We start from the raw sequence: 112,276 nt of genomic DNA on the forward strand, positions 1-112,276 counted from the left end.
TGAACTGCCGTCGGGGTTCGGGCGCCACCCGCAGCACCGCAGCACCCGCGCCAGCGAGGTGCAGCCGGTACGTCGTGTTGTAGCGCCCGCCGTCGAGCTCCTCGCAGCGCAGCACCTGACAGCCGGCACCGAAGGCCTCGGAGCAGATCCGCGTCACCTCAGCTGCGGTCAGCGGTCGCTGGAAGGCGTCCTCCCCGCGGTCCACCGGCCGGAACTGCACCAGGGGCCTAGGAGCTGGTGTGCAGGGTCTTCGGTGCGCGGGCGGCCTCGCCCAGCTGCTGGATGCCGGTCACCAGGCCACCGACGATATCGCCGCCGATGAAGGAGGTCTGCATGGTGGCCGCGGCCAGTCCGCACTCGACGTCGTCCAGGGTGCGCCGGGCCTCGGAGCCGGTGATGATCTCCAGGGCCTTGAACCCGGGGTCGCACAACACCAGCACCGACCGGGCCGGATCGTCCAGCGCGCTGTGCAACCGGGTGGCGTACGCCCGGGAATCCTCTTCGGAGACGCCGACGAAGAGCGAGAAGCTGAGCTGGGAGCTGTTCTCGGCGTTGCGGATGGCCCGCTTCAGCCGCTCGATCTCGCCAGGGCTGAAGGAGTCACCAGCGGGCACTTGCGCCACCCACTTCGGAGACGGTGGCGACAGCACCGGTCGCGGTGTCGGAGCTTCCCACCGGGAGCGCCGCCTGGGCGGGAGCCGTGGCCGCCAGCTCGGCGGTGCTGCCCAGCCACAGCGGCTCGGTGACCTGGAACCCGCCACCACGGCTGGCCCGGATCAGCGACGGCGCCTTGCCGATCAAGGTGATGATCAGCATCGCCAACGCGGGTAGGCCGATCAGCAGTGCCAGCTCGTGCAACGGGCTGGGCTGCGGGGCCTGCGGCCAGCCCGGTAGCGTTTCCAAAGGCACTAGCATGCTCAACAGTTCGCTCACCTGTCCTACGGTAGCCGCAAACACCACGGGACAGCACGGCGACGTCCGTCGCAGTCCCTGCGCCGGCCCACCGCCCAGGAAGGATCAGGTGTCCGAGAACGCTCCGACGGCGCGCCGCGTCGTCCTCGACGCTGATCAGATTGCCCGCGCCTGCGCCCGGATGGCGCACCAGATCCTGGAGAGCAACCGCGGCGCCGACGGTCTGGTGCTGCTCGGCATCCCGACCCGAGGGGTCCATCTGGCGCACCGGCTGGCCCGCGCCATGAGCGAGGTCGAGGGTGCAACCATCCCGGTGGGTTCGCTCGATATCACCTTGTATCGCGACGACCTGCGCCGTCATCCGACCCGGGCCGTCGGGCGTACTCATCTGCCGGTGACCGTCGACGACGCCGTGGTGGTGCTGGTCGACGACGTTCTCTACTCCGGTCGCACCGTGCGTGCCGCACTCGATGCCCTCGGTGATCTTGGCCGCCCGCGAGCTGTCCGACTGGCGGTGCTGGTCGACCGAGGCCATCGACAGCTGCCGATCCGCGCCGACCACGTCGGCAAGAACCTGCCCACCTCGGCCAGCGAGCGGGTGAGCGTAGCCCTGGAGGAGTCCGACGGAGTGAACGAAGTGACCATCGCCCGCGGCGCCGACGAGTCGGAGCCCGACCTTGATCATCTCGGGGTCGACGACCGTCTCGACGAGGCGCGCTGATGCGGCACCTGCTGTCGGCGGCTGATCTTGACCTGACGGAGATCACCGAGGTGCTCGACCTGGCCGAGGAGATGTCCGGGGTGCAGGACCGGCCGGTGAAGAAGCTGCCCGCCCTGCGCGGGCGGACCGTGGTCAACCTGTTCTTCGAGGACTCGACCCGGACCCGGTCGTCGTTCGAGATCGCCGGCAAATGGCTGTCGGCGGACGTGATCAACGTCAGCGCCAAGGGCTCGTCGGTGTCCAAGGGCGAGTCGCTGCGCGACACCGTGCTCACCGTGGCGGCGATGGGCGTCGACGCGTTGGTCATCCGCCACCACGCCTCCGGCGCGCCGTGGCAGGCATCGCAGTGGATCGACGCGCACGTGCTGAACGCCGGCGACGGCACCCACGAGCATCCGACCCAGGCGTTGCTGGACGCCTTCACCTTGCGCCGGCACTTCCGGGCCACCGAGCCGGAGCGAACCGACTTCCGCGGCAAGCGGATCGCGATCGTGGGCGACGTGACGCACTCCCGGGTCGCGCGCAGCAACGTGCTTCTGCTGCAGACCCTGGGTGCCGAGGTGGTGCTGGTCGCTCCCCCGACCCTGATGCCCTCCGGCGTCGACAGCTGGCCGGTCGCGACCTGCGCCGAGCTGGACCCGGTGCTGGCCGAGGTCGATGCGGTGATGATGCTCCGGGTCCAGCGGGAGCGGATGTCGGGCGGCTACTTCCCCACCCCGCGGGAGTACACCGTGGGCTACGGGCTGACCCGGGACCGGCTGGCCCGGCTGCGGCCGGGCACCGCGATCTGCCATCCGGGGCCGATGAATCGCGGGCTGGAGATCTCCGCCGACGCGGCCGACGCGGCCAACTCGTTGATCTTGAACCAGGTCGCGGCCGGTGTCGCGGTCCGGATGAGCGTGCTCTATCAGATCCTGGGCGGGGCGGACGAGACCGCGCCCGCCGGCGCACGAGAGGTTGCCGCCCGATGACCGAGTATCTGATCACCGGCGCCGACGTGCTCGGGGCCGGGCGTGCCGACCTGCTGCTCCGCGACGGGGTGCTGGCCGACCCGTCCCAGGTCAGCGCTGACGCGGAGCGGATCGACGCCGACGGGCTGGTGGCCCTGCCCGGCCTGGTCGACCTGCACACGCACCTGCGTGAGCCGGGGCGCGAGGACGCCGAGACCCACGCCAGCGGCACCCTGGCCGCCGCCCGCGGTGGCTTCACCGCGGTGTTGGCCATGGCCAACACCTCGCCGGTCACCGACACCGCAGAAGCGGCCGTGCACGTCGCCGCCCTGGGGGCTCGGGCCGGTCACGCCCAGGTGGTCCCGGTCGGGGCCGTCTCCAAGGGTCTGGCCGGTCAGGAGCTGGCCGAGCTGGGGTTGATGGCCCGGTCCAGCGCGGCGGTCCGGGTGTTCTCCGACGACGGCCACTGCGTCACCGACGCCCGGCTGATGCGCCGCGCGCTGGAGTACGTCCGCGCCTTCGGCGGCGTGATCGCCCAGCACGCCCAGGATCCCCGGCTGGCCGGGGCGGACGCGTGCTGCCACGAGGGTGAGATCTCGGGCCGGCTGGGACTGCCGGGCTGGCCGGCGGTGGCCGAGTCCACCATCGTCGCCCGTGACGTCCAGCTGGCCGACCTGACCGGGTCCAGGGTGCACGTCTGCCACGTGTCCACGGCCGAGACGGTGGAGGTGCTTCGCTGGGCCAAGGCCCGCGGCACCAAGATCACCGCCGAGGTGGCACCGCATCACCTGCTGCTGACGACCGACGAGGTGCAGGGCTACGACCCGACCTACAAGGTGAACCCGCCGCTGCGGCCCAGCGAGCACGTCGAGGTGCTGCGCGCCGCTCTTGCGGATGGCACGATCGACGCGGTCGCCACTGATCACGCGCCGCACGCCCGCCACGACAAGGAGCATGCCTTCGCCGAGGCCGCACCCGGGATGCTCGGTCTGGAGACGGCGCTGGCGGTGGTGCTGGAGACGATGGTCAGCACCGGCCGGATCGGCTGGCGCGAGGTCGCCCAGCGGATGTCGTCCACCCCCGCCGCCATCGCCGGGCTGGTCGGTCAGGGCCGGTCGCTGGCCGTCGGCGAGCCGGCGAACCTGGTGCTGGTGGACCCGTCGGCGCGGGCAGTCGTGGACCGGGACACCTCTGCGTCGCTGTCCCGCAACAACCCGTGGCACGGCCGCGATCTGCCCGACCCGGTGGTGGCGACGTTCTGGGAGGGCCGAGCGACGTACCGTAGCGGGTCCGATGCCTAGCTGGATCCCCTCGAACCTCGCCGAGGCCGTGGTCTTCCCGCCGCTGCGGATCCTGTTTCTGATCTTCGTCGCGCTGGTGGTGCGCTATCTCCTGCACCGGGTGATCGACAAGACGGTGCGGCGGATGATCGAGCGGCAGCCCAACCGGCGGTTCCGGGCCACGGCCGCGCTGGCCGCGGCGACCAGCCTGCCGGCGGAACGACGCGAGCAGCGGATCGCCGCCCTCGGTTCGCTGTCGCGCAGCGTCGTCACGGTGGTGATCTTCTTCGCCACCGTGGTGACGATCTTGGCCGAGCTCGGCTTCAACGTCGCCACCATCATCGCCGGTACGTCCATCGTCGGCGTCACGATCGCCTTCGGCCTGCAGAACATCGTCAAGGACTTCGTGGCCGGGGTGTTCATGCTGATCGAGGACCAGCTGGGTGTGGGCGACTACGTCGACATGGAGAAGGCGGCCGGCACCGTCGAGGAGGTCGGGCTGCGGGTCACCCAGCTCCGCGACGACGACGGCACGGTCTGGTATGTCCGCAACGGTGAGGTGCTGCGGGTGGGCAACTTCAGTCAGGGCGGGCCGGGTCGACCGGTGGTACGCGAGCCGGAGACCCCGTAGGACCGAGACCCCGTAGTACCGAGACCCCGTAGGACCAAGACCCCGTAGGACCGAGACCCGGCCCTGCGTGCCCGGCCCGTGGTCCAGCCCGATGGGACCGATGATGGGACCGCCGGACCGGCGTCGTCCTCGCGACGACGCCGGATCCGGCCGGGCTCACTCGACCAGCGTGGCCTCGAGCGTGATCTCGGTACCGGCGAGCGCCTGGCTGACCGGGCAGTTGGCCTTGGCGCCCTGGGCCGCTTGTTCGAACTGCTCGGCGGTCAGCCCCGGCACGGCGGCCTTGACGCTCAGCTTGATTCCGGTGATGCCCTTGCCCGGCACGAAGCTGACGTCGGCCGAGGTGTCGACAGTGGTGGGCGGCGTACCCGCCCCGGCGAGCGCATGCGACAGCGCCATCGAGAAGCAGGTGGAGTGGGCCGCGGCGATGAGCTCCTCCGGGCTGGTCTTGCCGTTCGCCTCCTGGGCCCGCGACGCCCAGGTGACGTCGTAGGTGCCGATACCAGACGATGCCAGCTCGACGCTGCCGGCGCCTTCCATCAGCGAGCCTTCCCAATGGGCGTTGGCGGTGCGGACGGTTGCCATATGAATCTCCTCAGGTCAGTGGTCAGCCGTGGCAGCACGGCTGCGAACAGACGGACGCCGACTGCGAGCGCGCCCACCGGGGCCCATCCTGCCAGTCATCCCAGCGGCCACGGGTGGCGTGCGCCGGTCACCGGGTGCGAGACAATGGAGGTGATGTCCACACCTGATCACCAGCAGACCTTCTATCAAGCCGTCGGCGGCCACGACACCTTCGTCGCGCTGGTCAAGCGCTTCTACGAGGGCGTCGCCGAGGACCCACCGTTGCGTGCCCTCTATCCGGAGGAGGATCTCGGCCCGGCCGAGGTCCGGTTCCGGATGTTCCTCGAGCAGTACTGGGGCGGCCCGACCACCTACAGCGAGCAGCGCGGCCACCCCCGGCTGCGGATGCGTCACGGTCCGTTCAAGGTCACCACCGACATGCGTGACCGCTGGCTGCGGCACATGCGCGACGCGATCGACTCGATCGAGCTCACCCCGGCCCAGGAGCGCGAGCTGTGGAGCTACATGGAGCGGGCTGCGCAGTCGATGGTGAACCAGATCGACCCGCTGCCGCCCACCCCGCAGCAGGGCTTCCAGCTCTAGCCGGCCCGGTCACGTCGGGCGGACGGCTCAGCCGGAGCCGCCCGCAGTACGGTGGACGCGCGCGACCACCACCCGGTGGTCGTCATCGACCAAGGGAGGCCGAGCGATGCGGCAGCTGAGCACCAGCACCACCGGGATCCAGTACCGCGACCTCAACCACAACGGCCGGCTGGACCCGTACGAGAATCCCACGCTGCCGATCGAGGAGAGGGTGGCCGACCTGGTCGGCCGGCTGTCGATCCCGGAGAAGGTCGGCCTGCTCTTCCACACCATCATCGAGGCCGGACCTGACGGGACCGTGCTCGAGACGCCGGGTGGGGCCAGCAGGTCGCCGGGCTCCACCGCCGTGCTGACCAGGATGCTCAACCACTTCAACGTCCACGCCCTGGGCTCCGCCCGGATGGCCGCCCGCTGGCACAACGCCCTGCAGGCGCTGGCCGAGCAGACACCGCACGGCATCCCGGTCACCGTCTCCTCCGACCCTCGCCATGGCTTCACCGACAACCCCGGCGCGTCGTTCGTGGCCGGCTCGTTCTCGCAGTGGCCGGAGCCGATCGGGCTGGGTGCCATCGGCGACCCGCGCCTGGTTCGTCAGCACGCCGACATCACCCGCCAGGAGTACGCCGCGGTGGGCATCCGCGCCGCCCTGCATCCCACCGCCGACCTGGCCACCGAACCTCGCTGGAGCCGGCAGGTGACGACCTTCGGCCAGGACTCCGCGCTGGTCACCGAGCTGGTCGACGCGTTCCTCCACGGCCTGCAGGGTGACGAGCTCGGCCCGGACAGCGTGGCCGGCACCACGAAGCACTTCCCCGGCGGCGGACCGCAGAAGGACGGCGAGGACCCGCACTTCCCCTACGGCCGGGAGCAGGTCTATCCCGGCGGACGGTTCGCCGATCACCTGGCCCCGTTCATCCGCGCCATCGAGCGCGGCACCGCAGCGATCATGCCCTACTACGGGATGCCGGTCGGGCTGGAGCTGGACGGCGAACCGGTCGAGGCGGTCGGCTTCGGCTACAACCACCGCATCGTTACCACCCTGCTGCGCGAGGAGCTCGGCTATGACGGCGTCGTGGTGACCGACTGGGGGCTGGTCACCGACGCCGTGGTGGGTGATCGGGTGCTGCCGGCCCGGGCCTGGGGCGTGGAGCACCTCGATCCGCTGCAGCGGCTGGAGCTGCTGCTCGCCGCCGGTGTGGACCAGTTCGGCGGCGAGGAGTGTCCCGAGCTCATCCTCGAGCTGCTGGCCGCCGGGCGGGTCACCGAGGAACGGATCGACGTCTCGGTTCGCCGGCTGCTCCGGGTCAAGTTCGCGCTCGGGCTGTTCGACGACCCGTACGTCGACGAGGACATCGCCGAGACCGTGGTCGGCCGCTCCGACTTCGTCGCCGCCGGTCATCGCGCCCAGGCGGAGTCGGTCACGGTGCTGCACAACCCGGACGACACCTTGCCGCTGCGGTCAGGCCGCCGCTTGTACGTCGAGGGCATGCACCCCGAGGTGGTGGCCGAGTTCGGCACCGTGGTCGACGACCCCGCCGACGCCGACCTCGCCATCGTCAGGCTTCCGGCGCCGCACGACGACCGGGACACCTACTTCCTCGAGCAGCGGTTCCGGGCCGGCTCCCTGGAGTTCGCCCACGGGGTGCTGCACCCGCTGTCCGACCTGGCGCAGCAGGTGCCGCTGGTTGTCGACGTGATGCTGGACCGACCCGCGATCCTGACCCCGTTCCTGGACTTCACCACCGCCCTGGTCGCCAGCTACGGCGCCTCCGACCGCGCCCTGCTCGAGGCGCTCACCGGCCGGGTCCCGCTGCGGGGCAAGCTGCCGTTCGAGCTCCCCCGATCGATGGAGGCTGTCGTGGTGTCGCGACCGGACGTGGCCTCCGACACCGAGGACCCGCTGTTCCCCGTCGGCCACCGACTCGAGCTCCGCTGACCGAGCTGCTCGCGGTCGATGGGGCCGATCGGGGCTGATGGGCCCGATCGGGACCGGTCAGCGTCCGGGATAGACCATCGGCTTGAGCGTGTGGGAGTCGGTCTTGGCGACCTGGAGGGCCTCGGCCGCCTGGGCCAGCCCATACTGGCCGGTGACCAGACCGTCGAGGTCGACCGCCCCCGACGCGGCCAGGGCGATCGCGGCGGGATAGCAGTTGGCATAGCGGAACGTACCGGTGACCACGAGCTCCTTCACCTGGATGGTGGCCACCGGAAGCTCGAGCGTGGGGCGACCGAGACCAACCAGCACGATCCGGGCGGCGGGCGCGGCCACGTCGAAGGCGGACAACACCGCGGGTCCTGCTCCGCTGCACTCGATCACCACGTCGACGGCGTCCAGCTGCTCCGCCAGCGGACCCGCCGCCGCGTCGACGACCTGGTTGGCGCCGCGCCGCAGAGCCGTCTGCAGGCGGAAGTCATTGGTGTCGCTGACCGCCACCCAGGCGGCGCCCCGGGCCCGGGCCACGTCGGCGCAGAGCAGCCCGACCGGGCCGGCTCCGGTGACCAGCACCCGGTCACCGGGCTGGATGGCTGCCTTCTGACCCGCCCAGACCCCGACCGAGAGCGGCTCGATCAGCGCCGCCGCCTCGTCCGACAGCGAGTCCGGCACCGGGTGCGCCCGGTGTGACTCCAGCACCACGTACTGGGCGAAGGCGCCGTGCACCGGCGGCGTGGCGAAGAACTGCACGTCCGGGCACAGGTTGTAGCGACCGGTGAGGCACTGCTTGCAGCGGCCGCAGGTCTCCTGCGGCTCCATCGCCACCCGCTGCCCGACGACCCGGTCGGTCACCGCGGCGCCGACGGCGCGGATGGTGCCGGACGCCTCGTGGCCCAGCACCAGCGGTTTCCGGACCACGAAGTCGGCGATCCGGCCGTGGTCGAAGTAGTGCACGTCGGAGCCGCAGATGCCGACCGCCGCGACCTCGATCAGCACCTGGTGCGGACCGGGCTCCGGGACCGGCACCTGGTCGAGGGCGATCTCCCCCTGCCGCATCAGCACGGCGCGGGTCTGGTCCTGGGCTTGGCTGGTCATGGCGTCACACTATCGATCGGCCTCCGCAGGCAGCAGCCAGTCCTCGAGACCGGCGCGGGCGACCGCGCTGAGCGGGGTCTCACCCACCACGACCGTCCGGGCGCTGGCGTACGCGCGGGTCGAACCTGGGTCCCGGATCTCCGCGTCGAGGGTGAACGAGCGGGTGCCGATCGCGCTCACCACCGTCACCACCTCATACGGGGTCCGGGCGAAATCCAGCGGCCGGTGATACTCCATGTCCTGGCGGACGACCACCCACACCCCGTCGTCGTCGGGCAGCGCCCGGCCCATGATGGCGACCCGCGCCTCCTGGACGAACTCATAGAACTTGACGTTGTTGACGTGACCATAGGAGTCGAGGTCGGACCAGCGGACCCAGAACGAGAACCGGTGACCGGCGTCGGTCCAGCGGGTCCGCGGCAGCCGCCGCAACGGCTCCGCCGCCGTCAGCGACCTGCCCAGCACCTCCCGCTCCGCAGCGGTCAGCCGGCGCAGCGTCTGGCTGGACAGGTCGAAGGGCACCACCGAGGTCCTCGCTCGAGCCACCAGCCGGTCGCCATCGTTCAGCGAATAGCCGATCCGGAACCGGCTGCCGCCGACCGCGTCCACCCAGAGGGTGATGTCGAGCGGTCGGTCGCCGTAGCGCACCGGAGCCAGATACTCGACCTGGTGACCGACCACCAGCACGCCAGTGTCGAGCAGCCGCTGCGTCCCGGGCGGGCCGCTGAGCAGGAAGTCGACCCGCGCCTCCTGCAGGTAGTCCAGGTAGGCCACGTTGTTCACGTGACCCTGGGCGTCCATGTCTCCCCAGCGCATCGGGCAGCGGTACAGGTGGCTCACCCGGCCCATCCTGGCAGTCTCAGTCGAGGCGCTCCAACGGCTCGGTGGTCGGCCCCTCCAAGACGCTGCCGTCGGCGGCGAACCGTGACCCGTGCAGGCTGCAGTCCCAGGAGTGCTCGACCTCGTTCCACCGCACCAGCCCGCCGAGGTGCGTGCAGACCGCCGAGACCGTGCAGGTACGCCCCGCCACTGTCGACACCGCGACCGGGCGTACCCCACGTCGTCCCACCACCCCGGCGCCCTCCGCGGGCGCTCCCGCCGGTGCCGACCGGGCGGCGCCGGCGGTCCAGCCCAGCACCGCGGCCACCCCGACCTCCGCGTTGGCCAGCGCGCTGCGGGCGGCGGCCGGCGGCTTGCTCACCCGGGTGCCCAGCGTCTGCGCCCAGTTCAGCCGTCGCCCGAGGATCTCCCCCGAGATCCGCAGCGCCGCCATCGCCGCGTTGGTCATGCCCCACTTGTTGTAGCCGGTGGCCACGTAGACCCGGCCGCCGCCGAGCGGCATCGCACCGACGAACGGCACATGGTTGTGTGAGGAGTAGTCCTGCGCTGACCACTGGTGGGTCCGTACCGCGCCGGGGAACTCCTGCTGGGTCCACCGGGTCAGGTCGTCCACCATGGCCTGGGTGGAGGTGTGCCGTCCGACGGGGTGCCCGTTGCCGCCGACCAGCAGCAGCTCCTCGCCGTTCCGCGGCACGGTCCGCAGTGACCGGGTCGGCGAGTCGGCGGACAGGTACATCCCCTGCGGCAGAGGGCCCGGCACCCGGAACGCCATCGCGTAGGAGCGCTGCGGAGTCACCTTGGCGAAATACAGACCGCGGTCCAGGAACGGGATCCCGGTGGCGAGGATGACGTTCTGCGCTGTCAGGTCACCGGCCGTGGTGGTCACCAGGGCGAGCGAGCGGACCCGTACGTCGGTGACCCGGACGCCCTCGACCACCGGCACTCCCAGGGCGCGCAGCGTCCGCACCAGCGCTGCCAGCACGTCCATCGGGTCGAACTGAAGCTGGTCGGGCAGCATCACAGCACCGTGGTCGGGGTACGGCAGCTCCTCCGGCGACGTCAGCGCCACGTCCAGGCCGACCCGCCGCGCAGCCCGGTACTCCCGACGGACCGCCAGCGCCCCGAGCATCGAGGCGGCATAGGTGTAGGCGTCTCGGTGCTGCACAGCCACCCCGGTGTCGGCGCAGAAGTCGGCCAGCCACCGTTGGCCGGCGCGGTTGCCCTCGACGTAGGCCCGGCCGACCTGGGCGGAGTGGCTGCTGAGGATCGAGGTGTAAACGGTGCCTTGGAGCAGGCTGACCTTGGCCGTGGTGTGACCGGTCGTGACGGCACCGACGTAGCGGGCCTCCAGCACCGCGACCCGCCGGCCGGCGCGGGCGAGCTGGAGCGCGGTCACCAGGCCGGTCAGCCCGGCCCCGACCACCACGTCGTCGTATCCCGTCCCCGGATCGAGGTCGTCGGTCTCGATCCGGTCGTCGCGGTCCAGCCACAGTGACGTCATCGGCGCTCCTCGCTGCGTACGGCACCGCCCGGCGGCGGTAGCGGTCCCTGGGCGTTACCCGCTGGCGGCGGTCCTACCCGTCCGGGCTCCCGGTTAGCCGGCGAGTCGGCGGGTATCGGTCCGCCATGACCGAACGCGTGATCGCTGATCTGCTCGTCGACCGACTCCGGGCCTGGGGGGTGCGCACCGTGTACGGCTACCCCGGTGACGGCATCAACCCCTTCATGGGTGCGCTGCGTCGCGCCAAGGTCTCGGCCGGCACCGCGAACGAGACGATCACCTTGGTGCAGGCGCGGCACGAGGAGAACGCCGCGCTGATGGCCGTCGGCCATGCCAAGTTCTCCGGCCAGGTGGGCGTCGTCACGGCGACCCAGGGTCCCGGGGCGGTGCACCTGCTGAACGGGCTCTACGACGCGAAGCTGGACAGTGCTCCCGTGGTGGCCCTGGTCGGGCAGCAGGAGACGAGCGTGCTCGGCTCGCAGTATCAGCAGGAGATCGACCTGATGGCCGTCTTCGCCGATGTCGCCGTGTTCGCCGAGCAGGTCTCGTCGGCCGAGCAGCTGCCGATGGTGCTGGACCGGGCCTTCCGGGCCGCGCTGACCTCCCGCGCCCCCGCCGTGGTCATCGTGCCGCACGACATCCAGCAGGAACCGGTGCCCGAGCTCGGTCAGCAGCACGGCGTGCATGTCAGTGCCGCGATCTGGCGTCCGTCGCGGGCCGTCCCCGAGCCCGCGGACCTGGCTGCGGCGGCCGCCGTGCTCAACGCCGGCCGCAAGGTCGCGCTGCTGGTCGGCCAGGGCGCCCGGACCGCTCAGCCGGAGGTGGTCGCGGTGGCGGAGCGCCTCGGCGCCGGCATCACCACCAGCCTGCTCGGCAAGCCGTACGTCGACGAAGGGCTGCCGAACGCCGCCGGCACCATGGGACATCTCGGCACCACGGCCAGCGCCTTCGTCCTCGGCCAGTGCGACACCTTGCTGGTGATCGGCTCCAACGACCCGTGGACGGAGTTCTATCCACCCCCCGGTGCTGCGCGGGCGGTGCAGATCGATGTGGACGCCGCCGCCATCGGCAACCGCTACCCGGTCGAGGTCGCCCTGACCGGCGACGCCGCGATGACCCTGCAGGCGCTGCTGCCGCTGCTGGAGGACCACGCAGAGCTGCCGTGGCGCAGTGAGGTCGAGGCGCAGGTGCAGCGCTGGCACCGCATCTGCCGCCAGCGCGCGGCCACAGCGGCCCGACCGGTCAACCCGGAGCGAGTCTTCGCCGAGCTGAACTCGCACCTGCCCGAGGACGCCCAGGTCGCCATCGACGTCGGCAGCTCCGTCTACTTCTACGCCCGCCAGCTACGGCTCCCGCGCGGCGTACCGGCGCACCTGTCGAGCACGCTGGCCAGCATGGGCTGCTCGGTGCCCTACGGCATCGCCGCCAAGGTGCTGCACCCGGACCGTCCGCTGATCGCCCTCACCGGCGACGGCGGGATGCAGATGACCGGGGTCGCCGAGATGATCACCGTCAGCCGGCTCTGGTCCCAGTGGTCGGACCCGCGCTTCGTGGTCTGCGTCCTCAACAACCAGGACCTGGCCGAGGTGACCTGGGAGCAACGCGAGATGGAGGGCGACCCTCGCTTCGCCGACAGCCAGGCGCTGCCGTCGTTCCCCTACGCCGGATATGCCGAGCTGCTCGGTCTGAGGGGGATCCGGGTCGAGGACCCCGACCAGCTGGACCAGGCGTGGGCCAGCGCGCTGACCGCGGACCGGCCGGTGGTGCTGGAGATCATCACCGATCCCGACGTGCCACTGCTGCCGCCGTTCCCTGCCGGCGAGGCCAAGCTGGAGACGTTCCGCGCCGGTCTGAGGGCCGAGGGTGCCGCGGGCGAGCACGCACTCGCCCTGCTCGAGACGTACGCCGAGCACGAGGCGGGCACGTCGGACTGAGGTCGGCGGCGACGGACGGGCGGCGGGTCGAGTCCCGCGCACGGCTCAGGCGTTCGCGTCCACCGATGGGGCCGGTGGCCCGTCGGCCGGCGCCTGCCCGGCCTCGGCGTCGTGCCGGCTGTCCGCGTCACCGGGCTTCCAGTCGCGGAAGGTGAAGAAGGGGCGCCGCTCGGCGTAGCGCCGGCGGTCGAGGACCAGCAGGTCCGCGTCGAGCTGGCGCGACATCGGTCGGCGCTCGCGCAGTACCCAGGGCAGCCCGCGCAGGGCCAGCCGAACGCCCTTGACGTAGTCCCGCGACTTCGGCCGGTCGGCGAGGGTGTGCAGCGTCCACCGTGCCGCGCTGGTCCAGCGTCGGTGCAGCCAGGTGTTCCACACCGTGTTGCGCAGGCTGTAGGCGTGCAGGTTGCCGGCATTCGCCTGGCTGGGCAGGTGGTGCATCACCACGTCGTCGACGTAGCGCATCTGATATCCGGCCTTGGCGATCTTGAAGCTCAGGGTCTCTTCCTCGCCGCCGATGAAGAACCGCGGGTCGTAGCCGCCGACCTCGAGATAGACCGAGCGCCGCACGATCACGGCACCGCCCATGAACCCGAGCAGCACCGCACCGGGGATGCCGTACCGATCCGGAAGCGGGCTGTCGGCCATCTCGGCCGAGATCGGATCGAGCCGCTGCTCCTTCCCGACCAGGATCCGAGCGTTGACCACGGCCAGTCGGGGATACGCGCCCAGCAGGTCGCAGGCCCTGGCCAGCCCGGCCCGCTCGAAGTAACCGTCGTCGTCACAGAAGGCGACGTAGGGAGTCTGCGCTCGCGCGGCGCCCTCATTACGGGCGGCGGCACCGATGTTGGCTTCCAGCGCGACCGCGGTGAGATCGGCGCCGGTCCGCGCGGCGTGGTCCGCGATGACCTGCACCGTGGTGTCGACCGAGGCATTGTCGACCGCGACCACGGGCACGCCCAGACCACACAGCTGCGCCAGCACGACGTCCAATCGGCTGGCGCAGTTGTAGGTGAGCAGCACGACAGTGACGCGGCCACCGAGAGCGGAGCCGTCGGCTCCGGCACCCTCGGTGGCCGCGTCACTGGTCACGAGCTGCGAGCCGGGCACCGCGCGGTGCCCGGCCGAGGAGTCGTCAGTGCCCGGGCGCATTCGCGACCCGCGTGCCGCTGGTCGTACGACGGGTCAGCAGGACGCCCAGCCCGATCATGGCGATGCCCAGCACGAGGTGCAGGATGTCGTCGCCAAGGTTGAGCGGGACGAAGTTGGCCGCGGACTCCTCGTCGACGATGAGGCCGTAGAGGAAAAGCACCAGATAGATGATGCCGCCCACCACCAGATAGTTGCGCGCGCCGGACACGCTTCGCGCCAGCACCAGGCCGGCGATGCCGAACAGCAGGTGGACGATGTTGTGCAGGATCGACACCTGGAAGACACCGATCAGCAGCGCTTCGGAGTGATGGGAGGCGAACTCGATGGTCTCGTACTGGGTGGTGATGCCGGGGATGAAGCCCAGGATGCCGACGAGAAGGAACACCACGCCGACGGCCAGCGCCGCCTTCTGGACGTTCGTCCGTCCGCCGTCGCGGGTCCCGGTATTTGCTGTGCTTGACATGCGTACCTCCATTGACAGTGAAAAGCGGCGCCTTCGCAGCACCGGACATCGCCTACCCAATAGGCACAGGAACTAATCCGGCGGTGCAGTCGTTGACGCTCACCGTGGCGTTTCGCTGGCCGCGTCTGCGGGTATTGCACCCAGGCTCAAGGAGGTGGGTCGATGCCCATGACCCCAGTCGCTGACGGTGTGCACGTGCTCACCGCTGCGCACGTGAACTGCTATCTGGTGGAGACCGAGCACGGCCCGCTGCTGGTCGACACCGGGCTGCCCGACATGTGGCCGCTGCTGATGGAGTCCCTCGAGCGGCTCGGCCACTCGCCGGCCGACCTGGTCGGCGTGGTGCTCACCCACGCCCATTTCGACCATCTCGGCTGCGCCGCCCGGCTGCAGCAGGAGTACGGCCTGACCGTCTGGACCCATCCCGGCGACCATGACCTCACCCGCCACCCCTACCGGTACGGCCACGAGCGGCCGCGGCTGCTCTATCCCGTGCGGTATCCGCGTGCGGTGCGGATCCTGACCGACATGGCGCGGGCGGGTGCTTGGCGGGTGCAGCCGGTTCGCGAGGTCGCCGCCCTGCCCGTCGGCACCAGTGACGAGATTCCCGGCCGGCCCGAGGTGGTGTTCACGCCCGGCCACACCGCCGGACATTGCTCGCTGTTCTGGGCTGATCGGCAGCTGGTGATCACCGGTGATGCCCTGGTGACGCTGGACCCGTACACCGGCATGACCGGACCGCAGATCGTCGCCCGGGCGGCCACGGCCGACAGCTCGCAGGCCAAAGCGTCGCTGGCGGCTCTGGCGGCCACCGGGGCGACGCTGGTGCTCCCCGGTCACGGCGCACCGTGGCGCGACGGCATCGTCGAGGCGGTCCGTTCGGCCCGGTCCCGGCCGGTCCGATGAGCCACCACACTCTGGACCACCTCGTCCCAGCGTTACAGCAACTGCGCCAGCCCGAAGTGCCAACCGCGAACCCGCGCCAACGCTAGAATCGCCCGCGCCACCCGGCCCGGCCGACTGATGTCATACAGGAGAACCCGTTCATGAGTGAGATTTCCGGCCCCACCCGGCGCTGCGCAGTGATCATCAACCCGACCAAGGTGCTGGACGACTTCAAGCCCAAGCTGCTCAAGACGCTCGACGCCAACGGCTGGGCTGACCCGCTGTGGCTGGAGACCACCGAGGAGGATCCCGGACGCGCGATGGTGAAAGAAGCCGTCGACGCCGGCGTTGAGCTGGTGATCGGGGCCGGCGGCGACGGGACCATCCGGATCATCGCGGCGGGTCTGGTCGGCACCGACATCGACTTCGGCATCGTCCCGTCCGGCACCGGCAACCTGCTGGCGCGCAACCTCGGCATCCCGCTCGACGAGGACGCTGCGATCGATCTGGCTCTCGCCGACCACGTGCAACGGGTGGACCTGATCCGGCTGACCGTCGACGACACCGACGTCGACCATTTCGCGGTGATGGCGGGCATCGGCGTCGACGCCGTGGTGATGGACACCACCAATCCGACCCTGAAGAAGAAGATCGGCTCCGCCGCCTACTTCGTGGCCGCCAGCAAGGCGGTGGGTCGGCTGCCACTGGACGCCACCTTCCGCATCGACGGCGGCAAGCCGTTCCGCCGCCGCGCCAGCCTCTGCGTGATCGGCAACGTCGGCAAGCTGCAGGCAGAGATCTTGGTGCTGCCCGATGCGGTAGCCGACGACGGCCGGCTGGACCTGCTGATCGCCTCACCGCGGCGCTTCCGTGACTGGGTCCGGGTGATCGCGAAGGTGCTGTTGCGGCGGCGCCGCGACGACGACGACCTGGAACGCCTGTCGGGTACGTCGGTGCGGATCGACATCGCCGAGAAGGACGCCTACCAGCTGGACGGCGACGCGGCCGGCGAGTGCCGCTCGATGCTGGCCGAGATCGTGCCCGGGGCCATCTCGGTGAAGATGCCCGAGGTCACCGAGCAGGCGAGCTGAGAGCAGCGACGGGCGACTCAGTTCTCGGGGGCGCCCCCCGGTTGACCGCGGAGGCCCCGCGCGGGGAAAGCCAGCTCGGCCCGCGGTCCGATCGCCAGAGCGCCGGCGATCATGAAGAAGCTATCGCTGAGACGAACGACAGAGAGCCGATCTTCTTCTGCTCCGTGGCCACAACCACGGCCGGATCACCGAGCCCAGGCTCTACCCTGCTCAGCTGCCGACCGGGTTCTCCCGCAGCGACCGGTCGTCGACGAGTCGGCGCACCTGGATCCGGCCGGACTCGTTGCGCACCTCGAAGCGCGGCTGCGGACGGGTCGCCGGCCCGTGCAGGACTGAGCCGTCGGCGAGAGAGAACTCGCTGTTGTGCCACGGGCACCGGACACAGCCGTCGACGACCTCGCCCTCGTGCAGCGGGGCGCCACGGTGGGTGCACCTGTCGTTGTACGCCACCACAGTCTGGTCCTCGGTCCGGGTGAGGAGCACCGGCACTCCCCCCGCGTCGACCAAGGTCAGCTTCCCGACGTGCACCTGGTCGGCGGCGCCGGCATCGCACCACTGCTCGCTGCCTTCCTGGAAGGCGGTGGTGTCGACGCCGACCCCGAGGGCGTAGGAGAGGTGACCGCCCAGCCAGCCCGCACCACCGGTCAGCCCCATCGCGGGCAGGCTCAGCGCCACCCCGAGACCGTGGCGACCGCTGCGGCGGGCCAACCAGCTGGCGGCGTAGATGCTGATCGCACCGGCGTTGAGCAACGCATGGGCGAGCCCGACGCGCCTCTCCGCGCCGGTCGTGTCGCGCCAGTCGCTGAGGCCGGCCACTGCGGTGGGGACAGCGGCCAGCGTGCCGAAGCCGACCAGCGTGCGGGCGGTCTCCTTGTGGCCGAGCAGGTCCATCAGCAGCGCCGAGGTCCAGGAACCGATCGGGACGGTCACCAGCAGCGGGTGCAGCGGATGGCCGAGCGGCGTCCCGCTGAGCACATCTCCCAGCCATCGCGGTCGGCTCAGCATCGCCGTCGCCCGGCTCAGCGGCTCCGCCGGCTTGTCCAGCCCTTCCGCCCGCTCGACCAGCGTGGTCAGGGTGTTCAGGAAGCGGCCGAGCTTGTTGGATGCCATGTCGGGCGGTTACCCCGAACCCGGCCCACGAAACGTGATCGGAGGCGGCGCCGGGGATCAAAAAAAGCGTCAAGAAAATCGCTGCTGCGGTGTTTGTGACCTCGGCCACGGGCTATTGCTGTTCTGACGAGGTTAATCAGCAGCCTCCTCCGGCCGTCCCGAAATGGGTGCCGCACCATGATCCCCTCCCTATATTCCCCCGGCGAAGTCACGTCGTTCAGCACTGAGCAGCGCGACGCCTTCGTCCGATCACTCTTCGACGAGATGGCCGGGGCGGATCCCGCCCGGCTCGAGGAGCTCCGCGAGGCAGTGGTCCAGGCCTGTCTCGGCTGGTCCGACCAGGTCAGCCGGCGCTTCCGTTCCCGTGGGATTCCCGACGACGACCTGGTGCAGGTGGGCCGGCTCGGACTGCTCGAGGCCGTGAAGCGGTATCAGCCGGGACCCTATCCGTTCTCCGCTTTCGCCTATCCGACCATCACCGGCAAGATCAAGAAGTACTTCCGCGACCAGGGCTGGATGATCAGGCCGCCGCGCCGGTTGCAGGAGGCCGGCAGCGAGGTGACCGAGGCGGTCCGGACACTGTCGCAGTCGCTCGGGCGTCACCCCAGTCACGCCGAGATCGCTGCCCACATGCAGGTCGACATCAGCGAGGTGCGGGAGGTGCTGACCGTCACCAGCTGCTTCCAGCCCGGGTCGATCGACTCCCGGGGCAGCCGCGAAGGTGGAGCAAGCATCGGCGACTTCCTGCGCAGCCCGGACAACGACCTCGAGGTGGCCGAAGCCAAGCTGGTACTCAGCCCTGCGTTGCGGCTGCTGAGCGATGCCGACCGTGAGCTGTTGCGGCTGAGGTTCGTCGAGGACCTGGTCCAGCAGGACATCGCCGAACGGCTCGGCGTCAGTCAGATGCAGGTCAGTCGCCGGCTGCGCCGCATCTTCACCACCCTGCGGGCCGAGATCGGCACCGTCGCCACCGGGCAGGAGACGGAGCCGGCCGCAGAGATGGCGGCGTCGTCACCCGCCACCACGGTGCATGCCACTCGGGCGCAGCCGTTGACGCCGTCGGACGCCCGCGCCGACGCGGCCTAGGCCAGCCCTCACGCCTGTGCGGCGGCTCGGCCCTTCGCCAGCAGGCCGAGCCGTTGCAGCGTCTCCCGGTTCCGCGGCACGGTGGCAGCCTGGCGAATCGGTTGCGGAACCACCAGGAACGGTCCGGAAGTCGCGTCCTCCTGGATGCTCAGCAGCGACTCCGAGGGGCCGAGGTCGGCGACAGTGATCCGGACAGTCGCCTCGCCCGTCGGCCACCCCCGCGCCTTCAGCACGAGCTCGGTCTGCGGGTTGCACTCCAGCACCTCGGTGCGGTCGTTGATCACCAGCGGCCACAGCCCGAACGAGTGGTGCAGGCAGCTGCCGACCTGGGGCCAGGCCGCCTCGACGTCGCGTACCCGGGAGGCACCCACCACCCAGCTGGCGTAGGTCCAGCCGTCCGCGAGGACTGACCAGACGGCGGACTGCGGCGCATCCACGTGGTGCTGGACGGTGGCGGGCGAGCTGCTCATGGCGGACTGTCCTCTCCTCGGTTCGCGCAACCACAGGAGCGGGCTGGCGTCGTCTGAATGGATACCCTGGCGAGGACATTCCTACCCTGATCACCGCGGAAGCGACCCCAACGGTAGGGCACCCAGCGACTGACGCACCATCGAGGTCGCAGCGAAGGAGACGCCATGACCACCAGCTACGACGCCGTCGTCATCGGAGCAGGACCGAACGGCCTGGTGAGCGCCAACCGGCTGGTCGACGCCGGCTGGGACGTCCTGGTGCTCGAGGCCCAGGACACCGTGGGCGGCGCCGTCCGCAGCGACACCGATCTGCACCCCGATTTCGTCCAGGACACCTTCTCGGCGTTCTACCCCCTGGCCGTGGCTTCCCGGCCGATCCGCTCGCTGGCGCTGGAGAACTACGGTCTGGAGTGGGCCCACGCGCCGGCCGTGCTGGGTCATCCGCGCGTGGACGGCTCCTGGGCCCTGCTGTCCCGCGACCGGGACGTCACGGCGGGGCTGATGGAGCAGCAGCACCCGGGCGACGGGGACGCGTGGCGCGAGCTCTGCGACACCTGGGACAAGATCGGATCCACGGTGACCAGCGCGCTGATGACGCCGATGCCGCCGCTCCGACCCGCTCTGGCGATGCTGGCCCGGCTGCCCTCGGTCGGCGGCCTCTCCTTCGTCAAGATGCTGCTGGAGCCGGTCTCGACGCTGGCCTCGAAGCGTTTCGGTGGTGACGCCGCGCAGCTGCTGATGAGCGGCAACGCGGGGCATGCCGACATCGCCCTCGACTCGGCCGGCTCCGGACTGATGGCGCTGCTGCTCACCATGCTCGGGCAGACCGTCGGTTACCCCGCCCCGGTCGGCGGCTCGGGTCAGCTGACCGCGGCCATGGCGCGGCGGCTGGAGGCCAAGGGCGGCACCATCCGTACCGGGTCGCCGGTCGACCAGGTGGTGGTGGCCGACGGTCGAGCCGTCGGCGTCCGCTGCCGGGGCGAGGAGATCCGCGCCCGTCGGGCAGTGGTGGCCGATGTGCCCGCCGCCCACCTCTACGGCGGTCTGGTGAGCTGGGATGACCTGCCCGGGCGTACCCGCCGCGACATGGGCACCTTCGACCTCGACGCCGCCACGGTCAAGGTGGACTGGGCCCTGAGCGCACCGGTCCCGTGGGCCGGCGAGCCGCCGCACGCGCCGGGGACCGTGCACGTCGCGCGGTCGGCCGACGCCATCGCGATCGCCATGGCTCAGGTGGCCGCCCACCAGGTCCCGGCGGACCCGTTCCTGCTGATGGGGCAGATGACGACCACCGACCCCACCCGGTCACCGGCCGGCACCGAGTCGGTGTGGGCCTACACCCACGTCCCGCAGCAGGTCAGGACCGACGCCCGAGGGGAGATCCGCGGCGTCTGGGACGCCGACGACTGCGAGCGCTACGCCGACCGGATGCAGGCCCAGATCGAGCGGTACGCCCCCGACTTCGCGTCGCGGATCCTGCGCCGCCGGGTGCTCGGTCCGCGCCAGCTCGAGGAGCGCAACGCCAACCTTCTCGGCGGCGCAATCAACGGCGGCACGGCCAACCTGCACCAGCAGCTCATCTTCCGCCCGGTCCCAGGTCTCGGGCGTGCCGGTACGCCGGTCCGGCACCTCTACCTCGGGTCCGCGTCGGCCCATCCCGGTGGTGGCGTGCACGGTGCCTGCGGGATGAACGCCGCCCGGGCCGCACTGGCCGACGCCCGGCTGGAGACCGCGAGCCGGATATTCCGCTAGCTGTCCGGGCCACAACGGTGTCGACGACTCGGGTGGCACCGAGGGTGGTTCGGTCCTAGCGCGCACCGAGGGCGCTATTGATGGCGTCGACCACCTGGTGCGGGTCGTCGACGGTGATCACCAGGCGGTCGAACCGCTCCGCGGGGTCAAGGGTGATGACGACGGCGCGCTCGTAGCCGGAGATGTTCCAGAACTGCTTGTTGCCGTGGGCGTGGAAGGTGCCGACCAGCTTCCCCGGCAGACCGAGACCGGGACCCCGCCAGCCCTTCGGCTCGTCTCTGATGCCCGGATCGAAGGTGGCTCCCCGGACGTGCTCGAGCGGGAACTTCAGGCGGCGCGTGAACGACCACACCTTGTTCACGCCGACCGGCTCAACCACCAGGTGCTCCGGGTGAGGGTGACTCTGTTGCTGCTCATGCCGACTCTTTCTGCCGATGCAGCCCTGCGCGGGCCAGCAGGCGACTGCCTAGGTGGGTTTCGGTGATGCCGTGTGCATCGAGGAGGGGCCGAATCCGCTCGCGGACCCGTGGATCGGTCGGGGCGAGTTCGAGCAGGCCGACAAGGATCACGTCGAGCCGTTCCGCTGAGCCGGTCTCGGTCGCGTCGACCGCATCGAGAACCCGCAGGAACAGCCCGTGCTTGCTGCCAAAGACGCCGTACAGACTGCCCCGGTGTACACCGGTGGCTTCGACCCTCGCCACGACAGGGCTCGACCACGAACACGCGGGTTGGGCGCCGCCGTCGGGGGTATCGGGACTGCCATGACCATCACCAGACCTCTGGCCCTGATCACGGGGGCCTCCAGCGGCATCGGGCTCGAGTTGGCCCGGGAGTTCGCCGAGCACGACTTCGACCTGTTCCTGTGCGCCGAGGACGACGGCTTGGAGGTCGCCGCCGCAGACCTGCGGGCGCTCGGTGCTGTGGTGCGGTTCCACCAGGTGGACCTGCGGACGGGTGCGGGGGTCGAGGACCTCTACGCCGCGGTGATGGCGGGCGGTCAGCCGGTCGCGGCAGCCGCGCTCAACGCGGGCGTCGGCCGCGGCGGCCCGTTCGTGGAGACCCCGCTCGAGGACGAGCTGGACCTCATCCGGCTCAATGTGATGAGCACGGTCCATCTGGCGAAGCTGGTGCTGCCCGACATGGTCGCCCGCAACGAGGGCCGGCTGCTGGTCACCTCTTCCATCGCCGCCACCATGCCGGGCGCGTTCCAGGCGGTCTACAACGCCTCGAAGTCGTTCCTGCAGTCCTTCGTGGAGGCGCTGCAGAACGAGCTCAAGGACACCGACGTGACCTTGACCTCGCTGATGCCCGGGCCCACCGACACCGACTTCTTCGACCGGGCCGAGATGGACGACACCCCCGTCGGACAGGGCAGCAAGGACGACCCCGCCCAGGTGGCCAAACAGGGATTCGAGGCGCTGATGTCCGGCCGCGACAAGCTGACCGCCGGCTCGCTGAAGACCAAGGCCCAGGGCCTGGCCAATAAGGTGCTGCCCGACGCCGCCAAGAGCCAGGCCCACCGACTCATGGCTGAGCCGAAGGACCACTCCGACTCCTGAGCGGGTCCCCGGTCAGCTCGGCCAGTAGGTGGTCAGCGTGCTGTGCTCGGCCACCAGCCGTCGCAGGTCCTCCAGCGACCCGGCCACGGCGCCATGGGCGCGCGCCTGCACCAGCACGTTGCCGAGCGCCGTGGCCTCCACCGGACCGGCCACCACCGCCATCCCGCAGCGGTCGGCGGTGAGCTGGCACAGCAGCGCGTTCTGCGAGCCGCCGCCGACCACGTGCACCACCGATACCGGCCGGCCCGACAGCTCGACCGCCTGCCGAAGGATCTCGGCGTACGCCACGGCGAGCGAGTCGAGGATGCACCGGGTGAGAGCGGCCGGGCCCTCGGGTGGGCGTTGACCGGTCCGGACACAGGCGTCGACGATCCGGTCCGCCATCCGGCCCGGGGCGATCAATGCGTCGTCGTCGACGTCGATCGTCGGACCCCCGGACGGCAGCGTGGCCGCCTGCGCCAACAGCGTCGGCAGGTCGACGGCCTCGCCGGAGTCTGACCACTGCCGCAGCGACTCCTGCAGCAGCCACAACCCGGAGGCGTTGCGGAGATAGCGGATCCGGCCGTCCACCCCGGCCTCGTTGGTGAAGTTGGCCAGCCGGCTCGCCTCGGTTCGGATGGGTGCGTCGAGCTCGACCCCCACCAGCGACCAGGTGCCGGACGAGATGTAGGCGAAGTCGCTCCGGGTGGCGGGGACGGCGACCACCGCCGAAGCGGTGTCGTGCGAGCCCACCGCGGTGACCACCGTGGCGGTGCCCAGCCCGGTCCGCTCGGCCACCTCCGCGGTGACCGGTCCGGACACACTGCCGGCCTGCCGGATCGACGGCAGCAGCGAGGCGTCGATCCCCAGCCGCTCCAGCAGCGGCCGCGACCACTCCTGCCGGGTCGCGTCGAACAGCGCAGTGGTCGAGGCGTTGGTCGCCTCCGCCTGCACCACCCCGGTCAGCCAGTAGGTCAGCAGGTCAGGCAGCAACAGCATCCGGGCCGCCCGCGGCCAGCGGTCACCGCCCACCTCCGCGGCCAGCTGGTAGATCGTGTTGAACGGCAGGTACTGCAGCCCGGTGACGTCATAGAGCTCGGCCGGACCGACGCGCTCGTGCACGCCGTCGATCACCGGCACGGTCCGGGCATCACGGTACGCCCAAGGGTCGCCGACCAGAGCACCGTCGGCGTCGAGCAGCCCGTAGTCCACCGCCCAGGTGTCGATCCCGATGCTGACCACCTCGCGATGGCGGCGCGCCAGCTCGGTCAGTCCGGTCAGCACCTGCTCGTACAGCCCTCGGACGTCCCAGAACAGCGATCCGTCGCGTTCGGTCACGCCGTTCGCGAAGCGGTGCACCACCTCCAGCTCGACCCGGCCACCGGTGACCAGTCCCGCCATCACCCGGCCGCCGGAGGCGCCGATGTCGACCGCCCCGAACACCTTCGTCGGCACCGGATCCCGCCTCAGCGGAGGAAGGCGGCGGCGACGCCGGCGTCGACGGGGATGTGCAGCCCGGTGGTGTGGCTGAGCTCGTTGGAGGTCAGCACGGCGGCGGCGTTGGCGACGTGGACGGGCAGCACCTCCCGCTTGAGCAGCGTGCGTTGCGCGTAGTACGCCCCGAGCTCCTCCTCCGGCACCCCATAGACCGCGGCCCGCTTGGCGCCCCAGCCACCGGCGAAGATGCCACTGCCCCGGACCACCCCGTCGGGGTTGATGCCGTTGACCCGGATGCCGTGCTCCCCCAGCTCGGCGGCGAGGAGGCGCACCTGGTGGGCCTGGTCGGCCTTGGTCGCGCTGTAGGCGACGTTGTTGGGGCCGGCGAAGACCGAGTTCTTGGACGAGATGTAGACGATGTCCCCGCCGAGGCCCTGGTCGATCATCACCGCGGCCGCGGCCTGCGAGACCAGGAAGGAGCCCTTGGCCATCACGTCGTGCTGCAGATCCCAGTCGGCCTCGGTGGTCTCCAGCAACGGCTTCGACACCGACAGCCCGGCGTTGTTGACCACCAGGTCCAACCCGCCGAAGGCGAGCACCGCCGACTCCACCGCGGCCCGGACCGCAGCCGCGTCGGTGACGTCGGCCTGGACCCCGACGGCCACGTCGGTGCCGCCGAGCTCGGCGGCGGCCGCCTGGGCCGCCTCCAGCGTGAGGTCGGCGATCACCACGCAGGCGCCTTCGGCGGCGAGCCTGGTGGCGACGGCCTTGCCGATGCCGCTGGCCGCGCCGGTGACCAACGCGATCCGGCCGGCGTGCGAGCGGGGCGCGGGCATCCGCTGCAGCTTGGCCTCCTCCAGGGCCCAGTACTCGATCCGGAACTTCTCACTCTCGTCGATCGGGGCGTACGTCGACACCGACTCCGCGCCCCGCATCACCGCAACGGCGTTGAGGTAGAACTCCCCGGCCACCCGGGCGGTCTGCTTGGTGGCGCCGTAGGAGAACATCCCGACGCCGGGCACCAAGATGATGGCGGGATCGGCGCCGCGGATGGCGGGCGACTCCGGCGTGGCGTAGCGGTCGTAGTAGGCCTGATAGTCCTCGCGGTACTGCGTGTGCAGCTCCGCCAGCCGGGCCACGGCGTCGGCGACGTCGGCGTCAGCCGGCAGGTCGAGCACCAGCGGCTTCACCTTGGTCCGCAGGAAGTGATCGGGGCAGGAGGTGCCGAGGGCAGCCAGCCGGGGATGCTCGGTGGCGGCGAGGAACTGCAGCACCTCGTCGGAGTCGGTGAAGTGGCCGACCACCGGACGGTCGGCGGAGGCCAGCGCACGCAGATGCGGGGCCAGCGCGGCAGCCTTGGCCCGACGCTCGGCGACCGGCAGCGGGGCGTACCCGGGCAGCGGTGGCCCGAACGGCTCCGCCGAGCCGTGCTGGTCGAGATAGCGCTGGGCGGTGGTGATGATCCAGCTGGAGTTGGCCTCCGCCTCGTCGCTGCTGTCGCCCCAGGCCGTGATCCCGTGCCCGCCGAGGATGGTGCCGATCGCCTGCGGGTTGGCCTGCTTGATCCGGGCGATGTCCAGCCCCAGCTGGAACCCGGGCCGCCGCCACGGCACCCAGACCACCCGCTCGCCGAAGATGGTGCGGGTGAGCTCCTCGCCGTCGGCGGCCGCGGCGATCGCGATGCCGGCGTCGGGGTGCAGGTGGTCGACGTGGGGGGCGTCGACCAGGCCGTGCATGGCGGTGTCGATCGACGGTGCCGCGCCGCCCTTACCGTGCAGGCAGTAGTCGAAGGCCGTCACCATCTCGTCCTCGCGGTCGAGCGCCTGCTCGCCCCACGACTCGTAGGTCGCGACCAGCGCCTGCACCCGGTCCAGCCGGAGCACGGCGAGTCCCTGCTCGGTCAGCGTGCCGAGGTCACCGCCACTGCCCTTGACCCACAGCAGCGAGACGTCCTGCCCGGTCACCGGGTCGGCGGCGGTCCCTTTGGCCGAGGTGTTGCCGCCGGCGTAGTTGGTGTTGCGGGGGTCGGCGCCCAGGCGGTTGGAGCGGGCGATCAGGGCCTGCACTTCGTTGGTCACGATGGTCCTCGTCGGTCTCGGGAGATGGTCGATCGTCGGTTCGAGACGCTCTCAGGCGCCCCAGCCGGCCTGGTCGCCGCCGACCCGCTCGGCGTTGATGCGCTCCTGATAGCCGCTGGACCGGTACGCCGCCATCGGGTCGGCCGGCAGCCCACGAGAGGCGCGCCAGTCGGCGAGGTCAGCTCGGACATCGGTGTAGAACGCGTCCATCATGACCGCGTTGGCGCCGAGCACGTCACCGGCTCGCTCCGCCTCCGCCAGTGCCGCCCGGTCCACCAGCAAGGCCCGCGCCGTCATCTCCTGCACATTGAGGACCGAGCGGATCTGCCCGGGGATCTTGGCTTCGACGTTGTGGCACTGGTCGAGCATGAACGCCACCGGCGACTCGGGACCGTAGCCTCCGCCCCGAACGACCTCGAACAGGATCCGGAACAGCTGGAACGGGTCGGCGGCGCCGACGATCAGGTCGTCGTCGGCGTAGAAGCGGGAGTTGAAGTCGAACGAGCCCAGCCGGCCCAGTCGCAGCAGCTGCGCCACGATGAACTCGATGTTGGTCCCGGGGGCGTGGTGGCCGGTGTCCAGGCAGACCAGCGCCCGCTCCCCCAGCGCCAGGCAGTGAGCGTACGAGGTGCCCCAGTCGGGCACGTCGGTGGCGTAGAAGGCGGGCTCGAAGAACTTGTACTCCAACACCAGCCGCTGCTCGGGTCCGAGCCTGGCGTAGACCTCGGCCAGCGACTCGCCCAGCCGGTCCTGCCGGCCGCGGAGATCGCCCTGGCCGGGATAGTTCGTGCCGTCGGCCAGCCAGATCTTCAGGTCACGCGAGCCGGTCTCGTCCATGATGTCGATGCACTCATGCATGTGCGCGATCGCCTTGGCGCGTACCCGCTCGTCGACGTGGGTCAGGCTGCCGAACTTGTAGTCGTCGTCTTGGAACGTGTTGGAGTTGATGGTCCCCAGCGCGACGCCGTGGTCGGCGGCGTAGGCGCCCAGGGCGGCGTAGTCGTCGACCTTGTCCCACGGGATGTGCAGCGCGACGGTGGGCGCGAGGCCGGTGAGGGCATGCACGGTGGCGGCGTCGGCGATCTTCTCCTGCGGGGTCCGTGGCACGCCCGGCTGACCGAAAACGCGGAAGCGGGTGCCGGAGTTGCCGAACGCCCAGGAGGGGAGCTCGATGGCCTGTCCGGCGAGGAGATCGGCGATGTCGGCGAACGTGGTCATGGCGTCCTATCGAGTTGACGAGACACGACGTGTCCCAGCGGTAGCTTTGGCCCGGCTTCGGTTGGCGCCCGCAGCGCCGCACCCGGGTCACCGGTGGCGGCGCATCGACCGGGAGACCGGCAGGCGCGATTTGAATCGTTTCAGCATCTGCAGGCTAATCCGTGGCCGACCGGCCTGTCAATCACCGACGAGCGGGGCACCCGGGAACGGAACTGCAGCGTGCGGGCGCGTCGGGCACTATGGGCTCCATGGTGAGCCAACCCCCGGTGAGCATCCGCGACGTCGCCGAGCGGGCCGGAGTCGCCCTCGGCACGGTCTCGAACGTGCTGAACCGGCCGGAGAAGGTGGCCGACGCCACCCGCAAGCGGGTCCAGGACGCCATCGCCGAGCTGGGGTTCGTCCGCAACGACGCCGCCCGGCAGCTGCGCGCCGGCAAGAGCCGTACGGTCGGACTCGTCGTCCTGGACGTCAGCAACCCCTTCTTCACCGCGGTCGGTCGCGGGGCCGAGGCCCGCGCGGCCGAGGCAGGACTGTCGGTGCTGCTGGGCAACAGCGACGAGCTGCCCGACCGAGAGGCGGCCTACATGGACCTGTTCGAGGAGCAGCGGGTGCAAGGGCTGCTGGTCTCGCCGATCGGCGATGTCTTCGCCCGGCTCGCCCGGCTCCGGGACCGGGGCACGCCAACCGTGCTGGTCGACCGCCGGGCCGATGGGCGGGGTTTCTCGTCGGTCTCGGTCGACGATGTGGCCGGCGGCTATCTCGCCGTCAGCCACCTGATCGAGCAAGGCTGCGCCCGGATCGCTTTCGTCGGCGGCCCGCTGAGCATCCTGCAGGTCGCCGACCGGCTGCAGGGCGCCAGCCAGGCGGTCGCCGAGCATCGCGGCGTCCAGCTGGAGATCCTGTCCCAGGCGGGGCTCACCGTCCACAACGGCCGCGCGGTGGGCCAGGACATCGTCGAGCGGCGCCCGGCCGACCGCCCGGACGGGGTGTTCGCGGCCAACGACCTGGTCGCGGTGGGGCTGCTCCAGTCCTTCACCATGCTCGGCGACCTCTCGGTGCCGACCGACATCGCCCTGGTCGGCTACGACGACATCGACTTCGCCAGCGCGACGGTGGTGCCGCTGACCTCGGTACGTCAGCCGGCAGCCACCATGGGCCACACTGCCGTCGAGCTGCTGCTGCGCGAGATCGACGCCGCGACGACCGGAGTGCCGTTCAGCCACGAGCAGGTCCTCTTCCAACCCGAGCTGGTGGTCCGGGAGTCGTCGCTGCGCTCGGTCGGACCGCCGCGCGGGCCCAGGGCTCAGACCGTGTCGTAGAGGCTGTTCAGCACCTGCTCGTACTTCTTCTCCACCGCCTTGCGACGGATCTTCAGGCTGGGGGTGACCTCACCGTCGTCGATGCTGAGCTCGCTCGGCAGGATCTCGAACCGCTTGACGGTCTCCCACCGCTCCAGCTGCCGGTTCGCGTCATCGACGAAGCCCTGCACCATCGCGTGCACCGCGGGCGACGCCACCAGCTGACCGTAGGACAGCTCGGCCAGCCCGTTCTTGGTCCCCCAGTCCTGGATCGCGTCGGGGTCGAGGGCGATCAGAGCCGTGACATATTTGCGGCCCTCGCCGTGCACCACGATCTGGCTGAGGTACGGGCAGGCGGCCTTGAGGATCCCCTCGACCTTCTGCGGGGCGACGTACTTGCCGCCGGAGGTCTTGATCAGGTCCTTCTTGCGGTCGGTGATCCGCAGGTAGCCCAGCTCGTCCAGCTCGCCGATGTCACCGGTGGCGAACCAGCCGTCGACGATCGACTCGGCGGTCAGCTCGGGCAGGTTGTGGTATCCCTGCATCACCCCGGGACCGGAGAGGAACACCTCGCCGTCGTCGCCGATCCGGACCTGGGTGCCGGGGACCGGTGGGCCGACGGTGCCGAACCGCGGCTTGCGCGGGTCCGGGACGCAGGCAGCGGCGCTGGTCTCGGTCAGCCCGTAGGCCTCCAGCACCTTGAGCCCGGCGGCGAAGAACCACTCCTGGACGTCGCGGTTGAGCGCGGCCGACCCGGAGATGAAGAAGCTGATCCGGCCACCCATCCGGTCCTTGATCTTGCTGAACACCAGCTTGTCGGCGAGCTTGTACTGGGCGGCGAGCAGGCCGGTGGGCTCCTCGCCCCGCAGCCGGATCGGCACCGTCTTGTTTCCGACGGCGAAGGCCCAGTTGAAGATCTTGGCCTTGACGCCGCTCTGTGCGCCCATCATCACCTTGGAACGGACCTTCTCGAAGATCCGCGGGGCGCCGGCCATGAAGGTCGGCTTCACCACGCCCAGGTTCTCGACGATCTTGTCGATGTTGCCGTCGATCGCGGTGGCGAAGCCGATCTTCAGCTGGATGGCGATCAGCGCCTTGCCGAACACGTGCGAGAGCGGCAGCCACAGGTATTGCAGGTCGTCGCGGCTGAGGATGTCGAACTCCTCGATCGCCGACCCGATGTAGGTCCAGGCGTCCTGCGCCAGCCGCACGCCCTTGGGCCGGCCGGTGGTGCCGGAGGTGTAGATCAGCGTGGACAGATGCTGCGGGCCGACCATGGCGATCGCCTGGTCCACGGCGCCCGGGTTCGCCTCGAGATAGTCACGGCCGGCGGCCTGGAGCTGCTTCCAGTCCATCACCAGCGGGTGGTCGACGTGGCCGGTGATCAGCACGATCTTGCGCAGCAGCGGCAGGTCGTCGAGGTGGTCGAGCACCTTGGCCACCTGCAGCTCGTCCTCGGCGATCAGCACCCGCGTCTCGGAGTCGGCCAGGATGTAGGCGACGTCCTCGTGCTGGGTGGTCGGGTAGACCGTCGTGGTTGCGCCACCGGCACACATCACGGCGAGGTCGGCGAGCACCCATTCCATCCGGGTGCTGCTCGAGATCGCCACCCGGTTCTCCAGCTGCACGTCCAGCGACAGCAGACCGGCGGCCAGGCTGAAGGCCGACGACTTCAGCTCATCCCAGGTCAGGCTGACCCAGCGACCGTCATCCAGATAGCGGAAGGCCTCTCGCGGCCCGGACGCCTTGACCTGCTCCAGGAGCATCGCGCCCACCGAGGTCGACCGCATCGACAGCCGTTCTTCCAACGACTCTGTCATTTCTTGCTCCCACGCTAGTTCCCGATCCGGACCGGGTCGCACCACGTGTGACCTGGCTAACAGCGAGCCTACCGATCGCTGACCACCCTGGACGATACGGGGCTTTTCTCTCTGGGAAAACTCAGGGAACGGGCGTGGAGTGCTGGTCAGGACAGGCGCTGCAGGATGACGGCCATCCCTTGGCCGCCGCCGACGCACATCGTCTCGAGCCCGAACTCGGCGTCGCGGCGCTGCAGGGCGTTCAGCAGGGTGGTCATGATCCGCGCCCCGGTCGCCCCGAACGGGTGACCCAGCGCGATCGCCCCACCGTGCACGTTCAGCCGCTCATCGTCGATCCCGAGCTCGCGGGCCGAGGCGATCACCTGGACCGCGAAGGCCTCGTTGATCTCCACCAGATCCATGTCCGCGATGTCCAGCCCGGCGCGGGCCAGCGCCTGCCGAGACGCCTCGACCGGGCCCATCCCCATGATCTCCGGGCTGAGACCGCTGACCCCGGTGGCGACGATCCGGGCCAGCGGCGTCAGCCCGAGCTCGGCCGCGCGGCTGTCGCTCATCACCACCACCGCGGCGGCACCGTCGCTGAGTGGGCAGCAGTTCGCTGCGGTGACCGTGCCGGCGGTCCGGAAAGCGGGCCGCAGCCCTGCGATGCCGTCCAGCGTGGTGCCGGCCCGCGGGCTGTCGTCGGTGCTGGTCACGGTGCCGTCGGGCAGCAGGACCGGGACGATCTCGTCGGCGTAGACGCCGGTCCTGATCGCCTCCTCGGCCCGGTGCTGCGAGCGCACCGCGTACGCATCCTGCTCGGCGCGGGTGATGCCGTACGTGGTGGCCACGTTCTCTGCGGTCTGGCCCATGGCGATGTAGACGTCGGGGAGCTGACCGTCGCGCCTGGGGTCGTGCCAGCGGACGTTGCTCTGCGCCGTCGCGGCGCTCCGTGCCTGCGCGGGGTCGAAGAGTGGGTGGACATCCCCGCCGAGATCCGCGCCCGCGGCGTTGCGATAGCGCGAGACGCACTCGACGCCGGCCGAGACGAAGGCGTGACCCTCCCCCGCCTTGATCGCATGGAAGGCCATCCGCGCGGTCTGCACGCTGGAGGCACAGAACCGGTTGACGGTGGCGGCCGGAACACCGTCGAGGCCGAGCTGGACCGCGACCCGGCGGGCCACGTTGCCGCCCTGCTCATCGCGAGGCTCCGCGCAGCCGAGGTAGAGATCGTCCAGCTCGTCCGGGTCGAACCCCGGCAGCCGGTCCAGCGCCGCCTGGATCACTCCGGCGGCGAGGTCGTCAGGGCGTACGTCGGTGAGCGAACCTTTGCCGGCGCGGCCGATCGGGGTACGTGCGGCGGAGACGATCACGGCTTCGGGCACGGGATTGCTCCTTGCTGGTCGGGCCGGGGCTGGTCGGGCCGGGGCTGGTCGGGCCGGGCGTCCTCACAGACCGAGGTCACGGCCGATGAGCTCCTTCATGATCTCGTTCGAGCCGGCCCAGATCTTGGCCACCCGGGCGTCGGTCCAGGCACGGGCCACCCGGTATTCGTTCATGTAGCCGTAGCCGCCCCACAGCTGCACACAGCCGTCCAGGATCTCGTTCTGCACCTGGGCCGACCACCACTTCGCCTTGGCCGCGTCCACCGCCGACAGGGTGCCCGCGACCTGGTCGAGGACGCAGGCATCGACGAATGCCTGCGCCACCTCGGCCTTGGTCACCAGCTCCGCCAGGACGAACTTGTTGGCCTGGAAGCTGCCGATGGCCTGGCCGAAGGCCTTGCGCTCCTTCACGTAGTCCAGGGTCTCGGTCAGGATCTGACGCGCATGGGCGAGGTTGTTGACCGCGGCGCCGATCCGCTCGGCGACCAGCCGCTCCATCATGTAGCCGAATCCCGCGTCGACCTCACCGATCACATTGCTCGACGGCACCCGTACGTCGGAGAAGAACAGCTCGGAGGTGTCCGCCTCGGGCTGGCCGACCTTGTCCAGCTTGCGGCCGCGCTCGAATCCGGCCATCCCTGCCTCGACCGCGAACAAGGTGATGCCCCGGGCCTTCTTCTCCGGGCTGGTGCGGGCAGCGACCAGCACCAGGTCGGCGCTATAGCCGTTGGTGATGAAGGTCTTGGAGCCATTGAGGACCCAGTCGTCGCCGGCCCGGACGGCGGTGGTCCGCAGTGCCGCCAGGTCCGAGCCGCCGGACGGCTCGGTCATCGCGATCGCGGTGACCAGCTCACCGGTGCAAAACCCGGGCAGCCAGCGCTTCTTCTGCTCCTCGGTGCACAGGTCGACCAGGTACGGCGCCACGCAGTCGGAGTGGATGCCGACGCAGGAGGAGTACGCGAACGCCAGCTTGCTGAGCTCCTCGGCCAGCACCAGCGAGAACCGGGGGTCCTCCACTCCTGCACCGCCGTACTCGGCCGGAATGTTGAGACCCAGCAGGTCCTGGCGACCCATCGCCAGCCACATCTCGCGGCCGAACTCGTGCTCGGCGATGTGCTTCTCCTGGTGCGGGCGCAGCTCGCGGTCCACGAAGGTCCGGCAGGTCTGCCGGAAGGCCTGATGGTCTTCGTCGAAGAGGGTGCGCTTCATCGCGATCTCCTGTCCCCGGGGACGCCCGGGACGTTGTTACTCGCCAGTAGCAACTGCAGCCTAGCGCGAAACGGCCCCACAACGCGCGAAGCTCCGCCCCCGGTCCGGCGGACCTGGGGCGGAGCCTCGGGCGCTCGAAGCTGCGCCGTCCTGCGCGGTCAGGCCTGGACGGCCTCCACGGCGAGGGTGATGTCGACCTTGTCGCCGATCAGGAACTTGCCGCCCTCGAGCGGCATGTTGAAGTCCACGCCGAAGTCCTTGCGGCTGATGGTGGTCTTCCCCTCCGCTCCGATCCGGGTCGCGCCGAACGCGTCGGTGGCCACCCCGAGGAACTCGGCCGCCAGCTCGACCGACTTGGTGACGCCGTTGATGGTCAGGTCGCCGGCAACGACGTAGCCGTCCTCGGACTCGGAGATGCCGGTGCTGACAAACGTCAGCTCGGCGCCCTTGGCCGGGTCGAAGAAGTCAGCGCTGCGCAGATGGCCGTCGCGCTGCTCATTGTTGGTGTTGATCGAGGCGGTGGCGATGGTCACCGACACCCGCGAGTCCTGCAGCGTGTCGCCCGTGACGATCGTGCCGGTGAAGTCGGTGAAGCTGCCGCGCACCTTGCTCATCAGGTGCCGGACGGTGAACCCGACCTCGGAGTGGGTGGGGTCGATGTTCCAGGTGCCGGCGATCAAGCCGGTCGCGCTGACGTCTTCAGTCATGGAGTGCTCCTTGAGGAGGAAGTAATGGAAGAACTTGATGCGAGGGAAATGCTTTCTGCTGCAAATTCATTCCCAGCGTAGCGAGATCTAGTTGAAACGTCAATCACTCGGGCGTAGGATCGGCGCATGCCCGACCCTCAGCCGCCCCGCTGGCTCAGCCCAGCCCAGCAGCAGGTCTGGCGCGCCTATCTGCTGGGCAGCGCCCGGCTGGCGGAGAAACTGGACGCGGACCTGCGCCGGTTCGGCATCGACCTGGCCGAGTACGAGATCCTGGTGTCGCTCGAGGAGGTCGCTGACCAGCGGCTGCGGATGTCTGAGCTGGCGGACGCGGTGCACCAGTCCCGCTCCCGGCTGACCCACACCATTACCCGGATGGAGAAGGCCGGGCTGGTCCAGCGCACCACCTGCCCGAGTGACCGCCGCGGCGTCTGGGCCCAGCTCACCCCCGTCGGCCGGGAGCTGCTGACCACGGCGGCACCCAGTCACGTCGAGGCGGTCCGTCGCAACTTCGTCGAGGCCGTCACCCCGGACGACTTCGCGGCCCTCGGCCGGGCGTTCGAGGCCGTCCTGCAGGTCGACCAGACGTGACCGCCGGGCCGACCTCGTCGGCCCCACTCGACCGGCCCCCAGCTGGCGGTCCCAGTGACCGGCCTCAGTTGACCGGATCGTGGCCTCGGCGGGCTGTCGGCGCTGCGACGAACTAGCATCGGGGTGCCCATGATCACCTCCCTCGCGCTCTCCTCCGACGTCGCCGACCTCACGCTGCAGCTGAAGCGCCGAGGTCTCGGGTCCGTGCTGGACACCACCAAGCTGACCCGGGCGATGTATTCCTCGGACGCCTCGCTCTATCGCGTGGTCCCGCAGGCGGTCGCCCGGCCGCGCGACGTGGCCGAGGCGGTGGCGGTGCTGGACGCCGCCCGAGCCGTCGGGATGCCGGTCACCACCCGCGGCGCGGGTACGTCCTGCGCCGGCAACGCCGTCGGGCCGGGGCTCATCCTCGACACCGCGCGGCATCTCAACCGGATCGGCGAGATCGACCCCGAGGCCCGCACCGCGTGGGTCGAGCCGGGGGTCGTGCAGTCGTCGCTGCAACAGGCAGTCGCCCCGTACGGGCTGCGTTTCGGACCCGACCCCTCGACCCACACCCGGTGCACCATCGGCGGCATGATCGGCAACAACGCCTGCGGTCCACGGGCGCTCGGCTACGGCAAGACGGCCGACAACGTGATCGCGCTCGACGTGGTGACCGGCTCCGGGGAACGGCTGCTGCTGGACGGGACCAACCGGAACGACGACTCAGCCAGCCTGACCGAGCTGTCCGCCGTCGTCGGCCGACATCTCGGCACCATCCGGACCGAGTTCGCCCGCTTCGGCCGGCAGGTGTCGGGTTACAGCATGGAGCACCTGCTGCCGGAGAACCGGTTCAACGTGGCCCGGTTCCTGGCCGGGACCGAAGGCACTCTGGCCGTGATCCTGGGCGCCCAGGTACGGCTGGTGGCTGACGCACCGTACAAGGCGATGATCGCGCTCGGCTATCCCACCATGCCCGACGCCGCGGACGCCGCCCCGGCCATCCTGGCCCACGGGCCGACCGCCTGCGAAGGGCTCGATAGCCGGATCGTCGACGTGGTCCGGCGCTCCAAGGGCGATACGGCCGTTCCGCCGCTGCCGCGCGGCAACGGCTGGATGCTGGTGGAGGTGGTCGGGAACGACCCGGTCGTGGTCCGCGACCGCGCCTCGGCACTGCTGGCCGACTCCGGCGCGCTGGACGGTTTCGTGGTCGACGACCCGGTGCAGGCGCTGGCGCTGTGGAAGATTCGCGAGGATGGCGCCGGCCTGGCCGGGGTCAGCCTCGACCATCCGGCGTACCCGGGCTGGGAGGACTCCGCGGTGCCGCCGGAGCACCTGGGCGCGTATCTGCGGGACCTGGATGCCCTGCTCGCCGAGCACGGGCTGGATGGGCTGCCGTACGGCCACTTCGGCGACGGCTGCGTGCACCTCCGGATCGACTTCCCGCTCACCTCCGCCGGCGGCAGCGCCGTCTACCGCTCCTTCGTGGAGAAGGCCGCCGCGCTGGTGGCGGGCTACGGCGGGTCGATGTCGGGCGAACACGGTGATGGGCGGGCCCGGTCGTCGCTGCTGGCGGCGATGTACTCCCCCACGGCGCTGGGCCTCTTCGCCGAGGTCAAGGCCGCCTTCGATCCGGCCAACCAGCTCAATCCCGGGGTCCTGGTGGACCCGCGACCGATGGACGCCGACCTGCGCGCGGTGGCCGTCGCCGGCAAGCAGGACCACTTCGCCCAGGCGGTGCACAACTGCTCCGGGGTGGGCAAGTGCCTGGCCGACAACACCCCCGGCCTCGGCGTGATGTGCCCCTCGTTCCAGGCCACCCGGGAGGAGAAGGACTCCACCCGTGGCCGGGCCCGGGTGCTGCAGGAGATGATCAACGGCGAGGTGATCCAGCTCGGCTGGAAGTCACCCGCGGTGCACGAGGCGCTCGACCTGTGCCTGTCCTGCAAGGGATGCGCGCGCGACTGCCCCACCGGGATCGACATGGCGGCCTACAAGTCCCAGGTGCTCGACCACACCTACGCCGGCAAGATCCGGCCCCGCAGCCACTACGCGCTGGGCTGGCTGCCCCGGTGGGGCCGGATGATCACCACCGTGCCCGGAATGGCAGCACTGGCCAACCTGACCACGCAGACACCCGGTCTGCGCCGGGTGGTCCGCTGGGCCGCCGGTGCCGACCAGCGCCGGTCGCTGCCACGGTTCGCCTCCCGGTCCGCCCGTTCGCGGGTCCGGCTGAGCCACTCGGCGGGTCGCCCGGTGGTCATCTGGGTGGACTCGTTCTCGGACTCGTTCACCGGTGGCGGGGTCGAGGCGATGGTGAGCGTGCTGGAGGCGGCCGGCTACGCCCCGCAGTTCCTGGAGCGGACCGCCTGCTGCGGTCTGACCTGGATCAGCACCGGACAGCTCGACGGCGCGCGTGCCCAGCTGCGGAGCAGCCTGGACCAGCTGCATCCGCTGGTCGCCGCCGGCATCCCGATCGTCGGTCTGGAACCGTCCTGCCTGGCCGTGTGGCGCAGCGACGCCCCGGAGCTGCTCGACGACCCGCGGGTGGCGCAGGTGGCCGCCGGGGTGTTCACCCTGGCGGAGCTGCTCAAGCGCACCGAGGACTGGACGGTGCCGGACCTCACCGGCACCGAGGTGGTCGCCCAGCCACACTGTCATCACGCGTCGGTGATCGGCTGGCAGGCCGACGCCGCCCTCTTGCGGGCCACCGGTGCCACGGTGACCACCGTCGGCGGCTGCTGCGGCTTGGCCGGCAACTTCGGAGTCGAGAAGGGCCACTACGAGGTGTCGGTCAAGGTGGCCGAGCATGATCTGCTGCCCGCGGTGGCGGCCCACCCGGAGGCGATCGTGCTTGCCGACGGTTTCTCCTGCCGGACCCAGCTGGCCGAGCTCGCCGACCGCCGGGCCGTCACGCTGGCCGAGCTGCTGGCCTCGACCTTGCCCGGCGCCGACCAGGCGGAGGTCACCTCGCGCTGAGCGAGGCGCCTCCAGCCCGACCGGCTCCGTGACTGTCCGACCGGACGGTGTGACTCAGCCGCGGGTCAGGCGGCGGTGGGTGGCACGGTGCGGACGAGCCGCCTCGGCGCCGAGCCGGCTGATCTTGTTGGCCTCGTAATCGGCGAAGTTGCCCTCGAACCAGAACCACTTGGCCTGCTCCTCCTCGTCGCCCTCCCAGGCGAGGATGTGAGTGGCGACCCGGTCCAGGAACCACCGGTCGTGGGAGATGACCACGGCGCAGCCCGGGAACTCCAACAGCGCGTCCTCCAGCGACTGCAAGGTCTCCACGTCCAGGTCGTTGGTCGGCTCGTCGAGCAGCAGCGTGTTGCCGCCCATCTTCAGGGTCAGGGCCAGGTTCAGCCGGTTCCGCTCACCACCGGAGAGCACTCCCGCCGGCTTCTGCTGGTCCGGGCCCTTGAACCCGAAGGAGGCGACATAGGCCCGCGACGGGATCTCGAAGTTGGCCACCTTGATGAAGTCCAGGCCGTCGGAGACGACCTCCCAGACGTTCTTCTTCGGGTCGAGGCCGGACCGGCTCTGGTCGGTGTAGGAGATCTTGACCGTGTCCCCGACCCGGAGCTCGCCCCCGTCGGGCTTCTCCTCGCCCACGATCATCTTGAACAGGGTGGACTTGCCCACGCCGTTGGGTCCGACCACGCCGACGATGCCGGCCCGCGGCAGCGAGAAGCTGAGACCGTCGAACAGCAGTCGGTCGCCGAAGCCCTTGACCAGCTTCTCGGCGTCCAGCACCTGGCTGCCCAGCCGCGGACCGGCCGGGATGTTGATCTCCTCGAAGTCGAGCTTGCGGTTACGGTCCGCCTCCGCGGCCATCTCCTCGTACCGGGCCAGCCGGGCCCGGTTCTTCGCCTGGCGGGCCTTCGGGTTGGCCCGGACCCACTCCAGCTCGCGCTCCAAGATCTTGGCCCGCTTGGCGTCCTTGCGGCCCTCCAGCTGCAGCCGGGAGCGCTTGGTCTCCAGGTAGGTGGAGTAGTTGCCCTCATACGGGTGGGTCTTGCCGCGGTCGAGCTCGAGAATCCACTCGGCGACGTTGTCGAGGAAGTACCGGTCGTGGGTGACGGCCAGGACGGCGCCCGGGTATGACTTCAGGTGCCCCTCGAGCCAGTGCACCGACTCGGCGTCCAGGTGGTTGGTGGGCTCGTCGAGCAGCAGCAGGTCCGGCTGCTGCAGCAGCAGCTTGCACAGGGCTACCCGGCGCCGCTCACCACCGGACAAGACGTCGACCATCGCGTCCGACGGCGGGCAGCGCAGGGCGTCCATCGCCTGCTCCAGCTGGGAGTCGACCTCCCAGGCGTCGCGGTGGTCGAGCTCGGTCTGCAGGTCACCCATCTCGGCCATCAGCGCGTCGAAGTCCGCGTCAGGATCGCTCATCGCCTCGGCGACCTCGTTGTAGCGAGCAACCAGAGCCTTGGTCTCGGCGACGGCCTCTTCGATGTTCTCGAGCACCGTCTTGCCCTCGGTCAGCGGCGGCTCCTGCAGCAGGATGCCGACACTCGCGTCCTTGGCCAGCATCGTGTCGCCGTTGTTGGCCTTCTCCATCCCGGCCATCAGCTTGAGCAGAGTCGACTTGCCGGTGCCGTTGGGCCCGACCACGCCGATCTTGGCTCCGGGGTAGAACGAGAGGGTCACGTTGTCCAAGACGACCTTGTCGCCGAGGGCCTTGCGTACGTTGTGCATCGAGAAGATGAACTCAGCCATGTCAGACTCAAACCTTTGCCGTTGACTGCGCCGGTGGATACCGACCCGCGCGCGCTCAAACTTAGCGGTGGGTGGGGTGGCTCCCCAAACGCAGTCCGACGGGCCTGCCCCTGCAGGCTCCTCAGGCGGCGTTGCTCGGCGTGACCGATGTCGTCGGCACGTCGGTCTGGCTCTCGACCGCGTCGATCAGCTCATGCAGCTCGGTCCCGGTGTCCTCGACCGGCTGAGATCGCTCCGCCTTGCGGAACACGCTGGTCCCCCGGGTCAGGTCATGCCCGATCACCTGGGCCTCCAGCACCGTCCGCTCGAAGGTCTGACCGTCCTTCTCCCAGACCTGGGTCCGCAGCTTGCCCGAGACGACCACCGCGTCGCCCTTCTTGATGCTGGCCACCGCATTCTCGGCCAGCGCCCGGAAGCACATCACGGTGAACCAGCCGGTCTCGCCGTCCACCCACCCGCCCGGCTTCCAGACCCGCGGCGTACAGGCGAGCCGAAAGCTGGCCGTCGGTGACTTGATGGTGCGGAACTCCACGTCGCTGCCGACCCATCCGCTGATGTTGACCAGTGCCTCCATTGCGATCCCCTCCTCGTCGGTCCCGGCTGCCGTTGTCGTCTCCGGGATGCTCGCCGACACCCTGCGACCGGCTACCCCGGGAGACCCGGTCGCCGGCGCGGGCTGTGGATACAGCACCGAGATCGCATCAAGTGCTGTGGACGAGACGCGGGCAGCGATCAGGCGGACAGCGCCGGCCGCCGCGGCCCGGAGCGGGCCGCGGAACCCAGAGCAGTGGCGATCGCCAGCTGGGCCTCCGCGCACCGTTCGAGCTCGGCGGTGACCGGGTCGAGGACCTGGTCGCGGGTCAGTGCACCGATGCTGGCGCGCAGAGCTGCGCGGGCGCGGGCGACCCGGCGGCGCGCGCCCACCTCGACCCCGATCCGGCTGAGCCCGGCAAGCAGCAGGCCGCCGAGCACCCCGCCGCCGACCAGCAGGGTCGGTGCCGGCACCTCCCACCAGGTGACCCGCGGCAGCGGCGGCAACTGCAGGTAGGCCAGCACGAAGGCCACGCCCAGCCAGCCGAGACCGGCCACCACCGCCGCCACCAGCAGCCACTGCACGACGCGTATCACCTGCCACCACCGTCGGTGCCGGTCCAGGTCGAGATCCGTCCCCGCGACCGCTTGGTCAAGCGCGTCGGGAAGGGTGGCCGCCGACGAGCGGGCGGCGGACCGTACCGCATCGACCCAGCCCCGGCTCAGGCCGGCCGAGGCGTCGTCGGCGAGGTCGCGCAGCGCGGACTCGACCCGGGCGCGCTGCACGCCCCCGGCTCCCGGCAGCGACGTCCGCGACGGGGCTGCGCCGTCGAGCTCCTTGACGCCGCTGCTGCCGCCCGAGCGCCAGCGGTCCAAGTGCAGTCGGCGCAGCGGGTCGGGCCGGAACCGCGCGAGCCAGGTCAGCACCGGCCAACCGGTGGCCACGGCACCGCGGCGGCGCCAGGCCTGCCCGACCGCGTCGGTGACGATCGGGACGCCGGCGGCCTGCGCGCAGGCCGCATTGAGCCGGTCGACCGACCGGCGGCTCACCTCTGCCGCCTGCTGGTCGCCGACCACCTCCGCCAGCGCGCCGGCGGCACGGGCGACGTCACCGGACAGCCGTTGGGCGGCGGCCTTCTTGTCGGCCACCCGGCCGGCCAGCCGGCGCCGGAGCAGATCGAGGCCTTCGCCGGTCACCGTGGACAGCGGCAGCACCTCGACCCGGCCGAGTCCTTCGCTGTCGAGCAGCCGCCGGAGGTCGCTCAGACACTGCTTGCGCTCGGCCTGGCTCAGCCTGTCGACCTGGTTCAGCACCACCATCATCACCTCGGCGTATTGCGCGAGCGGCACCAGATAGCGGTTGTGCAGGGCGGCATCGGCATACTTCTGCGGGTCCACCACCCAGACCAGCATGTCGACCTGCTGGACAAGCCGGTCGACCTCGGTCCGATGGGCGACTTCGGTCGAGTCGTGGTCGGGCAGGTCCAGCAGCACCAAACCGCTCAGGCCGCCGGCGTCGGCGCTCTGCTCGACGACGTGGCGGCGCTGCACCTGCAGCCAGTCCAGCAGCTCCTCCGCTGCGTCCGTGCCCCAGCTGGCGGCCATCGCCTGCGACGTGGTGGGCCGACGGACCCCGACACTGGCCTGGGTGCTGCCGGACAACGCGTTGAAGGTGCTCGACTTGCCCGACCCGGTGGCGCCGGCCAGTGCCACCACGGTCGCGTCGCCAGAGATCGCCAGCCGGCGGTCGGCCTGCTGCACCACCCGGCGCGCCTCCTGCACCGCCTCGGCCGGGACCCGGTCGCGGCACAGGTCCGCGGCCTCGCCCAGGGCGCGGATCCGCGCCACCAGGTCTGTCCGTGCTCGACGTCCAGCCATCACCGCCACTCCTCCTGCGAGGGCCGGGACGACGGCTCAACGATCTCGCCCTCGACAACCTCGCCGGCCGGGTCGGCGGCGGTCTCCTGCTGCACCCAGATCTGCCGCAGCTCGACCGGGCCGGCGTCCAGCTCGCCACGCTGCGGCGCCGGCGCCAAGGAGCTCGCCTCGCCACCGTCGTGCGGCAGGGAGCTCGACGGCAGGCCGTCCGAGCGCGCCGTTGCCACCCGGGCGGCGACCGCCCGGAGACGTTGCGGCTGCTCCGGGTCCAGCTCCAGCCCGTCGAGCAGCGCGTGGAACCGCAGCAGCTCGGCAGCCATCAGGGACTCGACCCGGCCGTCCAGGTCGTCCTTGGCGAGCTGGGCCAGGCGACGGACGGCCTGGTCACCGAACACCGCCTCGAGCACCCGCTGGGCCAGCACCGCCGTACCGCCGGCCACGCCGACCTCGGCCCCCACCAGCCCGCCGGTGTGGGCGAAGACCACGATCATCAGCGCCACCCCGACACCGTTCACGCCGAGGGCCAGGAACCGGGCCCGGGACCGCTTGGCCATCCCCTCGTCCGCGACCAGGTCCAGCACGGCACCCTGCCAGTCCCGGATGGCGCGTGCGCTCGCGGTGGCGAACGCCGCTGAGGCCCGGGAGAGATCGTCCCGGGAGCCGCCGAGCAGCTGCCGGCCGGCGGCGTTGGCCTGCCACGCAGCTTCGGCCCGTTCCGCTGCGGCGTCGCCCTCGCTGCGGATCAGCGCCTCCAACCCGGACTCGACGGCGACCTTCACCTGACCGACGGCGGGCGGCTCGCCCTTGAACATCGCCACGGCGCGGTCCCGCAGCCAGCTGACCTTCTGCTCCAGGGCCCGGAAGAACTCACCGGTGCCGACGAACTCGTGCCAGCGGGTCAGCACCTCACCACGCAGCAGGGTGCCGTCCTGGGTCTGGACCGAGACCGTCCGCACCGCCTCGGCGTAGGAGTGATCAACCTCCGCGCGCAGGCTGCGCGCTGTCTCCAGCTGCTCCTCCAAGGCGGTGGCCACCACCGGCGTCCGCTCGGCCAGCGTGCCGATCGCGCCGTCGAGCGTCTGCTGCACGACCGCGGCGCGGCTGGACTGGTCGTAGGCCAGGGTCGCCAGCCAGGTGCGGATCGGCTGCACCGCAGCCGGCGGCAGCAGACCGTCCTCGTCCACCGCCGTCTCGGGTACGGCGAACAGGGGCGAGCCGCCGAGGCCGCGTTCGCTCATCATCTGACCCAGGTGTGGCGGCACCTCGGGCATGGCCGACGGCGGGACCCGGTCCAGCACCACCGCCACGGCGGCGCTGCGCTCGGCGGCGGAGTGCAGGAAGTCCCACGGCACGGCGTCTGCATAGCGGGCGGCGGAGGTGACGAAGAGCCACAGGTCGGCGGCGGCCAACAGCTGGGCGGCGAGCTCGCGGTTCTCGGCCACCACCGAGTCGATGTCGGGGGCGTCCAGCACCGCCAGGCCGACCGGGATCGAGTCGTCGGCGACCAGCTGCAGGGCCCGGGCGTCGTTGGCGGCTCCGGTGGACCGCGCCAGGCCGGGCAGGATGCGCTCGTCGGTGAACCACTCGGCGTCGGCCGGGTGATGGACCAGGACCGGCGCGCGAGTGGTGGGACGGATGACACCGGGCTGGCTGACCCGCCGCCCGACCAGGGAGTTCACCAGGGTGGACTTGCCGGCCCCGGTGGAGCCGCCGACCACCGCCAGCAGTGGAGCGTCGATGGTCGCCAGCCGGGGCAGGACGTAGTCGTCGAGCTGGCTGGCCATCTCCGTGGCCGCCCGCTGCTGCTCAGCGGCGCCCGGCAGCGAGAGTGGCAGCCGGACGACGGCCAACTCGGTCCGCAGATCGGCCAGCGCAGCTTGCAAGGACGTCAGCTGTCCGCGGGCCATGTCCGACTCCTAGCTCCCAGGTGGCTTCCAGGTCGGGTCGACCTCGGAGTACTGCGTAGCAGTCTGCCCCAAGGGAGCCGTCGCCGAGACCGGCACCCCTGCTACCGGCGGCGGGAAGGCACCCGGGGCCGGGGCCGGAAAGGCGCCCGGGGCCGGCGCCGGGAAGTTGCCGCCGATCCCGGCCGGACCGGGATAGCTGGGCGGGGCGTACTGCGGCACCGGGGCCGGGTTGCGCCGGCCACGACCCGGCAGTGAGAGCTTGGGGTACGCCGCACGCCCGGTCGGCTCGACCACCGCGAGCGGCCGGACGGCGCGCAGCCGCGCCAGCAGGACCTTCTCCCGGGCCAGGCCAGCGGTGTCGACCAGTCCGCGGGTGATGGCGTCACGCAGATAGGCCAGCTCGGTCATCGCCCGCTGGAACCGGATCGTGGCGAGGAACTCCTGCGGCCCACGGAACAGCGCATGCCAGAGCGCCTTGGTCCGGGTCCGCAGCCGCGAGGCCGCCTTGGGGTCGCCGTCGGGCAGCCAGCCCAGGCGGACGTAGTCGGTCAGCCGCTCGCGGATCAGCCGGCCCTCGCGGAACAGCTGACGGACGATGAAGATCGTCATCCCGATCACCAGCGGCACCGCCACCCCGAGATAGACGAACAGCAGCTGGCGTCCGGTCACGAACGAGGCTGTCGCGTTGAAGAGCATGTGCAGCAGCGCGGCCGCGCAGAAGCCGGCCAGCGGCGCGACGACGCGGACCACCTTGCTCCGGGACCGGAGCGCGACCGCCAGCCCGATGCCGATCATCGACGTGAAGAGAGGGTGGCCGAAGAAGGTCAGCACCCCACGCAGGACGAACAGCTGTTGCAGCGCCTCCAACGGCGGCACCTCGCCGAAGGTCTGTGCTGCGTACCGGTAGGCGCGACCGTAGTAGAGGATGTTCTCGACGAAGGCGAAAGCCGCGCCGGACAGCCCGGCGAGGACGATGCCGCTCAGCCGGCTCACCCACTGGTAGCGCATCAAGATGGCCAGCCAGAAGAGCACGGTGCCCTTCGCGGCCTCCTCTACGAACGGGGCGACGTAGATCGCCGCCCGCGCACCGGTGGCCGGGTCGCCGTCGCCGATGATGCTCAGCTGGCTGGCGGCCCAGGTGTTGACCTGGGCGGAGACGAAGGTGGCCACGCAGGCGCCCCACCCGAAGGTCATCAGCCAGACCCAGAACCGTTGCGGACGGAACCGGTCGGCCCACAAGAACAGCAGCGACAACGGGATGGCGGTGATGGCGGCGTACTTGGCGGCGATCGGGACGGCCTCGGTGCCCAACCCGATCAGCCGTCCGCCGGGCACCTCCTGGTCGGGCACCGTCTGGCGATAGAGCAGCACCAGGAAGGTGGCGTAGACGAGCACCATCACCACGCTGATCCAGACCAGGTGGTTGGTCAGCAGCCGGCGCGGCAGCGGCTCGTTCGGGTCCGGTTCGCGCGGGATGCCCGACCGTCTCCGGGCGCGGTTGTCCTCGCGCGCACCAGCGCCTGCCTGTCCGACCGTCACCGCCACGCGCCCCAGGCTACCCAAGCCGAGGGCATCCCCGCCCCGGTGGCGCGGTCGGGGTGGCTCAGGTCGGCCGGATCATGTCGAACCGGGTGTCGGGGGTGATCTCGAAGTACGCCGAGGGCCCGCCGCCTCGTACCACCGGCCGGGCTTGCGCGGTCTGATAGAGGCCGTCGACGAGAAGGTCCTCGCGAATGTGCACGCCGACCACCTCACCGAGCACCAGCCAGCTGTTCACCGGGGTCTGGTCGGCACCGGTCAGCTGGATCAGCTGGGACACCCGGCACTCCATCGCCGCCTTCGCGGCCGCGACCCGCGGCACGCTGACCACCTCCGACGGCGCGGTCGCCAAGCCGGCCAGGGCGAACTCGTCCACCGCCGGGTCGACCACCGCCGAGGTGGCGTTCATCGCCTCGGCCAGCTCCCGGGTGGCAAGGTTCCAGACGAACTCGCCGGTCTGCTCGATGTTGGCGACGCTGTCCTTGTGGCCGTTGCTGGCGAAGCCGATGATCGGCGGGGTGTAGTTGAACGCGTTGAAGAAGCTGTACGGCGCCAGGTTCAGCACGCCATCGGCACTGCGGGACGAGATCCAGCCGATCGGCCGGGGCGCCACCAAGGCGTTGAACGGGTCGTGCGGCAGGCCGTGCCCGGCGGCGGGGCGATAGAAGTACACCGCCCCATCCTCACCCGCGGGGAGCCCGGCTGGGAACGCACCGGGTCTTGCGCAGACCGGCCCGGTGGCGGCTGAGCGGCGAGGCCCTCGCTATGCTCCCGGGTCGTGATCTTGCACCCCGCTTCGTCGACCTCCTCAGCCCGCCCGGTGAGCGCCCGATGAACACCGTGGACACCACCCGCACCGGGTGGACCACAGTGCTCTGCGACTCGCTGGAGAAGGTGTTCCCCGACACTGAGCCGCGACCCCTCGACCCCACCATCGCCTTTCCCGCGCTGCGCGGCGAGACGGTCTCGTTCCAGGTCGCGTTCCTGCCGCCGTCCCTGGTCGGCGGACGGCTGCCTGACGTGGCCGTCGACGAGATCGCGCTGCCGGCGGGGGTCCGTGCCGAGGTGAGCGTGGTCGACCTGGTGCCGGCGACCTTCCTCGCCTTCGAGAACCACGACGAGGGCTACCTGCGCGACACCGCCGGGCTGTACCCGGACCCGCTCCGCCCGCTCGGTACGGCAGCGGTGCACCCGTTCGTCGGCCAGTGGCGGGCGTTCTGGATCGACCTGGTGGTGGCACCGGATGCCAGCCCCGGTCCGGTCCCGGTGAGCGTCACGCTGCGGGCCGTCGACGGCACCGAGATCGGCACCCAGCTCCTGGAGCTGACCGTGGTCGATGCGGTCCTGCCGCCGTTGGGGCTGGTGAACACGCACTGGTTCCACACCGACGGTCTGGCCGCCTACTACGGCGTGCAGGTGTTCTCCGAGGAGCACTGGAAGATCATCGACCGCTTCATGGGGATCGCGGCCGCGGTCGGCGTCAACTCGATCCTGACGCCGGTCTGGACGCCGCCACTGGACACCGCACGCGGCGCCGAGCGGACGCCCACCCAGCTGCTCACCATCACCGAGACCGCCGACGGGCGCTACGAGTTCGACTTCACCGCTCTGCTCCGCTGGATCGAGCTGGCCCGCTCACACGGCATCGCCTACCTGGAGATTGCGCACCTGTTCACCCAGTGGGGCGCCGCGGCCACCCCGGCGATCTACGTCGAGCGGGACGGCGTGCTCGCTCGCCGGTTCGGCTGGGACGTCGCCGCCACCGACCCCTCCTATCGGGCCTTCTTGGCCGCACTGCTGCCGCAGCTGCGCGAGGTGCTGGACCGTGCGTGGGGACTGGATCGGGTCCTCTTCCACATCTCCGACGAGCCGCACGGCGACATGGCGCCGGCGTACCTGGCCGCCAGGTCGGTGGTCGACGACCTGCTGGCCGGCTGCACCATCATCGACGCCCTCAGCGACTTCGAGCTCTACGAGTCGGGCACCGTCCCGATCCCGGTGGTGGCGACGGACGCGGCCGAGCCGTTCCTGGCTGCAGGGGTGGAGCCGTTGTGGCTGTACTACTGCGTAGGCCAGCACTCCGTGGTCTCCAACCGGTTCTTCTCGATGCCGTCGAGCCGCACCCGTGCCATCGGCGCGCAGCTGTACGCCAGCCGCGCGGCGGGCTTCCTGCACTGGGGCTTCAACTTCTACAACAACCACAACTCGACCGGCACGATCGACCCGTTCACGGACCCGAGCGCCGACGGCGGCTTCCCGGCCGGGGACGCCTTCTTGGTCTACCCCGGCCCGGACGGGGTGCCGTGGCACTCGATCAGGTCGAGGGCGTTCGCGGAGGCGATCGGCGACATCCGGGTGATGCAGCTGGTGCGTGACCTGGTCGGCGACGAGGCCGTCCGGCAGGTGATCGACCCCGATGGCACCCTCAGCCTGACCAACTACAGCCTGGAGGCCGACCACTACCGACGGATGCGGGCCGCCCTGGTCGAGCAGATCACGACGGCACTCGCTTCGCCGTAGGTCGTCCTGGGCTCGAGCGGTCACCGGTCGAGGTCACTGCGGAACCGGCGGCGGGACCGGCCGAGGCCGCGCCGCTCAGCGGCCGTCGCCCACCGGTCGTCACCGTCCGTCAGCGTCCGCCGGCCACCCGGAGCGTCGCTCCGGTGGTGTACGAGGCGTCGTCGGACATGAGCCAGGCGACCGCCCCGGCGACCTCGTCCGGCCTGCCGGCGCGTCCCATCGGGATAGTGGACGCCAGCTTCGCCGGACGCTCCCGGTCCTGGTGGAAGTCGGTCCAGACAACTCCCGGCGCCACGGCATTGACGCGGATGCCGTCGTCGGCGACCTCCTGCGCGAGGCCGAGGGTCAGCGCCTCCACCCCCGCCTTCGCTGCCGCATAGTGCACATAGCTGCCGGCACTGCCCAGCGTCGCGGCGGCGGAGGAGATGTTGACGATGGAACCGCCGCCGGACTCCGACATCGGTGCCAGTGCGTACTTGCAGCAGGTGATCACCGCCATCAGATTGACATCGAGATCACGGCGGATGTCGTCGAGGTCGTTCGCCGCGAGCCGCCCGACCGCCGTCGCTGAGCCGGCGTTGTTCACCAGTCCGGTCAGGGCTCCGAACGCCCGCGCCGCGTCGAACAGCTGCTCAGCGGCGTGCGGGTCGGTGGCGTCGGCCGCCACGACGAGCGCGCGCCGGCCGCGGGCGCGGACGTCCAGCGCCGTCTTCTCCGCGCTGTCACGGTCGCGACGATAGGTGATCACGACGTCGTGGCCCTCGGCGGCGAGGCGACGGCTGATCGCCGCGCCGATGCCCCGGCCTCCCCCGGTGACGATCGTCATCTTGGGCATCGGTTGCTCCTGGTACGCGTCGGCTGTGCGCCGAGGTCTCAGGCGCAGGATCGGGATCGATCCGAGCGACTCTATCCGTTCGCCGGCGTCCGAGCGGTCCTGCCGGGCTCCCGGGCTGCTGGCCTAGGACCCGACGCCGATGGCTGGCGCGTCGGGATGCAGGTCCGGACCGGAGAAGAGGTAGGCCACGAACGGCGACGACCCGGTGGCCGCGACCACTGTGCCGGCGACCGCTGTCGCGTGAGCGACCAGCAGCTCGTCGGAGCCGGGCTGTCCGCCGGTCAGCTGGTGTCCGCCCCAGCTGCCCTGGCCCGACCAGGCGAAGACGCTGTAGACCCCGGGTTCGGTGATCACGGTGGAGGCGCCCGGCTCGAGCACGACCCGTTGACCGCTGAACTTGGGGCTGCCGTAGAAGACCCAGCTGCGGCTCACACCGGGGAGCTGGGCCCCGCTCACCTGTCTGGGGCTCAGATGGGACCGGGCGTAGAGATCGGGGTCGCCGTTGGCGTCGAAGTCGACGAAGCCGAGCGGGAACCGCTCCCCCTCGCGCTCGCGGTCCTGCGGCCGGACATCCTTGAACAGCAGATCCTTGCTGATGATCCGCCCGGCGTTCAACGCCTGGAACATCGCCAGCACGTCCGAGTCCTCCTGCAGCTCCAAGGTGAGAGCTGTGCCGGGACCGTGCAGCAACCCCGACGGCACATGGAAGCCCTCGCCCGGCACCTGCAGGTAGGCCGCGGAGGTCCGCAGGATCAGGTCGCTGTCCCAGTCCTGAAGGTACGGCAGCAGCGCCTCGGCGCGCGGTCCACGCGCCAGCCAGGGATGGACACCGAGAAAGGTCTCGGGATGGGCGCCGAGGTCGACGCCGTCGAGGAAGTGGTACGCCTCGTCCTTGGGACCGCGACCGACCAGCTCGGCGTACGCGCGCGGCGGGTGGATGTGGAACGGCAGCCGCGCTCCGTAGTCGAAGATCTTGGCCAGCCGGCCCAGTCCGGCTGGATGGGTCCGCGCATAGTCGGCGCCGAGGACCAGCTCCGGCGCCGCCGCCACGGCCTCAGCCAGCAGCAACGGCTTCCCGTCGTCGACGGCGACCGCAGACAGCCCTTCGTTCGGCACCGTCACCCGGTTGTCCGCCGGGGTGGTCGATGCCAGCCACCGCTCGCAGATCGCGCCGCGTTCCCCCACGTCATAGCTGTCCTCGGGCAGACCCAGTCGCCGCCCCGGCGGCAGGAACTCCCGGGCCACCCAGGCAGGCTCCAGCGGCAGCACGCCGCCGTGGTCGGCGAGCAACGTCTCGACCCGGTCCGCCAGCCGCGGTCTCGATGTCGGCACCGGCTCACCCCTTCAGTCCGCTGACGGCGATGCCCTGGATGAACCGCCGCTGGAAGATCAGGAATACTACGATCATCGGCAGCGACGCGATCACCGACCCGGCCATCAGCACGTCCCACTGGGTCCGGTTCTGCACCACGAACAGCGCCAGCCCGAGCGGTGCGGTGTACTTCTCCGGGCTGCTGACGATGATCAACGGCCAGAAGAAGTCCTCCCAGGCTCCTTGGAAGGTGAAGATCCCGGTGGCCGCCAGCGCCGGTCCGCACAGCGGCATCACCACCCGGGAATAGATCCGAAACTCCGACGCCCCGTCGATCCGGGCGGCATCCAGCAGCTCGTCGGGGATGGAGGTCATGTATTGGCGCAGCAGGAAGATCCCGAACGCACTCACCGCCCCGGGCAGGATGAGGCCGTAGTAGGAGTCCAGCCAGCCCGAGCCCCCCTGGCCGAGGATGTCGTTGCCGCCGAACAGCGGCACATGCTTGAGCACGAGATAGTTCGGGATCAACGTGATCTGGCCTGGGATCATCATCGTGATCAAGAACATCACGAAGATCACGTTCTTGCCCGGGAAGTCGCGTTTGGCGAAGACGTAGGCGGCCAGCGAGTTGAAGAACAGCTGCAGCACCGTCACCGATGTGGCCACGAAGGCACTGTTGAGGAACCAGCGCCAGGCCTGTGGTCCGCCCGCGTTCTCGGCCCCGATGCCGAGGAACTTGCGGTAGCCGTCGGTCGAGGGATCCTGCGGGATCCACTGCGGTGGCCAGGAGAAGATGTCGCCCTGACGCTGGAAGGAGGCACTGACCAGCCAGGCGAACGGCGCCACGAACAGCAACGCCCCGGGAACGAGGATGAGGTACGCCAACCACATCCACCGCCGACGGCGTCGCCGGCTCGGACGGGTCAGGTCGGCGCCGAGGCTCGTTACGGGCTGCGGTGCCGTGGTTGCCGTCATGTATCCCCCTTCCGATAGAGGTGCAGCTGGATCAGGGTGAACACGAACAGCAGGGCGAACAACCCGAAGGCGAGCGTGCTGGCGTAGCCGAACTCGTAGAACTTGAAGGCCGCGTTGTAGATGAAGTAGACGACGGTGGTGGTGCGCTCCACCGGACCACCACTGGTCATGATGAAGATCTGGGTGAAGACCTGGAATGCGCCGATGATGCCGATCACCAACAAGAACACCGTGGTGGGCCGCAGCATCGGGATGGTGATGTGGCGCAGCTGGCTCCACCGCGACGCCCCGTCCACCCGGGCCGCCTCGTAGAGCTGTTCCGGGATGGCCTGGAGGGCGGCGAGATAGATGACCATGGAGAACCCGACGCCGGACCAGATGCTCATCACGATCACCGACGGCATGGCCAGGTTGCGATCGGCGAGGAAGAGCAGCGGCTGCTGGATCAGGTGTGTCTTCAGCAGGTAGTAGTTGAAGAGTCCGAAGTCACCGTTGTAGAGCCACTTCCAGATGATCGCCACCACCACGAACGGAGTCACCACCGGCAGGAAGTAGAGCGTGCGGAGCAGGCCGCGGGCCCGAAGCGGCAGGTTCAGCAGCAGCGCCACCAGCAGGCCGATGGCCATCGTGACCGGAACCGAGATGCCGGTGAAGTAGAACGTGTTGCCGATCGAGCGGAGATAGCTCTCGTCGGCCAGCATGTCGCGATAGTTCTGCAGGCCCACGAACGGCCGCTCCGGCTCGATGATGCTCCACTCGTGGAAAGTCAGATAGAACGCGAACAGCAGGGCGAAGACCGTGAAGACCATGAACAGCAGCAGCGGCACCGACAAGAAGACGTACGCGCTGCGGTTGCGCCGGATCCGCCACCACAGACTGTGGTGGCGGACCGGCGTACCCCCCACCTCGGCACGAGAAGCGACCCGGGCCGAGGACGAGTAGGACGTCACCGCGACCTGAGCTTCTCAGCTTCTGCCGCCGCGTTGTCGAGCGCCTGGCTGGCGGTGACGTCGCCGTACATCGCCCGGCCGAGCTGGGTGTTCAGCTCCTCGCTCACCTTGGGCCAGGTCGGGTCGGTGATGTTGTAGTTCACCCCGCATTTCATCGCCTGCGCGAAGGTGGCAAGCACCGGCTTCTCCTTCACCAGCTCAGGAGAGTCCAGCAGGCTGTTCAGCGGCGGCAGCAACGTGCCCTCCGACTTGTAGGTCCAGTCGGCCATGTTCTCCGGCTTGGACAAGAACTCGATCCACTTCCAGGCAGCGTCCTGCTTGTCACCCTGGGCGAACAGCACCAGCGCGTCACCGGCGATGGTGGTGGCACACCCGGCGCTTCCCTCCGGCAGCGGCGCCGCAGCCCACTTTCCCTTGATCTTGGGGAACTCGTCGTCCAGCACGCCGGCGAACCAGGCCCCGGCCATGTACATCCCGACCTGGCCGTTGGCGAAGGCAGTACGTCCGTCGTAGGAGTTGGAGTTGAGGTAGTCCGGCGAGGAGTACTTGGTCAGTCCGACGTAGAACTCCGCGGCCTGCTTCGCGGTGTCGGAGTTGAACTCGATGGTCTTCTCGTCCTCGGACAGCAGCGCGCCACCGTTCTGCCACAGCCAGGGATAGAAGTAATACTCCGCCTCGGGTGCGAACACCGCGAAGCCGTACTTCTTGTTCGCCGGGTCGGTGAGCTTCTGCGCCGCGGCCTCGAACTCGGCCCACGTCTTCGGCGGAGCGGTGATCCCGGCCTCGGCGAAGCGGTCGGTGCGGTAGAACAGTCCGGTCGACTCTCCGTCGAAGGGCAGGCCGTGCATGCCGCCGTTGACCTGGGTGAAGGCCTTGAACGCCGGAACGTAGTCGTCCGCCTTGACGATCTCGCTCCGGCCGATGTAGGTGTCCAGATTGACCAACGCCTTGCGTGAGGCGAAGGTGGCCACCCCGCCGGCGTCGATGTAGGCCGCGTCCGGGGGGTTGCCGCCCGCGATCTGGGTCGTGATCTTCTTCTCCGCCTCCTCGGCCGGGACGTTCTGGAACTCCACGGTGATGTTGGGATGCTCGGCGTGGAACTTGTCGTAGAGCCGCTTCATGCCTTTGGACTCACCGACGTGCGAGGCGAAGGTGATGGTGACCGGCGCGGTGGGCTCGGGGACCGGGCCGCTGCCCGTCGACTGCGACGTGGTCGACCCTCCGCCGCCACAGGCCGCCAGCACGGTGAGCACAGCTCCCGCGGCCAGCAGGGGCAACGTCCGGGTGAACGAGTGGTTCGTCATCGAACCGCCTTTCGGAAGCGACATCGCGCGGACGCCGGGGAGGACCCAAATCGATTGGCTTGGCTTGGGCTGGACATTGCTACAACCGGCGACGGCTGTCAAGAGGTCGAGCGGGGCCGGCTCAGTCGCGGGGGCCGGGCTCAGCCGCGGATCGGGACCCGGCGGAACCGCTCGGCGAAGCGGGCCCCGATCCGCTCGCCGGCGAGGCGCAGGTCGGGGGCGATGCGGTGCTCGAACAGCCAGTCCCGGTCGCCGGCCGCCTCGCCGTTCTGGCTGTGGTGACACCACACCGCGGACAGCTTCGTCGCCACCACGTCGGTGACATCGACGTAGCGGTCGGCGTCGTCCAGCGCGGGGAACCACACCTCGGTGACCTCATGCGGTTGCAGGCCCTCGGCCGCCAGCTCGGGATGGATCCGCGGCATCAGCGCCTCGGGATAGACCGCCTGCAAAGTCGCCTCACCAACTGCCAAGTGATCGGCGTGCGACCAGCCGATGGACGCGTCGAGGACCCGGTACGGGGTGAGCGTCAGCACCAGCTCGGGCCGGAACCGCCGGATCTGGCGGACCAGGTCGCGCTTGAGCTCGACGGTGACCGTGAGCTCGTCGTTGTGGTAGCCGAGGAAGACGACGTCGTCGACGCCGAGGACGGCGGCAGCCGTCCGCTGCTCGTCGGCCCGGATCCCGGCCAGCTCTTCGTCGCTCACCGAGAGATCCACGCCACCGCTGGCGCCGTCGGTGACCACCACGTACGTCACCTGGGCGCCCTGGGCCGTCAGCCGGGCCACCGTGCCGCCGAACATCCACTCCGCGTCGTCACAGTGCGCGACCACCACCAGCACCCGGGTGAAGTCCTGCAACAGCATGGTTCTTCCTCTCTCGGAGAGCACCGCGCTCATCATCGTGGTGAGCACCGTAGGGGTCAATCGATTTGGAGTGCTAGATTCCCCCGCCGAGACTCCACTCGCCACTCCTGGAGGTATCCGTGAGGAGCACGCCACCGGTCAGCACGCCCAGCCCGGGCCGGATCACCATCGCCGACGTCGCGCGTGCCTGCGGGATCAGCACCACCACCGTGTCGCACGTCCTCACCGGCAAGCGGCCGGTGGCGGCCGCCACCCGGGAGAAGGTGGAGCAGGCGGTCAAGGACCTCGGCTATCGACCCAACCACGTGGCGCGCAACCTGCGGATGGGCAGCTCGCAGATGATCGCGGTCGTGGTGCCGGACATCACCAACCCGTTCTACAGCCAGCTCACCCGCGGCCTCGCCGACGCGCTCGGCGCGCCGTACGGCAGCTACGTCTGCAGCACCGACGGCTCGGCGACCCGGGAGCGGTTCTTCATCGAGGACGCCGTGGCCCGCGGCGTCGACGGGATCGTCATGTCGTCGGTGGACCCGGCCGCGGAGCCGGCCGCCGCCCGAGCCGGCCTGGGCACCCCGATGGTCTGCGTCGGCGGCGGACTGGACGAACCGGAAGTCGACTGCGTGCTGTCCTCGGACCGCGAGGGCTCCTACGCCGCGGTGCAGCACCTGCTCAGTCAGGGCGCCTCGCAGATAGCGATGATCGCCGGGCCGCGGTCGACCGCCGTCAGCCGGCTCGAGGGCTACGCCCAAGCGCTGGCAGCCGACGACACCCGGCCGCACCAGCCCCTGGTGGTGAACGGTGACTTCACCCGCAAGGGCGGCCGGATCGCCATGACGAAGCTGATGCGGCGCCGCCGGCGCCCGGATGCGGTCTTCTGCGCCAACGACCTGATGGCGATCGGGGCCCTGGACGCCGCCCGCGAGCTCGGGATCCGGGTTCCCGAGGACGTCCGGTTGGTCGGCTTCGACGACGTCGAGGCCGCATCGCTGGTCAGCCCCGCGTTGACCACCGTCGCCAACCCCGCCTACGAGAGTGGCTGGTCGGCCGGCGGGCTGCTGCTGGCCCGGATCGCCGGGCTGCACACCGGGCCACGGCGGACCGTCGTGCTGCCGTGTCGACTGGTGGTCCGCGAGTCGTCCTGACACTCCCAGCCGCCGGCTGGTCAACTCGTCGGCGGTCGGCTCTTCCCAAGACCGGGCCCGACCCGCTACGTTCAGGCCTCATGATCACCAAATCGATTGGCATCATCGTTGCTGCCAGCCGGGTGTCCCCCGCCCCGGGCGGCGTGACCCCGTGACCGGCGGACCTCTCGACCGCCGCCGGGTCCTGCTCGGCGCCGCCGGCGTCGCGGCCACTGGCCTGCTCGGCGGCCAGGTCGCACCGGCCGCAGCCGGCACGCTCACCCGTAGCCGCGCACTGTGGCAGGTGGCGCGGGAGCGCGGCCTGGTCTTCGGCACCGCGACCTCCACCCGCCTGTTCGAGGACACCGCCTACAGCGCGCTGGTCGACGCCCAGGCCGAGATCCTCTTCGTCGAAGACGACCTGCTCTGGTACAAGCTCAAGCCGACCCCGAGCGCCCGACTGGACTTCAGCTACGCCGATGCGCTCTTTGCCCGGGCCCGGTCACGCCGGCAGCTGGTCTTCGGCGCCCACCTGGTCTGGGATGAGGGGTTCGGCGAGGGCTGGACCGAGGAGGACCTGTGGGAGCTCGACCGGGCCGACGCCCGGAGGCTGTTGTTCGGAACCGCCCGGGCCATGCTGGACCGCTATCGGGGCCGGGTGGCCGGGTGGATCGTGGCCAACGAGGTGACCGACCCCGAAGGAGATCAGGGCTTCCGCACCGAGGTCCCCTGGTATCAGACCATCGGGAAGTCCTATGTCCGGGAGATGTTCGAGCTCGCCCGGGCTCGCGATCCCAAGGCCACCCGGGTGCTGAACGAGTTCGGTTTCGAGACCACCAACGAGTACGGCGACGATCCCCGGGCCCGCCAGCTCGCCACCCTGCAGGTGATCGACACCCTGCGCGCCCAGCGGGCGCCGGTCGACGCGCTGGGGATCCAGGCACATCTGCTGGCCGAGGACTTCGCCAACCGGTTCAACCGGCGGCGCTACCTGCGCTTCCTGGATGAGGTCGCCGACCGTGGCCTGGACATCGTGATCACCGAGCTGGACGTGCTCGACGACGGACTGCCGGCCGACGTACGGACCCGCGACCGGGTGGTCGGCGACATCTACGCCCGCTACCTGGACGTGACGCTGACCCATCCGGCGGTGAAGTCGGTGATGACCTTCGGGTTGTCGGATCGCCACACCTGGCTGCAGGAGGACTACCCACGCGAGGACGGTGCCGACCGGCGACCACTGCCCTACGACGAGGACCTCGCCCCCAAGCCCGCCTACCGCGCCCTGCGCGCGGAGCTGGCCCAGGCCCGGCGGCGGCGACCCCTCTGGCGCAGTTCCCGTTGCCGTTGACCGTGCCCGCCGGCCCGGCATCCCCGTCCGGGCCGCCGGCCGGTGTTCCCTGAACAGAGGAGCCCGTTTGTGCTGAGAGTCGGAGTGATCGGACTGGGTGAGGTGGCCCAGGTCGTGCACCTGCCGGTGCTGTCGTCGTTGCCGGAGCTGTTCGAGGTCCGGTCCGCCTGCGACCTGTCGGCGACATTGCGCCACGAGGTCGGCGACCGCTACGGGATTGCGCACCGCTACGCCACCGCCGCGGAGCTGGTCTCCGCCGGCGATATCGACGCGGTGCTGGTGCTGAACAGCGACGAATACCACGCCGAGTGTGTGATCGACGCGTTGCGGCACGGTCTGCACGTGCTGGTGGAGAAGCCGATGTGCCTGTCGCCGCGCGAAGCCGAGGCGGTGATCGAAGCGCGCGATCGCAGCGGCCTGACCGTCATGGTCGGCTACATGCGCCGCTACGCGCCGGCCTTCCTCGAGGCCAAGGAGCTGCTGCCCACCTTGGGCCCGGTCCGGTTCGCCCGGGTGCATGACGTGATCGGCCCCAACCGGCTGATCGTTGACCAGACGTCCACCGTGGTCCGGCCCGACGACCTGGGTCGCGCCGCCCTGGAGGAGCGCTGGGAGCGCGGTCGGCGACTGGTCGCCGATGCGATCGGCGACGTCGCGCCGGCGGTGGCGGGGGCGTACCGGCTGCTGTGTGGGTTGGGCAGCCACGACCTCTCAGCCATGCGGGAGCTGCTCGGACCGCCGCAGGGTGTGCACGCCGCGCGGCAGTGGCGCGACGGCGGCTATATCGCCGCCCTGTTCGACTACGGCGACTACGTCGTGTCGTATGAGACCGGGGTGGACGAGCAGCTGCGCTTCGACGCGCATCTGGAGGTGTTCGCCGAGACCACCAGCTTTCGGGTGCAGTACGACACCCCGTACGTGCGGCACCTGCCGACCACCTTGCAGGTCGAGCAGACCAGCGGCGATGCCATCACCCGTACGGTCCGCCGCCCGCAGCTCAAGGATCCCTACACCTTCGAGCTGGAGTACTTCCACGACTGCGCCACCACCGGCACGACACCGAAGACCAGCCCTGAGGACTTCGTCGCCGATCTTGACCTGTTCGCTGAGCTGGTCCGGGTGCTGGACAAGCAATCCTGACCGGCTGAACCCTCGATCCCTTCCATCCTTGGAGCATCGCCATGACCACCACCACCGACATCGACGTCGAGCGGTTCCGGGCCGACGGCTATCTGCTGCCCGGGCGCCAGCTGTTCGCCCCGGACCGGCTGGACGCGCTCGAGTCGATCTTCGACGAGCATCTCGCCGAGAAGGGCACCAAGCTCTCCGACGAGCTGGACACCCCGCACTTCCGCGACGCGCGGCTGCTGGACTTCCTGCTGAGTGAGGAGGTGCTGGACACCGTCCAGCCGCTGGTCGGTGCAGACATCGCCTTGTGGACCAGCCATTTCATCTCCAAGGACCCGTTCACCGGCCGCGCCACCCCGTGGCACGAGGACTCCGCCTTCTGGAACGGCCGGCTGAGCGCGTACGACCGGATCGTCACGGTGTGGCTGGCGCTGGGACCAAGCAACCGGGACAACGGCTGCATGCGGGTGATTCCGGGCACCCATCTCGACGGCGGGTTCTCCGACAACTACGTCCCGACCGACATGACTGTGCAGACCTTCCACGCCCAGATCGCCGAGGTGGACGAGGACCGGGCCGTCGACTTCGAGCTGCGGCGCGGCGAGTTCTCCCTGCATGACGGACGGATCATCCACGGCGCCAAGCCCAACACCAGCAGCATCCGCCGGACCGGCTACACGATGCGCTATTTCCCGGCCTCGGTGAAGGTGCTGCCGGTCGAGCAGAACGCCGGCTGGAAGATCTGGCTGGCGCGCGGGCGCGACTCTGCCGGCAACAGCTACGTCAACGCCTGACCGCCCCCCCGAAACCCCGCACCCCGAACCTGGAAACGAGGACTGCTGCTGTGGAGCGTGGCGTCTATTTCGATGCGTGGTATCCGCGTCAGCACTGCTACCACCCCAGCCTGCCGCCACGTCGGCTGCGGATGGTGGATGACCTGGTCGACTATCGGGCGACGGTTCTGGTCTGGTCGGCGCTCGGTGGTGGGTCGCTGGCCCTGCCCTATCTGGAGCAGGAGGCGTTCGGGGCGGTGGAGCCGCGGTCGCGGTTCTACGGCTTCGTCAACGACTCCGAGTTCATCGCCGCCTGCCACGCCCGAGACATCAAGGTGTTCGGCATCGTCTTCGAGGCCCAGGGCTGGGAGTTCCCGGTCGAGCTCGACGACGACGAGTCGACGGTGCTGGCCCTGAACGAGCTGCGCGGGGTGGGACACCGGGACTGGCTGGGGCTGCGGGAGTTCTCCGCCGACCGCTATCCCAACCTCTGGCCGCCCTTCGCGTCGTACTTCCCCGACGGGCTGCGTAACAGCGACGGCGAGCCGGTGACCGACCTGATCGAGGAGTGCGTGGCCCGCGACATCGACCAGCAGCCGTGTCACGCCCGCTGGGTCGAGTGTCCCGACCGTGAACACCAGTGCTTCTACATGGACCGCAACAACCCGGTGTGGCGCGAATACCTCAAGGCCGTCATCCGGATCCAGATCGACGCCGGCGTCGACGGGATCCAGCTCGACGAAGCGGAGCTTCCGCTCGGCGCCATGCAGTACGGCGCCTGCTTCTGCAAGGACTGCATGAAGGGCTTCCGGGCCCATCTGCAGCAGCTGCCGCCAGAGCTGCTGCCCGCAGAGCTGGTCGACGAGGACCTGGCGACCTTCCACTACGGCGACTGGCTGCGGTCCCGCGGCTACGACTTCCGCACGAACCGCGAAGACAGCCCGCTGTTCGGCCTCTACTACGGCTACCAGTGCCGGGCGATCGCCACCTACTTCGCCGAGCTGGCGAGCTTCGCCCGGGAGTACGGCCGCTCGCAGGGCCGCGACGTCGCCGTGTCAGGCAACTTCTTCAACCTGGACCCGCACTACCTGCCGCTGGCCGACGAGGTCGACCTGATCATCACCGAGATGCGCAACACCACCTACCGCCAGCCGGAGTGGTACCGCTATGTCGACGGCTTCCGCCGCCATGCCGGCGTGGCCGACGTGGTGGTGGTGGAGAACCCGTACGGGGGCGTGGTTCCGGAGATGGTGGCGGCGCTGGCGGTCGGCCGCGGCTATGACCGGCTCCGGCTCAGCCTGTACGAGGCCGCCGCCTTCGGGGTCAACATGAGCGTGCCGTACGGGTCGTGGATGGGCGCCACCATCTCGGACTCGTTTTGGGCACCACACGAGCTGCTGACCGAGGTGCAGGACGTCATCGCGGCCACCGACGACCTCCGCTCGACCACCAGCGCCCACGAGGTGGCGGTGGTGTACGGCGTGGCCAGCATGCGTGCCGCGGTCGGGAGGGCCGACTCCGGTGACAACCTGGTCAACGCCCGCGACGCCAGCGTCGAGGTGCCGTTCCGGGTCGCGACGCAGGCACTGTCCACCCGCTCGATCCCGTTCGACGTGGTGCTGTTCCCCGACCCCGACCCGCGGGTCATCCCCAGCGAGGACCACGACAGCGAGGGCCGGAACGGGGACCGGCTCACGGCGAAGGTCCTGGAGCAGTGGCCGACCGTGCTGGCACCGGGCTGCTGGTCGCTGACCGACGCCCAGCTGGAGGTGCTGCTGCAGTATCTCCACGGCGGCGGCCGACTGGTGGCCACCCCCGACCTCGCCGCCGGCGCGGTCGGCCCAGCGGCGGAGCAGCTGCGCAGCCACCCGGGCGTGGTGTGGGCCGAGCTGGCCGACCTCGTCGACCGGCTTCCCAACGGGCCTCAGGTCACGGCCAGCGGCGACCCGGCGGTGAACCTGCACCGGCTGGCCTCGGGGGCCGTGGCCGTGCACCTGGTCAACTACGGCTACGACGAGGTCGCCGATGCAGTAGCCCCACTCGACCGGCTCCAGCTGTCGGTCCGGCTGGACCGGCGGTTCAGCTGTGCAACCTACCTCGCGCCGGGGCAGCCGCCGCTGACCCTGGAGCTGACGCCCGGCCACGACCGGCACGAGGTGACCCTGGAGCGGCTCGGCCTGTACGGGATCATGGTGCTGCACGACGACGAGCTCACCCTCGGGGGGTCGCTGCGATGAGAATCGCCCAGCTGGTTGCTCCGGAGCGCTTCGAGCTCGTGGACGTACCGATCCCCCGCCCCGGTCCCGGCGAGGCCCTGGTCGAGGTCATCGCCTGCGGGGTCTGCTCCTCCGAGCTCGGTCCGTGGACCGGTCGCGTCCCGACGGACTTCCCAGCCCGGATCGGGCACGAGGTGAGCGGCACCGTGGTCGAGAGCCGGAGCTCGAACCTGGCGCCCGGCCAGCGGGTGGCGGTCTGGACCCTCGACTCGGGTTTCGCGGACTACGTCACCGTGGCCGCCGAATACTGTCGCCCGCTCGGCGAGCTGGATCCCGTCCGCGGCCTGCTCGAGCCCGTGGCCTGCGCGGTCAACGCCGTGGAGCTCGCCGACGTCCGGCTGGGTGACGACGTGGTGATCCTCGGCGCGGGCTACATGGGGCTGCTGGTCCAGCAGCTGGTCCAGCTCCGCGGCACCCGCCGGGTGGTGGTGGTGGACCGACGTCCAGACGTACTGCTCGTCGCCCAGGCGCTGGGCGCCAGCCGCATCGTGGACGCCCGCGCCGACGAGGCGGCCGCGGTGGTGGCCGAGGTCACCGGCGGCCGCGGCGCCGACATCTGCTTCGAGGTGACCGGCAGTCAGAGCGCGCTGGACGAGGTGGGCGCGTTGACGCGGATGAGCGGCACGGTGGTGCTGGTCGGCTTCCACCAGGGCGAGCCCCGACAGGTGCCGCTGGCGCACTGGAACTGGATGGCCTACGACCTGCGCAACGCCCACTTCCGCGAGGTCAGCACCATCATGCGCGGGATGGACGTCGGCATGCGGCTGCTCCAGGCCGGCCGGCTCGACCTGCGGCCCCTGGTCACCCACCGGTTCCCGCTGGACCGCATCGGGAACGCCTTCGACACGGCGGTGGCCAAGCCGGAGGGCTTCATCAAGGCCGTGGTCACCATGGCCGAGCCCGCCAGCCACCCCGCGCCGATCACCGGATCACGGGGCGGGCAATGACGACCGCGTCCCAGGCCGAGGCGGCGCCGCCGACCCTGATCGACGCCGACGTGCACAACATGCTCGGCGACATCACGCCGTACCTGCCGCGGGTTTGGCACGAGCGCTGGCAGCGGACCGGCTTCGGGGTCAGTGCGAACTGGACGAACCCGCGCGGTGTGCACCGCCGCGACGTCACCCCGCCCGACGGCGGACCGCCCGGCAGCGACCCGCTGTTCGTGGTCTCGGACCACCTGGACCGCTACGGCATCGACTACGCCATCCTGACCGGTCCGTCCGTGCTGCCGCTCGGCACCGACCCCGACTACGCCAACGCGGTGGCCACGGCGTTCAACGACTGCACCCTCGACACCTGGCTGCCGGTGACGCCCCGGTTCCGCGGATCGGTGCTGGTCAACGGCGACGACCCGGCGGCCGCGGCCCAGGAGATCCGCCGCATCGGCGACCGGCCCGGGATCGCCCAGGTGCTGATGTCGGCCGGCTCCCGGGCGCCGTACGGCCAGCGGCAGTATCACCCGATCTACGAAGCCGCGGTCGAGCTCGGCCTCCCGGTCGCGCTGCACCCCGGAATGGAGGGGTCCGGCACCGGCTGGCCACCCACCCCGGTCGGATATCCGACCCGTTATCTGGAGTGGCACAACATCTTGCCACTGAGCTACATGGCCCAGGTCAACAGCCTGGTGATCGAGGGGGTCTTCGAGCGGTTCCCCGAGCTGATCGTGGTCGGGGTGGAAGGCGGCCTGGCCTGGCTGCCGCAGCTGATGTGGCGGATGGACAAGAACTACAAGGCGCTGCGGGACACGGCGCCGTGGCTGCGGCAGCTGCCGTCAGATTATGTGAAGCAGCACATCGTGCTGACCACCCAACCGATCGAGGAACCGGAGCGACCCGACCAGCTGTATGCCATCTTCGAGATGATGGACGCCGGCCGTACGGTCATGTTCTCCTCGGACTATCCGCACTGGGACAACGACAACCCCGCACTGCTCTTCCGCGGTCTGGACGCCGAGCTGCGGCGGCGGATCTTCGCCGGCCGGGCCGCCGAGGTGTACGGGCTGACCAGCCGCCCAGCAACCGGACCGCCGGCGACCACCCCACGCACGGCGACCTCGGTGCGGGCCGCCGACCAGCTCGCTGTCGGAGAATGAGGGCCCACCGGGTTGCGCGGCTCGGCGACGTCCCCCGCGGCGGGGTGCTGCTGGTGACGGTGGGGACGGTGCAGGTCGGTCTCTACCGCCTCGGCGAGGAGGTGCTGGCCTGGCGCAACGTCTGCCCCCACCAGGGCGCCCCGGTCTGCCGTGGAGTGGTCAGCGGCACCCTGCTGCCGTCGGCGGTCTATGAGTATCGGCGCGGCCGCGACGGGGAGATCCTGCAGTGCCCCTGGCACGGCTGGGAGTTCGACCTGCGCACCGGGGAGCATCTGGCGGCCGGGTCGACGGCTCGGCTTCAGCGGTTCGAGGTGGAGATTCGCGGCGATGACGTCTTCGTGCTGACCCGGCGCTAGGAGCGACGCTCAGCGCGGGTGCGCCCAAGGTGGGAATTCCGACCAACGACGGACAGATGAGCTCGGCGAGGTGAACGCGCCTGACTGGCAACTGAGGACTCAGCTCCCTGCCTGCGGTGGGGAATATCGGCGAACCGGATGCGGCTGCGATTCACACACCCCTGGGAGGTTGGATGACACTCGACGAAGCCGTCGAAGCCGTACGCCGAACTTTGACGTCTGATCAGTTGAAAGTTGATCGCAAGCTCGCCCGGCACGACCAGTCGGCCTACCTATTGATCGTTCTCGACGTCCGGCGAGATATCGACGACGGCGAGGTCCCGATCGAGAACGGCCCTCGTCTGGTCTCCAAGGAAACCGGCGTGGTGACCAGGTTGACCGTGCCTGCAGCTCTCGCCCGCGCAAAAGAAATGGTTCTCGTCCAGGCATGAGCGCGCAGCCGTCCGCTGTTCTCGGACACTTCCCACGGCATGGCAAGCGGTGGTGCTGCGCCCCCGGTAGGAATCGAACCTACGACCGACAGATTAGAAGGCTGCTGCTCTATCCTCTGAGCTACGGGGGCCGGGCACGGACCCCGCCGGGGACCGTCCGCGCGATTTTACCGGGTCTGGCCGCCCCCGGTGCGACTGCAGTCCGCTCACCTGACCCCAGCCAGGCACCGATAAGTTCCCGGATGTGAATCCTCCCCCCTCGGACACGGTCAGCTGGAAGAAGATCGCCCTGGCCGCGTACGGTCCGACGGTCCTGGTGTCCATCGGCTACGGCGCGGTGGTCCCACTGGTCGCCCTGTCGGCCCGGGAACTCGGGGCCAGCATCGGCATGGCGGCGCTGGTGGTCGCCCTGACCGGGATCGGACAGCTGATCGGTGACCTGCCGGCCGGCGCCCTGGCGGCGCGGATCGGCGAGAAGCGGGCCCTGATCGCCGCCTGCACCGTGGACGCCATCGCTCTGCTCGGCGCCTTCTTCGCCCGGTCGCTGCTGATGCTGGCCATCGCGGTCCTGGTCACCGGGCTGGCCGGGGCCGTCTTCAGCCTGGCGCGGCAGGCGTACCTGACCGAGGCCATTCCGGCGCGGATGCGAGCCCGGGCCCTGTCCACTCTCGGTGGAACCTTCCGGATCGGGAGCTTCATCGGGCCGTTCTTCGGCGCGTTGATCGTGACCCACTACAACCTCGGCGCCGCGTACGGGTTCGCCGCGGCGATGAGCCTGGCGGCGGCGATCCTGACCTTGTTCCTGCCCGACATCACTCGGGCGGCACCCCGGCACCCGGACGCACCGCGACCCAAGCACCGCACGGTGTTGTCCGTGCTGGCCGAGCACCGCCGGGTGCTGCTCACGCTGGGCACTGGGGTGCTGGTGATCTCGGCCGCCCGCTCGACCCGCCAGTCGATCATCCCGCTCTGGGCCGAGTCGCAGGGGATCGACGCCGCCACCACCTCGTTGATCTTCGGAGTGTCCGCCGGGGTGGACATGCTGCTCTTCTATCCGGGCGGCGCGATCATGGACAAGTTCGGCCGGGTGTTCGTCGCAGTCCCGTCCATGATCATTCTCGGCCTCGGGTTCGCTCTGCTGCCGTTGACGTCCGGGCCGCTCACCATCGCCTTGGTGGCCTGCCTGATGGGACTCGGCAACGGCATCTCCGCCGGCATTGTGATGACCCTCGGCGCAGACGCCTCCCCCAGCGACGCCCGCGCCCAGTTCCTCGGCGGCTGGCGGTTGGCAGCCGACTTCGGCAATGCGCTCGGGCCGCTCGTGATCAGCGCCGTCAGCCTGTTCGCACCGTTGGCGGTGGCTGCCTGGTGCATGGCCGGGATCACCTGGCTGGGCAGCGGGTGGGTGGCGCGATGGGTCCCCGTGTTCGCTCCCGGGCCAGTCCGTGCCGGTGTCCGCCGGCAGCGCCGCAGCAGCGAACGACCGTAGAGTGGGCCGGGTGAATGATTTGCTGGTGTGGATCGACTGCGAGATGACCGGACTCGACCTGACCTCTGACGCACTGATCGAGGTCGCGGCCCTGGTCACCGACGCCGACCTCAATGTCCTCGGCGACGGCATCGATGTGCTGATCAGGCCACCGGCCGAGGCGCTGGCCCAGATGAACGACTTCGTCCGCAACATGCACGTCACCTCGGGGCTGCTGGACCAGCTGGACAGCGGCCTGAGCATGGCGGAGGCGGAGCAGCTGGTGCTGGACTACGTCCGCGCCTTCGTGCCCGAGCCCCGCAAGGCACCGCTCGCCGGGAACACCATCGGCACCGATCGGGCCTTTCTGGCCCGCGACATGAGCCAGCTCGAGAGCCATGTCCACTACCGCAACGTCGACGTCTCCAGTATCAAGGAGCTGGCCCGTCGCTGGTATCCGCGGATCTACTACCAGGCGCCGGCCAAGAGCGGCAACCACCGCGCGCTCGCCGACATCCAGGAGTCGATCGAGGAGCTGCGCTACTACCGCGAGGTCCTGTTCGTGCCTCCCCCCGGTCCGGACAGCGCCACGGCCCGCGCCATCGCCGCCCGCCACCAGGGCGCCCTGACCGGCGCAGTACCGACGCCCCCGGCTGCGCCGGCGCCGGTCGCGCCGCCACAGTCCTGACCGTCTGCTGATTTTCGATCGGGCGGCGAGACCGCTATGCTTCTCGACGCTGCGTTGTCCGGTTCGCGCCGGGTCCGACGAGCATGGTGGGTGTAGCTCAGCTGGTAGAGCTCCTGGTTGTGGTCCAGGTGGCCGCGGGTTCGAGTCCCGTCACTCACCCCACCGAAAACAGGCCCTGGCCAGCGGAGACGCTGGCCAGGGCCTGTTCTGGTTCCCGGTCGCCGCGGCCCGTCTGACGCGCAGCTCTGGGCCGCAGCGGCGACTGCTGCCCGAATCGCGGCGCCGCCACTGTGCACCCGGCAGGTCTGTCGGTGACTCACCTCCACGGCCGGGTCCCGGGCGTGCATGCCTATCCTCGGCGGGGTGCGGGGTGGACCTCGATCCGGTTGCCGTCGGGGTCGGTCACGCTCACATGCGGAGCAGCGGCGTCGTACTCGTCGTCGACGCGGTAGCCGAGGGAGCGCAGTCGGTGGGCGAACGCGGGCAGATCCTCGGTCGTCTCGAACGACAGTGCGCAGGCGTCACCCGGCACCGGGTCCCGATCAGCGGCGTGCAGGCCGATCCCACCGGACGCCTCGCCGGCCCGCAACGGCCGCCAACCCTCCAACGTCTCGTCGCCATCGAACCCGACGGCGGCGAAGAACGCGGCCGCCGCGGCGAAGTCAGGGGTGAAGTAGACCGCCATCACCGTGACCTGCGGATCACCCGGCGCCGGCGTGACGTCGTGGCGCTGGTAGCCATGGAAGTCCGTCATCGGTTCGTTGATCGTCAGCTCGCCGTACGGTCCGCGCACCGCCGCCTGGCGGCCGAAGGCCTCGTCCCACCACCGGGCGTCGAGTCCGGCCCGCTGCAACTGCTCGGCCGCCGCGATCGCGTCGGGTGCGATCAGACACAGCGACGTCGACCTGGCCGTAACGCCGGAGGTGGCGAGCGGGTGCACCCCGACCCGACCGCCGGCGCCGACGAGGTCGGCCCAACCGCCTTTGCTCACCGCCACGCGCAGCCCGACGGCCTGCAGGAAGGTGATCATCTCGTGCGGGCGATCGGTGAAGTGGTAGGGGCTTACCTGGTAGGTCGTCCGCGTCGGCTGGGTGGTGGGCTGGGTCATGACTGCTCCTTCGCGGTTCGGCCGAGATAGTCGGTGAGCGCCGTTGCAACCAGCGCCGAGAGCGACCGGTTCTCGTCGACGGCACGGTGCTTGACCTGCCGAACCAGCGCCGGCGGCAGATAGACGTTGAACTGCACCTTGGGCTCGGCGGTTGTTCCTTCGCTCATGCGCCGCACCCTACCCGTAACCTAGTTTGCTAGCAAGCGAGTAAGTCTTTAGGTCCCCACTCCCCACGCGAGTGTGCGCTCGCCCTCTAGTCGGCCCAGCGTTGACGGTGCTCAGCTGCCGACGATCCTCCAGATCCATCCGCGGTCGCGGCCGGTCCTCCCCGGCTGACCGGCGCCGGCGGCTCCCCCGATGAAGTCCAGCTCAGCGCCCCTGGGACGAGTTTGCACGTTTCAGTCAACACGTGTAGACAGTGACGTCTACACCAAGTCGAGGAGTTCATAGTGGAACGAGTAGTGCTAGACGTCGACCTGGCGATGGGGGCCCCGGGAAGTGACATCGATGACGGGTTCGCCCTCGCCCTCGCCCTCGCCGATCCGGAGATCACTCTTGATCTGGTGACCACGGTCAACGGCAACACCGACGTGGCCTCAGCCACGGCACTGACCCTGGAGCTGCTGCAGCGCCTCGGTCATCCCGAGGTCCCGGTCCACCGCGGCGCCCAGGTGCCGCTGATCCGCCCGCAGGCCAAGTTCGGCTCGATCCCCGACGACGTCGAGGTGCGCGAGGCGCAGCCGACTCCGGCCGCCGTGGCGATGGTCGAGCATGTCCGCGCGAACCCCGGTGAGATCACCCTGGTCGCCGTCGGACCGCTGACCAACGTGGCGATGGCGATGCGGCTGGATCCGACCTTCGCCTCGTCGCTGAAGGGCCTGGTGATCATGGGTGGCGTCTTCAACGAGCACACCAACAGCGCGTCGATGCCGGGCGAGTTCAACATCTGGTGCGACCCGGAGGCCGCCCACATCGTGCTGACCTCCGGCGTTCTTGCCCGGTGGGTGGGGCTCGACGTCACGCTCAAGGTGCGGGTGAGCAAGGCCGAGGCGCTGGAGATGGAAGCGAGCGATCGCCCCTTCGTCTCCTTCGCCGGCAAATACACCGCCTCCTGGATCGACCACCTCAACGAGCGCAAGCCGCAGCCGGACGAGTCGTGTGCGATGCATGACCCGCTCGCCGTCGCGGCCGTGACGCACCCCGAGCTGCTCACCTGGAGCGAGGCCTACGTGCAGGTCGAGACCGGTGACCGGCTCCGCGGGGTGATGGTCGCCGACTACCTCGACGGCGACTGGGCCCCCGACGGGCACGCCGTTACGCGTTCGGCCAACGCCGTCGTGGCGCAGACAGTGAATGCCCCAGCTTTCAACCAGTTCTTCCTCGGGAAGATGAAGGAGTTGTGATGAAGAGATCAGCGACGATGGGCCTGGCGGCCGCCGTCAGCGCAGCGATGCTGCTCAGTGCCTGTGGCGGCGGCGGTGACGACACGACGGAGGGCACAGCCCCGGCCGCCTGGTCGATCCCCGAGACCGACCCCACCGCGACCATCAACGTGGTCGGCATCCTCGATCCCAAGACCGACGGGATGGACAAGGTCGTGGCGGCCTTCGAGAAGGAACACCCCACGATCAAGGTGAACTACCAGTACGTCCCCTTCGACGACCTGAACAGCGTCCTGGACGCCCGGATCACCGCCAAGACCGGCGACCCCGACCTGTTCTGGGTGGACCAGCCCCGCGTCCCCGCGCTCGCGGCCCGCGGCTACCTCGAGGACATGACCAGCCAGTTCCAGGGCAAGACCAGTGGTCTGCAGGAAGCTACCGTCACCAGCAGCTCCTACGACGGCAAGCTGTACTCGCTGCCGGTCGCGAACTCGACCCAGGTGCTGTTCTACAACAAGGACCTGCTGGACAAGGCAGGCGTCACGCCTCCCTCGGTCGACGACGCCAGCCGGATCACCTGGCAGCAGCTGAAGACCGATGCGAAGACGGTGCAGGAGAAGGGTGGCGCCCAGCACGGCTTCCTCTTCGGCCAGCCGGACCGCTACTACCAGCTGCAGCCGCTCCCGGTCTCCGCCGGCGGTGGTGTCGGAGCCTCCGGCGAGGGCAACCTCACTCCCGAGGTCGCCAACGAGGGCTGGATCAAGTCGATGGAGTACTACGGCTCCCTCTACAGCGAGAAGATCACGCCACGGGGCATCGCCGCCGAGCAGATCGACTCGACCTTCCTCGCCGGCAAGACGGCCTACATGGTGGAGGGCAACTGGATGGTGGGCAAGCTGGCCGACTCCAAGATCAATTGGGGCGCAGCGCTGAACCCGGTCTGGGAGGGCGGTGACGCGGTCACCCCGAACGGCTCGTGGTCGGTCGGCATGAACCCGTTCTCCAAGAACAAGGAGGCGGCCGCGATCTTCTTGAAGTGGCTGGCCGTCGACGGTGAGAGCGGCTACGCCAAGTACCGCGCCTATGCCGAGCTGCCGGCCAACGCCGAAGGGCTGAAGGGCTATCTGGCCAGCGATGCCTTCACCGGCTCCGAGGGTGGCAAGCAGGCGGCACAGGTGATCAAGTACGAGACCGAGAACACCTCCATGTCACGGGTGTCGACGGTGGGCTACATCGAGTTCGAGGACATCATGAGCCGTGCGTTCTCCGATATCGCGAACGGCACCGACCCGAAGAAGGCCCTCGAGTCGGCCCAGAGCCAGCTCGTCACCGCCTGGAAGCAGTACGGCTAGCACCACAGTTCGTCTGTTCGAGCAACACACCTAGCGAAGGAGGGGGTCGCTGTGTCGACCACCACACTGGCACGACGATCGCCGATGCGTCGGCGCCAGGCACGCACCGCCGTGCTGTTCCTGGCACCGGCCGTGGCAGCGATCGTGCTGCTGAGGCTGGTCCCGTTCCTGGGAGCGGCCTGGTCGACGCTGTTCAAGCGAGTCGGTATCGGCCTGATGGCCGAGGAGAAGTTCGCCGGCTTGGAGAACTACGTCACCTTGTTCAGCGATCCCCTCTTCCGCGACACTCTGGTCCGCACCATCGTCTTCAACCTGGTGATCAACCCGGTGCAGATCGCCATCGCCATGGCGGTGGCCGTGCTGATGACCCGCAAGCTGCCGGGCCGCGGCATCTGGCGGACCGCGGTCTTCATCCCCTGCACCATCCCGATGGTCGGATCCTCCATCGCCTGGGGCATCGCGCTGCGCGGGGACGGCCCGGTCAACGGCATCCTGACGGCCCTCGGGCTCGGGCCACAGCCCTTCTTCACCTCAGCCGGCCAGGCGCTACCCAGCATCATCCTGGTCGCTTCCTGGGTCGGCATCGGCTACTGGATGCTGTTCCTGATCGGCGGCCTCAACGACATCAACGCCGAGGTCTACGAAGCTGCGAGCATCGACGGCGCCGGCGCCTGGCGGACCTTCTGGTCCATCACCGTGCCGCTGATGAAACGGCCGCTGCTGTTCGTGCTGGTGGCCGACACCGTCGCCAACTTCGTCTTGTTCGTACCGGTCCAGCTGCTCACCAACGGCGGTCCCGAGGACTCCACCACCTTGCTGATGTTCGACGCCTACCGGCGCACCTACACCTACTCGCAGCCGAACCTCGGTGCGACCTCCACCCTGGTCCTGACGCTGATCATGCTGTTGATCGTCGCCGTCCAATTCCGACTTCTCCGGGAGCGTGACTGATGAGCACCACCTCGGTTCCCAACCCGCTCGCCGCGGCGGAGATCTCCCCGGTCGGGTCGCGGCGCGGCTTCCAAGCCAAGCTGATGATCGCCCTGCTGACTCTGCTGGCGGCGCTGGTCGCCCTGGCCTTCGGCCTGCCGGCCCTGTGGATGCTCCTCGGCTCGCTGCGACCGGGCAGCCAGGTGATCGAGAGCGTCAGCCCGCTCGGCTGGCACACCCTGATCCCCGACACCTGGACCCTGGAGAACTACGCCGCGCTGTTCGGCGAGCTCCGGTTCGGCACCAGCATGATGAACTCGCTGCTGGTCGCCTTCGCCTCGGTGCTGATCGGCCTCGCCCTCTCCGTGCCCGCGTCGTACGCCCTCACCGTGCTCCATTTCCGCGGCCGGGAGTTCGTCTTCAGCCTGCTGGTGATCGGCTTCATGATCCCGTTCGAGGCGATCGCCATCCCGCTGGCGCAGCTGTTCACGAACTGGCATCTCAACAACAGCTACATCGGCCTGATCCTGCCCGGCATCGGCAACGGTCTCGCCATCTTCAACATGCGGCAGTTCTTCCAGGGCATTCCGGTGTCACTGCGCGAGGCCGCGGTCATCGACGGGGCCACCGACTTCCGGATCATGACCCGGATCTACGTACCGCTCAGCACCACCACGCTGATCAACTCCGGTCTGCTGATCTTCCTGGCGCAGTGGTCGTCCTACCTGTGGCCGCTGCTGATCATCTCCGAGGAGGCCAAGCAGGTCGCCCCGATCGCCATCGCCCGCACCTACACCGACACCCAGTTCAACTTCGGCCAGATGTTCGGTGGAGCGCTGCTGATCTCGATCGTGCCTGCGGTGCTGCTGTTCCTGCTGCAGCGCTTCTTCGCGCAGTCCATCTCGACCAGCGGGGAGAAGTAGCAATGGCGACGATCGCCGTCGTCGGGTCGATCAACCAGGATCTGCGGCTCCGGGTCGGCACCCTCCCCCGACCCGGAGAGACCATTCTGGCCGATCGGCTGGACCGCGGCCCCGGCGGGAAGGGTGCCAACCAGGCCGTGGCGGTGGCACGCCACGGCGGACGGGCCGAGCTGATCGGAGCGCTCGGATCCGATACCGGCCCGGCTCTGCTGCAGTCCCTGAGCGCCGCCGGAGTCGGCGTCGAGCACGTCGCCATGCTTCGTGACCATCCGTCCGGCACGGCGATCGTGATGATCGACAGCCACGGCGAGAACGCGATCGTGGTCGCGTCGTCGGCCAATCTGGCGCTCACGGCCGAGCAGGTACGTTCGGCGCTGTCCGCCATCCCCGACATCGATGTCGTGCTGACCCAGGCCGAGCTGACGGTCGAGTGCATCACGGCGGCGGCGGAGGTCGCTGCGGCCGTTGGAGCGCGGTTCGTCTTGAATCTCGCCCCGTATCGGCCGATCACCCCCGCGGTGCTGGCGACGTGCGATCCTCTGATCGTGAACGAAGGGGAAGCCACCGCGCTGGCGGCGGCGCTGGGCACGCCCGCTGCGGCGACGCTGCCGCGAGCCGAGCTCGCCACCACACTGGCCGCGCACTGCCGCTCCGTCATCGTCACCCTCGGCGGTGACGGTGCGCTGTACAGCAACGGCTCGGACCACGGCTCGCTGCCCGCGCCGGCGGTCACCGTCGTCGACACCACCGGGGCCGGCGACGCCTTCGTCGGCGCGGCCGCGGCCTATCTGGCCGCCGCCGGTGACCTCGTCGGAGGCTGCAAGGCCGGGATCGAAGCAGGGTCGGCTGCCGTCACGTACCACGGCGCCCAGCCGCCGGCGAACGGGTCAACCGGCCAGCAGCAGCAGCCCTGATGCCGGTCACGCGGGCCGATGTCGCCCGGATCGCCGGCGTGTCCCCGGCTCTGGTCAGCTATGTGCTCAACAACGGGCCGCGGCCGGTCTCGGCCGAGGCGCGCAGCCGGGTGCTGAAGGCCATCGAGGATCTCGGCTACCGTCCCAACAAGATCGCTCAGGCGCTGCGGGGGAACCGGTCGCACTCGATCGCGATGCTGATGCCGGACCACCTCAACCCCCACTTCGCCGAGCTCGCCCAGGCGGTGGAGAACGAGTCGTTCGACCACGGCTACATGCTGATGATCGGCACGGCCAACAACGACCCCGGTCGCGAGCAGGGCTATCTGCACGCGTTCATGGACCGCCAGGTCGACGGGCTGCTGGTGATCTCAGCGACCGCGCACCCTGACGTGCGGGTGATCACCCAAGAAGACATCCCGGTCGTCCTGCTGGACCGCGCGCCGCCGGGCTCGCCCTTCTCGACGGTGGTGCTCGACAACCGCAAGGGCGCTGTGGACGCCGTCCAGCATCTGCTGCAGCACGGACGCACCCGGCCGGTCTGCATCTCAGGACCTGCCGACATCGAGGCGGTCGGGCAGCGTGAGGCGGGCTGGCGCGACGCGCTCGCCGCGGCCGGCACGTCGGCCCCCGACCCGGTCCGCTCAACGTTGTCCCGCGAGGGTGGCTACACCGCCATGCTGGAGGTGCTCGCCGGCGACGCCCGACCGGACTCCCTCTTCACCGTCAGCGACGCCCAGGCCATCGGTGCGATCCGCGCCTGCGCCGAGACCGGGCACCGGGTGCCGGAGGACATCGCCATCGTGTCGTTCGACGGCACTGAGGCCGGCCAGTTCACCCAGCCCGCGCTGACCTCTGTCGACCAAGCGGTCAGCACCATCGCGCGCACGGCCATCGACACCTTGCTGCTACAGATCCGCAACGACGACCGCACCGCCGTCCACCACGTGCTTCAACCGCAGCTCAAGCAGGGCACATCCTGTGGCTGCCCGCGCCGGGTGCTGAGTTGAGCTCCGCCCCGCGGCTGCGCGCGGGGACCGCGGCCGTGTGCCAGAATTCCAGTGCTCGACCCGGTCCCGACGCCGCCCAGGAGAACCACGTGACGACCCTCGACGCGCCGCCCCAGCTCCGCGTCTCACCGGGGCTACGCGCCGCCGGCTGGGCACTGCATGCCTACACCGCGAGCGGTACGGTGCTCGCGCTGCTCGCCGTGGTGGCGGCGTTGGAGGGCGACGCCGTCCGGGCGCTGTGGATCCTGCTTGCCGCCTTGATCATCGACGGCACCGACGGCATGCTCGCCCGTCGACTCCGGGTGAAGGAGACCATTCCCGGCTTCGACGGCGCCCGGCTGGATGACATCGTCGACTACATCACCTACGCCTTCGTGCCGATGGTGATTCTGTGGGCGGGAGGCTATCTGCCCGACGGGGCGTGGGGCTCGGCGCTGGCCGCGATCCCGCTGATGGCCTCGTGCTTCCAGTTCTGCCGTACCGATGCGAAGACCGACGACCACTTCTTCCTCGGCTTCCCGAGCTATTGGAACGTGGTCGCCTTCTACGTCGTGGTGCTGGACCTCTCCCCCGCGGTGACCGCGGCGATCCTGCTGATCTGCGCCGCCGCCGTGTTCGTCCCGGTCAAGTACGTCTATCCGTCGCGGACCGCCTTCGCCCGCGGCCTGAACCTGACCCTGGCGGCAGCATGGCTGCTGCTCTACGCCGTCATCCTGCTCGACGGCCAGAGCCCGAACCTGCTGCTCATCGCCCTCTCGCTGGCCTACGTCGCCTACTACCTGGTGGCGAGCATCTGGCTGACCGTCGGGCACCCGCGCCGTGCCCCGGGCTTGGACCTGCAGCGGGACTGAGGCGGGTGACGTCGGCGACGGTCAGCTCCGCCAGCCGAGGTCCAGACTCTCGACGGTGCGGGCGCGGCGGCCGCCGGGGCTGGCCACGTACGTCGACTCCGACGACCGGGCGGGCGGGAGCGCGATGCGGACCGCGGCAGCGGTCGGGGTCGGGCGCTGCGGATCCCGCGCCCCGTTGAGCTCGCGCACCAGCCAGTCGTACGCGAGCCGGTTGCCCAGCTGACGGGTGGCCGACATCCACGCGTCGGTGGCGAGCAGGTGCTGCAGCCGCTCGACATCACCACGGAGTCGCTCTCGCCGGAGCGCCCGCGCCAGGTCCTCTGCCACCGGGTCGATCTCCTCCACCCGCTCGAGGCGCTCCAGCAGCCACCGGCCCACGGTGAGCAGCCACTGGGCCAGCACTCGGCGGATGGGTGGCGCGATCCGCAGCACCAGTCCGAGCACGGTGAGCAGGACGACGCCCACGAACCAGTACTCCAGCGGGTCATGCTCCATCGCAGTCCCTCCTCGCGGGAGAGTACGGCCGCCGTGGCCAGGTCAGCTCACCCTGCCCGAGGGCTGATGCGCTGCTTTGTGTCCAATCTAGTGCCTAGATCGCCTTCCGGGCCCGGGGCCGGCGACAGCTCCCCCTAACGATCAACGTGGTGCTCATGATCCGCGTCTGTGGCTCCTCCAGATCCTGTCCGCGAATCCGGCGGGCCAGCAACCGGGCCGCCTCGGCCCCGATCTCGTACGCCGGCTGGGCCACCACCGACAGGGGCGGGTCGACCACCGGCGCCCACGGGGCGTCGTCGAAACTGATCAGCCCGACGTCGCGGCCGACCCGCAGCCGGCGCCGCTTCAATCCCGTCATCACGCCGAGAGCCAGCATCGAGTCCACCGTCAGCAGTGAGTCTGGCGGGTCGGCGGCGTCGAAGAGCTTGCCGATGACCTCGACACCGCTGTCGGTGTGGAACGGGACATGCCTGACGATCGACGGCAGCCCGTGCCGACGGACCACGTCCTCGTATCCCTGCCTGCGCTGCTCGGTCGTCGCGGTGTCGGCAGGCCGGGTGATGCAGGCGGGGCGTTGCCAGCCGCGCCGGAGCAGATGCTCAGTCGCCAGCACGGCACCTTCGAAGGACGCCGCCGTGACGAAGTCCGCCGGTGCGTCGAGATGGCGGTCGACGACGACGAGAGGGATGTTGCCCGACCGCAGGCTGGACACGTCGGAGTCGTCCGCCCGTGGAGCCAGGATCACCCCCGCGACCCGCTCCTGGGCCGCGACCTCGAGATAGCGGTCCTGCTTGGGCTGGTCCTCGTCGCTGTTGCAGAGCAGCACCGAGAAGCCCAGCTCCTGCGCCACATCCTCCACCCCGCGGGCGACGGCTGTGTAGAAGGGGTTGTTGATGTCGGTGATGATCAGCGCCCATACCTTGGTCCCCTGTCGCCTGAGGTTGCGAGCCACGGCATTGGGCCGATAGCCGAGCGCGGCGGCGGCGGCCTGAACCCGGGCGACCAGCACCGGGTCGACCCGGGCGCTGTTGTTGAGGGCGCGAGACACCGTGGCGACCGAGACCTCCGCTGCCGCGGCGACATCGACGATCTTTACCATCTTCGCACCCCACGCTTAGCTCGGCTGGACCGCGACAGCGTACTAGCGCGGCTCCGGTCGCCCGGGGCCGCTGCCGTCATGCAGACGAGCGTGCGCCGGCCACGGTCCAGCTGGTGCCGGCCGGGAGCCGCCCGTCGGGCGGGCTGTAGGTGGCGCCGCCGACCTGCAGCGCCGCTAGCCGCAGCTCGCCACCCACCACCTGCAGACGTCCCGGTCCGTCCGCGTCCCGGGCAGGCTCCCAGGTCCCGAACGCTGTCCCAGTCGACCAGAACGCCCGGCCCGACCCCGGACTGTCGCCGATGGTCAAGGTCGCGCTGACCCCGGAGTAGGAGATGGCGTTCCAGGCCACGAACGCCGACCAGCTGGCCATCGCCCGCGCATAGTGGTGTCCGCACTCCGCCTCGTCGAACGGATTCCGCTTCGCGCCGTCGTACCGGTTGCGGATGGCAGCGATGATCTCGAGGCCGTCCGCGATCGCCCCCACCTGCAGCATCCCGGTCGCTGCCGTGTACTCGAAGCCCGTCATCACCTCGTTGAAGTACGGGAACGGGCGCGCCGGGCGGGCACCGGCGTCGTAGCTGCACATCACCACACCGGCTTCGTCGCCGAGGACGAAGCTGCGCATGTGGTTGAAGTGGTGGCCGAACGACGGCCGGAAGTTGCGCTCCCGCACCGCCGCCAGCGCCGACCTGACGTGCTCGGGGTCGAGCAGCTCACCCAGGCCGACCACGCCGGCGGCGTACTGGCCGACCAGCTGGTCGACCAGACAACCGTCGCCGAGCTGCAGGTCCGGGTCGGCGGTATCGGCGGAGCCCATGCTCCGGTGTCGGAGCCCGGCCGCGATCAAGCTGGCGTCGGTCACCGGGCGCACCTCGTGCCGGTAGTAGGAGCCGTTGAACAGCTGCTGGTCCAGCCAGGCGGAGCCGTTGTCGAACAGAGAGCGACAGTAGCCGGCGAACTCCACCTCGCCCGCCGCTCGCGCCAGCTCCTCCGCCGCCCGCAGGGCAGCGAGGTACCACGAGCCCATCTGCGGGTTCGGGCCGTAGTACTCGACGTCCATGGTGTTGTGCTGGACGCCCTCCATCACGCCGTCGCGGTCGGCGTCCCAGCCGCCGGGGACCCAGCAGAACTCGAGTGCACGACGCGCAGCGGGCCAGAGGTCGTCGAGCAGGGTACGGTCACCGCTGAGCAGCCAGTCCAGGTAGAGATGCACGATGCAGGCCAACTGCCCGTCCGCCGCGGCGAGCCCCCAGCTCTGGGACTTCTCGACCGGCAGCCCGGCTCGGAAGCTCATCAGTCCGGCCTCGTCGGTGCACCGGGCGAACTGGGTGTAGCGGAAGGACCTGGCGATCGGGGCGAACAACAGTGAGGTCGCGAACTCGTAGCCCCAGACGTGCGTACAGGTCCCGTAGCAGCTGCCTTCGCGGTCCCCGACGCCTTCCCACCCGTAGTAGTCACCCGCGGCGGTCTGGAAGACCGTGGAGCTGCGCAGCGTGCTGAGGTTGAACAGCGCCGCCTCCCGGAGCTCCGCGGGGGCGTCGGTGTCGACCACGGCGCGGACACAGTCGACGGTGGCCTCCTCGAGCCCCGGCAGCCGGCTGGCGACGTCGAGTGCGGTGAGCCAGGAGTCGGGATGGAGGGTTGCGTAGGCGTTCCCGACGATGTCGTCGCTGTATTCGCCGATGTTGATGCCGCCGTACTCCTCGGAACGCCACGCCCGCCGGTGCGGGAAGCACCAGGTCAGCAAGAAGGTGAGGTCGGCGGACTCCCCCGGCGCCAGCGAGATCTCGCCGGCCACCGAGGCCGTCGGTCGCGCGGCGGCACTGGTGCGTGGGTCGAGGTGGCCGTCGGCGAGCAGGTCGTCCCAGAAGTCGAGCAGGGAGTTGCCCCAGCTGAGGTCTTCCCAGCCCGTCCGGTGACTGGCGGTCACCCCGGCCGGTGCCAGCAGCGCCATCGTCACCTCGCCAGCGGCCTCGGCCGTCGGCGGCAACCCCGAAGCGGTCATGGTCACCCCGACGAGTGAGTCGGTGGCCCGGTAGGTGTTGGTGTTGTCGCCGGTCTGGTCGTCGGTGCCGTTCGCGCCGATGAAGTTGCTCATCGACCAGGCGACAGTGGCCGCGACGGTGGAGCTCGACCGATTCGTCAGGCGGTGCCGCAGCACGGCGACGGGAAGGCTGCTGGTTGCGGTATCGGCGAGGACGAACGGGTTGAACCCTTGCAGCGTCACCTCGAGGGGGAACGCATTGTCGCTCAGCCGGATCTGCCCGAGCGGGTACGCCGCGTCGAAGCGAGCGGAGGCGAACCGAGGGAGACCGTGGTTGGGGGCCGGAGAGCCGAACGCCCCTTCATAGAGCTCGAGTGGCAACGGACCTTCCGCCACCAGCGCGGTCGCGGGCCGGCCAGGCTCCTGGGCCCGGACGGCGAAGAAGGCAGTGGTGGGCTGAAATCCCTTGCCGGGACGGTTCCCCAGCTCGAAGTCCCGCAGGTCACCTCGACCGCCCAGCCCCACAGTCCCCGTACCGATGCCGCCCAGCGGCAACGAGATCCGTTGGAGGTGCTGCGCGTCGTACGAACACAGCACCGGCCACTCGAGTGATGTCATGAAGGTCCTTCCTGAGGTGCAGGGTCAGTGGGGCCGGTGGGCCCGGCCCGCGAGCTGAAGCTGGCTGCGTTCGGTCGTGATGGCGACGGCAGCCGCCCAGACCAGGGCGAGCGGGCCCGGGAGAAGCACGATCAGGGCAAAGCTGAGATAGCCAGCCGACCAGACACCGAGACCCACCGCGGACATCACGGCGAGCACGGGCACCGGGTTACGGGTGGCGATGTAGCAGGCCACCCACCAGCCGGTACGCAGCCGGGCCCCGGTGCGGAGCAGATACGGCACGGCGACGACTGCGACGTAGAGCGCGACGATGCTGACCCCGCCCCCCACGGCCACCGAGGCCAGCATCCAGGTCTGTCCGCTGAGCTGCCACACCTGAATCGCCACCAGCGTGGCGAGCACGGCCAGCACCGCGGGAGCGGCGGCCGCCACCGTCCGGCCATAGCTGGACCGCAGCGTGTGCAGGAAGGTCGTGACCCCGAAGTGCTCGTCGGCGAGCAGGACCTCGCAGCCCCGGATCAGGACGGCGAACGGCGGCAACACCAGCAGCCATAGAGCGAGCACCGTGACCGACCCGAGGTGCGGGGACAGCGCACGCGCCACCGACCACCCGGCTGCGACCAGCGCCGAGCCGACCAGCAGGACCGGAAGATTCGGCCACAGGGCACGAATCGCGCGGCCGAGCTGATCTGATCGGTGGGACGCGAGCTCACTCACCCGCGGATCCCGACCGAGGCGACGCTTGCAACGAACGTGCGCTGGAAGGCGAGGAAGACGACCAGCATCGGTACCACGACCACGGTGATGCCGGCGAAGACCACGACGGCCGGCCCGCCGCCCTGGCCGGCCGACAGCGACACCAGTCCGATCGGCAGGGTCATGTTCTCCGGGCTGGAGAGGAAGATCAAGGGGCCGAAGTAGTTGTTCCACGACGCCTCGAAACCCAAGATCGCCAGAGCAGAGAGGGCCGGACCGGCTAGCGGGAGAAGGATCTGGAACAGGATCCGCAGGTGACCCGCGCCGTCGATGCGGGCAGCTTCGTCCAGGTCTCTGGGAATCGTGGCGAAGTACTGCCGCAGGAAGAAGATGGCGAACACGTTGATCAGAGCAGGCAGCCACAGCGCGGCCAGGTTGTCGATCAGCTCCAGCCTTCGCATCAGGATGAAGATCGGGATGATGGTGAGCTGACCCGGCACCATCAACGCGGTCAACAGCAACAAGAAGATGGAGTCCCGGCCACGAAACGGCAGCCGGGAGAAGGCGTACGCCGCGAGAGACGCGGTGAGCAGCGAGCCGACCACACTGATCACGGTCACGATCAGGCTGTTGACTGCCATCCGGCCCAGCGGGATCAGGTCGAACACGTCGGAGAAATTCTGCAGGCTGAACGGCGTGGGAATCCACGCCGGCGGCAGTCGGAAGGCCTCTTGCGGAGCGACCAGACTGGTCGAGATCAGCCACACCAGCGGCGCGATCATCAGCACTCCGATGACGAGCAGGACCCCGCTGGTGATGAGCCGGCCCAGGCTGAACCGACGGCGACGTCGATGTCGCGGCGGGCTGGCGGCCGAGGGCCGGGCGAGACCGGTGTCGGTCGTCATGCGTTGTGCACCCACTTTCGCGAGCCCCAGAACTGCAGCAGGGTCACTGCCATGATCACCGCAAAGACGACGAGGGCGATCGCTGAGGCGTAACCGATCTGGAAGGCCTGGAAGCCGGTTTGGTAGAGATACATCACCGCGGAGATGGTGGCGTCGTTGGGACCACCACCGGTGATGATCTGAATCGGGTCGAAGATCTGGAACGCACCGATGAAGGTGATCACCGATGCGAAGAACATCGTCGGTGTCATCAGCGGCAAGGTGACGAAGAAGAACGTCTGGACCCGGTTGGCACCGTCGACCCGGGCCGCCTCGGTCATCTCGTTCGGCACGGTCTGCAACCCGGCGAGCATGATCAAGAAGGTGTAGCCGATGGTGTGCCAGAAGTCGATCCCGATGATCGACGGCAGTGCCCAGGCGGGATCGGTGAACCAGCCCGGAGCGGTGACGCCGAACTTGGCGAGGTAGAAGCTGACGATGCCGAAGTTCGGGTCGAGGACATACCGCCACAACAGGGCGACGGCGGCCCAGGAGATCAGGAACGGGAAGAACACGGCCGTCCGGATGAAGTAGGACAGCACCTTGTTCAGCCCGCGGTTCACCGCCAGCGCCAGCAGCAGCCCGCCCACCAGGTGGGTGACGACTGAGGCGAAGGCGAAGGCGAAGGTGTTCCCCAGGGCCGTGAGCAGCAGGTCATCCGAGGCGAGGGCGCGGAAGTTCTTCAGCCCCACGAACTCGGCCGGTGTGAGCAGGTCGTAGGAATAGAGGCTGAGAGCCATCGCGGCGACGAAGGGACCGAGGATGAAGAGCAGGAACAGCAGCAGGGCTGGACTGATGAACAGCCAGCCGGCCAGCGGCATGTTCCGTCCGGAGGCAGGGCGCCGCCGCCGCGAGCGAACGGCGCCCTCCACCCGGCCGGCCGTCGCCACGGTCACGCCAGCAGGTCCTGCAGCTTGGCGTTCGCCTCGGTCAGCGCGACCTGCGGCTCCTTGGTGCCGCTGACCCCCTGCAGCCACGCCTCCTCGATCGCCTTCTGGCTCTCAGCGCCACGGTCGGGCGACGGGATCGGCGTCGCGACCTCAAGCAGGTTGGAGAGCAGCTCGGTGTTCTTCGGCGCATCCTTGAGGAAGGTTTCGCCGGTCGCGTCCGAGATGCGACCAGGCACCGCCGCACCGCCACCGGCGGTGATGGTGTCGCCGAACTCCTCCGAGATCAGATAGGTGATCAGCGTCCACGCAGCCGCCTTGTTCTTGGAGCCCTTGAGGATGGGCCAGGCGTCCCAGCCGACGGGCGAACCCGGTGCCGCCTTGGTCGGCCACTTCACCAGCTGGACCCCCTCCAGCGCCTTGAGCCGGCGAAGATCGTTGGTCGGCCAGCGGCCACCGCCGAAGCTGGCCAGCTTGCCCTGCGACATCTGGGTGGGCGCGTCGAAGGTCCCACCTGGCTTGGGTGCCAGGCCGTCAACGACCAGCGAGCGGGCGAACGTCAGCGCCTCCACCGCCGCTGGGCTGTCGTAGGTGGGCTGACTCCGGTCCTCGTTGAAGGTGCTGGCGCCGTTGTTGAGCAGCCAGGGCATGACATCGGTGAAGTAGCCGTTGCCGGCCGGCACCAGATAGGCGCCGGTCTTGTCCTTGATCATCTGACCGGCGGCTCGGAACTCGTCCCAGGTCCAGGTGTCGGTCGGCACCTCCACCCCCGCCTGGGCGAAGATCTTCCCGCTGACGTAGAGCGCCATGGTGTTGTAGCCACCGGGCAGGTAGTACGTCTTTCCGTCCGGCGACGAGTACTGCTGCAGCCACTGCTTGATCTGTGGCGGTGTGTCCTTGTAGTACGCCTCGACAGCGGCCTTGTCCTTGGCGATGTAGTCATCCAGCGGCTCAAGCAGTCCCTTGGAGGCGAAGATCCGCTGACCCTCCGTGGCGATCTGGACCACGTCAAGCGGCTGGCCGCCGGCCAGCCGGGTGGAGACCGTGTTGGCGAAGTCCGCCCACGACTTCGCCGCGATGCCCTGAGCCTTCAGGGTGATCTCTGGGTGGTCGGCCTTGAACTTGGTGAAGAGCTTCTCGTAGTCCTTCTGCTGCTCGGCGTTGCCGTAGTAGACGAAGGTCACCGTGCCGCTCGCCGCTCCCGTGCCGCCGCCGGCTTCGTCGTCATCGCCGCAGCCGGCCAGGGACAGGCCGAGGGCCGCTGTGCCGACTCCGCCGAGAAAACCGCGTCGGGAGACCGAGTGCCGAAGCAGGCCCGGGATCCCCTCCTGCGAACCGTCCAAAGCTGATGTTCCGCGCTTGGTCATTCGAAGCCCCCTTTGGCTTGAAATCGATTACTTCATTGAATAGAACCAGTGCAATGCCGTCAATCCCCGCGATCGGTATTGACATTCGAGTCGTTATGCAAGGCCGCCTAGCAGGCCGACAACCCACGCCGCCACCGGGTGGTGGCACCTCTGCGTCACACATCCACCTCCCCGCACACGTGCACGAGAAGCCCCAGCGCCTCGAACATGGCAGCCTTGGCCAGCACCGCTGCGTCAGCAGCAGCCGCGTCCGGCGCGTAGACCACCTGGACGTGGTTGGCCCGATGCCTGGCCATCAGCTGGTTCCGATCGACGCCGTGCAGCACGGCATGCATGATCGGCCACTGCGGGTCGGTCGCGTCCAGCCTGCGCTGAGTCTCCTTCGCCGGCAGGTCGACGACATGGCCGCGACCCAGGTCCACGTGCAGCTCGTTGTCCTCGAGAAAGACCCGCGACCAGACAATCTCCCCCGGCTTGGAGCAGCCGGAGAGCGTGCCGCCGCCCAACGGAAAGAACATCGGCGGCTGTCGCATGCTGTACGAGTGCGCGTACCCGCCGTTGTGGCTGGCCGGCACGGACCCGGAGATCTCGAAGACCCAGACGAACTCCCCGGCGTAGTCCTCACCCCAGCGGATGTCGTGCAAGGTGGTGGCCGGGTCGAAGCCCATCGCCGTCCACAGCCGGTTGGTGACCAGCGCGTCGACGGCGACGCATTCGTCCACCTCGTTGAAATGTGGCAACGCCAGGCCCTCGTAGAGCACCCGGGACCCGTCCCGGCTGGTCACCGGCGGCCGGTCGACGTTGTTGAGCAGCCCTTCGACCAGGTCACTGGCGGGCACCGTGTCCTTCAGGCCCTGCTGGTACTGGATCCCGACGGCGTCCAGACCGAAGTCGTCACTGATCCGCAGGGCGGCGACATACATCTTGAGCTGGGAATGGACCTGGTCCGGCGTCAGCTCGGTCTTCGGGTCGGTGCCGAACCGGAAGTCCAGACCCGCTCCCTCCAACCAGGTCTGGACCGCGTCGGCCTCGGCGTCAGTGACTCGGCCCATCTCCGCCACCAGTGCGCTCTGCGACAGACGTTCCTTGTAGATGCCGAGCGGGTTGAGCAGCTCGTCGTCGATGATCGCGTTGTACATGCCCATGCAGCCCTCGTCGAAGACGCCGATGATGGCCTTGTCCCGCTGCAGCTGTTCTGCGAGGGCACGGCCCAGCCGTACCTCCGGGCTCTTCGCATCGAGCGTCCCCAGATCCCGGACGTGACTGAGGTCGTGCACGATCGTCCCGGTCTCCAGCCACTCCGCCAGCTTGTCCGTGGCCCAGGGATCGGTGAAGTCCTTGCTCCACAACGCCGAATGGGTCACCCCCGCCTTGGTCAGGCTGCCGACCAGGTTCAGCATGCCGACCAGGCCGGGAAAGTCGCCGGCCCAGTTGGCTACCAGCAGGATCGGTCCTCGGTGATCACGCAGCCCCGGCAGCAGGTGATGGCTGTATTGCCAGACGGCGTCCACGACCACCACCGGGGCCTCCACCGGGATGTCGCGGAAGATCTCGATCCCGCGCCGCTGGCTGTCGATGAAGCCGTGGCCGGTGGCTGGGTCGACCCCGTGGGTCCGCTCGACATCCCAACCCAGCCGGCGCACCGCGGCAGCGAAGTCCGCTTCCAGCTGCTGCTGTGTCGGCCAGCATTTCGTGTTCGCGGAGAGTCGCAGATCGCCGTTGGCGACGGTGTAGAGCGTGTTCGGCTTGGCAACGGGCAGAGCCGCGCGCTGGCTCGGAAAGACGTACGTCGTCATGGCACCTCGTCGTGTGTGTGGTGGTGGTTGTCAGTGCTCGGGATGGGAGTCGGCTGGGACCAGCCGGACGCTGTCGCCGGCCGAGAGCTGGACGGGGACGTCCAGCACGAACCTCGCCCCGTCGGGGTGGAGAGCGTCCACCTCGGTCAGGTCCAGCTCGCCCCACAGCAGTCGCAGCTCAGCTGCATCGACGCCCAGCACCAGCTCCCCCCAGCCCCGGGCCGTCGAGACGAACAGCCGGGCGGTCCCCGCCGCGGTCGCCGCCGGCTGTGGGGCGACCCGGAGCGAGCCGGTGCGGCCGTCCCACTGCAGACCGGAGAGGGCGATCAGCACGCCCCAGCTGGCCATCGACCGGGCGTAGTGGTTGCCACACTCGGCCTCGTTCCACGGGTTGCGGCGGATCCCGTCGTGCCGTTCCCGTACCGCCCGGACGAGCTCCAGACCCTCCTCGACGAGACCTTCGTAGACGAGATGTGTCGCTACCTGGTATTCGATCCCGCTCCACACCTCATCGCTGTAGACGAAGGGGATCCGCGGTCTTCCACCCGTTGGCCAGGTGCACAGCAGCAGACCGCGGTCGTCGTTGAGTGCATAGGTGCGCTGAACGCTGTGATAGTCGCGGAAGTCGCGGCGGAAGTTGTACCGGTAGATGGCCCCGACGGCGCTACGGACATGCTCGGCGGGCAGCACATGGCCCAGCCCGGTCAAATGAGCCAGGGTCTGTCCGAACAGCTGATCGGACAGGCAGCCGGCGCCGTACTGGTAGCGGTACTCGTCGACGTCGGCGAGCCGCTGGTCGTAGTACTCGCCGTTGTAGAGCAGCTCGTCCATCCGGGCCGCACCGAGGTCGGCCGCCTCGCTGTAGCGCTTGGCGGTCGTGATGTCGCCGACCCCCTCGGCCATCGCCGCACCGGCGCGCAACGCGGCGAAGAACATCGAGTTCGCCAGTGAGTTCTCACCGTAGAACTCGATGTCGTAGGTGTTGTGCTGCTGGCTGTCGAGGACGAAGTCAGCGTTGGCATCCCACACCGCGAAGGCGAAGTCGAGGGCGCGCTTGGCCGCCGGCCAGAGCTCGGTCAAGAACGCGTCATCTCCGCTGAAGCGCCACTCGCGGAAGAGCCGCACCACCGTGCCGAGCTGACCGTCCACGGCGGGATGGAACTCGTGCGGCTCGTTGCCGAAGACGGCGTTGGTCCGAAATCTCATCCGCCCGTCAGGCAGCGTCTCGTGCAAGAACTCGGTCCGGCGCGCGCTGCGTTCGAGAGCGGGAAACAGGTTCGCGACCGTCTGCGCGTAGTTCCACACGTGCGTACAGGTGCCCTCGCAACTGCCGACGTGGTCGAAGCTGCCCTCCCAGGCAGCGAACAGGCCCTGCTCGCTTCCGTCGTCGAGGAGCAGACAGGTGGTGCTGCGGAGCACGACCAGAGTGGCCGACACCGCGTCCACCACCTCGGCCGGCAGCGTCGAGCCGACCAAGGTCTGGTGGAAGGCACGCGTGGCCGCTTCCAGCTCGCCGAGATTGCGCTGCAGGTGGGCAGCCACCGCCCACGCGTCGGCGTAGCGGGTCGCGTAGTGGTTGCGGATGATCTCGTCGGCGTGGGTGTTGGGCAGCCCGCAGTTGCCGTGCCATGCCCGGGGACGGTTCGGAGCGTGCCAGGTCAGGAAGAACTCGAACTCGCGGGTCTCCCCCGGAGCCAGGTCGGCCACGATCCCGATGCTGCCGGTACGTAGCTTCGGCAGCCGGTCCAGTGATCGGCCGAGCTCGGATCCACCCTCCAGGGTGAAGGGCTGCTCGCCCAGCAGCCCGTCCGCGGCGAGGTCGTCCCAGAACAGCTGAACCCCGTCCTGCCAGAAGTCGACAGCCCACTGCGGTGTCATGGTGGTGCTGGGATCCGCGGTGGTCAGGCTGGCCGTGCCGTACAGCAGGTGATCAGGAGCCAGATCGGTGCCGAACTCGAGCCCGGTGAGTCCGTTCGAGGTACGGGCCGCAACCGTGGGGTTTCCTTCGAATACGGGGAACTGGAACATGTTGTGGTCGACGATCCCGATCGGGGCCGACATGGACCCCGCCACGGTCACCGCAACCGGAGAGTCGAGCGGGTTGCGTACTGAGTAGCGCAGCACCGCCCCGGGAAGTCCGGAGGCGTGCACGTCCAGTGGCACGAGCGGGGTGAAGGCTTCCAGACCCACATCCACCGGGAGCACGTCATCCTCGAAGTCGATGCTGAGCAACGGATACTCCCCACGCATCCGACTGTTCGCGAGCCGTGGCAGGCCGGCGAGCTTGCCGATGTGGTGGCCGGAGTCCCCTTCGTGCGGCGGCTGGACGCGTGACTCGAGGACCCGGGTGACCGCCGCTTCGCCCTGCGGCTGGGCCCGGATGGCGAAGAACGTGAACGGCAACCAGTGCCCCTTGTCAGGCCGGTTGGCGATCTCCCAGTCACGGAGCTCCCCGCGGGCGCCGATCGAGACGGTTCCGGTGCCGATCCCGCCGAGGGGGAACGCGGCGACCCCTGCCTCAGGACCGTGGGTCCGCAGAGCTGACCAGGAGCCGAAGGGCTCCTGCCGCGTGGACTCGGAGCCGAAGGGCTCCTGCCGGGTCGACTCGGAGCCGAAGGGCTGCTGCCGGGTGGCGTCAGCCGGGAGGGTCGAGGGGATGGGCGGAACCGCAGCCATTGCGGTCTCCCTTCGCGCGAGCGGTTGGTGAACATGGAGAAAGCGGAACCACTGGCAACCTGATCGAGCCGCAAATGCGATTCGAGCTTCCGCCGGCGAGGACGGCGCTGCCCTTGGCCACACCTTGGCAGTAATCGATTACAGACGCAAGACCCTGAGCACCCGGCATCTCGATCTCATCCGAGCAGCCGCTGATTCAGCTGTGGAGCTGGACGTGCACCACGCTGTCGTCTAGCTGGCGACGACGCGGGTTGCCGTCAGCCGATCATGCACGCCGCGACCCGACCCCGTAGCGACCATCACGGCGGCCACCGCGAGCCAGGGATAGACGACCGCTGTGGCGGCGAGCGTGACGGGGTCGAGCCCTTCGGACCCGGCGAAAGCCGCTCCCAGCGCCACCACGTGGCCCAGCTGCCACGGCAGCCCGATCTTCAGCGCGTTGCGGGCCAGACCTCGGGCCAGGGCCGGCGGTCGTCCCTGGCCGTCCACCACGCGCAGGCGCTGCCGCCGGTGACCGGGCGTGCCACTGCCCCGCTCCTCCAGCGCCGCAAGCACTGTGGCTGCCACCGGCGGTATCGCACTCAGTGCGAGGACGGTCCCCCGCGTCGGCGGACCGAAGTGGTTCAGCACCAGACCCAGCGGCACCATGGCGGCAGCGAAGCCGAGATACCGCGCGGCGTCGAGGAGATAGGCCCGCGCTCGGGGTCGGACCAGGGGGTGCATGCTCTGATGCTAGCGACGGGCGCACCCGGCCGGAGCCGGTCGCCGTCAGCGAGCGACAGTGCGGAATCCCGCGTTGCCCATCGAGGAGTCCGGGGTGTTCGAGGAGCGGGCTGCATTGCGATACCGGTTGCAGTAGGAGTCGTGGCACAGGTAGGAGCCGCCCCGGAGCACCCGGGCGTCACCGTGGGCCGGTCCGGTGGGTGCCACCGCTGGTGACCGGCGGTAGTAGCCCGGCGCGTACCAGTCGGCGCACCATTCCCAGACGTTGCCGACCATCTGCCACAGCCCGTACCTGTTCGGCGCGAAGGAGCGCACCGGCGCCGTGGTCACCCAGCCGTCGGCCGCGGTGTTGTCCATCGGAAACCGTCCCTGCCAGATGTTGCACTGCCAGTCGTCACCAAGATCATTTCCCCAGGGGAACCGTTCCCCGCGTCGGCCCCCGCGGGAGGCACACTCCCACTCCGCCTCGGTCGGCAGCCGTCGACCGGCCCACTCGCAGTACGCCATCGCGTCGTTCCAGCTCACCTGCACCACCGGGTGGTCGGCCAGTGCGGCCACGTCCGAGCGCCGCCCGCCGGGATGAGCCCAGTCGGCACCGAGGACGCCGCACCACCACGGCGTGGCCGGTGGATTGCCGACGATGTCGCCGTCCGCGACGGCCAGCGCCAGGTGGAACACCGCCGAGTAGCCGAAGGTCTCAGCCTCGGTCCGATAGCCGGTGGCCGCGACGAAGCGGGCGAAGTCGGCGTTGGTGAGAGTCGTCGCGTCGATCGAGAAGGAGTCGAGCTCCACCTCATGCACCGGTCCCTCGCCGTCGGCCGGCAGACCGTCGCCGAGCGAGTCCCCCATTGCGAACACCTGCGCCGGGACGTGCACCTGCTCGATCTGGTGGCGTTGCTCGCCCGCCGCGTCAGCTGCGGAGCGGGCAGTCACCGGCTCGACCCGGAGCAGGTCGCGCCCACCCCCGCGGCCGGTCGACGAAGGTGCACAGCACGGGCTCGGGGCGGGATCAGGCTCGGTCATCGCTTCTCCGTGAGCATCGGCTCGTCTCAACTCGAACGCAGGGCCGCGGCGATCCGGTCCATCTGGTCCGTCGACAGCGGTCCGGCGGCGAGAACGCCCGCGTTGTCCCGCGCCTGCGCCACCGTACGGATGCCTGGGATCGGGACGAACGCCGGGCTCTTGGCCAGCAGCCACCCGAGCGCACCTTGGGCCAGCGACCGGCCGTCCTCGGTCAGGATCCCTCGGATCTGCTCCAGCGCGTCGAGCCGGCGGCCCTGGTCGCCGTCCCAGTCCCAGCTGCTGCGCACATCCGTCTCGGCGAAGGTGGTCTGACGTGACATCTTGCCGGTCAGCAGGCCCATCGACAGCGGACCACGAACGATGCTGGCCAAGCCGTACTTCTCGCAGACCGCGAGTGTGTCGGTGTCGCCGTTGACGATGCTGAAGGACTGCTGGATCGCCTTGCAGTTCGGGCCTTGGGCGAAGAACTCCGCCCGCTCCGGGTCGTCGGTGCTCCAGCCGTACGCCTTGATCTTGCCCGCGCTGACCAGGTCCTCCAGCGTGTCGCGGACCTCTCCGGCCTGCTCCATCGGGTAGTCGCCGATGTGGAACTGGTAGAGGTCGATCACGTCGGCCTGGAGCCGGCGCAGGCTGTCCTCACACTGTTGCCGGATCGAGGACGGAGACGCGTCGCGTGCGGTGGCCTTCTTGGACTCTTCGTCGAAGATGTTGCCGAACTTCGTGGCCACCACGACCTCGTCCCGGCGGCCCTCCAGGGCTCGGGCCAGCACCCGCTCGCTGTGACCCGCGCCATAGATATTGGCCGTGTCGAAGAAGGTGACCCCGGCGTCCAGCGCGGCATGGATGGCAGCGACCGACTCGTCGTCGTCGACCTCGCCCCACCCGATCGGGCGACCGTCGCGCGTCGCGGGGCCGCCGATCGCCCAGCAGCCGAAGCCGATGGCACTCACCTCGGTCCCACCGGTGCCGAGCGTCCTGGTCGTCGTCTGCGCCTGCGTGCTCATCGTCACTCCCTCGTGTCGGTCCTGGTCCCGGGCCGATCCTAGACCGAGGGCTGCGGGTCTTCGTCCGGGCCTCGATCACTACAGTGGCGGCCATGCGGTTCCTGATCACCGGTGTGACGCGGGGTATTGGTCGAGAGGTCGCGCGGCTGCTCGCGGCGGCCGGTCACGACCTGTACGGCATCGTGCGCCCGTCCTCCGCGGTCCCCGACGACCTTGTCCTGCGCCAGATCGCGTACTGCGACCTGCTGGATCCGCCGAGTGTCGCCGGCGCCGCCGCCGCACTGGTCGACGAGGTGGCTGAGCTGGACGGCCTGGTCCACAGCGCAGGCATCCTGCGTGGCGGCACGATCGACACGACGACGGCGGCCGACTTCACCGACCAGTACGCCGTCAACGTCACGTCGGTCGCCGAGATCACCCGCGTGTTCCTGCCGGCGTTGCGTCGGGCCGGGGGCACCGTGGTCTTCGTCAACTCGACCTCCGGGCTGAGCACCCGGGCACCCGTCACCGCCTACGGTGCCTCCAAGTTCGCACTGCGCGGCTACGCCGACGCACTCAGGGTGGACGAGCCGGACATCCGGGTCGGCAGCATCTTTCCCAGCCGGACCGCTACCGACATGCAGCGACAGCTCCGCACCATCGAGGACGCCGAGTTCGAGCGGGACAGCTATCTGGATCCGGTCACAGTGGCGCAGTCGATCGTGTCGATGCTGATGCTGCCCGCCGACGGCGTGATCACCGATCTCGTGCTGCGGCCCAGGTCCGGCTCGCGGACGGCCCGGTGATCGTGGCCGTCGAAAATCACTCGCCGGCTACACCATGGCGGTGGCATCCTGGCGTCATGCAGCTGCAGCGATTTCGCCGCCCTCGACCGCGTTCCGGTCGACGGGCCTGATCATCTGCACCTAGGTCCTGCGGCGAGCGAGGTCGAGGGAGACTCCCCCACCCGCTTTTCGATCACCCGAGGACCCACCATGGCCACCTATCTCTGCCCGACCCAACTGCAACGCGCCCTCGCCATCCGTGACCTGTCGGACCCGTCCGCCGGGCCGCACGCCCTCCAGCTCCTGCTCGACGAAGTGGTCGATCGCCTGACCGCGCACTGGGGCATACCCGCTCAGATCATCCGCGACAGTCCACTCGTCGCAGTCCGCGACAACTATGACCGACTCGGCTTCGACTCGGCCGCGGTGACCCGCGACGCGCGCTACTCCCACTACGTCAGTCCGACCGTGATGCTGCGCTCGCACACCTCAGCCTCCATCCCGCATGCGCTCGAGGAGATCCGCGACGACGAACGCCGTGACACGCTGCTCGTGGTTCCCGGGCTGGTCCACCGACGCGACGCCATCGACCGGACCCACGTCGGAACACCGCACCAGCTGGATTTGTGGCGCATCACCTCGTCGAGTCGCATCGGTCCGGCGGAGCTGCTCGAGCTGATCGACGTTGTGGTCTCGGCGGTGGTGCCCGGTGCGCGCTGGCGTGCGGTCGACGTGGTGCATCCGTACACGACGGGTGGCAAGCAGGTCGACGTCCTCGTCGACGGCGAATGGCTGGAGCTGGGTGAGTGCGGGCTGGTGGCGCCGTGGCTGCTGCTGCAGTCAGGGCTGGACCCGACACGCTGGTCCGGTCTCGCCCTCGGCCTGGGCCTGGACCGTGGCCTGATGCTGCGCAAGGGCATTCCCGACCTCCGCTATCTGCGCTCGGACGACCCGCGCGTACGCACGCAGCTGCGCGACCTGGACCGATGGCGACCCGTCTCGAGCATGCCGCCCATCCGGCGCGATCTCTCCGTCGTCAGCGACGCCGACGAGGACGTGGAAACCCTCGGCGACCGGGCCCGAAGCGCTTTGGGCGACCGCGCCGACGACCTCGAGTCGATCATCGTGCTCGCCGCGACCAGCTATGACCAGCTGCCGCCGGAGGCGGTCCGGCGCCTGGGACTGCAGCCCGGGCAGACCAACGTCCTCCTCCGGCTGACCCTCCGGCCGCTCTCGCGGACGCTGACCGATGCCGAAGCCAACGAGCTGCGCGATGTGGTCTACCTCGCCCTCCACCAGGGTCCGATCCCCGAGCTGATCGGCCGCAGCGACTGAGGCGGCCGACCCGGACCCGGTGCGAAAATCGTAGATTCGCTATAACGTCATAAGCCTGACCGGCGGCGAGACTGGGACGGGAGCGCACCGTGGGCAACATCGGCGAGGAAGAACGCACGATCGAGGTGGTGCCGCTCCCCGGCCCGGATCGGGCCGAGCCTCAGGAGGCGCCAGCCGCACCGCCACCGATCTCGACGCCCCAGCCGGCATGAATGGCGACTTCGACGATGTCGACGCTGACCTGTTCCTGGGCGAGATCTCGGCCCTGCGCCAGTTCCGGATCGGCGGTGACGGTGTGCTGCGTGGATTGGCCTACCCGGTCCCCGCGGTGGCCGGCGCCAACGTCTCGGTCTGCTTCGCGCCCGGCTCCCGGGTGCATCCCAGGCTGGAACGGGGACCGGTCGCGGGCTGCAGCTGCGGTTTCTACGCCTATGACCGGCCGAGCCACTGGATCGCCGCGTCCGCCCCGGACCACGGCGACGTGGTGGAGGCGATCGTCGCCCTCTCCGGGCGGGTCGTGGTCTGCACCCGCGGCCTCAAGGCCGAGCGGCTGAGGATCCTCGCCGTCAGCCCGGCCAGTCGACTGCCGAGCACGTTCGTCATCGACTATCCCGACGTCGCGGGTTACGCGTCGGTGGAGGAGATGCTCTTGGCCCACCCGCTGACGGCCCTGGCCCGCCGCCAGGAGAACCGAGCGGGTTCGCCGAGACGGTCGCTGCGGGTCCGGCTGGGATCGGTCTTCCGGCGTGCGACGACTCGCTGGTCAGCGCTGGCGCTGCTGGTGCTGCTGGCCGGCGCGGCCGGGCTCTGCGGGATGGTCGGCGTGTCGGCCACCGTTCTGGGCCTCGGTGGCTACCTGCTGTTCGAGGCTCGCCCACGACGCCATCCGGGCGAAGCGGGTCGGCGCCCCGATCATGCCCGCATCCTGGTCCGTCGGTCGGCGACCCGGTCGGTGCCACGCCCACGGATGGACGCGGTGGCCTACGTCGACGACGCAGCGGCCCGGCTGCCGGCCGGCATCGTCCGCGGACCACTGCCGACGGACCGACGCGGCCGTCCGTTGACCGCGGACGAACCCGCGGACGACTGAGCGGCAAACGCAGCGCGCCGTCCGCAGCTGACGCCGCGCGCGACTACTCGACGTCCTTGCGCACCGTGAGCGCGAACCCGATCGCTGCCGGGATGACCGACCAGGCGAGCAGGATCAACAGGCCCCAACCCCAACCGACCGGGTCCTGGCTGGCGAACAACGCCGGATTGGTGATGCCGAGCATCGCGTTGGTGGCCCCGCTGGGCATCAGGTTCAACGGCAGGTCCCACTCCTGGACGAAGAACAACAAGGTGAGCCCCGGCTCGATGATGTAGGCGAACCCGATCCCGATCAACATCGCGACGATCATGTTGCGGACCAGGATGCCGATACCCATGCCCATCAACGTCCACAGCGCCAGCGACACCACCCCCAGGATCAGCTTGCGCCACATCGAGGCACTGTCGAGGAAGAAGCTGCCGTCGAAATACAGCACGAAGCCGACGGCGACGAGCACCCCGGCGAGCACGCTCAGCGCCCCGTACACCAGGCCATAGATGGTCAGCGAGATCGCCTTGGCGATCACCACCCGATAGCGCCGCGGCGTGGCCAGGTAGGTGCTGGCCATGGTCTTGTGCCGGTACTCACCGCCCATCGCCATGATTCCGACCACGAGAACCAGGATGCGGGTGATCGTGTTGCCGCCGTTGTAGACGCTGGACACCGCGCCCTCGTCGGCGAAGGCGGGCAGCACCGGATCGCTCTGGGTGGCCATGATCGCGGTCACCCCGGCGAACAGGGCGGCGTAGCTGGCAGCCAGCACGCCGACGCAGATCAGCATGATCCACCACAGTTTGGTGGTGGAGATTTTCCGAAGCTCGGCGACGACGACGTTCCTCATGCCGACACCTCCTCGCGGCCGGCGGCCTGGCCTTCCAACATGGCGAAGAAGGACGACTCCAGGTCGGTCCGGTCCTGGGTCAGCTCGTACACCGGGATGCCGGCGCGGAGCATGGTGTTTCCGATGACGACCGGACTGGCGCCGTGCACCGTGAGGAACGGCCCGTCCCGGTCAGCCCGTCGCTCGGCCACCACCTGTTGCTCGCTCAGCGCCGCCTCGGCCCGAACCGGATCGGGCGTACGGAGCCGCGATGTGCTGACCGCCAGCTCGAGGTCGGTCACCTTCGCCTGACGCAGCAGCCGGCCCTTGCCGATGATCACCACATCGTCGACCGTGGCCTGGACCTCGTTGAGCATGTGGGACGAGACGAGGACGGTGCGCCCCGCCGCGGCGTACTCCCGCAGGAAGCCGCGCAGCCAACGGATGCCCTCGGGGTCGAGGCCGTTGGCCGGCTCATCCAGGACGAGATAGTCGGGTTCACCGAGCAGCGCGGACGCCAGTCCCAACCGTTGGCGCATCCCGAGGGAATAGCCACCGACCGGGCGGCGCGCCGCCGGGGTGAGGTCCACCAGCGCCAGCAGTTCGTCGACGCGGTCGTCGTCGGCCTCGGCGGTGGCGGCCAGCACGCGCAGGTGGTTGCGGCCGGTCCGGCCGGGATGGAAGTTGGCCTCCAGCGAGGCGCCGACGACCTGCTGCGGCTTGTCGATGTCCACGTACGCCGTCTCGCCGAAGGTGGCGGTCCCGGTCGTCGGCCGCGCCAACCCGACCAGCATCCGCAAGGTGGTGGTCTTGCCGGACCCGTTGGGCCCGAGGAAGCCGGTGACCCGCCCGGGCTGGATGGTGACGGTGAGGTCATCGACGGCGGTCACCTCACCGAAGCGCTTGGTCAGGTGCCGCAGCTCGATCGGCGGCACGCCGGCGGCCCGGCGCGGCCGGGAGCCGGGAGGCGGGGCAGGACGAGGGGGCGACTCGGGACCGGGAGAGACGGACATGCGGGTCAGTCTCTCGTATCGACCGGGTCCGACGCATTTCCGCAACCCCGGGCGTGCGACGTGACCCGACCGTACTGTATGAACTGAACCGGTTCGCCTGATCCGGTACGGATGGTGGGATTCGGCTGTCGAACCGCCGCAACCGGTTACGCTGCGGCCATGCCGACTCCTGACTTCGTGCTCGAGCTCCGCCGCCACATCGGCACGGCACCACTGTGGATGCCGGCGGTCACCGCGGTGATCCTGCGCGGCGAAGGGGCCGCGGCCGAGGTCTTGCTGGTACGCCGCTCCGACAACGGCCAGTGGGCGCCCGTCACCGGGATCATCGACCCCGGCGAGGAGCCGGCGGTGGCCGCGCGACGTGAGGCGCTGGAAGAAACCGGGACCACCATCACCGTGGACCGGCTGGCGTGGGTCAAGGCCCAGCCGATGATCACCCATGTCAACGGCGACCTGGCTTGGTATCTCGACCACACCTTCGCCTGCAGCTGGGTCGCCGGTACGGCGTACGCCGCCGACGACGAGTCGGTGGACGCGCGGTGGTTCCCCGCCACCGCCCTGCCGCCGATGCACACCGCGCAGCGGGAGCGGATCGAGTGCGTGCTGGCCGACGAGCCGGCGACCCGGTTCGCGAGCTGAGCCGGCCATGACAGCGCAGCACACCCACCAGATCGAGCTGCGCGGCGACACCGTCATCAAGCGCTACACCAGCTGGGATCGTGGCGAGCACATCCGCGAAGCGGTGGCGCTCAATCTCCTCAGCCACCATGCGCCGGGGCTGGCGCCCAGCCTGGTGCAGGCGGTTCCGGAGGCGGACCCGCCCTGGATCGAGATGACCAGGCTTCCGGGCCGCACCCCGGTCGGACGGTGGACGGCTCCGCAGCTGCGGGCGCTGGTGATCGCACACCGGCAGCTCTGGTCGGCGCCGGCCCAGGTGCTGCCCGCGTTGACGGGCGCGGCACCGTTCGACCCGGCGTACTGGCGCCGCCTGCTCCGGCCGGAGCAGCGACCCGCCGGCCGCGCAGCGACGGTGTTCGACAGTGCCGTCCGTTGGCTGCGCTCAGGTGAGCTGGATCGCCTTGCGGACCTGGACGACAACCCGGTCCTCGGTCAGGGTGATCCCAACGTGGCCAACTTCTTGGTCGACGCCGCCGGCGGTGACGTACGGGTTCGGCTGGTCGACTTCGAGGACGCGGGTCTGAGTCACGTCGCCTTCGAGCTCGCCAACCTGGTCGAACATCTGGCGAACCGATCGACGGGCTTCGAGACCATCCTTGACGACGTCGCCTCGGTGTCGGACCGTGTACTCCCCAATGATGTGCTGCTCTGCCGTCGGCTGGTGGCGGTGTTCTGGTTGGACCGGCTCTGTCCGGGCGGTGCCGCCGCCGGCCGCAACCCGGCAGGCACGCTGGAGGCCCAGGCTGACCGGTTGGACCGGCTGCTGAACAGCTGATCCAGTCCGTGGCCGGTCGACCCGCACGTAGGTAGCACCGACGGCGACCGTGGCTGGGCTTCTCGTCGCAGCGCGATCCCCGGCTGGGCGCGGCTAGCATCGGTGAATGCGGACCCTCTGGAACGACAGTCCTGGCCGAGTCCGCGACACCGTGGTGGTGGAGAACAACCACTACTTCCCGCGGTCCTCGCTCACCGAGCACTACTTCCACCCCAGTGGCGCCCACGCCGTCTGCCTCTGGAAAGGCACCGCCAGCTATCTGTCGGTGACCGTCGACGGGAAGACCAACGAGACGCTGCCTGGTATTACCCGACGCCGAAGAGCGCCGCGGCCCAGATCCAGGATCGCGTAGCCTTTTGGCGTGGCGTCACGGTGGAGTAGGACCAGGTCCAGCACGACTGCAGCCACGATCGGACCACCACCAGCGAGGACACGATGAGCTATCCGCCGTACGCCACCCAGGTCATGGCCCCGGGTCCGCGCAGTTCGACCGCCCACGTCGTCATCGCCTGGGTGATGGCCATCGTGACCTGGTTCTATCTGCTGCCGTGGGCCATTGCCGCCACCCGGAGCCGACCCAACACCGCGACCATCGCGCTGCTGAATCTCTTCCTCGGCTGGAGCCTGATCGGCTGGGTCGTCGCGCTGGTGATGGCGTGCTCCAGCAACCAGCAGCAGCCGGTCGTCGTGGTGCACCAGTCGCCGGCCCTGCCGTACGGCAACCCTGGGTATGGGCCGGGGTATGGGACGCAGGGGTACGGGACGCAGGGATACGGGCCCCAGGGATACGCACAGCAGGGGTACGCGCAGCAGTCCCCGACGTCGCTGCCGTCCGCCGCGCGGCAGTGGTACGGCCAGCCGCTGCCACCGCTGAGCCAGTCGACCGCCGACAACAGGTGGCCCGTCGCGGCCCACCGGACGAGCCCGTCCGGACCGGAGTTCCCGGCCGAGCCGGAGGGGTATCGGTCGGACGCCGGTCCAGAGCCGACACTGGCCTTCCCCGTGTTGCCAGACACCGCCGGCGAGCGGGGTAGGCGACAATAGCCCTCATGTCTTCTTCGCAGGAATCGCCTCCCGCCGATCTGGCGGTGCAGCGCCGGGTCCCTCGGCTGGCACCGCGCCCGTGGGCCCGGCTGACCGCCGCCACCCTGGCCGGACGCGTCGCGGCCACCGCGTCGCGGCTCGCCGGCCGTGGCAGCGGCGCCTCCATCAAGGGCCGGGTGATGATGACCATCGACCCGCAAGCGCTGAGCAAACTGCTGGCCCACAAGCGGATCGCGATGGTGTCGGGCACCAACGGCAAGACCACGACCACCCACTTCCTGGCCGCGGCCGTCCGCGCCTCCCTGGGTCATGAGGCTGACCGGATGGTGCACAACGCCGACGGCGCCAACCTGCACCATGGCATCGCGTCGGCGCTGTCGGAGCACCCGCGGGCCGACATCGCCATCTTGGAGACCGACGAGCGGGTGGTCGCCGATGTCATCCGACTCGGTCGGCCCGAGGTGCTGGTGCTGTTGAACTTCAGCCGCGACCAGCTCGACCGCCACCACGAGATCAAGGCGCTCGGCCGCAGCTGGCGGGATGCGCTGGAGCGGGCCGGCGAAGACGGTCCGGTCGTCGTCGCCAACGCCGACGAGCCGCTGATCGTCTGGGCGGCGCAGACCGCTCGACGGGTGGTCTGGGTGGACACCAACTCGACCTGGACCCAGGACGCCTCGCTCTGCCCCCAGTGCGGCTCCGGGCTGGTCCGCGACCAGCCGACCGAGACCGGCGGGACCGGCGGCGACTGGCACTGCTCGGGCTGCGAGCTGGCCCAGCCCAAGGGCGACTACCGAGTTGAGGACGGCAAGATCATCGACCGCCTCGGGCAGAGCTGGGACCCCCGGCTGAAGGTGCCGGGGGCGTTCAATGTGAGCAACGCCGCCTGTGCGCTGGCCGCGGCCGAGCTGATGGGTGTGCACCCGGGCACCGCGTTCGTCGGCATGCGCCAGGTCACCGCCCCCGCCGGCCGCTTCGCCACCGTACAGTTCGGTGACACCACCGCCCGGTTGCTGCTGGCCAAGAACCCCGCCGGCTGGGCCGAGGCGCTGCCGCTGGCACAGACGTCCACCGTGATCCTGGCCATCGACTCCGCCGCAGCCGACGGCCGCGACGTGTCGTGGCTGTGGGACGTGGACTACGAGCAGCTCGCGGGTCGTACCGTGATCGCCACCGGACCGCGGGCTCAGGACCTGGCGGTCCGGCTGTCGCACGCCGACGTCGAGTTCCGCTGCATCCCCGACCTCGCGGCGGCCCTCGCCGGTCACGTCGAACCCGTCGATGTGATCGCCACCTATACCCCGTTCCAGCGACTCAAGAAGATGGCAGGCGTCTGACTCATGCCACACACCCCTCCCGGCGAGCGCGTCGAGATCGTCCTCGTCTATCAATCCCTCCTCGGTATCTACGGTGACCGGGGCAACGCCACGGTGCTGGCCAAGCGCCTGCAGTGGCGCGGCTACGACCCGGTGCTGACCGTGGTCGAGCCCGGCGACCCGCTGCCGGAAACCGGTCAGGTATACCTGCTCGGTGGCGGTGAGGACGCCGCCCAGATCTCCGCGGTCCGGGCGCTCCGGGCCGACGGCGGCCTGCACCGTGCCGTCGACCGCGGCGCCGCGGTGTTCGCGGTCTGCGCCGGCTATCAGATCGTCGGAAAGTCGTTCACCGTCGGGGACAAGGACGAGGAGATCGAAGGTCTCGGCCTGCTCGACGTCACCACCACCCGCGGCCCCGTCCGCGCCGTCGGCGAGCTCCTGTCCCGATGGGAGACCCCGGCCGGGACCACGGAGCTGATCAGCGGATTCGAGAACCACGGGGGCTACACCCGTCTCGGGCCGACGGCGGAGCCGCTGGCCACCGTCGAGGTCGGGGTGGGCAACTGCGACGACGGCACCGAGGGTGCGGTCGCCGGTACGGTGATCGGCACCTACCCCCACGGCCCGGTCCTCGCCCGCAACCCCGCGCTGGCCGACCACGTGCTTGAGCTGGCGTTGGGGCGTACGCTCCGTCCGCTGGTCCGCCCGGAGGTCGAGGAGCTCCGGCGGCAGCGGCTCGCGGCGGTCCGCAAGACCTCCCGTTGACGTTGGGCCAAAGGTCCGCTTGAGCCAGCGATGCGGCCAGCCGCGCGCGGGTAGACCCGGATGATCGCCTAGGTCGCCCGACCGCACCGTTGTCACCCAACTGCACTGTCATCCCCCCGACTGCACCGTGATATCCCGAGGCACCGTGGTCCCCCGACCGCACCGTTGTCACCCGACCGCGCTGTGATCCCCCGACCGCACCCGACCGCACTGTGATCCCCCGACCGCACCGTTGTCACCCGAGGCACCGTGGCCCCCCGACCGCACCGTGGCCCCCCGACCGCACCGTGGTCACCCGACCGCACCGTGGTCGAGCGCTGGGCGGGTGACGCGACGCAGGACCACAGATGCCACCGCGCCAGGTGCGCGCTCACCGACCACAGCGGATGATTACCGCGCCTGCTGGTGGTGCAGCGCGGGGTCTGCGGCCGAGACGGGTCTCGCAGTCCCAGGTCCACGCCGGTCACGGCGTTGGAACGCACCAATCGAGGGCAGCCATCGACGGAACCGGCCATCGCTGGTCGGGGAATCAGCCTGCTGCTTGCGTGGCCAGGTCTGTCAGCCGACTTGGTCGATCGCCGCTGCACCAGACGACTGGCATCCGCGGCCGCCTAGATGTTCGCCCACTCACGCGCGTCGGACCAGGTCATGCCCTCGGGTCCGGCAACGCGTCTCAGTCGCGCGATCACCGCCGGGAGTCACGCGATTCGACGCAGTGCGGCTGCGCGAGCGTGGTGCGAACTGGGCGATGGCCCTTGCTCGTTGCATCAGCACCGGCAGAGTCGCGTCGTCCGCTGGGGTCGCTACGGTCACCTCCACCGTACGGCTCAGGATAGGTGGGCGATCGCTGAGATCAGGTCTAAAGATTTCCCCGATCAAGGGTTGTATTCGAATGTGCGTTCGATTAGAATGAAGCATGGACGCGATCGGGGGATCGAACAACGAGTCGGACACGACTCCCGCGGTGCATGCCCTGGCGGAGCTGTCGGGAGCGCTGGACCGGCTGATCGCCGCGGTGGGCGAGGGTGGGTTGGATCATTTGGATGATCCGGACCTGCTGCGGTTCGCCGTGAACTTCGAGCGGGTCCGAAACCGGATGTCGGTGGCGGATCATCGGTTGGTGTCGGACCTGGAGGAGCGGCAAGTCGCCGATCAGCTGAACGCCCGCACCACCAAAGCACTGCTGGTGCAACTGCTCAGGGTCTCCGACGCCGAAGCAGGCCGGCGGGTCCGGGCCGCCCGGGCGCTGGGGACGCACCGCACCATGCACGGCCTCGAGGTGGAACCGTCCCACCCGGTGTTGGCCACCGCCCAAGGTGCGGGCGAGGTCAGCCCGGAGCAGGTCGACATCATCGAGCGCGCGTTGGAGCAGCTCGACCATCCCGCCTACGACCCCTCCGTTGTCGTCACCGCGGAAGCTGAGCTGACCGGGTATGCGCACACGTTCGCTCCACGAGATCTGCGGCTGATCGCGACGAAGCTGGTCGAGGCCTACGACCCCAACGGCACGGTCCCCGACGAACAACTCCAAGCCGACCGGCGGCACCTGCGCCTGGTCGCCACCCGCGACGGCAGCTGGACACTCGAGGGCCGGTTGACCGGCGACACCGGAACAGCCCTATGGGCGGTCCTGTCACCGCTGGCCAAACCACGGGTAGATGCGACCGGGGCAGCGAACCCGACGGTGGACGGTCGCACCCATGGGCAGCGGCTGCATGACGCCCTCGCCGACCTCACCGCCCGGGCCCTACGCGCCGGTGGGCTGCCCGACACCGGAGGCACCCCGGCCACGGTCATCGTGACCATCACCGCCGACGACCTGCTGCACCGCACCGGCCACGCGGAGACCAGCACCAACACCCTGCTCACCCCCGCGCAGCTGCTCAGGTTGGCTGGGGAGGCGGAGATCATTCCCACCGTGCTGAGCGCCACCGGTGAACCACTCACCCTGGGTCGGACGCGGCGGATCGCGACCAGGACCCAGACGTATGCGTTGATCGCCCGCGACGGTGGCTGCTCGTTTCCCGGCTGCGACCTTCCACCGGAATGGTGCGACCGGCACCACCTGATCGCCTGGATCGACGGTGGCCCCACCGATGTGGCCAACCTGACATTGTTGTGTCGCTACCACCACACCCACTTCGAACAACGCGGCTGGACCTGCACCCTCAACCCTGACGGGCTACCAGCGTGGACCCCACCCCGCTGGGCCGACCCCAGCCAGATCCCCATGATCAACAACCGCATCCGACGACGACACCTCAACCAAACAAAGAATGTGAGCGTCCGTCCGAAGGAGCCAGCACTATGCTGACGACTTGGCTGCTAGCAAATCCTAGGGTTGATCCATGGCCGTGATCCTGAGGACTGGAATGCACCAGCGAAGGAGCGGGCAAGGCTTCACGAACTCGGTGGACCCCGGCAATCTCAAACCTCAGGACAAGAGCCGCACTTGGCGCCGCTGCAGACTGACGCCGCTCAGTCGTCCGTCGAGTCGGAGGCAGGAGCGACCAATCCGGCAACAACACGGGGCCACGTGTGCGACGCCGAGGAGCACCCGTAATCTGCCAGACATGCAGACTCGCACCCTCGGACCGTTCTCGGTCTCCGCCATCGGACTGGGCGCCATGCCCATCTCCATGAACTCCGACAAGTCCTATCCGGACGAGGCCGGTGGCATCGCCACCGTGCACGCCGCTCTGGACGCCGGTGTCACCTACATCGACACCGCCGACATCTACGCCCCCAGCTGGGACAGCATGGGCCACAACGAGGAAGTGGTCGGCAAGGCGCTTCGCTCCTGGTCGGGCGACCGCGACAGCATCGTCATCGGGACCAAGGGCGGCATCACCCGCGGCGAGGGCGAGAGCTGGGGCCGTGACGGCTCGCTGGAGTATCTCCGCAGCGCCGTGGAGAAGTCGCTGCGGGCGCTCGGCGTGGACGTCATCGACCTTTATCAGTGGCACCGCCCCGACCGCTGGAAGCTCTACCCCGAGGTCATCGGCCACTTCCAAACACTGAAGCAGGAAGGCAAGATCAAGGCAGTCGGCATCTCCAACGCCAATGTCGAGGAGATCGAGGTGGCCATCGAGGTCCTGGGTGAGGGCGGCCTGGCCAGCGTGCAGAACGAGTTCTCCCCCCGCTTCCGCTCCAGCGAGGACGAGCTCGACTTCTGTGGCGAGCACGGCGTCGCCTTCTTGCCGTGGAGCCCGCTCGGTGGGACCGGCGGCGGTGCTCGCGAGGTCGGCGACAAGTTCGCCGTCTTCGGCGAGATCGGCCGGGACCACGGCGTCAGCCCGCAGCAGGTCGTGCTGGCCTGGGAGCTCTCCCTCGGAGAGCACGTCATCCCGATCCCCGGCGCCCGGCGGCCGGAGTCGATCACTGACTCGGCCAAGGCTGCCGACCTGATCCTCAGTGACGACGAGCTGGCGCGCTGCAGTGCGTCGGGCGGCCCTCGGTGAGTTCAGCCGATGACCACCCAGACGTGGTCATCATCGGCGGCGGCCACAACGGTCTGGTCGCCGCCGCCTACTTGGCCCGGGCCGGCCTGGACGTACGCGTCCTGGAGGCTCGGGACCGGTTCGGCGGCGCCGTCGCCAGCGAGCAGGTGTTCGCCGGGGTGGCCGCACGGCTGTCCCGGTTCTCCTACCTGGTGTCGGTGCTGCCCGAACAGATCATCACCGACCTGGGCCTGGACCTGGAGCTGCGGTCGCGGGCGGTGGCGACGTACACCCCGGTGGGTGACGACGGGATCCTGATCGAGCGTCCCGAGACGATTACCACCGCCGAGTCGTTCCGCCGGCTCACCGGTGACGACAAGGCGCACTCGGACTGGCGGCAGTTGCACGACCGGCTGGGTCGCCTCGCCGCGGTGGTCGCACCGACGCTGCTCGGGCCGCTGCCACGGGCCGCCGACGTTCGCGCACAGGTCGAGCCCGCCGCCTGGCGTGGGCTGATCGAACGTCCGCTGGGTGAGCTGATCGAGTCGAGCCTGGCCGACGACACGCTTCGCGGCATCGTCCTGACAGACGGGCTGATCGGCATCCTCAGCGGTGCGCACGACGAGTCGCTGCGTCAGAACCGGTGCTTCCTCTACCACGTGATCGGCAACGGCACCGGCGAGTGGAAGGTACCGGTCGGTGGCATGGGCGCCGTCGCCACCGCTCTCACCCGGGCCGCCCGCGACGCCGGAGCCACGCTGCTTCTCGACAGCCCGGTGACCGCCGTCGAGCCGGACGCCACCGGGGTCGTGGTCCGACTCGACAATGGCGAGACCCTGCGGGCCAAACACCTGCTCGCAGGCTGCGCCCCGGCCGTGCTCGACCGGCTCCGTGGCCGGACGCCCGAGATCCCCGAGGGCAGCCAGACCAAGATCAACGTGGTGGTCCACCGGCTCCCCCGGCTCCGCTCCGGGCTGGACCCGAAAGTCGCGTTCGCCGGCACCATGCACCTCAACCAGGGGTACGCCCGCCTCGAGCAGGCCCGGGTCCAGGCCGAGGCCGGCGTGATCCCGGACCCGTTGCCGTGCGAGGTCTACTGCCACTCGCTGACCGACGACAGCATCCTCTCCCCCGACCTGCGTGACGCCGGCTTCCACACGCTGACCATCTTCGGCCTGCACACCCCCGCGCGGGCGTTTCGCGCCGACCCCGACGGCACCCGGGAGCGGGCCCGCGAGGCGGCATTGCGGAGCCTGCAGCAGGTGCTGGCCGAGCCACTCGAGAACTGTCTGGCCCGCGACGCGGCCGGCAACCCGTGCGTGGAGGTGATGACTCCGCTCGACGTAGAAGCCGCGCTCGGCATGCCCGGTGGGCACATCTTCCACGGCGACCTGAGCTGGCCGTGGTTGGCCGACGACGCGGTGGTGACCTCGCCGGCCGAGCGGTGGGGCGTGGCGACAGCCGACGAGCGGGTGCTGCTGTGCGGGTCGGGATCGGTCCGCGGCGGAGCGGTCAGTGGCCTGGGTGGGCACAGCGCAGCGATGGCCCTGCTGGAGATGCTGGACCGCGGCCCCGACACCGCTCGATTTCCCCCGGCGGCCGGACTTTGCTAATGTTTCACCTCGCGCGCCGCTAGCTCAATTGGCAGAGCAGCTGACTCTTAATCAGCGGGTTGGGGGTTCGATTCCCTCGCGGCGCACCAGCAGCCCTGGTCAACCTCTGGTTGGCTAGGGCTTCTTTCATGCCTGGATCGGGTGCCGGAAACCAGCCCGCTCCCGTCCGCACGACGACCTCGCGAACTCAAAGCTAGGCTCGGTGACGTGCTGTACGCCGACGTCGACATGGTGCTCGATCATCTGACCCGCAGCGGCATCCGCTACTGGGTAGCCGGTGGCTGGGGCGTCGCAGCCCTGATCGGTACTCAGACCCGCGACCACCGCGACCTCGACCTCGCCGTGGACGCCCGAGACCTTGACGCTTGTGTCGCAACATTCGAGTCCCTCGGGTATCAGCGGGAGACTGATTGGCTTCCGGTACGTGTCGAGTATGCGGCGCCGGGTCATCGCTGGATCGATCTTCATCCAGTCGTGTTTGACCTGTCGGGACACGGTCGACAGGCCGGTCTGGGTGGCGGCCACTTCGATTACCCACCCGAAGGGTTCACCGTCGGTGGCCTCAACGGTCGAGTCGTCCCATGCCTGTCTGCCGAACAGCAGCGCCGGTTCCACACCGGCTACGAACCGCGGCCTCAGGATATTCACGACCTGAAACAGCTCGACAGTCTCAGCGAGGGCTGATCAGACGTTGGTCTGTGCCTCCAGCTGATCGAGATAGCAGCCGCCGCGGATCTCGACGCGCGTGACAGCTCGTTGAGCTGGTTCAGATCGGCCCCGGTGAGTGTCGGCTGCGGCGAGGTTCTCCTCGAGTCGGTGCAACTTGGTCGTTCAGCGGGCCAAGTTCGATTGCCTGACCCAGCTTGTTGCCCTCGTCGACGTCAGTCGGCTAGGGCTTCTCGTCTGATGCACCGTGGAGGCGTCCGATTCGTGCGTGGAGCTCTGGCTGACCATCCCCGCCCAGCTCCGTGTCAACGCCAGCCCGTCCGCCCACAGCCATCAGCGGAGACTCCCCCCGGCCCGGCCACCTCCACCCCGACCGGCGGACCAGTCAAGGTCGGTGGCGACCAGCCGAAGTCCCCGGGTGAGTCGTCGTCCGGGAAGTGCCGGAGACGAAACCGCGAACCGAGCGCGAACCGCAGGCGGTCGCTGGGGATCGTCCGTGGGAGTTGCAGCGGTCGCCAGATGTCTTGGTGATGGATCATTCCGTCGACCAGACCGATCCCGCCGTTGAAGCCCTTAGTCAAGCCAGCCGGCAATAGGTGGCGCCGGCACCGGCTCAGCAGTTCAGCCGTGGTGAGGCCAACGGCTCGGTCCACCCCGACGGCGTTCATCCGATCCAACCGCAGACGGCCACGGACCAGGGGCCGGGCGACGTCGGCCACCGTCAGGTCGTCGTAGCTGACGACATGGGCGACCACGTCGCGGACCCGCCACCGGTCACACAGCGTTGGCACGTACCACTGCTCGTCGGAGAAGCTCTCGAGCAGAACGGACAGCTCGGTTCGTTCCTCCGTAGCCATCTGGACCGGGTTCATTCCACAGCATGTCAGTGCGGCACCCTAGTCTGCCCCCCATGAGCCGCTACGTCATCGACGCCCCGACCCTGCTGCACCTCGTCGGTACGCAGGCCGAGCTCGACCCGACGCACCAGCTGGTCGCACCGAACCTGATCCGCTCACAGGCCCTGACCCTGCTGCTCGCGGCGGTCGCCCGCGGCGAGCTCGCCGAGCAGGAGGCACTGCGCCAGCACGAACAGCTGACCGAGCTCAAGATGCGACTGCTCGGCGATCGGGTGTCCCGACGTACGGCCTGGATGATCGCTCGCGAGCACGGCTGGGAGTCCAGCTACGACGCGGAGTATCTCGCGATCACCACCCTCCAGGGCGATGCCCTGGTCACCGTCGATGCGCGGATGGCAGCACTCGCGCGAGACGTGGTCCCGCTGGCACCGGTGGCGGTCCTGCTCGCCCCGTGAGGCCTCCACTACGGTGGTGGCCCGTGACCGAGACCAGGTATCCCAGGCACGGCTTCGCCGCTGCCCTCTCCCGCGCCCTGACCGCCGTCCGTCGCCACGCCCGACGGTGGCGTCGACTCGGCTCGCCGCTGGACCGCAGCGCCGGAGAGGTGCGGGTGATGACCTACAACACCCACCACGGCGCCGGGCCGACCGACCAGCTGGACCTCGAGGCGATCGCTCGCACGATCGAGCGTTGTGACCCCGACATCGTGGCGTTGCAGGAGGTCGACCGGCACTGGGGACCACGCAGCGACTGGGCCGACCAGGCCGCCTGGTATGCCGAGCGGCTCGGCATGCATGTCTTCTACGTCGCCAATCTGACCGCGGATCCGCCGGCACCGGACAGCCCGGTCCGTGAGTACGGACTGGCGGTGCTGTCGAGGAGCCCACTGAGTCGGACCGAGCATCAGCTGTTCGAGGTCCGGTCCGCGGAGCCCCGCGGTGTCGCTGCGGTGGTGGTGGACACCGAGCTGGGTCCCCTGCAGCTGCTCACCACCCACCTGTCGGTGGAGAGCGCCAACGCGAGGCGGAGCCAGGTCGAGGAACTGCTCCACCGGCTCGACGCGACGGGCGACCTGCCCACGGTGATGTGCGGGGACTTCAACGACCGCCCCGGCGCCCTGACCGGACTGCGTTCCCGGTTGCAGGACGCCTGGCAGGTGGGCACCGGCCGGGCCTCGACCCACGGCCGCCGGCGAATCGACCATGTCTGGCTCAGTGCTGACCTGCGGCCGGTACGGGCGTTCGTGGTCGCGTCGGACGCCTCGGATCATCTGCCCCTGGTGGTCGACCTGATCACCCGCTGAGCGGTCATTCGCAGCGTCGTTCCGCGGCCGGACCCGCTGCGCTATAGTCCCTGCAACACCGGAGCCCGTTCGGCCCCCAGCCGCCTCGGCCCGCAGGTCCTGCCCTGACGACAACGGCGTCCCACACCTTCGCTCGCTGCTCCTCGTTCGCAGGAGGTCGGATGTCCCCGTCGAGCCACCCCGGTCGACCGAACGGCCGCGGACCGGACCGTTCCCGAACTGTGCGCTGGGTCTGTGACGTGCTGCGGACCGAGCTCGTCTCCGGGGTCTATCCCGACAACGTGGTGCCCAGCGAGGACGCCCTGATCCGCAAGTACGCGGTCAGCCGCGGGATCATCCGGCAGGTGTTGTCGATCTTGACCGAGCAGGGAGCCATCGACCGGGTCCGGGGGGCGGGCACGTTCGTGTTGGCGCCGAGCACCTTGCTGCATGGCATCGACGAGTCACGTGACCTCGCCCAGGAGGTCAACGTCTCGGGCACCCGGATCGCGATCCGCAACACGCACGCGAGCATCCACCCCGCCACCGCCTTCGTCGGCCGGTTCCTCGGGGTCCATGCCGGCGAGCCGGTGGTGATCTTGGAGAGCCTGACCCTGCTGGACGGGTTCCCGCTGAGCCTGCGGACAGCGTTCATGCCGGCCGACCGGTTCGCCGTGCTGCTCACCGATCGGAGCATTGATCTCGATCGGTCGCCGTACGAGATCATCAAGAGCGTGCTGGACGAGCCGATCGGCGACACCGAGCTGCACATCGGCGCCTCGACGGCGGACCGGGTCATCGCCGAGTCCCTGCTGGTGCCCCCCGGCAGTGCGCTGCTGGACACCACCCGGTTGATCCGTACCCGCAGCGGAGCTCCGCTGGAATACAGCATCTCCCATGCCCGCGGTGATCGGCTGACCTTCGCCACGATGATGCGGGCGACCGGCTCCGACGCGGCCGCTGCCGCGGAGCTGTGCCGGGAGGCCTGAGCACCGCGACGCGCTCTCTCAGCTCAGCGCGCCGCCGATCGCGTCGGGGGTCCGGCCCCGGGCGGGCAGCGGGTCAGCGTCTGGGTCTCCCCGACGACAGCCGTGGCCAGCGCCACGCAGCCGAACAGGACACCGCAGAGCCACAGGGCCGCGGCAGGTCCGCTCAGCGTCAGCGCCAGACCGGCCAGCACGGTGTAGGCGGTGAAGCCGAGGTCGCGGGAGATGCGGGTGGCCGTGAGTCCCACCTCCGGGCCGCCGGCCAGGTCCACCAGGATGGTCGGCAGCAGGCTCAGCATGCAGCCGCCGGCGACGCCCAGCGGCACCCCGGCTGCGAAGAACAGCGGCACCGAGGCGGTGCTCATGGCGAAGCCGAGCAACCCCACCCCGCCGATGCCGAGCACGGTCCCGAGCATCACGGGTGGCCGCCGTCCGTGTCGGTCCGACACCGACCCGACGACGGCCATCGTGACCACCTCGACCAGATACATCCCGGTCAGGAAGACGCCGATCAGCGCACCGCCGAGGCCGAGCCGCTCCGCCGCCACGATCGGCACCACGGTCAGCGCGATGGCACCCCGGACGCCCTGTCCGGTGGAGCCCATCCCCAACGCCAACAGCGGGCGGGGCCGCATCATCCCGGGCAGCCGCGGCAGGCTGAACCGGGGCCGTACCGCGCTGCGCAGGGTCGGCAGCGTGAGCCATGCACCGGCGGCGCAGACCAGAGCCATCACCCCGCAGACCGCGAAGGCGAGGCGCAGGCCGACGGTCCCGGTGCCCACCGCCGCGACGGCACCTCCGGTCAGCGGAGCCACCGCGGACCCGAGCGTCATCGCGGCCTGGAACCTGCCGATCGCCGTACCGACTCGGCCACGGCCGCCGAGCTTGACGGCGAGCTGGGGTGCCGCGGAGGCGTAGAGCGCCAACCCGAAGCCCTGCACCACCCGCGCGCCGGCCATCACGGCGAAGCTCGGCGCGGCCGCAGAGCCGAACGATCCCAACGACCACAGCACCATCCCGATGGCGATGGCGCGGCGGGGTTCGAGGAACGGCAGCAGCCGGGTGCCCAGCACGTCCAGCACCAGCACCACAGCGGTCAGCGAGGCCACCGACAATCCGGCGGCGAACGGGCTGGCACCGAGCTGGATCGCCAGCACGGCGGTCAACGGGGCGGTAAGCCCGAGCGACAGCCCGGCGCCGATGCTGAGGCTGTAGAACTGGCGCAGCAACCGTGGATCGGCGCCGGGTACGGCGCCCGGTGGGCCGAGAGTCGCGGCGGCCGGGTCGCGCCCCGCCAGCTCGCCCGCCGTCATGGCCTCAGCACGGGCAGTCGGGGCGGCGGGCTCGTTCGTTCGTAGGCGGCGCCGACCCGCAGCACGGTGGTCTCGCCGAACGGCTCACCCAACAGCTGCATGCCGACCGGCAACCCGTCAGGGTCGAGGCCCACCGGGACCGACAGGGCGGGCAGTCCCAGCAGGTTGGCCGGGGCCGAGTAGCGCCCGACGGCCCGACCCAGGTCCTCAACCCGACCACTCGGCCAGGTGTACGGTCCCAGCTCCACCGGTGGGGCGGCGATCGGGGTGGTCGGCGCGGCCAGCACGTCCAGCCCTGCCGCGCGCCACATCGACGCCCACTGCTGCTGCACCAGCGTCCGCGTCCGCAGCGCGTCGATGTAGTCGGTGGCCAGCACCAGCTCACCGGCCTCCAGCGCCGTCCGTACCTGCTCGGTGTAGAGGTCGCCGCGGCTGCGGAGCATGGTGCGGTGGTAGGCCGACGCCTCGGCCTTGACGATCAGCTGGGCGGCGGCACTGATCGACTGCGGCAATGGGATCTCCACCTCCACCAGCTCCGCCCCGAGGTCCGCGAGCACCGCCAGGGCGGCGCGGACCGAGGCCTCCAGCTGGGGGTCGACGTCGTCGAAGTAGAGATTGGTGGGCACCCCGACCCGGACCCCGGCCAGACCGGACGTGGCGGCCTCGTCCACGGCAGCCGTGTAGGACCGGCGGGCCACGTCGATCGAGCCGGGGTCGACCCGCTCATAGCCCGCGATGGCGTCGAGCACCAGCGCCGCGTCGCGCACGGTCCGGGTCAGTGGGCCGACATGGTCGAGCGACCAGGACAGCGACGTCACGCCCCGGCGGGAGACCAGTCCGTACGTCGGCTTGAGCCCGACGGTGCCGCAGAGGGCGGCCGGGATCCGGATCGAGCCACCGGTGTCGCTGCCCAGCCCGACCAGGCACTCCCCCGCCGCGACCGCTGCCCCGGACCCGCCGCTGGACCCGCCCGGGATCCGGCCGGTGTGCCACGGGTTGCGGGTGGTGGGGGTGACGCCGCCGTAGGCGAACTCGTGGGTGTGGGTCTTGCCGACCATGATCATCCCGGCGTCGACGAGCCGGCCGACAACGGCGGAGTCGTGGCTGGGGACGAAGTCGGCCCGTACCTGCGACGACGCCGTCGTGGGCACGCCGGCAGCGTCATAGAGGTCCTTCACCCCGAGCGGGATGCCGTGCAGCGGTCCGCGGTCGATGCCGGCGGCACGTTCGCGCTCCGCCACTCGGGCCGCCGCTCGGGCGTGCTCCGCGGTGACCAGGGCGAAGGCGTTGAGATGCGGCTCCGCCTGTTCGATCCGGGCCAGCACGGACTCGGTCAGCTCCACCGGCGACAGCTCGCCGGCGCTGATCAGCGCCGCCGCTTCGGTGACGCTCAGGCCGTACGCCTCCATCACAGCCACCGCGGGTCGAAGGCCGTGGCCGGCGGCGTCTCACCCAGATCCGTGTCCCGGATCCGGTGCACCACCACCTCCACGTCGCCCAGTGCCTCGGTGACCGCCGTCAGCCGCTGCGGCGACAACGGCAGGTCGGCCACCTCGGCCAGCGCGGCGACGGTCTCCTCGGTGTAGAGCCGTGGCGAGCCGGGCGGCACGACCACCTCGGGAGCGGTCTGATTCTCAGCCGTCATCATGACCCACCCGCCGAATCGGCGGCGCTGTACGAGACGGCGCCGGCCGAGGCGGCCCTGTGCGAGACGGCGCTGTACGAGACGGCGCTGTACGAGACGGCGCCGGCCGCTGCCGTGCCAGGGGGGACACACAGGTGCCAGCCGGTGACCCGCTGGAAGGCGTCACCCACCCGCAGCACGGTCGCCTCGTCGAAGGGCCGGCCGGCCACCTGCAGGCCCAGCGGCAGCCCGGTGTCGGTGAAGCCCATCGGCACCGACAGCGCCGGGTTCCCGACCGCGTTCCAATAGCCGGTGTGCATGGCGCCGAACCGGTCAGGCAGCTGGTCGAGTCCTGCGATCGGGAAGGCGCCGACACTGCTGGTCGGGGTCAACACCACGTCATAGTCAGCGAACAGCGCCGCCACTGCCTTCTGCCCGACCCGACGGACCCGTTGCGCCTGGACGTAGTCGGCGCCGCTGTAGACCGGAGCCGAGCCGACGCCCTGGCGAGTCGCGGCGAAGTAGTCGCCCCATCGGGACCGGAGGTCGGGTGCGTGGTAGGCGAACGCCTCCGACCGGGACGTGACCCGGGTAGCTGCACTCAGCTCGGAGTAGTACGGCAGCGTGACATCCTCCACCACCGCACCCAGCTCGGTCAGCACCGCGACCGCCGCCTCGAGAGCCGCGTCCACGGCCGGATCCCGCTCCTGGGCGTACACCGAGCCCAACCTGTCGATCCCGATCCGCAGGCCCGCGACGTCTCCGGTCAGGGCGGCGGTGTAGTCGGCCACCGGCTCGTCGACGGCGCAGGCGTCACTGGGGTCGTAGCCGGCCAGGACCGCGAGCAGGATGGCGCAGTCGCGCGCCGAGCGGGCCATCGGGCCGATGTTGTCGAGGCTGTAGCCGAGCGGCACACAGCCCGACTTCGGCACCCGGCCGAAGGTCGCCTTGAGCCCGGAGATGCCGCAGAACGCGGCCGGGATCCGGATGCTGCCGCCCGTGTCGGTGCCCAGACCCCCCAGAAAGGCGCCGACCGCCACCCCGTTGCCGGTGCCCGAGCTCGAGCCGCCGGTCCAGCGATTGGGGTCCCACGGGTTCCGGGGCATCGGGAACGGCTTGGTCTCGTCGGGCACGCCGGTGGCGAACTCCATCGTGGTGGTCTTGCCGGTGATGATGCCACCGGCCGCTCGGAGCCGGGTGATCACCGGCGCATCCCCCTGCCCCTCACCCCAGGCCGGGTCGAGGACCAGGCTCTGCGCGGTGGTCGGGCCCTCGGTGGTGGCGATGATGTCCTTGATCCCGAGTGGGATGCCCAGCAGTGGCCCGGCGGGGTCGCCGGCGCGGAACACCTCGTCCGCCTCGGCCGCCGCCGCCAGCGCCTGCTGGTCGAACCGGGTGAGATAGATCCCGAGCGACTCGTCGGCTGCGTCTGCCGCCGCGATGGCCTGCTGCAGCAGCTCGGTGGCGCTGATGGTCGTCTCGCGCAGCGCGGTCGCGGCGTCGAAGATGGTGAGCGGGTTCGTCATCGCGGGCCTCATCCCCGAGCCGCGAAGATGAGGGCCGGCTCCTCGTAGCGCGCCTCAGCCACGGCGTAGAGCTGCTCGACCTGGTCGTGGGCGGTGCGGTAGGCCTTGAGCATGGCGGCCTGGTCGTCGGCCAGCGGCGTGATCAGCGCGCGGTCCAGGATCAGCGCGAGTGCTTCCTCGTCGGTGTACATCGGGTTCCTCTCTGAGATGGGCAGGGTGGGCTCAGGCGGCGGTGGCGTAGAGCGCCTCGACCGGTGGCGCCTGCAGGTGCCAGTCGGTGATCCGCTGCAGAGCATCGGCCACCTTCAGCACGGTGGCCTCGGCGAACGGCTTGCCGATCACCTGCATGGACAGCGGCAGG

The 112,276-nt window shown here is 69.9% G+C and carries 104 protein-coding genes, 3 tRNA genes and 1 pseudogene (2 of these 108 only partly in view); 52 read left to right on the plus strand and 56 right to left on the minus strand.

Annotation, left to right across the window (positions count from 1 at the left end):
* The 3 genes in view from AC1XX3_RS01050 to AC1XX3_RS01060 are tightly spaced (at most 7 nt apart) and all read right to left on the minus strand, a layout consistent with a single transcriptional unit that may run on beyond the window.
* Window positions 1–220 carry the beginning of a phosphotransferase family protein gene (locus tag AC1XX3_RS01050; RefSeq protein WP_483319220.1) on the minus strand. The gene continues 764 nt to the left of window position 1, outside the view, so 220 of the gene's 984 nt are visible here — the first part of the coding sequence; its start codon is at window positions 218–220; the stop codon falls past the left edge of the window.
* A gap of 7 nt (window positions 221–227) precedes the next feature.
* Window positions 228–614 (minus strand): TPM domain-containing protein, encoded by a 387-nt coding sequence (locus tag AC1XX3_RS01055; protein WP_483319221.1) that lies wholly within the window; start codon window positions 612–614, stop codon window positions 228–230.
* Window positions 601–933 carry a hypothetical protein gene (locus tag AC1XX3_RS01060; RefSeq protein WP_483319222.1) on the minus strand — a complete coding sequence of 111 codons (333 nt, stop codon included), beginning with the start codon at window positions 931–933 and terminating at the stop codon, window positions 601–603. The genes AC1XX3_RS01055 and AC1XX3_RS01060 overlap by 14 nt, the downstream gene beginning before the upstream one ends.
* Window positions 934–1,021: 88 nt before the next feature.
* Between AC1XX3_RS01060 and pyrR the strand changes: the two genes are divergently transcribed.
* From pyrR to AC1XX3_RS01080, 4 genes are read left to right on the plus strand one after another with little or no spacing between them, the layout of a single operon-like run.
* Window positions 1,022–1,633, plus strand: a complete 612-nt coding sequence (gene pyrR, locus AC1XX3_RS01065; protein ID WP_483319223.1) for a bifunctional pyr operon transcriptional regulator/uracil phosphoribosyltransferase PyrR — start codon at window positions 1,022–1,024, stop codon at window positions 1,631–1,633.
* Window positions 1,633–2,604 carry an aspartate carbamoyltransferase catalytic subunit gene (locus AC1XX3_RS01070; protein ID WP_483319224.1) on the plus strand — a complete coding sequence of 324 codons (972 nt, stop codon included), beginning with the start codon at window positions 1,633–1,635 and terminating at the stop codon, window positions 2,602–2,604. The genes pyrR and AC1XX3_RS01070 overlap by 1 nt, the downstream gene beginning before the upstream one ends.
* Window positions 2,601–3,884 carry a dihydroorotase gene (locus AC1XX3_RS01075; RefSeq protein WP_483319225.1) on the plus strand — a complete coding sequence of 428 codons (1,284 nt, stop codon included), beginning with the start codon at window positions 2,601–2,603 and terminating at the stop codon, window positions 3,882–3,884. Before AC1XX3_RS01070 ends, AC1XX3_RS01075 begins: the two co-directional genes overlap by 4 nt.
* Complete coding sequence (locus tag AC1XX3_RS01080; protein ID WP_483319226.1) at window positions 3,877–4,494, plus strand: mechanosensitive ion channel family protein; 618 nt, start codon at window positions 3,877–3,879, stop codon at window positions 4,492–4,494. Before AC1XX3_RS01075 ends, AC1XX3_RS01080 begins: the two co-directional genes overlap by 8 nt.
* Window positions 4,495–4,650: 156 nt before the next feature.
* Here the strand turns inward: AC1XX3_RS01080 and AC1XX3_RS01085 are convergent, their stop codons facing one another.
* Window positions 4,651–5,079: an OsmC family peroxiredoxin gene (locus AC1XX3_RS01085; protein ID WP_483319227.1), complete on the minus strand. Its 429-nt coding sequence runs from the start codon at window positions 5,077–5,079 to the stop codon at window positions 4,651–4,653.
* Window positions 5,080–5,232: 153 nt separating this feature from the next.
* Between AC1XX3_RS01085 and AC1XX3_RS01090 the strand changes: the two genes are divergently transcribed.
* Together AC1XX3_RS01090 and AC1XX3_RS01095 are read left to right on the plus strand one after the other, a co-directional pair.
* On the plus strand, window positions 5,233–5,661 hold the full coding sequence (locus tag AC1XX3_RS01090; RefSeq protein ID WP_483319228.1) for a globin: 429 nt from the start codon (window positions 5,233–5,235) through the stop codon (window positions 5,659–5,661).
* Window positions 5,662–5,767: 106 nt separating this feature from the next.
* A complete protein-coding gene (locus tag AC1XX3_RS01095) occupies window positions 5,768–7,597 on the plus strand; it encodes a glycoside hydrolase family 3 protein (protein WP_483319229.1) in 1,830 nt (609 codons plus the stop codon).
* Between the two features lie 57 nt (window positions 7,598–7,654).
* Here AC1XX3_RS01095 and AC1XX3_RS01100 read toward each other — a convergent pair whose 3' ends face one another.
* Genes AC1XX3_RS01100 through AC1XX3_RS01110 form a run of 3 tightly spaced genes read right to left on the minus strand, consistent with a single transcriptional unit; the run spans window position 7,655 to window position 11,030 of the window.
* Window positions 7,655–8,689, minus strand: coding sequence for an NAD(P)-dependent alcohol dehydrogenase (locus AC1XX3_RS01100; protein WP_483319230.1), 1,035 nt, complete (start codon window positions 8,687–8,689; stop codon window positions 7,655–7,657).
* 9 nt (window positions 8,690–8,698) lie between these two features.
* Complete coding sequence (locus AC1XX3_RS01105) at window positions 8,699–9,529, minus strand: acyl-CoA thioesterase (RefSeq protein ID WP_483319231.1); 831 nt, start codon at window positions 9,527–9,529, stop codon at window positions 8,699–8,701.
* Between the two features lie 19 nt (window positions 9,530–9,548).
* Complete coding sequence (locus AC1XX3_RS01110) at window positions 9,549–11,030, minus strand: FAD-dependent oxidoreductase (RefSeq protein ID WP_483319232.1); 1,482 nt, start codon at window positions 11,028–11,030, stop codon at window positions 9,549–9,551.
* Between the two features lie 125 nt (window positions 11,031–11,155).
* Between AC1XX3_RS01110 and AC1XX3_RS01115 the strand changes: the two genes are divergently transcribed.
* Window positions 11,156–12,964 (plus strand): thiamine pyrophosphate-requiring protein, encoded by a 1,809-nt coding sequence (locus AC1XX3_RS01115; protein WP_483319233.1) that lies wholly within the window; start codon window positions 11,156–11,158, stop codon window positions 12,962–12,964.
* A 45-nt stretch (window positions 12,965–13,009) separates the two neighbouring features.
* Here AC1XX3_RS01115 and AC1XX3_RS01120 read toward each other — a convergent pair whose 3' ends face one another.
* Both AC1XX3_RS01120 and AC1XX3_RS01125 read right to left on the minus strand, forming a co-directional pair.
* Window positions 13,010–14,113: a glycosyltransferase family 2 protein gene (locus AC1XX3_RS01120; RefSeq protein ID WP_483319234.1), complete on the minus strand. Its 1,104-nt coding sequence runs from the start codon at window positions 14,111–14,113 to the stop codon at window positions 13,010–13,012.
* On the minus strand, window positions 14,097–14,576 hold the full coding sequence (locus AC1XX3_RS01125) for a DUF4383 domain-containing protein (protein WP_483319235.1): 480 nt from the start codon (window positions 14,574–14,576) through the stop codon (window positions 14,097–14,099). Before AC1XX3_RS01125 ends, AC1XX3_RS01120 begins: the two co-directional genes overlap by 17 nt.
* Before the next feature lie 162 nt (window positions 14,577–14,738).
* On the opposite strand from AC1XX3_RS01125, the gene AC1XX3_RS01130 reads away from it, so the two are divergent.
* Both AC1XX3_RS01130 and AC1XX3_RS01135 read left to right on the plus strand, forming a co-directional pair.
* A complete protein-coding gene (locus AC1XX3_RS01130) occupies window positions 14,739–15,482 on the plus strand; it encodes an MBL fold metallo-hydrolase (RefSeq protein ID WP_483319236.1) in 744 nt (247 codons plus the stop codon).
* A gap of 140 nt (window positions 15,483–15,622) precedes the next feature.
* Complete coding sequence (locus tag AC1XX3_RS01135; protein ID WP_483319237.1) at window positions 15,623–16,552, plus strand: diacylglycerol/lipid kinase family protein; 930 nt, start codon at window positions 15,623–15,625, stop codon at window positions 16,550–16,552.
* Between the two features lie 210 nt (window positions 16,553–16,762).
* On the opposite strand, the gene AC1XX3_RS01140 is transcribed toward AC1XX3_RS01135, so the two are convergent.
* A complete protein-coding gene (locus AC1XX3_RS01140; protein ID WP_483319238.1) occupies window positions 16,763–17,662 on the minus strand; it encodes a Rieske (2Fe-2S) protein in 900 nt (299 codons plus the stop codon).
* Between the two features lie 177 nt (window positions 17,663–17,839).
* Between AC1XX3_RS01140 and AC1XX3_RS01145 the strand changes: the two genes are divergently transcribed.
* Window positions 17,840–18,748: a sigma-70 family RNA polymerase sigma factor gene (locus tag AC1XX3_RS01145; RefSeq protein WP_483319239.1), complete on the plus strand. Its 909-nt coding sequence runs from the start codon at window positions 17,840–17,842 to the stop codon at window positions 18,746–18,748.
* An 8-nt stretch (window positions 18,749–18,756) separates the two neighbouring features.
* Here the strand turns inward: AC1XX3_RS01145 and AC1XX3_RS01150 are convergent, their stop codons facing one another.
* A complete protein-coding gene (locus AC1XX3_RS01150) occupies window positions 18,757–19,218 on the minus strand; it encodes an SRPBCC family protein (protein WP_483319240.1) in 462 nt (153 codons plus the stop codon).
* Between the two features lie 165 nt (window positions 19,219–19,383).
* Between AC1XX3_RS01150 and AC1XX3_RS01155 the strand changes: the two genes are divergently transcribed.
* Window positions 19,384–20,970 (plus strand): phytoene desaturase family protein, encoded by a 1,587-nt coding sequence (locus AC1XX3_RS01155; RefSeq protein ID WP_483319241.1) that lies wholly within the window; start codon window positions 19,384–19,386, stop codon window positions 20,968–20,970.
* Between the two features lie 55 nt (window positions 20,971–21,025).
* On the opposite strand, the gene AC1XX3_RS01160 is transcribed toward AC1XX3_RS01155, so the two are convergent.
* Complete coding sequence (locus AC1XX3_RS01160; RefSeq protein ID WP_483319242.1) at window positions 21,026–21,349, minus strand: hypothetical protein; 324 nt, start codon at window positions 21,347–21,349, stop codon at window positions 21,026–21,028.
* 34 nt (window positions 21,350–21,383) lie between these two features.
* The gene (locus tag AC1XX3_RS01165) at window positions 21,384–21,671 is read right to left on the minus strand and encodes a hypothetical protein (RefSeq protein ID WP_483319243.1); all 288 of its coding nucleotides are present in this window, start codon (window positions 21,669–21,671) and stop codon (window positions 21,384–21,386) included.
* Between the two features lie 60 nt (window positions 21,672–21,731).
* Here AC1XX3_RS01165 and AC1XX3_RS01170 point away from each other — a divergent pair, with 60 nt between their 5' ends.
* On the plus strand, window positions 21,732–22,529 hold the full coding sequence (locus AC1XX3_RS01170) for an SDR family NAD(P)-dependent oxidoreductase (protein ID WP_483319244.1): 798 nt from the start codon (window positions 21,732–21,734) through the stop codon (window positions 22,527–22,529).
* 12 nt (window positions 22,530–22,541) lie between these two features.
* Here AC1XX3_RS01170 and AC1XX3_RS01175 read toward each other — a convergent pair whose 3' ends face one another.
* The 3 genes from AC1XX3_RS01175 to rhaI are packed head-to-tail and all read right to left on the minus strand — an operon-like array spanning window position 22,542 to window position 27,241.
* Window positions 22,542–23,963 (minus strand): rhamnulokinase, encoded by a 1,422-nt coding sequence (locus AC1XX3_RS01175; protein ID WP_483319245.1) that lies wholly within the window; start codon window positions 23,961–23,963, stop codon window positions 22,542–22,544.
* A gap of 11 nt (window positions 23,964–23,974) precedes the next feature.
* Window positions 23,975–26,023 (minus strand): bifunctional aldolase/short-chain dehydrogenase, encoded by a 2,049-nt coding sequence (locus AC1XX3_RS01180; RefSeq protein WP_483319246.1) that lies wholly within the window; start codon window positions 26,021–26,023, stop codon window positions 23,975–23,977.
* Between the two features lie 51 nt (window positions 26,024–26,074).
* A complete protein-coding gene (rhaI, locus tag AC1XX3_RS01185; RefSeq protein WP_483319247.1) occupies window positions 26,075–27,241 on the minus strand; it encodes an L-rhamnose isomerase in 1,167 nt (388 codons plus the stop codon).
* Between the two features lie 248 nt (window positions 27,242–27,489).
* On the opposite strand from rhaI, the gene AC1XX3_RS01190 reads away from it, so the two are divergent.
* Window positions 27,490–28,560 carry a LacI family DNA-binding transcriptional regulator gene (locus AC1XX3_RS01190; RefSeq protein ID WP_483319248.1) on the plus strand — a complete coding sequence of 357 codons (1,071 nt, stop codon included), beginning with the start codon at window positions 27,490–27,492 and terminating at the stop codon, window positions 28,558–28,560.
* Here the strand turns inward: AC1XX3_RS01190 and AC1XX3_RS01195 are convergent.
* From AC1XX3_RS01195 to AC1XX3_RS01210, 4 genes are all read right to left on the minus strand, one after another.
* Entirely contained in the window at window positions 28,545–30,359 is a 1,815-nt protein-coding gene (locus AC1XX3_RS01195) for an AMP-dependent synthetase/ligase (RefSeq protein ID WP_483319249.1), read from the minus strand. The genes AC1XX3_RS01190 and AC1XX3_RS01195 overlap by 16 nt on opposite strands.
* Window positions 30,360–30,505: 146 nt before the next feature.
* Complete coding sequence (locus AC1XX3_RS01200; RefSeq protein WP_483319250.1) at window positions 30,506–31,723, minus strand: acetyl-CoA C-acetyltransferase; 1,218 nt, start codon at window positions 31,721–31,723, stop codon at window positions 30,506–30,508.
* Window positions 31,724–31,786: 63 nt separating this feature from the next.
* The gene (locus AC1XX3_RS01205; protein WP_483319251.1) at window positions 31,787–32,932 is read right to left on the minus strand and encodes an acyl-CoA dehydrogenase family protein; all 1,146 of its coding nucleotides are present in this window, start codon (window positions 32,930–32,932) and stop codon (window positions 31,787–31,789) included.
* Window positions 32,933–33,090: 158 nt separating this feature from the next.
* Window positions 33,091–33,639, minus strand: coding sequence for a YceI family protein (locus AC1XX3_RS01210; protein ID WP_483319252.1), 549 nt, complete (start codon window positions 33,637–33,639; stop codon window positions 33,091–33,093).
* A gap of 126 nt (window positions 33,640–33,765) precedes the next feature.
* On the opposite strand from AC1XX3_RS01210, the gene AC1XX3_RS01215 reads away from it, so the two are divergent.
* Together AC1XX3_RS01215 and AC1XX3_RS01220 are read left to right on the plus strand one after the other, a co-directional pair.
* The gene (locus AC1XX3_RS01215; protein WP_483319253.1) at window positions 33,766–34,227 is read left to right on the plus strand and encodes a MarR family winged helix-turn-helix transcriptional regulator; all 462 of its coding nucleotides are present in this window, start codon (window positions 33,766–33,768) and stop codon (window positions 34,225–34,227) included.
* Between the two features lie 234 nt (window positions 34,228–34,461).
* Complete coding sequence (locus AC1XX3_RS01220) at window positions 34,462–37,188, plus strand: FAD-binding and (Fe-S)-binding domain-containing protein (protein ID WP_483320191.1); 2,727 nt, start codon at window positions 34,462–34,464, stop codon at window positions 37,186–37,188.
* 54 nt (window positions 37,189–37,242) lie between these two features.
* Here the strand turns inward: AC1XX3_RS01220 and ettA are convergent, their stop codons facing one another.
* The 6 genes from ettA to AC1XX3_RS01250 form a co-directional block, all read right to left on the minus strand.
* Window positions 37,243–38,925 (minus strand): energy-dependent translational throttle protein EttA, encoded by a 1,683-nt coding sequence (gene ettA, locus AC1XX3_RS01225; protein ID WP_483319254.1) that lies wholly within the window; start codon window positions 38,923–38,925, stop codon window positions 37,243–37,245.
* A 121-nt stretch (window positions 38,926–39,046) separates the two neighbouring features.
* Window positions 39,047–39,499 (minus strand): single-stranded DNA-binding protein, encoded by a 453-nt coding sequence (locus tag AC1XX3_RS01230; protein ID WP_483319255.1) that lies wholly within the window; start codon window positions 39,497–39,499, stop codon window positions 39,047–39,049.
* Between the two features lie 158 nt (window positions 39,500–39,657).
* Window positions 39,658–41,334, minus strand: coding sequence for a GTPase (locus AC1XX3_RS01235; protein ID WP_483319256.1), 1,677 nt, complete (start codon window positions 41,332–41,334; stop codon window positions 39,658–39,660).
* Window positions 41,334–43,241 carry a GTPase family protein gene (locus AC1XX3_RS01240; RefSeq protein ID WP_483319257.1) on the minus strand — a complete coding sequence of 636 codons (1,908 nt, stop codon included), beginning with the start codon at window positions 43,239–43,241 and terminating at the stop codon, window positions 41,334–41,336. Before AC1XX3_RS01240 ends, AC1XX3_RS01235 begins: the two co-directional genes overlap by 1 nt.
* A 9-nt stretch (window positions 43,242–43,250) precedes the next feature.
* A complete protein-coding gene (locus AC1XX3_RS01245; protein WP_483319258.1) occupies window positions 43,251–44,786 on the minus strand; it encodes a PrsW family intramembrane metalloprotease in 1,536 nt (511 codons plus the stop codon).
* Window positions 44,787–44,844: 58 nt separating this feature from the next.
* Complete coding sequence (locus AC1XX3_RS01250; protein WP_483319259.1) at window positions 44,845–45,453, minus strand: flavin reductase family protein; 609 nt, start codon at window positions 45,451–45,453, stop codon at window positions 44,845–44,847.
* A gap of 158 nt (window positions 45,454–45,611) precedes the next feature.
* On the opposite strand from AC1XX3_RS01250, the gene AC1XX3_RS01255 reads away from it, so the two are divergent.
* Entirely contained in the window at window positions 45,612–47,300 is a 1,689-nt protein-coding gene (locus AC1XX3_RS01255) for a DUF4091 domain-containing protein (protein ID WP_483319260.1), read from the plus strand.
* Between the two features lie 109 nt (window positions 47,301–47,409).
* Here AC1XX3_RS01255 and AC1XX3_RS01260 read toward each other — a convergent pair whose 3' ends face one another.
* The 6 genes from AC1XX3_RS01260 to AC1XX3_RS01285 form a co-directional block, all read right to left on the minus strand.
* Window positions 47,410–48,135: an SDR family NAD(P)-dependent oxidoreductase gene (locus AC1XX3_RS01260; RefSeq protein ID WP_483319261.1), complete on the minus strand. Its 726-nt coding sequence runs from the start codon at window positions 48,133–48,135 to the stop codon at window positions 47,410–47,412.
* Between the two features lie 123 nt (window positions 48,136–48,258).
* Complete coding sequence (locus AC1XX3_RS01265; protein WP_483319262.1) at window positions 48,259–49,467, minus strand: cupin domain-containing protein; 1,209 nt, start codon at window positions 49,465–49,467, stop codon at window positions 48,259–48,261.
* Between the two features lie 4 nt (window positions 49,468–49,471).
* Window positions 49,472–50,422: a carbohydrate ABC transporter permease gene (locus AC1XX3_RS01270; protein ID WP_483319263.1), complete on the minus strand. Its 951-nt coding sequence runs from the start codon at window positions 50,420–50,422 to the stop codon at window positions 49,472–49,474.
* Window positions 50,419–51,372 carry a carbohydrate ABC transporter permease gene (locus tag AC1XX3_RS01275; protein WP_483319264.1) on the minus strand — a complete coding sequence of 318 codons (954 nt, stop codon included), beginning with the start codon at window positions 51,370–51,372 and terminating at the stop codon, window positions 50,419–50,421. The genes AC1XX3_RS01270 and AC1XX3_RS01275 overlap by 4 nt, the downstream gene beginning before the upstream one ends.
* Window positions 51,369–52,676: an ABC transporter substrate-binding protein gene (locus tag AC1XX3_RS01280; protein ID WP_483319265.1), complete on the minus strand. Its 1,308-nt coding sequence runs from the start codon at window positions 52,674–52,676 to the stop codon at window positions 51,369–51,371. The genes AC1XX3_RS01275 and AC1XX3_RS01280 overlap by 4 nt, the downstream gene beginning before the upstream one ends.
* Window positions 52,677–52,816: 140 nt before the next feature.
* The gene (locus tag AC1XX3_RS01285; protein WP_483319266.1) at window positions 52,817–53,542 is read right to left on the minus strand and encodes a PIG-L deacetylase family protein; all 726 of its coding nucleotides are present in this window, start codon (window positions 53,540–53,542) and stop codon (window positions 52,817–52,819) included.
* Between the two features lie 119 nt (window positions 53,543–53,661).
* Between AC1XX3_RS01285 and AC1XX3_RS01290 the strand changes: the two genes are divergently transcribed.
* The 9 genes from AC1XX3_RS01290 (at window position 53,662) to AC1XX3_RS01330 (ending at window position 63,073) form a co-directional block, all read left to right on the plus strand.
* The gene (locus AC1XX3_RS01290; protein WP_483319267.1) at window positions 53,662–54,684 is read left to right on the plus strand and encodes a LacI family DNA-binding transcriptional regulator; all 1,023 of its coding nucleotides are present in this window, start codon (window positions 53,662–53,664) and stop codon (window positions 54,682–54,684) included.
* Between the two features lie 151 nt (window positions 54,685–54,835).
* Window positions 54,836–56,014, plus strand: a complete 1,179-nt coding sequence (locus tag AC1XX3_RS01295; RefSeq protein ID WP_483319268.1) for an endo-1,4-beta-xylanase — start codon at window positions 54,836–54,838, stop codon at window positions 56,012–56,014.
* 69 nt (window positions 56,015–56,083) lie between these two features.
* On the plus strand, window positions 56,084–57,154 hold the full coding sequence (locus AC1XX3_RS01300) for a Gfo/Idh/MocA family protein (RefSeq protein WP_483319269.1): 1,071 nt from the start codon (window positions 56,084–56,086) through the stop codon (window positions 57,152–57,154).
* A 41-nt stretch (window positions 57,155–57,195) separates the two neighbouring features.
* Window positions 57,196–57,936 (plus strand): phytanoyl-CoA dioxygenase family protein, encoded by a 741-nt coding sequence (locus AC1XX3_RS01305; protein WP_483319270.1) that lies wholly within the window; start codon window positions 57,196–57,198, stop codon window positions 57,934–57,936.
* Window positions 57,937–57,986: 50 nt separating this feature from the next.
* Complete coding sequence (locus AC1XX3_RS01310) at window positions 57,987–60,152, plus strand: hypothetical protein (protein WP_483319271.1); 2,166 nt, start codon at window positions 57,987–57,989, stop codon at window positions 60,150–60,152.
* On the plus strand, window positions 60,149–61,138 hold the full coding sequence (locus AC1XX3_RS01315) for a zinc-binding dehydrogenase (protein WP_483319272.1): 990 nt from the start codon (window positions 60,149–60,151) through the stop codon (window positions 61,136–61,138). The genes AC1XX3_RS01310 and AC1XX3_RS01315 overlap by 4 nt, the downstream gene beginning before the upstream one ends.
* On the plus strand, window positions 61,135–62,286 hold the full coding sequence (locus AC1XX3_RS01320) for an amidohydrolase family protein (protein WP_483319273.1): 1,152 nt from the start codon (window positions 61,135–61,137) through the stop codon (window positions 62,284–62,286). Before AC1XX3_RS01315 ends, AC1XX3_RS01320 begins: the two co-directional genes overlap by 4 nt.
* Window positions 62,283–62,642, plus strand: coding sequence for a Rieske (2Fe-2S) protein (locus tag AC1XX3_RS01325; RefSeq protein WP_483319274.1), 360 nt, complete (start codon window positions 62,283–62,285; stop codon window positions 62,640–62,642). Before AC1XX3_RS01320 ends, AC1XX3_RS01325 begins: the two co-directional genes overlap by 4 nt.
* 173 nt (window positions 62,643–62,815) lie before the next feature.
* Window positions 62,816–63,073, plus strand: a complete 258-nt coding sequence (locus AC1XX3_RS01330; protein WP_483319275.1) for a hypothetical protein — start codon at window positions 62,816–62,818, stop codon at window positions 63,071–63,073.
* Between the two features lie 58 nt (window positions 63,074–63,131).
* On the opposite strand, the gene AC1XX3_RS01335 is transcribed toward AC1XX3_RS01330, so the two are convergent.
* Window positions 63,132–63,204 (minus strand) — tRNA-Arg (locus AC1XX3_RS01335).
* A gap of 113 nt (window positions 63,205–63,317) precedes the next feature.
* Here AC1XX3_RS01335 and AC1XX3_RS01340 point away from each other — a divergent pair.
* The 3 genes from AC1XX3_RS01340 to AC1XX3_RS01350 all read left to right on the plus strand — a co-directional run bounded on the left by AC1XX3_RS01340 (window position 63,318) and on the right by AC1XX3_RS01350 (window position 65,391).
* Window positions 63,318–64,562 carry an MFS transporter gene (locus AC1XX3_RS01340; RefSeq protein ID WP_483319276.1) on the plus strand — a complete coding sequence of 415 codons (1,245 nt, stop codon included), beginning with the start codon at window positions 63,318–63,320 and terminating at the stop codon, window positions 64,560–64,562.
* A 10-nt stretch (window positions 64,563–64,572) separates the two neighbouring features.
* Complete coding sequence (gene orn / locus AC1XX3_RS01345; protein WP_483319277.1) at window positions 64,573–65,229, plus strand: oligoribonuclease; 657 nt, start codon at window positions 64,573–64,575, stop codon at window positions 65,227–65,229.
* An 86-nt stretch (window positions 65,230–65,315) separates the two neighbouring features.
* Window positions 65,316–65,391, plus strand: a tRNA-His gene (locus tag AC1XX3_RS01350).
* Between the two features lie 187 nt (window positions 65,392–65,578).
* On the opposite strand, the gene AC1XX3_RS01355 is transcribed toward AC1XX3_RS01350, so the two are convergent.
* Window positions 65,579–66,337 (minus strand): VOC family protein, encoded by a 759-nt coding sequence (locus AC1XX3_RS01355; RefSeq protein ID WP_483319278.1) that lies wholly within the window; start codon window positions 66,335–66,337, stop codon window positions 65,579–65,581.
* On the minus strand, window positions 66,334–66,504 hold the full coding sequence (locus tag AC1XX3_RS01360; protein WP_483319279.1) for a ribbon-helix-helix domain-containing protein: 171 nt from the start codon (window positions 66,502–66,504) through the stop codon (window positions 66,334–66,336). The genes AC1XX3_RS01355 and AC1XX3_RS01360 overlap by 4 nt, the downstream gene beginning before the upstream one ends.
* Before the next feature lie 282 nt (window positions 66,505–66,786).
* Here AC1XX3_RS01360 and AC1XX3_RS01365 point away from each other — a divergent pair, with 282 nt between their 5' ends.
* The 7 genes from AC1XX3_RS01365 (at window position 66,787) to AC1XX3_RS01395 (ending at window position 73,699) form a co-directional block, all read left to right on the plus strand.
* Entirely contained in the window at window positions 66,787–67,740 is a 954-nt protein-coding gene (locus AC1XX3_RS01365; protein ID WP_483319280.1) for a nucleoside hydrolase, read from the plus strand.
* Window positions 67,740–69,071, plus strand: a complete 1,332-nt coding sequence (locus tag AC1XX3_RS01370; protein WP_483319281.1) for an ABC transporter substrate-binding protein — start codon at window positions 67,740–67,742, stop codon at window positions 69,069–69,071. Before AC1XX3_RS01365 ends, AC1XX3_RS01370 begins: the two co-directional genes overlap by 1 nt.
* Window positions 69,072–69,122: 51 nt before the next feature.
* Window positions 69,123–70,022, plus strand: a complete 900-nt coding sequence (locus AC1XX3_RS01375) for a carbohydrate ABC transporter permease (RefSeq protein ID WP_483319282.1) — start codon at window positions 69,123–69,125, stop codon at window positions 70,020–70,022.
* Window positions 70,022–70,924, plus strand: a complete 903-nt coding sequence (locus AC1XX3_RS01380; protein ID WP_483319283.1) for a carbohydrate ABC transporter permease — start codon at window positions 70,022–70,024, stop codon at window positions 70,922–70,924. Before AC1XX3_RS01375 ends, AC1XX3_RS01380 begins: the two co-directional genes overlap by 1 nt.
* A 2-nt stretch (window positions 70,925–70,926) precedes the next feature.
* Window positions 70,927–71,838: a ribokinase gene (locus tag AC1XX3_RS01385; protein WP_483319284.1), complete on the plus strand. Its 912-nt coding sequence runs from the start codon at window positions 70,927–70,929 to the stop codon at window positions 71,836–71,838.
* A complete protein-coding gene (locus AC1XX3_RS01390; protein ID WP_483319285.1) occupies window positions 71,838–72,848 on the plus strand; it encodes a LacI family DNA-binding transcriptional regulator in 1,011 nt (336 codons plus the stop codon). Before AC1XX3_RS01385 ends, AC1XX3_RS01390 begins: the two co-directional genes overlap by 1 nt.
* Window positions 72,849–72,937: 89 nt before the next feature.
* Window positions 72,938–73,699, plus strand: a complete 762-nt coding sequence (locus AC1XX3_RS01395; RefSeq protein ID WP_483319286.1) for a CDP-alcohol phosphatidyltransferase family protein — start codon at window positions 72,938–72,940, stop codon at window positions 73,697–73,699.
* 21 nt (window positions 73,700–73,720) lie between these two features.
* On the opposite strand, the gene AC1XX3_RS01400 is transcribed toward AC1XX3_RS01395, so the two are convergent.
* The 12 genes from AC1XX3_RS01400 to AC1XX3_RS01455 form a co-directional block, all read right to left on the minus strand.
* The gene (locus tag AC1XX3_RS01400; protein WP_483319287.1) at window positions 73,721–74,194 is read right to left on the minus strand and encodes a hypothetical protein; all 474 of its coding nucleotides are present in this window, start codon (window positions 74,192–74,194) and stop codon (window positions 73,721–73,723) included.
* Window positions 74,195–74,288: 94 nt separating this feature from the next.
* Window positions 74,289–75,293 carry a LacI family DNA-binding transcriptional regulator gene (locus AC1XX3_RS01405; protein ID WP_483319288.1) on the minus strand — a complete coding sequence of 335 codons (1,005 nt, stop codon included), beginning with the start codon at window positions 75,291–75,293 and terminating at the stop codon, window positions 74,289–74,291.
* A 76-nt stretch (window positions 75,294–75,369) separates the two neighbouring features.
* Window positions 75,370–77,895 carry a GH116 family glycosyl-hydrolase gene (locus AC1XX3_RS01410; RefSeq protein WP_483319289.1) on the minus strand — a complete coding sequence of 842 codons (2,526 nt, stop codon included), beginning with the start codon at window positions 77,893–77,895 and terminating at the stop codon, window positions 75,370–75,372.
* A gap of 24 nt (window positions 77,896–77,919) precedes the next feature.
* Window positions 77,920–78,612 carry a hypothetical protein gene (locus AC1XX3_RS01415; protein ID WP_483319290.1) on the minus strand — a complete coding sequence of 231 codons (693 nt, stop codon included), beginning with the start codon at window positions 78,610–78,612 and terminating at the stop codon, window positions 77,920–77,922.
* Window positions 78,609–79,496: a carbohydrate ABC transporter permease gene (locus AC1XX3_RS01420; RefSeq protein ID WP_483319291.1), complete on the minus strand. Its 888-nt coding sequence runs from the start codon at window positions 79,494–79,496 to the stop codon at window positions 78,609–78,611. The genes AC1XX3_RS01415 and AC1XX3_RS01420 overlap by 4 nt, the downstream gene beginning before the upstream one ends.
* Window positions 79,493–80,431, minus strand: coding sequence for a carbohydrate ABC transporter permease (locus AC1XX3_RS01425; protein ID WP_483319292.1), 939 nt, complete (start codon window positions 80,429–80,431; stop codon window positions 79,493–79,495). The genes AC1XX3_RS01420 and AC1XX3_RS01425 overlap by 4 nt, the downstream gene beginning before the upstream one ends.
* Window positions 80,428–81,789, minus strand: coding sequence for an ABC transporter substrate-binding protein (locus AC1XX3_RS01430; protein ID WP_483319293.1), 1,362 nt, complete (start codon window positions 81,787–81,789; stop codon window positions 80,428–80,430). Before AC1XX3_RS01430 ends, AC1XX3_RS01425 begins: the two co-directional genes overlap by 4 nt.
* Before the next feature lie 155 nt (window positions 81,790–81,944).
* Window positions 81,945–83,585: a hypothetical protein gene (locus tag AC1XX3_RS01435; RefSeq protein ID WP_483319294.1), complete on the minus strand. Its 1,641-nt coding sequence runs from the start codon at window positions 83,583–83,585 to the stop codon at window positions 81,945–81,947.
* Between the two features lie 30 nt (window positions 83,586–83,615).
* Window positions 83,616–86,261 (minus strand): GH116 family glycosyl hydrolase, encoded by a 2,646-nt coding sequence (locus tag AC1XX3_RS01440; protein ID WP_483319295.1) that lies wholly within the window; start codon window positions 86,259–86,261, stop codon window positions 83,616–83,618.
* Between the two features lie 231 nt (window positions 86,262–86,492).
* Window positions 86,493–86,984, minus strand: coding sequence for an RDD family protein (locus tag AC1XX3_RS01445; RefSeq protein ID WP_483319296.1), 492 nt, complete (start codon window positions 86,982–86,984; stop codon window positions 86,493–86,495).
* 45 nt (window positions 86,985–87,029) lie between these two features.
* Window positions 87,030–88,007 (minus strand): formylglycine-generating enzyme family protein, encoded by a 978-nt coding sequence (locus tag AC1XX3_RS01450; RefSeq protein ID WP_483319297.1) that lies wholly within the window; start codon window positions 88,005–88,007, stop codon window positions 87,030–87,032.
* Between the two features lie 26 nt (window positions 88,008–88,033).
* Window positions 88,034–89,011: an aldo/keto reductase gene (locus AC1XX3_RS01455; protein ID WP_483319298.1), complete on the minus strand. Its 978-nt coding sequence runs from the start codon at window positions 89,009–89,011 to the stop codon at window positions 88,034–88,036.
* Between the two features lie 92 nt (window positions 89,012–89,103).
* Here AC1XX3_RS01455 and AC1XX3_RS01460 point away from each other — a divergent pair, with 92 nt between their 5' ends.
* From AC1XX3_RS01460 to AC1XX3_RS01470, 3 genes are all read left to right on the plus strand, one after another.
* The gene (locus AC1XX3_RS01460; RefSeq protein WP_483319299.1) at window positions 89,104–89,796 is read left to right on the plus strand and encodes an SDR family NAD(P)-dependent oxidoreductase; all 693 of its coding nucleotides are present in this window, start codon (window positions 89,104–89,106) and stop codon (window positions 89,794–89,796) included.
* A gap of 189 nt (window positions 89,797–89,985) precedes the next feature.
* Window positions 89,986–91,110, plus strand: coding sequence for a PheS-related mystery ligase SrmL (srmL, locus tag AC1XX3_RS01465; RefSeq protein ID WP_483319300.1), 1,125 nt, complete (start codon window positions 89,986–89,988; stop codon window positions 91,108–91,110).
* Window positions 91,111–91,318: 208 nt separating this feature from the next.
* The gene (locus AC1XX3_RS01470; RefSeq protein ID WP_483319301.1) at window positions 91,319–92,200 is read left to right on the plus strand and encodes a hypothetical protein; all 882 of its coding nucleotides are present in this window, start codon (window positions 91,319–91,321) and stop codon (window positions 92,198–92,200) included.
* A 43-nt stretch (window positions 92,201–92,243) separates the two neighbouring features.
* Here the strand turns inward: AC1XX3_RS01470 and AC1XX3_RS01475 are convergent, their stop codons facing one another.
* On the minus strand, window positions 92,244–93,041 hold the full coding sequence (locus AC1XX3_RS01475) for an ABC transporter permease (protein ID WP_483319302.1): 798 nt from the start codon (window positions 93,039–93,041) through the stop codon (window positions 92,244–92,246).
* Complete coding sequence (locus tag AC1XX3_RS01480) at window positions 93,038–94,033, minus strand: ABC transporter ATP-binding protein (protein ID WP_483319303.1); 996 nt, start codon at window positions 94,031–94,033, stop codon at window positions 93,038–93,040. Before AC1XX3_RS01480 ends, AC1XX3_RS01475 begins: the two co-directional genes overlap by 4 nt.
* Window positions 94,034–94,192: 159 nt before the next feature.
* Here AC1XX3_RS01480 and AC1XX3_RS01485 point away from each other — a divergent pair, with 159 nt between their 5' ends.
* From AC1XX3_RS01485 to AC1XX3_RS01535, 11 genes and pseudogenes are all read left to right on the plus strand, one after another.
* Window positions 94,193–94,672: an NUDIX hydrolase gene (locus AC1XX3_RS01485; protein ID WP_483319304.1), complete on the plus strand. Its 480-nt coding sequence runs from the start codon at window positions 94,193–94,195 to the stop codon at window positions 94,670–94,672.
* 7 nt (window positions 94,673–94,679) lie between these two features.
* Complete coding sequence (locus AC1XX3_RS01490; protein ID WP_483319305.1) at window positions 94,680–95,486, plus strand: phosphotransferase family protein; 807 nt, start codon at window positions 94,680–94,682, stop codon at window positions 95,484–95,486.
* Between the two features lie 106 nt (window positions 95,487–95,592).
* Window positions 95,593–95,867: pseudogene (locus tag AC1XX3_RS01495) on the plus strand (DUF427 domain-containing protein).
* A gap of 54 nt (window positions 95,868–95,921) precedes the next feature.
* Entirely contained in the window at window positions 95,922–96,530 is a 609-nt protein-coding gene (locus AC1XX3_RS01500; RefSeq protein ID WP_483319306.1) for a superinfection immunity protein, read from the plus strand.
* 182 nt (window positions 96,531–96,712) lie between these two features.
* Window positions 96,713–97,864 (plus strand): MurT ligase domain-containing protein, encoded by a 1,152-nt coding sequence (locus AC1XX3_RS01505; RefSeq protein ID WP_483320192.1) that lies wholly within the window; start codon window positions 96,713–96,715, stop codon window positions 97,862–97,864.
* A 3-nt stretch (window positions 97,865–97,867) separates the two neighbouring features.
* The gene (locus AC1XX3_RS01510; RefSeq protein WP_483319307.1) at window positions 97,868–98,608 is read left to right on the plus strand and encodes a type 1 glutamine amidotransferase; all 741 of its coding nucleotides are present in this window, start codon (window positions 97,868–97,870) and stop codon (window positions 98,606–98,608) included.
* 916 nt (window positions 98,609–99,524) lie between these two features.
* Entirely contained in the window at window positions 99,525–100,922 is a 1,398-nt protein-coding gene (locus AC1XX3_RS01515) for an HNH endonuclease signature motif containing protein (RefSeq protein ID WP_483319308.1), read from the plus strand.
* A gap of 259 nt (window positions 100,923–101,181) precedes the next feature.
* Window positions 101,182–102,069 carry an aldo/keto reductase gene (locus AC1XX3_RS01520; RefSeq protein ID WP_483319309.1) on the plus strand — a complete coding sequence of 296 codons (888 nt, stop codon included), beginning with the start codon at window positions 101,182–101,184 and terminating at the stop codon, window positions 102,067–102,069.
* Window positions 102,066–103,661, plus strand: coding sequence for a phytoene desaturase family protein (locus AC1XX3_RS01525; protein WP_483319310.1), 1,596 nt, complete (start codon window positions 102,066–102,068; stop codon window positions 103,659–103,661). The genes AC1XX3_RS01520 and AC1XX3_RS01525 overlap by 4 nt, the downstream gene beginning before the upstream one ends.
* A 13-nt stretch (window positions 103,662–103,674) precedes the next feature.
* Window positions 103,675–103,750 (plus strand) — tRNA-Lys (locus AC1XX3_RS01530).
* 118 nt (window positions 103,751–103,868) lie between these two features.
* Complete coding sequence (locus tag AC1XX3_RS01535; protein ID WP_483319311.1) at window positions 103,869–104,345, plus strand: nucleotidyltransferase domain-containing protein; 477 nt, start codon at window positions 103,869–103,871, stop codon at window positions 104,343–104,345.
* Between the two features lie 287 nt (window positions 104,346–104,632).
* On the opposite strand, the gene AC1XX3_RS01540 is transcribed toward AC1XX3_RS01535, so the two are convergent.
* Window positions 104,633–105,184: a maleylpyruvate isomerase family mycothiol-dependent enzyme gene (locus AC1XX3_RS01540; protein ID WP_483319312.1), complete on the minus strand. Its 552-nt coding sequence runs from the start codon at window positions 105,182–105,184 to the stop codon at window positions 104,633–104,635.
* Between the two features lie 53 nt (window positions 105,185–105,237).
* Between AC1XX3_RS01540 and AC1XX3_RS01545 the strand changes: the two genes are divergently transcribed.
* The 3 genes from AC1XX3_RS01545 (at window position 105,238) to AC1XX3_RS01555 (ending at window position 107,455) form a co-directional block, all read left to right on the plus strand.
* Window positions 105,238–105,639, plus strand: coding sequence for a hypothetical protein (locus AC1XX3_RS01545; protein ID WP_483319313.1), 402 nt, complete (start codon window positions 105,238–105,240; stop codon window positions 105,637–105,639).
* Window positions 105,640–105,662: 23 nt separating this feature from the next.
* Window positions 105,663–106,487, plus strand: a complete 825-nt coding sequence (locus AC1XX3_RS01550; RefSeq protein WP_483319314.1) for an endonuclease/exonuclease/phosphatase family protein — start codon at window positions 105,663–105,665, stop codon at window positions 106,485–106,487.
* Window positions 106,488–106,648: 161 nt separating this feature from the next.
* Window positions 106,649–107,455, plus strand: a complete 807-nt coding sequence (locus AC1XX3_RS01555) for a GntR family transcriptional regulator (RefSeq protein WP_483319315.1) — start codon at window positions 106,649–106,651, stop codon at window positions 107,453–107,455.
* A gap of 23 nt (window positions 107,456–107,478) precedes the next feature.
* On the opposite strand, the gene AC1XX3_RS01560 is transcribed toward AC1XX3_RS01555, so the two are convergent.
* The 6 genes in view from AC1XX3_RS01560 to AC1XX3_RS01585 are tightly spaced (at most 31 nt apart) and all read right to left on the minus strand, a layout consistent with a single transcriptional unit that may run on beyond the window.
* Window positions 107,479–108,765, minus strand: a complete 1,287-nt coding sequence (locus AC1XX3_RS01560; protein ID WP_483319316.1) for an MFS transporter — start codon at window positions 108,763–108,765, stop codon at window positions 107,479–107,481.
* Window positions 108,762–110,174 (minus strand): amidase, encoded by a 1,413-nt coding sequence (locus AC1XX3_RS01565; RefSeq protein WP_483319317.1) that lies wholly within the window; start codon window positions 110,172–110,174, stop codon window positions 108,762–108,764. The genes AC1XX3_RS01560 and AC1XX3_RS01565 overlap by 4 nt, the downstream gene beginning before the upstream one ends.
* Window positions 110,174–110,410: a hypothetical protein gene (locus AC1XX3_RS01570; RefSeq protein ID WP_483319318.1), complete on the minus strand. Its 237-nt coding sequence runs from the start codon at window positions 110,408–110,410 to the stop codon at window positions 110,174–110,176. The genes AC1XX3_RS01565 and AC1XX3_RS01570 overlap by 1 nt, the downstream gene beginning before the upstream one ends.
* The gene (locus AC1XX3_RS01575; protein ID WP_483319319.1) at window positions 110,410–111,915 is read right to left on the minus strand and encodes an amidase; all 1,506 of its coding nucleotides are present in this window, start codon (window positions 111,913–111,915) and stop codon (window positions 110,410–110,412) included. The genes AC1XX3_RS01570 and AC1XX3_RS01575 overlap by 1 nt, the downstream gene beginning before the upstream one ends.
* Window positions 111,916–111,923: 8 nt before the next feature.
* On the minus strand, window positions 111,924–112,106 hold the full coding sequence (locus tag AC1XX3_RS01580; RefSeq protein WP_483319320.1) for a hypothetical protein: 183 nt from the start codon (window positions 112,104–112,106) through the stop codon (window positions 111,924–111,926).
* Window positions 112,107–112,137: 31 nt separating this feature from the next.
* A protein-coding gene (locus AC1XX3_RS01585; protein ID WP_483319321.1) for an amidase crosses the window boundary here: on the minus strand, window positions 112,138–112,276 show its end. The gene runs 1,280 nt beyond the window's last position; 139 of the gene's 1,419 nt are visible here — the last part of the coding sequence; the start codon falls outside the window, past its right edge; it ends in the stop codon at window positions 112,138–112,140.

This window comes from Microlunatus sp. M237 (assembly GCF_056896895.1).

What these genes read in the sequence shown, in the direction of transcription:
- AC1XX3_RS01070 (WP_483319224.1), top strand. Translation starts at nt 1,633, where the DNA reads ATGCGGCACCTGCTGTCGGCGGCTGATCTTGACCTGACGGAGATCACC.
- AC1XX3_RS01075 (WP_483319225.1), top strand. Translation starts at nt 2,601, where the DNA reads ATGACCGAGTATCTGATCACCGGCGCCGACGTGCTCGGGGCCGGGCGT.
- AC1XX3_RS01080 (WP_483319226.1), top strand. Translation starts at nt 3,877, where the DNA reads ATGCCTAGCTGGATCCCCTCGAACCTCGCCGAGGCCGTGGTCTTCCCG.
- AC1XX3_RS01085 (WP_483319227.1), bottom strand. Translation starts at nt 5,079, where the DNA reads ATGGCAACCGTCCGCACCGCCAACGCCCATTGGGAAGGCTCGCTGATG.
- AC1XX3_RS01090 (WP_483319228.1), top strand. Translation starts at nt 5,233, where the DNA reads ATGTCCACACCTGATCACCAGCAGACCTTCTATCAAGCCGTCGGCGGC.
- AC1XX3_RS01095 (WP_483319229.1), top strand. Translation starts at nt 5,768, where the DNA reads ATGCGGCAGCTGAGCACCAGCACCACCGGGATCCAGTACCGCGACCTC.
- AC1XX3_RS01100 (WP_483319230.1), bottom strand. Translation starts at nt 8,689, where the DNA reads ATGACCAGCCAAGCCCAGGACCAGACCCGCGCCGTGCTGATGCGGCAG.
- AC1XX3_RS01110 (WP_483319232.1), bottom strand. Translation starts at nt 11,030, where the DNA reads ATGACGTCACTGTGGCTGGACCGCGACGACCGGATCGAGACCGACGAC.
- AC1XX3_RS01115 (WP_483319233.1), top strand. Translation starts at nt 11,156, where the DNA reads ATGACCGAACGCGTGATCGCTGATCTGCTCGTCGACCGACTCCGGGCC.
- AC1XX3_RS01120 (WP_483319234.1), bottom strand. Translation starts at nt 14,113, where the DNA reads ATGCGCCCGGGCACTGACGACTCCTCGGCCGGGCACCGCGCGGTGCCC.
- AC1XX3_RS01125 (WP_483319235.1), bottom strand. Translation starts at nt 14,576, where the DNA reads ATGTCAAGCACAGCAAATACCGGGACCCGCGACGGCGGACGGACGAAC.
- AC1XX3_RS01130 (WP_483319236.1), top strand. Translation starts at nt 14,739, where the DNA reads ATGCCCATGACCCCAGTCGCTGACGGTGTGCACGTGCTCACCGCTGCG.
- AC1XX3_RS01135 (WP_483319237.1), top strand. Translation starts at nt 15,623, where the DNA reads ATGAGTGAGATTTCCGGCCCCACCCGGCGCTGCGCAGTGATCATCAAC.
- AC1XX3_RS01140 (WP_483319238.1), bottom strand. Translation starts at nt 17,662, where the DNA reads ATGGCATCCAACAAGCTCGGCCGCTTCCTGAACACCCTGACCACGCTG.
- AC1XX3_RS01145 (WP_483319239.1), top strand. Translation starts at nt 17,840, where the DNA reads ATGATCCCCTCCCTATATTCCCCCGGCGAAGTCACGTCGTTCAGCACT.
- AC1XX3_RS01150 (WP_483319240.1), bottom strand. Translation starts at nt 19,218, where the DNA reads ATGAGCAGCTCGCCCGCCACCGTCCAGCACCACGTGGATGCGCCGCAG.
- AC1XX3_RS01155 (WP_483319241.1), top strand. Translation starts at nt 19,384, where the DNA reads ATGACCACCAGCTACGACGCCGTCGTCATCGGAGCAGGACCGAACGGC.
- AC1XX3_RS01170 (WP_483319244.1), top strand. Translation starts at nt 21,732, where the DNA reads ATGACCATCACCAGACCTCTGGCCCTGATCACGGGGGCCTCCAGCGGC.
- rhaI (WP_483319247.1), bottom strand. Translation starts at nt 27,241, where the DNA reads ATGACCACGTTCGCCGACATCGCCGATCTCCTCGCCGGACAGGCCATC.
- AC1XX3_RS01190 (WP_483319248.1), top strand. Translation starts at nt 27,490, where the DNA reads ATGGTGAGCCAACCCCCGGTGAGCATCCGCGACGTCGCCGAGCGGGCC.
- AC1XX3_RS01195 (WP_483319249.1), bottom strand. Translation starts at nt 30,359, where the DNA reads ATGACAGAGTCGTTGGAAGAACGGCTGTCGATGCGGTCGACCTCGGTG.
- AC1XX3_RS01205 (WP_483319251.1), bottom strand. Translation starts at nt 32,932, where the DNA reads ATGAAGCGCACCCTCTTCGACGAAGACCATCAGGCCTTCCGGCAGACC.
- AC1XX3_RS01210 (WP_483319252.1), bottom strand. Translation starts at nt 33,639, where the DNA reads ATGACTGAAGACGTCAGCGCGACCGGCTTGATCGCCGGCACCTGGAAC.
- AC1XX3_RS01215 (WP_483319253.1), top strand. Translation starts at nt 33,766, where the DNA reads ATGCCCGACCCTCAGCCGCCCCGCTGGCTCAGCCCAGCCCAGCAGCAG.
- AC1XX3_RS01220 (WP_483320191.1), top strand. Translation starts at nt 34,462, where the DNA reads ATGTATTCCTCGGACGCCTCGCTCTATCGCGTGGTCCCGCAGGCGGTC.
- ettA (WP_483319254.1), bottom strand. Translation starts at nt 38,925, where the DNA reads ATGGCTGAGTTCATCTTCTCGATGCACAACGTACGCAAGGCCCTCGGC.
- AC1XX3_RS01230 (WP_483319255.1), bottom strand. Translation starts at nt 39,499, where the DNA reads ATGGAGGCACTGGTCAACATCAGCGGATGGGTCGGCAGCGACGTGGAG.
- AC1XX3_RS01235 (WP_483319256.1), bottom strand. Translation starts at nt 41,334, where the DNA reads ATGGCTGGACGTCGAGCACGGACAGACCTGGTGGCGCGGATCCGCGCC.
- AC1XX3_RS01240 (WP_483319257.1), bottom strand. Translation starts at nt 43,241, where the DNA reads ATGGCCCGCGGACAGCTGACGTCCTTGCAAGCTGCGCTGGCCGATCTG.
- AC1XX3_RS01255 (WP_483319260.1), top strand. Translation starts at nt 45,612, where the DNA reads ATGAACACCGTGGACACCACCCGCACCGGGTGGACCACAGTGCTCTGC.
- AC1XX3_RS01260 (WP_483319261.1), bottom strand. Translation starts at nt 48,135, where the DNA reads ATGCCCAAGATGACGATCGTCACCGGGGGAGGCCGGGGCATCGGCGCG.
- AC1XX3_RS01270 (WP_483319263.1), bottom strand. Translation starts at nt 50,422, where the DNA reads ATGACGGCAACCACGGCACCGCAGCCCGTAACGAGCCTCGGCGCCGAC.
- AC1XX3_RS01280 (WP_483319265.1), bottom strand. Translation starts at nt 52,676, where the DNA reads ATGACGAACCACTCGTTCACCCGGACGTTGCCCCTGCTGGCCGCGGGA.
- AC1XX3_RS01285 (WP_483319266.1), bottom strand. Translation starts at nt 53,542, where the DNA reads ATGCTGTTGCAGGACTTCACCCGGGTGCTGGTGGTGGTCGCGCACTGT.
- AC1XX3_RS01305 (WP_483319270.1), top strand. Translation starts at nt 57,196, where the DNA reads ATGACCACCACCACCGACATCGACGTCGAGCGGTTCCGGGCCGACGGC.
- AC1XX3_RS01315 (WP_483319272.1), top strand. Translation starts at nt 60,149, where the DNA reads ATGAGAATCGCCCAGCTGGTTGCTCCGGAGCGCTTCGAGCTCGTGGAC.
- AC1XX3_RS01320 (WP_483319273.1), top strand. Translation starts at nt 61,135, where the DNA reads ATGACGACCGCGTCCCAGGCCGAGGCGGCGCCGCCGACCCTGATCGAC.
- AC1XX3_RS01325 (WP_483319274.1), top strand. Translation starts at nt 62,283, where the DNA reads ATGAGGGCCCACCGGGTTGCGCGGCTCGGCGACGTCCCCCGCGGCGGG.
- AC1XX3_RS01330 (WP_483319275.1), top strand. Translation starts at nt 62,816, where the DNA reads ATGACACTCGACGAAGCCGTCGAAGCCGTACGCCGAACTTTGACGTCT.
- AC1XX3_RS01355 (WP_483319278.1), bottom strand. Translation starts at nt 66,337, where the DNA reads ATGACCCAGCCCACCACCCAGCCGACGCGGACGACCTACCAGGTAAGC.
- AC1XX3_RS01360 (WP_483319279.1), bottom strand. Translation starts at nt 66,504, where the DNA reads ATGAGCGAAGGAACAACCGCCGAGCCCAAGGTGCAGTTCAACGTCTAT.
- AC1XX3_RS01370 (WP_483319281.1), top strand. Translation starts at nt 67,740, where the DNA reads ATGAAGAGATCAGCGACGATGGGCCTGGCGGCCGCCGTCAGCGCAGCG.
- AC1XX3_RS01380 (WP_483319283.1), top strand. Translation starts at nt 70,022, where the DNA reads ATGAGCACCACCTCGGTTCCCAACCCGCTCGCCGCGGCGGAGATCTCC.
- AC1XX3_RS01385 (WP_483319284.1), top strand. Translation starts at nt 70,927, where the DNA reads ATGGCGACGATCGCCGTCGTCGGGTCGATCAACCAGGATCTGCGGCTC.
- AC1XX3_RS01390 (WP_483319285.1), top strand. Translation starts at nt 71,838, where the DNA reads ATGCCGGTCACGCGGGCCGATGTCGCCCGGATCGCCGGCGTGTCCCCG.
- AC1XX3_RS01400 (WP_483319287.1), bottom strand. Translation starts at nt 74,194, where the DNA reads ATGGAGCATGACCCGCTGGAGTACTGGTTCGTGGGCGTCGTCCTGCTC.
- AC1XX3_RS01405 (WP_483319288.1), bottom strand. Translation starts at nt 75,293, where the DNA reads ATGGTAAAGATCGTCGATGTCGCCGCGGCAGCGGAGGTCTCGGTCGCC.
- AC1XX3_RS01410 (WP_483319289.1), bottom strand. Translation starts at nt 77,895, where the DNA reads ATGACATCACTCGAGTGGCCGGTGCTGTGTTCGTACGACGCGCAGCAC.
- AC1XX3_RS01420 (WP_483319291.1), bottom strand. Translation starts at nt 79,496, where the DNA reads ATGACGACCGACACCGGTCTCGCCCGGCCCTCGGCCGCCAGCCCGCCG.
- AC1XX3_RS01430 (WP_483319293.1), bottom strand. Translation starts at nt 81,789, where the DNA reads ATGACCAAGCGCGGAACATCAGCTTTGGACGGTTCGCAGGAGGGGATC.
- AC1XX3_RS01435 (WP_483319294.1), bottom strand. Translation starts at nt 83,585, where the DNA reads ATGACGACGTACGTCTTTCCGAGCCAGCGCGCGGCTCTGCCCGTTGCC.
- AC1XX3_RS01440 (WP_483319295.1), bottom strand. Translation starts at nt 86,261, where the DNA reads ATGGCTGCGGTTCCGCCCATCCCCTCGACCCTCCCGGCTGACGCCACC.
- AC1XX3_RS01445 (WP_483319296.1), bottom strand. Translation starts at nt 86,984, where the DNA reads ATGCACCCCCTGGTCCGACCCCGAGCGCGGGCCTATCTCCTCGACGCC.
- AC1XX3_RS01450 (WP_483319297.1), bottom strand. Translation starts at nt 88,007, where the DNA reads ATGACCGAGCCTGATCCCGCCCCGAGCCCGTGCTGTGCACCTTCGTCG.
- AC1XX3_RS01455 (WP_483319298.1), bottom strand. Translation starts at nt 89,011, where the DNA reads ATGAGCACGCAGGCGCAGACGACGACCAGGACGCTCGGCACCGGTGGG.
- AC1XX3_RS01460 (WP_483319299.1), top strand. Translation starts at nt 89,104, where the DNA reads ATGCGGTTCCTGATCACCGGTGTGACGCGGGGTATTGGTCGAGAGGTC.
- srmL (WP_483319300.1), top strand. Translation starts at nt 89,986, where the DNA reads ATGGCCACCTATCTCTGCCCGACCCAACTGCAACGCGCCCTCGCCATC.
- AC1XX3_RS01470 (WP_483319301.1), top strand. Translation starts at nt 91,319, where the DNA reads ATGAATGGCGACTTCGACGATGTCGACGCTGACCTGTTCCTGGGCGAG.
- AC1XX3_RS01475 (WP_483319302.1), bottom strand. Translation starts at nt 93,041, where the DNA reads ATGAGGAACGTCGTCGTCGCCGAGCTTCGGAAAATCTCCACCACCAAA.
- AC1XX3_RS01480 (WP_483319303.1), bottom strand. Translation starts at nt 94,033, where the DNA reads ATGTCCGTCTCTCCCGGTCCCGAGTCGCCCCCTCGTCCTGCCCCGCCT.
- AC1XX3_RS01485 (WP_483319304.1), top strand. Translation starts at nt 94,193, where the DNA reads ATGCCGACTCCTGACTTCGTGCTCGAGCTCCGCCGCCACATCGGCACG.
- AC1XX3_RS01490 (WP_483319305.1), top strand. Translation starts at nt 94,680, where the DNA reads ATGACAGCGCAGCACACCCACCAGATCGAGCTGCGCGGCGACACCGTC.
- AC1XX3_RS01500 (WP_483319306.1), top strand. Translation starts at nt 95,922, where the DNA reads ATGAGCTATCCGCCGTACGCCACCCAGGTCATGGCCCCGGGTCCGCGC.
- AC1XX3_RS01505 (WP_483320192.1), top strand. Translation starts at nt 96,713, where the DNA reads ATGACCATCGACCCGCAAGCGCTGAGCAAACTGCTGGCCCACAAGCGG.
- AC1XX3_RS01510 (WP_483319307.1), top strand. Translation starts at nt 97,868, where the DNA reads ATGCCACACACCCCTCCCGGCGAGCGCGTCGAGATCGTCCTCGTCTAT.
- AC1XX3_RS01515 (WP_483319308.1), top strand. Translation starts at nt 99,525, where the DNA reads ATGGACGCGATCGGGGGATCGAACAACGAGTCGGACACGACTCCCGCG.
- AC1XX3_RS01520 (WP_483319309.1), top strand. Translation starts at nt 101,182, where the DNA reads ATGCAGACTCGCACCCTCGGACCGTTCTCGGTCTCCGCCATCGGACTG.
- AC1XX3_RS01540 (WP_483319312.1), bottom strand. Translation starts at nt 105,184, where the DNA reads ATGGCTACGGAGGAACGAACCGAGCTGTCCGTTCTGCTCGAGAGCTTC.
- AC1XX3_RS01545 (WP_483319313.1), top strand. Translation starts at nt 105,238, where the DNA reads ATGAGCCGCTACGTCATCGACGCCCCGACCCTGCTGCACCTCGTCGGT.
- AC1XX3_RS01555 (WP_483319315.1), top strand. Translation starts at nt 106,649, where the DNA reads ATGTCCCCGTCGAGCCACCCCGGTCGACCGAACGGCCGCGGACCGGAC.
- AC1XX3_RS01560 (WP_483319316.1), bottom strand. Translation starts at nt 108,765, where the DNA reads ATGACGGCGGGCGAGCTGGCGGGGCGCGACCCGGCCGCCGCGACTCTC.
- AC1XX3_RS01565 (WP_483319317.1), bottom strand. Translation starts at nt 110,174, where the DNA reads ATGGAGGCGTACGGCCTGAGCGTCACCGAAGCGGCGGCGCTGATCAGC.
- AC1XX3_RS01570 (WP_483319318.1), bottom strand. Translation starts at nt 110,410, where the DNA reads ATGACGGCTGAGAATCAGACCGCTCCCGAGGTGGTCGTGCCGCCCGGC.
- AC1XX3_RS01575 (WP_483319319.1), bottom strand. Translation starts at nt 111,915, where the DNA reads ATGACGAACCCGCTCACCATCTTCGACGCCGCGACCGCGCTGCGCGAG.
- AC1XX3_RS01580 (WP_483319320.1), bottom strand. Translation starts at nt 112,106, where the DNA reads ATGTACACCGACGAGGAAGCACTCGCGCTGATCCTGGACCGCGCGCTG.